We start from the raw sequence: 114146 nt of genomic DNA on the forward strand, positions 1-114146 counted from the left end.
CGAACAACTGGTGCAGCTGAAGAAGGCAGCGCTGGAAAAATTCGCCGTCATCTCGGCCCAGTACGACAAGATGCGCAAGGCCTCGGGCGGCTACGGCTCCAAGGGCTATGTGGCGGCGCAGGAAGCGATCTCCAACGAACTGCTGGAAATCCGCTTCACGGCCAAGGTGGTGGAAAAGCTGTGCGACACGCTGCGCGGCCAGATGGAAGAAGTGCGCCACATCGAGCGCGCCGTGCTGGAGCTGTGCGTGAACAAATGCGGCATGCCGCGCGCCCACTTCATCAAGGTCTTCCCCGGCAATGAGTGCGACCTGGACTGGGTTGACCTGGAAGTCGATTGCGCCTACCCGTACAGCGCGGTGCTGGGCCGTAACGTGCCGGCCGTGAAAGAGCTGCAGAAGAAGATGATCGACCTGCAGGCGCGCGTGGCGCTGCCGCTGGCCGACCTGCGCAAGATCAACAAGCAGATGGCGGCCGGCGAGAAGCGTGCCCGTCAGGCCAAGCGTGAAATGACGGTGGCCAACCTGCGTCTGGTGATCTCGATCGCGAAGAAGTACATCAACCGCGGCCTGCAATTCCTCGACCTGATCCAGGAAGGTAACATCGGCCTGCTGAAGGCGGTGGACAAGTTCGAATACCGCCGCGGCTACAAGTTCTCGACCTACGCCACGTGGTGGATCCGCCAGGCCATCACCCGCTCCATCGCCGACATGGCGCGCACCATCCGCGTGCCGGTGCACATGATCGAGACGATCAACAAGATGAACCGCATCTCGCGCCAGATCATGCAGGAAACGGGCAGCGAGCCGGATCTGGCCACGTTGGCCGTCAAGATGGAAATGCCGGAAAACAAAGTGCGCGAAATCATGAAGATCGCCAAAGAGCCGATCTCGATGGAAACGCCGATGGGCGAGGATGGCGATTCGCAGCTGGGCGACTTCATCGAAGACAACACCACGCTGGCACCGCTGGACGCTGCGCTGCACGCCTCGATGCGCAACGTGATCAAGGAAGTGCTGGATTCGCTGACCCCGCGCGAAGCGAAAGTGCTGCGCATGCGCTATGGCGTGGAAATGTCGAACGACCACACGCTGGAAGAAGTGGGCAAGCAGTTCGACGTGACGCGCGAACGTATCCGTCAGATCGAAGCGAAGGCCATGAGCAAGCTGCGCCAGCCATCGCGTTCGGACAAGCTGAAGACCTTCCTGACCACGCACTAGGCGCGGCAGGCGGTAGTAAAGAGAAGGGAGGCGCGAGCCTCCCTTTTTTCATGTCCGGCCGCCGCGGGTGGTTATAAACACGATGATGGCGGCCAGCGACAGCAGGGCCGCCGCGCCAAAGGTCCAGGTGGGGGCTATGCTCCACAGCGCGCCCGCCAGCAGCGACGCCGGCAGGTACAGCACGCCCGTCACGAAGCTGTAGATGCCGATGGCCGAGGCGCGCCGCTCCGGTTCCAGATCGGCGATGTAGGCTTTGCTTTGCGCATCCTCGATCGCGTAGAACAGGCCATACACGCCGAAGGCTGCCACCAGCTCCCACCGCGCATGGGCCAGCGCCAGCCACACGTTGAGCAGGCCGTGCACCAGGTAGCCCAGTACGACGATATGACGGCGGCCGATGCGGTCGCCCAGCCGCCCCACGGACGGTGCGGCCAGCACGCAAGTGACGTTGAAGAAGGCGTACAGCAGCACGATGTCCGTCACGCCAAAGCCCACGTCGTGCGCCTTCAACAGCAGGAAGCCCAGGCTGTAATAGGCCAGGGCGAACAGCCCGCCCGGCAGCAGGAAACGCTTGAAGCCGGGGCTGAGCGCGTGCCAGTTGCGCCATACGCTTTCGCGCGCGTGGGGCGTGGCGGGGCGATCCTTCACCGTGGCCAGCACGGCCATGCTGACGATGGCCGGCACCACGGCCACCCAGAACAGCAGCCGGTAGGCGCCGCCCGATTCGCCCAGCCATTTCAGCAGTGCCCACGCCACCAGCGGGCCCACCACGGCGCCCGATTTGTCCAGCGCCTTGTGCACGCCGAACGCGTAGCCGCGCCGCGCCGGCGTGGCGATGGCCGACAGCCAGGCGTCGCGCGGCGGGCCGCGAAAACCCTTGCCCAGCCGCTCGATCACGCGGAACAGGCTCAAGCCCGTGATGGCGGTACTCACCAGCAGGATGGTCTTGGCCAGCGTGGAAAAACCGTAACCGGCCAGCACCAGCGCCTTGCGCCCGCCGCTGCGGTCGGACAGCCAGCCCGACAGGTAGTTGAGCGAGGAGGCGGAAAAGTCGGCCAGGCCTTCGATCAGTCCCAGCAGCGCGCTGGAGGCGCCGGCCACGGTGGTGAAGAAGATGGCGAACACGGAGAAGATCATCTCCGAACTGAGGTCGGTCAGGAAGCTGACCAGCCCCAGTTTGAGGATGTCGGGATGCAGGCCGCGCCAGCCGGGCGCCGGGGTGTCAATGCGCTCCGGCATCACTGTGTGGTTTGAGGGCGGCCGTCAGGCGGCCTTCGAGCGCGCGCAGGTCGAATGCATTGCCGGTGCGGGTGCCGTCCGCGAAGTAGACGGTGGGCGTGCCGATCACGTGCAACTGCTTGCCCAGCGCGAGCACCTGCTCGTGCGGCGCCGTGCAGCCGGCAGGTGCGGCGGGCGCTGGCTTGCTATCCTCGATCCACGCCTGCCAGGCTTGGGCGCGGTCGGCCGCGCACCAGATATCGCGCGACTTGACGGCTGAATCGTTGGACAGGATGTCGAGCAGGAAGGTGTAGATGGTGACGTTGTCGATGTCCTTGAGCGTCTGGTGCAGCTTGCGGCAGTAGGGGCAGTTGGGATCTTCGAACACGGCCATCACGCGCTTGCCGTCGCCGCGCACGGTCTTGATGGCGTTCTCCAGCGGCAGGTCGCGAAAGCGGATGGTGGCCAGCTGGTCGGCGCGGGCGCGCGTCAAGTCCTGGTAGGTGCCGGTGTCGACCACCTTGCCGACGAACAGGTACCTGGCGTTTTCGTCCGTGTAGAACACGTCGCCGTTGGTGCGCACTTCGTACAGGCCGGCATAGGGTGTCTTGCTGACGCCATCGACCTTGATGTTGACGCCCATGCGCGGTTCAATCAGGGTGTGGATGCGCGCTTCGGTGGGCGTTTCCGCGCCGGCCTGGGCCAGCGCCGGCAGGGCGGTGACGAGCAGCAGCGCTATCTTGTGCTTCATGTGCAGTCCTTCTCGTGTGGTCATTCGATGCCGCTGGCGCGCGCGCGCAGGCGCTCGCCTTCGGTGGGAAACAGTTCGGTGCGCAGCGCTTCCAGCTTGCGGCGGCGTGCTTCGCCCGGGCTGGCGGCGTCCCCTTGCAATTGGCCGGCGGCTGCACGGTAGCGCGCGTAGTGCAGGCGCCACTGCCGCTCCTCGGCGGCCGCCGTTTCGTAAGAGCGGGTGGCGTCGCGCACCACCTCGGCCAGCTCGGCGTCGCGCGCGGCTTGTGCCGTGGTGCCGTGCAGGCGTTGCTGGCGCAGCGTGTTGGAATCGGTTTCGGCGTCGGAATCGGAACCGAACCCGGAACCGGGGCGGCCGGCGCGGGCGGAGGTGTCGCCGTCACGCACGCGCAGTTCGGCCACGGCTTCCAGCAGCACTTCATCGTCGTCGCCGAACCAGGCTCGTTGCAGGACCGCCGGGAAGTTTTGCTGGCGTAGCCGTGCACGCTGCGCCTGCCAGTTGGCCAGCCGTTCCGTTTGCTGCGCGTCGGGTACGGCGCCAGACGCCAGCGTCAGTTGTTGGCGCGCCAGCAGCTCGTCGTGGGCGCGCACGTAGGCCAGGTAAGGCGTGAGCAGCGCCTCGGCCTGGGCGGCGGTGGCGGCCGGCAAGCGCTGCTTCAGGTAGGCGCGCAGCTGGGTGGCGCGCGCGGCCAGGTCGGCGCCGTCGCTGCGGATCAGGAAATAGTCGAAACTGGCGCGCAGCTGGCGGTTGGCCACCAGTTGGCCGCCATCGCCGATGGTGAAACCGTCCGGCGGCAGGTCGTCCGTGTCCAGGTCGAGGGCGGCGTTGTGGGGCGCGCCGCCCAGTGCGCCGGGGCCGATGGCGTCTTTCCAGGCCGCGGCGGCGCGCGTGCCTGAGCCACTGTCACTGGACGTATCGGCTGGCGTGGCCGTCTGCCAGTACCAGATCAGGCCGGCGCTGGCCACTGCGGCGGCCAGGTAGCCACCTTGGCGGAGATAGGAGCTCAGGTGCATGGACGGCTCGCCGCGGTGAGGCGCGGGGTTCAGATCTTTTTGTCGACGGCCGGCGGGCCAGGTTCGGCGCCCGGCACGGCCTTGGCGCCGGCCTGCACCGGCGCGGCATAGCGGGTCACCACCTGCCAGCCATTGTCGCCTTGCTTCCAGGTGTCGATCACGAACACTTGCTGGGGCAGGGGGCTGGTCTTGGGCACGTCCAGCTTCCACAGGAAACTCACCACCATCAGCGGGCCGTATTCATGCACGGCCATTTGTTCAATGCGTGACTCGAACGGGGCGCCCGATTGCGCCTGTTTCAGCCACGCGGCGCGGGCCGTGGGGCGGCCGGGAGCGGCCGAGGTGCGCAGTTCGAAATTGTCGGCCACCAGCCGGTTCAGGGCGTCCGTGTCGTGCTGGCGAACGGCTTGTAGCCAGTCCTCTTCCAGCTCGGAGAATTGTTTCACCGTCAGCGTCACGGTGGGGACTACGCGTTGTTGCGCTTCGGCGGCCAGCGCCGGCGGGCCAGCCAGGGACAGCAGAGTAAGCGAGGTCGCTAGCGTCAGGGCGTGCTTGTGCATACGTGTTCCGGTAAGAATGGCCGCCGCATCGAGCGCGCGGCGGCCCTGCATCATGCTACACCTTCTGGCTTAGGGATATTGCATGGTGCATGCCTGGGTCGGCTGCAGTACCCAGTTCTGCTGGATCAGGTACTTCAGGCCGCCCATGGTCACGTTGTACTTGGCGCCGTTGGCGGCGGTCGACGTGGTGCCGAAGGTCCACGCGCATTTGTCGCCGTTCTCCATGCCGCTTTGCAGCGAGTACCAGGCGTTGCCGTCCGGGTCGGTGACGGCTTCTTCCAGTTCGTGCGCGAAGATGCTGGCCATGGCGTCGGCGCCCGGGGTGTTGTTCGGGCTGGGTGTATTGGCGCCGCAGGCCGACGGGCACTGGGTTTCCGGATTGCCCACGAAGGCGTACTTGATGTTCTGGCCGCTCACGGTGGTGTTGGTATGCCAGCCGCAGTACTGGGTGCAGAAGCCGGAGGTGGCCGTGGTGGCGCTGTCGGTCATCACGAAGTAGACGGCGTTGCTGTCCAGCGGCAGGGCGCCGGACGAGATGGCGCTGGTGACCACGGTCTGGATGTTGGCGTCCGTCAGCTTGGTGCCCAGGGTGCCGGCATTGGTGATGCTGCCGGCCAGCTTGACGCTGTTGCTCACGTGGGTGTTGCTGCCATTGTAGTAGGTGGTGTTGATGTTGAAGTAGGGCGAACCGCCGATGCTTTGCGCCAGCGTGGACAGCACGCTCTTCGATGCGGGGCCGTTGCCGGTATCCCAGTTGCTGCCGTACCAGATGTAATAGACGTTGGTGTTGGGCGCCACCATCACGGGGCCGCCCTGGTAGGTCAGGTTGGAGGTGCGGCGGGCCTTGAGTGTGGCCGCCTTTTCCGGATGGCTCATGGAGTCCAGGTCCAGCTCGCCCCAGCCTTTGCCGGTCGGTTTGAAGATGGAGTCCTTGGACTCCTTGATCACGCCCGCATGGGCGGCGGTGGCGCATGCCAGGCTGGCGGCGAGCAACGTAAGTTTGAGGCGCAATGTCATTTTGACTTCTCCAATGGGGTGGAACATCAAAGGTGTCCTGGTGGCGGACAAGCTGCTCTTACTCCGCTGTCAACATGCTGTCGTGAATCAACGAGCGTGAGTATATTTTAACGCTCTCGACGGTTGGCGAGCGCTAAAAAATAGGCAACAACACACGATCTCTTGCCATCAAGAGACGGTTATTGCTAGGCGTTAAATAAATTGTGGCGGCGCGGTGTGGCTACGCAGGGGGGAGTTGGGACAGACGGACAAGATGGGAAGACTGCGATGCGCGGATGGTGCCTGTAGCGGTACTCAAGGTGCTCAACAGCATGTGTTTCTCCCGATGAGATTGTGCGGCACTGCGGTTGCGCTTGTGGCGCGAGCAGATTTCATTGTTATGGTGTTGCTTTGCTGCGATGTTGTGAGTTCATTTTACTGAAAGATTTTATATTTGCTATCGTTTTCGTGGCTCTGTTGGGAAATTAATACAGTTGAAGATGGCGAGCGGGCCAAGTCCGGCCGGGCACGGCGGCTGGCCATGGTTCAATCAGCCCGTCCATATCGATGCACAGCATGCCGAATCGTTCATGCCGGCGTTCGGCCTGGGCGATGCTATGCCGTAGCCTGTCGTAGTAGAGCGCCCGGTTGGCGACATTGGCGAGCGCATCATGCGCGCCGGTGGCGTGGGTGAGGGCCTGGGCGCCTTCGCACACCAGCGCCATCACGCCGCCAAGGTCCAGGCCGCAGCGGGCGATTTCCGTATGAGTTCGTATCACCTCGAGCAGGGTGGCCGTATCAAGGCGTAGGAACTGCCAGCCGTGCGGCGCCGCGCTATTGCTTGTTTTTGGGACGGCGCACTTTCGGCGCGCCAAACAGCGCTTCCACCATGGGGTCGCGGCGGGCGATGGCGCGGCTGGCGCGCACGGGGTAGATCACGTCGTCGACCAGGCGGTGGATGCGGGTGCCGTCGCGGTCTATCGTGATGTTGAGGGCCGATTCACGGCCGGGGCGTGGTACATGCTGGTTCATCAGACGCACTTCCTCTTTCATGGCGCCCGGCGCTGCCTGCGGTATCGGAGCGGTAGGCGAGCGGCCATGCTACGGCACGCGCGGCCCCGCGCGCAATACACCGTCCGCTGCGCGCACCTAGTCACTATGGCCTAGCTCCGCTAGTTCGGTTGCTGCCGCCCGCCCCACTATTCACCGATAGCGCGGGCGTGCCGCGCTCCCTACACTGACCAGGTCGTTCAGTGCCTTGCAGGCTTGAAATTCCTTGATGCAGATCATTCAACTTTGCCTAGGGGAAGCAAGACAATATGCGCTGGCCCGGGACCACGCGTGCAGCGTGGTAACCCACCGAACCGATGTAAGCACACTCAGGAGAAAAAAAGATGGATAGGGATAGCAGCAACAAGGCAGGCAAGGAACTGGATACCGAAGTCGTCAACGCACGCCGCGGTTTCCTCGGCAAGAGCGCGGCGCTGGGCCTGGCTGGCGCCACGCTGGGGCTGGCTGGCTGCAAGGAAGAAGGTAGCGCGCCCAAGGGCAGCGCCTCCGCATCCGCGTCGGCTGCGGCCAAAGGCGCCGGCGGCCATGAGATCGCACCGGGCCAGCTGGATGACTACTATGCCTTCACCAGCGCCGGCCACGGCGGCGAAGCGCGCGTGATCGGCCTGCCATCGGGCCGTACGCTGAAACGCATCCCCGTGTTCAACGTCGATTGCATGGTCGGCTGGGGTATCACCAACGAATCGAAAAAAATCATGGGCACCAAGGCCGATGGTTCGCTCGAATACATCACGGGCGACACCCACCACGTGCACGCCAGCTACAAGGACGGCACCTATGACGGCCGTTTCATGTGGGTCAACGACAAGATCCACTCGCGCCTGGCCCGTATCCGCATGGACACGATGGAATGCGACAAGATCACCAAGCTGCCGAACGTGATGGGCTTCCACGGCATGTTCCCGGACAAGTGCGATCCGGTCGATCCTAAGATCAACTACTCCACCCGCGTGTTCTGCGGCGCCGAATTCCACATCCCGCTGCCCAACGACGGTCACGACCTGAACGATCCAAGCAAGTGGGGCGCGCTGTTCAGCTGCGTCAACGTCGACTCCATGGAAGTGATGTGGCAAGTGCGCGTGGACGGCAATATGGACCTGGTGGCCACCTCGTACGACGGTAAGCTGGCCGCCTCCAACCAGTACAACACGGAAAACGCACACGACCTGACCGGCATGATGTCGTCCGAGCGCGACGCCTGCGTATTCTTCGACGTGGCCCGTATTGAAGCGCTGGTCAAGGCTGGCAAGTTCACCACCATCGGCTCCTCCAAGGTGCCAGTGGTCGACGGCCGCAAAGCCGCCAACCCCGATCCAAAAACCTCCATCACCTGCTACGTGCCGGTCGGCAAGAACCCGCACGGCGTGAACGCCAGCCCGGACGGCAAGTACTTCGTCTGCTCCGGCAAACTGTCGCCTACCGCCACCGTGATCGACCTGTCGCTGGTGCACAAGTGGTTCGCAGGCGAACTGAAGACCGAGCGCGACGCCGTGGTGGCGGAACCGGAAATCGGCCTGGGCCCACTGCACACGGCATTCGACGGCCGCGGCAACGCCTACACCTCGCTGTTCCTGGACAGCCAGTGCGTGAAATGGAACGTGGACGCCGCCATCGCTCAATTCAAGGGTGACAAGAACGCCAAGGTCATCATCGAGAAGATGGACGTGCACTACCAGCCTGGCCACAACTACGCTTCGATGGGTGAAACCAAGGAAGCGGACGGCAAGTACCTGAACTCGGGTAACAAGTTCTCCAAAGACCGTTTCCTGCCGGTCGGCCCGCTGCATCCGGAAACGGAACAGCTGATCGACATCAGCGGTTCGGCCATGAAACTGGTGGCCGACCACACGGCTTACTCGGAACCGCACGACGGTATCATCGTGCGCCGCGACGTGGTCAAGACGCGCCAGATCTACAACATGGACGACTTCCCGAACGCGGTCAAGCAAGAGAACGCCGGTATCACCCGCCAGGGCAATAAAGTGACCGTGCGCATGATGTCGGTGGCACCGAACTACAGCCTGCCTGAGATCAAGATCAAGAAGGGCGACGAAGTGACGCTCATCCTGACCAACCACGACAAGGTGGAAGACTTGACCCACGGTTGCGCGATCCCGACCTACAACATCAACTTCATCGTCAACCCACAGGAGACCAAGTCGGTCACCTTCAAGGCTGACCATGCGGGCGCGTACTGGATCTACTGCACCCACTTCTGCCACGCGCTGCACCTGGAAATGCGCAGCCGTCTGCTGGTAGAAGCGTAACAAGCAGGGCGTACGATGACAATTCGTTTTCGTTTGCCCCGCGCCGTGCGGCACTGTCTGGTGCTGCTCGGCGTCGCATGGACCGTGTTGTGCGCCGCACCGGCGCACGCCACGGTCTACGACGCCGAGCTGCCCGCGCAGATGCTGCACGGCCCGGACCTGTGCGCCTACGCGCCATGCGCGGACGTACTGCCGCAAGCCACCCGTTTTTCGCAGCGCAAAGGTGCGCCAGCCTACGTGGAAGCGTGGGGCGCCGGCGCCGACAAGCACGAGAAATTGCTCGGCTATGTATTCCTGTCGACCGACGTGGTCGATATTCCCGCTTATTCCGGCAAACCCGTTGTGACCCTGATCGGCATGGACCGCCAGGGCGTGATCACGGGGGTGCGCGTACTGAAACACTCCGAACCTATCCTGCTGGCCGGTATTCCCGAGTCGGCACTGCTCAAATTCATCGGCCAGTATGTGGGCCGCAAGGGTGACGCCAAGCTGGAGATCGGCCATGGCGACGCGTCCACCGGCGCCGTCGGCCTGGACGCCATCAGCGGCGCCACCGTCACCGCCATCGCGGAAAACCAGGTCATTTCGCGCAGCGCCTATGAAATCGGGCGCCAGGTCGGCATCTTCACTTCGGCCGCGCGTCCGTCGGCCCACTTCACGCCGCTCAACGAGCGCCTGAACTGGAGCAAGCTGGCCGCCGAAGGCAGCATCGGCCACCTGCTGGTGCCGGCTTCCGAAGTGGGCGCCAGCGACAGCGGCGGTCCCTACATGGACCTGTATTTCGGTTACCTCAATGTGCCCACCATCGGCAACAGCATCCTGGGCGAGCATGGCTACCAGCGCCTGATGGAGGACCTCAAGCCCGATGAACACGCGATCTTCCTGATCGCCAAAGGCCAGACGTCATTCAAGGGTTCCGGCTTCGTGCGGGGCGGTATCTATGACCGCATCCAGGTGCGGCAAGACCCCGTCACCTTCACCTTCCGCGACACGGACTACCTGAACCTGTACCGGTTGCAGCCGTCGGACGTGCCCGAGTTCAAGGAATCGGCGATCTTCATCGTGCGCTCCAAGGACTTCAACCCGGCCTGGCCATGGCAGCTCACCATGCTGGCCAACAAACCGGACCCTGAGCACGGCGGCAAGACCTTCGTCCACTTCGACCAGCAGTACTGGCTGGCCGACCGCTACCTGGAAGGTGGCCGGCCCAACGTGGTGCAGCCGGAAGCGGCCTGGAAAGCCTTGTGGCGTAACAACGCCCTGGTCGGCGCCGCCTTCGTGGCGTTGCTGGGCGCGGCCGCGTTCTGGTATGCGCGCCGCGACAAGCTGGTGCGCGCCTCGAACCGCAAGCACAAACCGTTGATCAGCGGCCCCCGCACGGCGCTGTGGATCGCCAGCGTGTTCTTCTTCGGCTTCTACCTGAAGGCCCAGCCCAGCATCACCCAGATCATGACGTGGTTCCACTCCATCCTGCATCAATGGAAGTGGGAGCTGTTCCTGTCCGATCCATACATCTTCACGTTCTGGTGGTTCATCATCGGCACCGTGCTGCTGTGGGGCCGTGGCCTGTTCTGTGGCTGGCTGTGCCCGTTCGGTTCGCTGCAGCACCTGGCATTGAAGTTCGGCGCCATCATCGGCCTGAAAAAATACCAGCGCCTGCTGCCCAAGGCTTTGCACGACAAGCTCAAATGGATCAAGTACGGCGTGTTCTTCGTGCTGCTGGGCGTGTCGTTCTATTCGATGGAAATGGCCGAGAAGCTGGCCGAGATCGAGCCGTTCAAGACCACCTTCCTGGTGGGCGTGTGGAACCGCACATGGCCGTTCTGGATCTTCGTCGGCGGCATCCTGGGCTTGTCCATGATCAGCGAGCGGCCGTACTGCAAGTACATCTGCCCGATGGGCGCCGGCCTGGCCATCCCGAGCAAGTTCCGCCTGTTCGGCCTGAAGCGCAAAGCCGAATGCCAGACCTGCCATGCTTGCGCGGCCGGTTGCGGCTCGCACGCGATCGACAAGAACGGCAAGATCGACCAGATGGAATGCCTGTTGTGCCTGGACTGCATGGTCATGTATTACGACGACCACGCCTGCCCACCGCTGGTCAAGGAACGCAAGCGGCGTACGGTGGCTGGCGAGGCCCTCACGCCCATCAACGATCAGGGATATTTCATTTCCCTCGACAGTTTGCGCAGCACCCTGAAAGAGCGGCGTCCCGCCGCTGGGCAGGGGGCGCTGTGAACTCGCACAGACGAGGCGAGACGCGGCCGGTGTTAACGCGCCGGTTGCGGGTCTGGCTGCTGGCGTGTGCCAGCGGCCTCGCCATCCTGGGCACGGCGGCCGATGGGGCGGCCGCCGTGTTGCGGGTAACGCCGGGCCAGTCCATCGCGGCGGCCGTGGCGCGCGCCGCGCCCGGCGACACGGTGCAGGTGGAACGGGGCGATTATCGGGAAAACCTGCGCATCGACAAACCGCTCACGCTGCGCGGTCTGGATCACCCCACCCTCAGCGGCGGTGGCAAGGACGACGTGATCCGCGTGACGGCCAAGGATGTCACCATCGCCGGTTTCAACGTGCGCGACAGCGGCGTCAGCCTGGATGCCCAGAACGCCGGCATCTACGTGTTTCCCGGCGCCGACCGCGTCACCATCGCCGATTGCGCGCTGGTATTCAACCTGTTCGGCATCTGGCTGGAAAAATCGGACGATGCGCAAGTGCTGCGCAACACCATCACCGGCCGGCGCGACATGATGTCGGCCGCGCGCGGCAACGGCATCCAAGTCTACAATACGCGCGGCGCGCAAATCATCGACAATAACATCAGCTTCACCCGCGACGGCATCTACGTGGACGTGTCGCGCGATGCCCTGTTCCGGGGCAATAAGATCCACCACGTGCGCTATGGCACCCACTACATGAACACCAACCACAGCACGTGGGAAAACAACGAGTCCTACCTGAACCGGGGCGGCCTGGCCCTGATGGAAGTGCGCAACCTGATCGTGCGCAACAACGTCGCCTGGGGCAATGCGGACCACGGCATCATGCTGCGCACCATCCAGGATTCGCTGATCGAACACAACGTGGTGGCCGGTAACGGGCGCGGCTTTTTCATCTACGACGCGGAATACAACGTGGTGCGCGACAACCTGGTGAGCCACAACCGCACCGGCGTGCACCTGTCGGCCGGCTCCTCGAACAATGAAGTGGACGGCAACGACTTCATCGGCAACGAGGAGCAGGTCAAGTTCGTCGCCGCGCGCGACGTGGAGTGGGGCCGCAAGCGCGGCAACTACTGGAGCAACTACAGTGGCTGGGACCAGGATGGCGACGGCGTGGGCGACGTGCCCTACGAAGCGAACGACCTGGTGGACCGCCTGAACTGGCAGTACCCGCTGGTCAAGCTGGTGCTGACCAGCCCCTCGGTGCAGACGCTGCGTTTCGTGGCGCGCCAGTTCCCGCTGCTGCGCGCGCCGAGCATCGTCGACCGCCATCCCCGCACCCACCCACTGAACCCCAACTGGAGACGCTGGAATGACATCCTCCCCCATTGAACTGGCGCAGGTCAGCAAGTCCTTCGGCGCCGTGCAGGCGCTGCGGGGTGTGTCGCTGACCGTGGCCCCGGGCGAAATGTTCGGCCTGATCGGCCACAACGGCGCCGGCAAGAGTACCTTGTTCAAATTGATGCTGGGCTTGTTGCCGGCCACCTCCGGCACCGTGCGCGTGCAAGGCGTGGACACGGCCAGCCCGGAATTTCGCCAGGTGCGGCGCCGCATCGGCTATCTGCCGGAAAGCTTCGTCACCTATGACAACCTGACGGGACTGGAAGTGCTGCACCTGTTCGCCGACCTCAAACACGTGCCGCGCAGCGCCTGCGCCGGCGTGCTGGAGCAGGTGGGCATGAGCCTGGCCGCCGGCCGCCGCGTGCACACCTATTCCAAGGGCATGCGCCAGCGCCTCGGTTTCGCGCAAGCCTTGCTGGGCGACCCGGACCTGATTTTCCTGGACGAACCGACCAACGGCCTGGACCCGGAAGGCATCGCCGACTTCTACCGCATCCTGCGTGAGGTACGTGAGCGCGGCTCCACCATCGTCATCACCTCCCACATCCTGGCCGAGATCCAGGACCGGGTCGACCGCCTGGTCATCATGCACTCGGGGAAAATCGCCGAGCAAGGCACGCTGGCCCAGCTGCGTTCGCGCATGGTGCTGCCGTCGCAGATCGTGGCCACGCTGCGCCCCGGCACGGCGGACCAATTGCAGGCCGCGCTGGCGCCGCTGGACGGCCCGGAGCTGCGGCTCGATGGCGCCAAGGCCACCATCGCCTGCCAGTCCGGCGAGAAGATGGCCGTGCTGGCGGTGCTGGCCAAGCTGGCGCTGGACGTGACCATCCATGAACCCACACTGGAACAACTGTTTCTCGGCCACGGAGGCGCCCATGTCCACGCGCATTGAATGGTCCCAGGTATGGGTCATCGCCAGCAAGGAATGGCGCGACCGCCTGCGCAACCGCTGGGTGCTGGCCGTGGCCGTCATCTTCGCGCTGTTCGCGCTGGCGATCGCCTATTTCGGCGCGGCCCAGCAGGGCGAGGTGGGCTTCCATGGCGTGGACGCCACGGTGGCCAGCCTGGTCAGCCTGGTGATCTACCTGGTGCCGCTGATCGCCCTGATCCTCGGCTACGACGCCATCGTCGGCGAGCGCGAGCGCGGCTCGCTGGAATTGCTGCAATCGATGCCCATCACGCGGGCTGAAATCTTGCTGGGTAAATACCTGGGCCTGGCTGGCGCGCTGGCCGGCGCCACGGTGGTCGGTTTTGGCGCCGGCTTGCTGCCGCTGTCGGCCGAACTGACGGTGCGCGACGGTTACCACTACGCCGGTTTCGTGCTCAGCGCCGTGTTGATGGGCATGGCCTTCCTCAGCATTTCCGTGCTGCTGTCCGTGATCGCCAGCGACCGCGTGCGCGCCAGCGGCGCCGCCATCGGCCTGTGGTTCTTCTACGTGCTGATCTTCGACTTGCTGCTGATGGGCGCGCTCGTGATGAGCCAGGGCAACCTGAGCAGCGCCCTGTTCGGCGCCATCCTCATGCTCAATCCGGCCGACGTATTCCGCCTGCTCAATATTTTCAGCTCGGAGCAGGTGCAGACCATGTATGGCCTGTCGACCGTGATGCCGGGCGCGCTCACCAATCCACTGGTGCTGCTGGCCATCATGTTGGCCTGGATCGTTGTGCCATTCTTTATCGCAATCAGGAGATTCAAATGAAGTTCACCACTCTGGCGGCACCCGCCGCCCGCCGCGCCCTGTTCGTGAGCGTGCTGCTGCTGGCGGCCTGCACGCCCAACCCGACGAAAGTGGCGGCCCAGGAACCGGGCGCCGACACGGCCTGCGCACTGGACGGCATGGTGCTGCGCGACTTCCCCGGCCCCAAGGCCCAGATCCAGTTCGCCGAGGGCAAGCCTGATTTCTATTGCGACCTGATGGAATTGTTCGCCGTGGTGCTGGGCGCCGAGCAGAAGCGGGTCGTGGCCGGCATGTACGTGCAGGATATGAGCAAGGCCGACTGGGACCACCCAAGCGGCAACTGGATCGAAGCGCGCAGCGCCTTTTACGTGACGGGCAGCCGCAAGCAGGGCTCGATGGGCCCCACCTTCGGCGCCTTCGCCACCTTGCAGGGGGCGCAGGACTTCGCGGCCGCCCAGGGCGGCAAGGTGTTGCGCTTCGAGCAGATCAGTCGTGATATGGTGAGCATGGGTGGCAGCGCCGCCCATGACAACGCCATGTCGCACTGAGAGAGGGGGCAATCATGCGTTGACCTTCCACTTTGCATCGCCCCCTGGTTTATTTTTTTGTTTTTTTATTTGAGAGTCTATCCCCATGAAATTAGCTACCATCCTGTCCTCCCTGCTGCTGGCCGTGTGCGCCGCCGGTACCGCCCAGGCCGCTCCTGACCTGGTCAAAGGCGAGAAGATCTACAAAGCCACCTGCCTCGCCTGCCACGGCGCCGGCGTGATGGGCGCGCCCAAGTTCGGCGACAAGGCCGGCTGGAAACCACGCGTCGCCAAAGGCCAGCCAGCCCTGTACAAGAGCGCCATGGACGGCGTCAAGATGATGCCACCACGCGGCGGCAACCCAGGCCTGAAGGATGACGAAGTCAAGGCCGCCGTCGACTTCATGGTTGCCAAGTCGAGCTGAGATTGACAGGGCCGCCGCCACGGCGGCGGCATGATGTACACGGGATTCGGGTACGCCCGGTCCCTCACCGCAAGGAGGGCGCCAGCATGCAAGGTGCCAATCAGAACCATACCGGAATGGCGCGTTGGCTGCTGACGCTGCTCGCGCTCGCGCTGTGCTCCGGCCTGTTGTCGGGCTGTGCCCGCGAATACCATACCTACAAGACCCAGGGCCATGTGTTCGGCACCGTGGTCGAGATCAGCATTTACGGCGAGACGCCGCAGCGGGCCGATGCCCTCAGCGCCGCCGTGCTCAAGGAATTCGACCGCCTGCACCACAAGCTGCACGCCTGGCAGCCCAGCATGCTGACCGGCTTGAACGACGCCATCGCGGCCGGCCGGCCGTTCGAAGCGGACGCCGAACTGGTGGGCCTGCTGCAATCGGCCACCACCTTGTCGGCCAAGTCCGACTATCTGTTCAATCCCGCCATCGGCCACTTGATCCGGCTGTGGGGCTTCCAGAGCAGTGACATCCAGGACCAGGGACCGGCGCCCGAGGAGATCAAGCGCTGGGTGGCGGCCAATCCGCGCCTGTCGGACTTGCGCTACCAGGGCAACACCATTACCAGCACCAATCGCGCCGTGATGATCGACCTGGGCGGCTACGCCAAGGGCTACGCGCTGGACCGCGCCGCCCGCATCCTGCGCGACGGGGGCGTGAACGCGGCGCTGGTCAACGTGGGCGGCAATATCCTCGCCATCGGCCAGCCTGGCAAACGGCCGTGGCAGGTGGGCATCCGCGACCCGCGCGGCAATGGTACGCTGGCCACGCTGTCGCTGCGCGATAATGAAGCGATCGGCACCAGCGGCGATTACGAACGCTACTTCATGAAGGACGGCAAACGCCATCCGCACATCATCGACCCGCGCACGGGCCAGACGATCGACCTGGTGGCCTCGGTGACCATCATCGCCTCCGGCGGCAGCGATCCCGGCTTGCGCTCGGATGGCAACTCCAAGCCCCTGTTCATCACGGGGCCGGCCGGCTGGGAAGCGATGGCCCAGCGCCTGGGCTTGAAGGAAGTGATGCTGGTCGATGCCCAGCACAAGGTGGCCATGACGTCCGCCATGCGCGCACGCATGGATGGCGGCCGGCCGCACTGACGGCCGACTCAGGCCACCTCAACCCACGTCAGGCCGGCGCCATCTCCGGGATGCCGGACTGTAGCGCTTTCACCCCGGGCAGCAGCAGCGTCATCATGCTGCCGCCCTGGCTGCGCGCCAGCACCATCTCGCCCCCCATGGCCGCCACCCGTTCCTTGATGGCGCGGATGCCGAACGCGTCGGTCGTGGCCTGCTCGGCCTGCACGATGCCGGCACCGTCCGTACGCAGCACAATGGTCATGGTGTCGAGCTTGAGGTTAAGCGACACGGTCACCGCGCCGGCGCGCGCGAAGCAAGCGATGCTGGTGAGTGCCGCCTGCACCAGCCGGAACAGGCTGGAAGTCAGGTCGCGGGTCAACAGCGTGTTGGCGCTGTCGTCCAGCACCTGTAGCCGGTAGCGCAGGCCGCTGCGCTGATTCAGTTGGCCCAGCAGCCACTCGACGGCCGGGCACAGGCCCAGTTCCAGCGTGCTGGGGTGCAGATCGTTGATCACGTCGCGCACGGATTTGATAGTGGCGTCCAGCGTGGCCAGCACGTGGCTGGACTGGCCGTGCAGGACGGCATGGCCGGCTGCCGTGCGCGCATGCAGGCGGCCGATATCGAGCCGCATGGCCAGCAGGTTCTGGCCCAGTTCGTCATGAATGTTGAGCGCGATGCGGCGCCGTTCATCCTCGCGGATGCGGTCCTGGTGCAAGGTCATGGCGCGCAGCTGGTCCAGCGTACGCTGCAAGGCCGCCTCGGCGCGTTTGCGGTCCGTGATATCGAAGCACATGCCGATCAACAGTTGCGGCTGGCCGTTGGCATCGAACACGGGTTTCTTAAAGGTCTGCATCTGGCGGTTCTCCGCGCGCGACACGCACCACACGAATTCCTCGTTGACCACCAACTGGCCGCCGGCGAAGGCGGCGCGGTCATTGCTCAGGAAGCCCTCCATCTGCTCGGCGGGGAAATAGGCGCTGCCGGTATGGCCTTTCATCAGGGCGAACGGCACGCCGAACACATCCTCGCAGGCCGCGTTCATCATCACGATGCGGTGCTGGGCATCCTTGATGAACAGTGGCGCGGGCATCATGGCGACGATTTCGCGCAGTTGCAGGTCGGCTTGGGCATGCGTCACGGCAGCGTGTTCGTACGCTGCGATGTCCGCTCGCTGTCGCACATCGGCTGCGTGAAGGCGCCACAATAGTACGGCGGCCAGCAGCATCGTGCCGCCACCCAGCAGATAGCCTGCGGCGGGCAGGGCGCCACGGTCCCACATGGCACCGCTCAGCCAACCGGCCAGCAGCAGGATCGCGCCGGTGGCTGCCGGGCGCTGGAAGAGGGGGGGGCAATTGTTCATATGATCTGTCGCGGAGTAACGTGATGGCGCGCTTCGCCTGCGCCCGTTATTGCTAGGGAATGTTGGCGTATTGTAATGACGTTATGGTTGATTTGTCTTTCTTTTAATGTAACAGATATCCTGAATGGGGGAGTGTGGCCACGTGGCGCGGGACCCATCCAAGTTGGTGCTTATTGGAGGGGGGAAGTGGTTTGCGACCCTCCGCTGGTCTGCCGGCGGCAGCCGGGCCGTGTGAGTTACAAAGTGCGTATTTTGGCGAGGGGACAGTGCAGTATAGTGCTTTGTCAATTATGTATTTTTTGTATTTTAATATGGCGTTTCATTCCTGCCGCGCTCAATCTTTCGATATTTTTAAAAGTACGGGCAGGTGGCGGCAGACGTATATATCGATTGCCAGCCTGGACCTCGCTTGGCTGAACGCAGACGAGTTATTAAGTTATCGTGTTATTCGCTTCGATAGGCCAAGGCTTGACGCCGCTAAATAGAAGAAGGCAAAGAGTTTGCCATTTTGGAAGAATGAAATTTAAAGATGAAAAGAAAGATACAGTTTTTTTTGCTGGTAATGTTCTGTGTCATGGGTCTGGCGAGTGGGTTCTTTGCCAGGCGTAACTTGTCGGAGCCAACTTGGTGGGCGCTGTTTTCTACGGTTTCGATCAGCGTCGCGGTATTTTGGTGGTATTGCATAGACAGCGCTCAGAAGGAATTCACGCGCTCATTTTGGCTGAATGTGGGTGTCGTGGCCATCGCGCCGATAGCGATTCCATGGTATGTATTTCGTAGCAATGAACGAGGTCTTCGATTGCGTGCGGTGGGCCGTGTTTTGGGTTTTTCTTGCCTGTTATTTCTCGCTGGCATAGTTGGAGGTGTGGCTGGTGTTGCCATCGGCTCGTGAGCTTTGCGTCGCCGCGATAGGGCTGTTGACGCTCTCTGGCTGCGACCTCATGCCGTATTACTATCCGCCCTACGTCAGCTTGTGTGCGCCCAGCGACCGCGCGGGATGGGAGGGGGCGGGCACCCATTTTTCGTTGCAGCGCGAGGGGCAGCATTATCAATTCCAAGTGCGGGATATCGACTATCCATCCGCGTCCGATGCCAAACGGCTGCGTCAAGACGGGACGCTTTGGATCGAGTTGCGGGGTTACAGTGCTCCGCCAGGTACCATGCTGTATGACCCGGCAGGCGCGATCGTCGAGATAGACGGTCAGCAGGTCAGGGCCATGCCGGTTGTATTCGAGGGCAACGGCGCGCCGGAACGCGCGGTGCCGACCATGCCGGTTGATTTGGCCCGCCGTGGTTTGCCGCACGAGTATGTACATGGATATTACGTGGGCTTCAAGATGGCTTTACCCGGGCGGCACGACAGCTATCAATTCCTGCCTGGCGCCATCACGCTCAATGGTGTAGCGACACCGTTGCCGCGACTACGGTCGTGTTACACCCCAGCCAGGAGCGGCGTGTCACCCCTTCGTTGAGCGGTCCTGCTGGTCCCGCGATCCCTTCCAGGTCGGTGATTTTGTGACCCCGACGCGCCGATTCCGAAAATGAGGAGACATCATCATTGAATGGTAAGCAATACATCGACTCGCACAACCAGCATAGGAGAGTACACCATGCCCATCATTCGTGCCTCGCAACGACGGGTTGAGGAAAGTGAGACATCAGATCCCGGCACCATGAACCGCGAGGAATGGATCAGCGAACCAGGCGGGCTGACGCAGTTCGGGACCTTCGTCCAGGTCCTGGCGCCCGGCACACGGTCATCGATCAAACATTGGCACAAGGCGGAAGACGAACTGGTGCTCGTCCTGGAGGGGCAAGTGACGGTCGTCGAAGGAGACGCTGAGCACCTGCTGGGCCCGGGTGACGCGGCGACGTTCCCGCAAGGAAGTCCTGTGGGACACTATCTCTGGAACAGGACGGCATCGCCGGTCACGTGCATCGTAGTCGGAACGCGCGCGCCGATTGATCAAATCACCTACCCCGACCATGACAGAGTCATGCACCGGGACAGGTCGCAGCCGGACGATCGCTGGACTGACTTATCCGGAAATCCGGCGACGAATCCGTACGCGCGATGGTTGCCATGACTGTGCGCTAAAACGTGTCCAATTCGGTGTCAGGTCTGTCATTCGGACAGTTGGCGCGCATCTTTGATTCTTCTCAATGTGCGCTTTTCCGATTGCCATAGCAGTTTCAAGGGGCGGGCATACATCAAAGTGAATCGACGTAGTTTGATTAAACGCAAAGGTACTCTCTTGATGTCCGAATGACAGACCTGACACCGACTGAACATGACACCCAAAAAAACGGGGACGCAGCACGCTTAACCGTGTTACGTCCCCGCCATGGGCAAGACGCCGTCGTCAGCCCGTGTTGCGCAGGCCGGCCGCTACGCCGTTGATGGACAGGTGGATGCCGCGGTGGACCCGCTCATCGACCTTGCCCGGTTCGTTGCTTAATGCGCGGTGGCGCTTGATCAGCTCCACCTGCAAGTGGTTCAGCGGATCCAGATAAGCGAAGCGGTTCTGGATCGAACGCGCCAGCAGCGGGTTGCCCGCCAGTCGCTCGGTGGCGCCGGTGATGCTTTGCAGGACCTGCAGCGTGTGGCCATGCTCTTCCGTGATGCGCTTGAAGATGCGCTCGCGCAGTTCCTTGTCCTGCACCAGCTCCGCGTAGCGCGAGGCGATCGCCAGGTCGGTCTTGGCCAGCACCATGTCCATGTTCGACAGCAGCGTGGCGAAGAATGGCCATTGCTGGAACATGGCGCGCAGCTGGGCCACCCGTTCCTCCTGGTCGCCTTCCGCGATCCAGCCGCCGATGGCGCTGCCGAAGCCGTACCAGCCCGGCAGCAGCAAGCGGCACTGGCCCCACGAGAAGCCCCACGGAATGGCGCGCAAGTCTTCGATGCGCTTGGTCGATTTGCGCGAGGCGGGACGGGAACCGAGGTTCAGTTCCGCGATCTCGGCGATCGGGGTGGCGGCGAAGAAGTAGTCGGTGAAGCCGGCCGTCTCGTACACCAGGTCGCGGTAAGCCTTGTAGGCGCGGTCGGAAATCTCGGCCATGATGGCTTCGAAGCTGCGCAACCGGGCCTGGTGGTCCAGGTCGGCCGACTGCGGCATCAGGCTCGCTTCCAGCGTGGCGGCGACCAGCAGTTCCAGGTTGCGGCGGCCGATGTCCTTGTTGGAGAACTTGGAGGCGATGATCTCGCCCTGTTCCGTCAGGCGGATCTGGCCGTTGACGGTGCCGTGCGGCTGGGCCAGGATGGCTTCGTAGCTGGGGCCGCCGCCGCGGCCCACGGTGCCGCCGCGGCCGTGGAACAGGCGCAGCTTGACGCCGGCCTTTTCGAACACGGTCACCAGGTGGGTTTCGGCCTTGTACAGTTCCCAGTTCGAGGTGAGGAAGCCGCCGTCCTTGTTGGAGTCCGAGTAGCCCAGCATGACTTCCTGGATCTGGCCCTGCTTGGCGATCAGCTGGCGCACCAGCGGCAGCGCCATCACGGTTTCCATGATGCCGGCCGCGCGCTGCAGGTCGGGGATGGTTTCGAACAGCGGGATCACCATCAGGTCCAGCTCCGCCTCGCTCAGGCGCAGCAAGCCCATTTCCTTTTGCAGCAGCAGCACTTCCAGCAGGTCGGACACGGTTTCCGTGTGCGAGATGATGTAGTTGCGGATCGCGCGCGCGCCGTAGCGGGCGCGGATCTGGCGCGCCGCGCGCAGGATGGTCAGCTCCGATTCCGTCTCGGCCGAGTAGTTGATATAGGGCGTGTACAGCAGGCGAGGCTGGCTCAATTCGCTCAGCAGCAGGTCGACCTTGGCATCTTCATCCAGTGCCGCATAGTCCGACAGCACGCCGGCCTGGGCGAACAGTTCCGTCAGCACGCGCTCGTGCACGTCCGAACTCTGGCGCATGTCCAGCGAGGCCAGATGGAAGCCGAAGATGTCGGCCGCGCGCTTGAGCGTGGACAGGCGCGGCTTGACCAGCATGCCGCCGTGGTGTGCTTCCAGCGAGGAGATCAGCACTTGCAGGTCGGCCGAGAATTCGGCGGCCGTGTCGTACGGTTCGGCGTGGCCCACTTCCTTGCGCAGGATGTTGGTGGCGCCCAGCGCGCGGGCCGTGCTGGCCAGGCGCGCGTAGATGCCGATCAGGGCGCGGCGATACGGTTCGTCGCTGCGGTGGGCCGAGGTGTCGGGCGAGCTGTCGGCCAGCTTTTGCAGCTCGGGGCTGCAGGCCACCATCAGGGTCGAGACGGACAGTTCGGCGCCGCAGGTGTGCGCTTCTTCCAGGTAGAAGTCGAGGATGGTGGTGGCGTGGCGTTCCAGCGCGTGCTGCATGGTGCTGGCGTTGACGTTGGGGTTGCCGTCGCGGTCGCCGCCGATCCAGCTGCCCATCTGCACGTAGGGCGCGCTGATGGTGTCGCCTTCGGTGGACGGGTAGTGCTGGGCGATGTCGGCTTCGATGTCGTCGTACAGGCCGGGCAGCTCGCGCAGGAAGGTGATGCGGTAGTAGGACAGGGCGTTTTCAATCTCGTCGGCCACGGTCAGCTTGGAGTAGCGCAGCATGCGGGTTTGCCACAGCGTGGCCACGCGGGCGCGCAGCAGGTGCAGGTTGGCGGCGCGTTCCTTGGGCGTGAGCGGCAGGTCGCGCTCGGCCAGCAGGCGGGCGATATCGTGCTCGGCGTCGAGGATGGACTTGCGCTGCACTTCGGTCGGGTGGGCCGTCAGCACGGGAGCGATCAGGGCCTCCTGGAAGAAGGTGGCGACCGTGTCCTGGGCCACGCCGGCGTCTTTCAGCTTGGCCAGCGCGAAATTGACGCTGCCTTGCTGGGGCGCGGAGCCGGCCAGCAGATGGGCGCGGCGGCGGCGGATGTGGTGCTGGTCTTCGGCGATGTTGGCCAGATGCGAGAAGTAGGAGAACGCGCGCACCACGGTGATGGTCTGCTCGCGGGTCAAAATCTTCAGCATGCCGTCCAGTTCCTTGGCCGCGCCGGCATCGGCTTCGCGGCGGAAGCGCACGGCCGTCTGGCGGATGGTCTCGACCACCGAGAACACTTCCTCGCCTTCCTGCTCATGCAGCACCTCGCCCAGCAGGCGGCCCAGCAGTCGGATGTCTTCCTTGAGCGGCGCGTCCTTGTCGGCTTGCGCGTCCACGCCCGGTTGTTCGTCTATTGCACTAGATTGTTTTGCCATGTGATGAGTCGCAAAATATGATGTAAGTCGGTGCAAAGGCTTGTGGCCTGCTTCTGCAAGAAGGCGCGCGTGATAAAATTTGTGATCTTAAACATGCGCGAAATAACTGGCCACCGCCGGTTAGCGTCGGCTACAGCGAAAGAACTGGTTTTGAAAACTTCCGAATTGGTCCAACCTCTCCCGTCCAGATTAATCATCGCGTCGCGCGAAAGCCGTCTTGCCATGTGGCAAGCGGAGCATGTGCGGGCGCGCTTATCCGCATTATATCCGCAGTGCAGCATTGAAATTCTGGGAATGACCACCCGTGGCGACCAGATTCTTGATCGCGCGCTGTCCAAGGTGGGCGGCAAGGGCTTGTTCGTCAAGGAGCTGGAAGTGGCCATGGCGGAAGGCCGGGCCGACCTGGCCGTACACTCGCTCAAGGACGTGCCCATGGAGCTGCCGGAAGGCTTCGCGCTGGCCGCCGTGCTGGAACGTGAAGATCCGCGCGACGCCTTCGTCTCCAACGATTACGCTTCGCTCGACGCGCTGCCGCATGGCGCCGTGGTGGGCACCAGCAGCCTGCGCCGCCAGTCGCTGATCGCGGCCCGCTATCCGCATCTGGTGATCCAGCCGTTGCGCGGCAACCTCGATACCCGGCTCGGTAAGCTGGACCGGGGCGATTACGCGGCCATCATCCTGGCCGCCGCCGGCCTCAAACGTTTGGGTCTGCCGCAGCGCATCCGCGCCTTGCTGGAGCCGGAAACGAGCTTGCCGGCCGCCGGCCAGGGTGCCATGGCGATCGAAATCGCCGAGCGTAACGATGGCCTGGACCTGCACGCGCTGCTGGCGCCCCTGAACCACGAGGCGACGGCGCAAGCCGTGTCGGCCGAGCGCAAGGTGTCCAAGGTGTTCGGCGGCAGTTGCCAGATCCCGCTGGCCGCGTTCGCGACCGTCGACGCTGGCCAGATGCGCTTGCGCGCCATGGTGGCCACGCCGGACGGCAGCCGCATGGCCAGCGCCGAAGTGAGCGGCCCGGCCGCCGCGCCGGAGCAATTGGGCGAGCAGGTGGCCGAGCTGCTGCGGGGCCAGGACGCGGAAGCCATCCTGGCCGTCTGCGCCACGGCCGCGCCGGCCGACGACCAGCCGGCAGCCTGACGGGGATGGCCGGTACGGTCGTCATCACGCGGCCGGCGGCGCAGGCGGGGCCGCTGGCGGCCCGCATCGCCGCCACCGGGCGCGCGGTGGCGCTGCTGCCACTGCTGGAGATCGCGCCGCTGGCCGATCCTGCGCCGCTGCGAGCGGTGCTGGCCGGCCTGGCCGACTACGCCATGGTGGCCTTCGTGTCGCCCAACGCCATCGATGCCGCTTTCGCCCACATCGCCCGCTGGCCGGACGGTGTGACGCTGGCCGTGCTGGGCGAGGGCAGCCGCGCCGCGCTGGCCGCGCACGGCCTCACGCCGGCCAACGCCACCATCGTCAGCCCGGCCGATACGGCCCACAGCGATTCCGAACACTTGCTGCAAACGCTGGACCTGGCGGCCCTGCGCGGGCGCCGCGTGCTGATCGTGCGCGGCGAGCAGGGCCGGGAGCTGATGGCCGACGGCTTGCGCGCGGCCGGCGCCGACGTCACCGTGGTGGCGGCCTACCGGCGCGCCGTGCCGGCCCTGACGCCGGCCCTGGCCGAACAGTTGCGCGGCCTGCTGGCCCAGCCCAATGACTGGATCATCACCAGTTCGGAGGCGCTGCGCGGCCTGGTGGGCTTGCTGGAGCAGCTCGATCGGCAACAAGGCGCCAGCCTCGCCGTTACCACACAAGAGACGAAATATGTTGTAATGATGCAACGGCAACATTTGATTATCCCGCACACCCGAATTGCCGAAACGGCAAACCATTTGGGCTTTACCCGACTGACGCTCACAGGATCAGGCGACGAACGACTGCTCGCCGCGTTACAATCACACCCATGAACGAATTGCCTACATTACCTGAACCTGTCACCGCGCCCGGCCCGGCCGCGGAGACGCCGCCCGCCCAGGCCACGCCACCCGCGCCTACCTGGATGGACACCCTGCTGCAACCGCAAGTGCTGGGCTGCGCCGTGGTGGCGCTCGGCATCGTGGTGGCCGGCCAGACCTGGTCCACCCACGCCCAGGTGCGCAACCTGCGCGAGGAGATGGCGCGCCGCCTGCAAAAGAATGACGCTTCCAACGCCGAAACGGGCACGCTGACCCGCTCCGTGCTGGAGTCGAGCAAGGAGCTGCAGTCCAAAGTGGCGCTGCTGGAATCGAAGCAGGTGGAAGCCCAGAGCCAGCAACTGGCGCTGGAACAGCTGTACCAGGACCTGTCCAAGAACCGCGACGAGTGGGCGCTGACGGAAATCGAACAAGTGCTGTCCACCGCCAGCCAGCAGCTGCAACTGGCCGGCAACGTGCCGGGCGCGCTGATCGCGCTGCAGAACGCTGACCGCAGCCTGTCGCGTTCCGACAAGCCCCAGTTCATCACCATCCGCCGCGCCATCGCCAAGGACATGGACAAGCTCAAGGCCCTGCCCAGCGTCGATTCCGTCGGCCTGGCGCTGCGCCTCGATAACGTGATCGCCCAGATCGACCTGCTGCCCATGCTGGCCGACGAGAAGCCGACCCTGCCCGCGCCGCCCGAGAAGAAGGCCGCCAAAGCCAAGCCTGGCGCCAAGCCAGCCGCGCCGGCGGAAGCGCCCAATCCGTGGCTGCTGAAACTGCAGGACGTGTGGGCCGGCTGGAGCACCGACATGTGGACTGACGTGCGCCAGCTGATCCGTGTGCGCAGCGTGGAAACGCCGGACGCGCTGATGCTGTCGCCGACCCAGGCTTACTTCCTGCGCGAGAACCTCAAGCTGCGCCTGCTCAACGCGCGCATGGCCCTGTTGTCGCGCAATGAAGGCGCGTTCCGCAGCGACTTGATCGCGGCCCAGGATGCGCTGGTCAAATACTTCGACACCCGCGCCAAGTCCACCCAGACCGTGCAGGCGCTGCTGCGCCAGGTCCAGGGCAGCAACCTCTCGATCGAGATGCCGACCCTGGCCGACAGCCTGAACGCGGTGCGCAACTACAAGGCGAAGCCATAACCATGCGTTTATTCCTCTGGTTAGTGGCCTTGATGGCCGCCGCCATCGGCATCGCCGTGACGGCCCGTTTCAACCCCGGTAACGTGGTGCTGTTCTATCCGCCGCACCGCATCGACCTGTCGCTGAACTTCTTCGTGGTGCTGGAAGTGGCGTTGTTCGCGCTGCTGTATGTGCTGATCCGCGCCTTCCGCGCCACCCTCAAGATGCCGGCCCGGGTGGCCGCCTATCGCCTGCGCAAGCGCGAGCGTGACGGCAACAAGGGCTTGCGCGAAGCGCTCAAGGCCTTGTTCGAAGGCCGCTTCGGCCATGCGGAAAAAGCGGCCGCCCGTGCCGCCGAGCTGCCGGAAAACGCCGGCGTGGCGGCCTTGATCGGCGCCCGCGCCGCGCACCGCATGCGCCAGGGCGAACGCCGCGACAGCTGGCTGTCCAAGCTGCAGGGCGATGCCGCCATGAAGACGGCGCGCCTGATGACGATGACGGAACTGCTGGTGGACGACCACCAGCCGGAAGCGGCGCTGCAAGCGGTGGCCGAATTGAACGCCAGCGGCACGCGCCACATCCACGCCCTGCAATGGTCGCTCAAGGCCCAGCAGCAGGCCAAGAACTGGCCCGAAGTGCTGCGCCTGGTGCGCTCGCTCGACAAGCACCGTGCCCTGCATCCAGCGCTGTCGGCGCGCCTGCGCGAGATGGCTTACGAGGACATGCTGGCCGACCATGGCCACGACGCCGAATCGCTGCGGCGCGTATGGGCCACCGTGCCCACGGCCGACCGCATCAAACCGTTCGTCGCCGCGCGCGCCGCCACCGCCCTCAACGCCCGCGGCCTGCACGACGAAGCGCGGCTGGTGGCCGAGGAATCGCTGGCGGCCGACTGGGATGAGCGCGTGGTGCGCGCCTATCGCGAGGCGGCCGCGCCGGCCGGTTCGTCGGCCTTGCTGCAGCAGATCGAGCATTGCGAGAAGTGGGTCGCCCAGCGTCCGGCCGACGCCGAACTGGCGCTCACGCTCGGTTCCCTGTGCCTGAAGCAGAAGCTGTGGGGCAAGGCCCAACGCCATCTGGAGCAGGCCCTGTCGGACGCGGGCGACGCCCGCATGGTGCGCGAAGCCCACCTCAAGCTGGCCCAGTTGCATGAAGCGTTGCAGCAGCCGGAGGAGGCGGCCAGCCACTTCCGCCAGTGCGCGCTGGCCACCATCCTGTAATAACACAGGAAATCGGAAACAAAAATCGGGGCCTGTCCCCGATTTTTTTTTGTCCTTCAGCTATCCCTGGCACGCCGCCCTTACGGCTTGCTGACGTGCCTGTTTTTTGTGCTGCGGCGCACAAGCAGGCACGCTTTCGCTATAATGGCGCGGTTAAACCATCCGCCTGCATAACAAGGAAATTCCATGAGCTTGAATAAAGTGCCTTCGGGCCGCGATTTGCCCAACGATTTCAACGTGATCATCGAAATCCCGATGAACGCCGATCCGATCAAGTACGAAGTGGACAAGGAGTCCGGCGCCATCTTCGTCGACCGTTTCATGGGCACGGCCATGCACTACCCATGCAACTACGGCTACGTGCCGAACACGCTGTCGGCCGACGGCGACCCGGTCGACGTGCTGGTGATCACCCCGTTCCCGCTGATCCCAGGCGTGGTGGTGCGCTGCCGTCCAATCGGCGTGATGAAGATGACCGACGAATCCGGTGAAGACGCCAAAGTGCTGGCCGTGCCAGTCGACAAGGTACTGTCGATCTACAGCCACTGGCAGAAGCCGGAAGACCTGAACGAACTGCGCCTGCGCCAGATCACCCACTTCTTCGAGCACTATAAAGACCTGGAGAAGGGCAAATGGGTCAAGATCGACGGCTGGTACGGTCCGGAAGATGCGAAAGCGGAAATCCTGAGTGGCGTGGCCGCGTACAAGAAGGAAAATCCGGAAGGTTAAGAAGTCGTTTCAAAATGACCGTGGCTAGGCGTGGAGCCGAAGACAGTAGGAACGGCACTGCCGTTCCGCACGGCAAGGCGCCACAACGACGCCATGGGCTTTTTGACATGACTTCCAAGCCCCCGGTGAGCGCGCGACCGGTGCCAGCGCTGGCCCGGTCGCGTGTTCTGGTTGCGGTATCAACTTGGTTCACCATAAGTTGTTTTTCTTTATAGTAATTGTCGTCGCGCTAACGTAATATAGCGGTCAAGGTCACTAGTTGGTTGCCAGCATCCAATCGACCGTGTTGTCTCGCCCTATTACGACTGGAAGTCCGTGAGCGCCTTATTCGACTACGAGATCATCGAACCGCTGCATGCCAGCGCCCGTTCCCTGGTCTACCGGGCCCGCTCCAAGGCTGAGCGCGCGCCGCTCATCGTCAAGATTCCCAACACTGATTGCCCCTCGCACGAGGAAGTATCCCGCTTCAAGCGTGAATTCGCGCTGGCGCGCCGCTGCGCCGATCCTGGCGTGCTGCGGCCGCTGGCGCTGGCGCAGCAGGGCGGGCGCTGGGTCATGTTGCAGGAGGATATCGGCGGCAGCGCGCTTAGCGTGCTGCTGCGCGACCGCGCCGCCGCCGGCCAGCCCGGCCTGGCGCTGGACGACTTCTTCGCCATCGCGCTGCAACTGTGCGCCGCGCTCGACGCCGTGCATGGCCAGGGCATCATCCACAACGACATCACGCCATCCAACATCGTGTGGAACGGCGCCCGGCGCCAGCTGCAGCTGATCGATTTCGGCATCGCCGGCGAACTGGCGCAGGAAGTGCAGGGCATCGTCCATCCCTACGCGCTGGAAGGCACCTTGCCCTATATGGCGCCCGAGCGCACAGGGCGCATGAACCGGCGGGTCGACTACCGGGCCGACTACTACGGGCTGGGTGCCACCTGGTATGAACTGGTCACGGGCCAACCGCCGTTCGCCGGCAGCGATGCGATGGAATTGGTGCACAGCCATATCGCGCGCGTACCCGACTGGTCGCACCCTGCGCTGGCGGCCGCGCCGGCCGGACTGACGGCCATCCTGGGCCGGCTGCTGGCAAAGAACGCCGAGCAGCGCTACCAGACCCTGCACGCGCTGGCGCTGGATTTGCAGGCCTGCCGCGCAAGCGCGGCGGGTGCGCGTGCAGGCGCGGGCGCGGAGGCGACGGTATCGCCGCTGGCCGGGCTGGCCGACCGCCACCGGCCGTTCAATGTGTCGCAGCGCCTGTATGGCCGCGAGCGCGAAGCGGCAGCCTTGCTGGCGGCCTTCGAACGCACGGCCGTCGGCGCCAGCGAACTGCTGCTGGTGGCCGGGCCGGCCGGCAGCGGCAAGTCGTCCGTGGTGGACGAGGTGCAGCCGGCCATCGTGACGCGGCACGGCCGTTTCCTGTCGGGGAAGTTCGACCAGTACCGGCGCGACGTCCCTTATGCGCCGCTGATCCAGGCCTTCCAGGCATTGCTGGGGCAGTTGCTGAGCGAGCCGGAGCAGCACTTGCGGCGCTGGGCCGACCGGCTGCGCACGGCGCTGGGCGACAGCCTGGGCGTGCTGGAAGAACTGATACCGGAACTGGCGCTGGTGGCCGGCCCGGCCGAACCCGGCGCCGCGCTGGCGCCGGACCAGGCCCAGGCCCGGCTGGACCGCGCCTTCCACCGCCTGGTGCAAGTGTTCGCCACGGCCGATCATCCGCTGGTGCTGTTCCTGGACGATCTGCAGTGGGCCGATCCGCCCACGCTGCGCTTGGTGGAGTTGTTCCTGCGCGAGCGCGAAGGGGACCACATGCTGCTGATCGGCGCCTGCCGCGACAACGAGGTCCCGGCCACCCATCCGCTGACGGGCTTGTGCGAGCGCCTGCAGCGGCACGGCGCGCGCGTGACCCGGCTGGCGCTGGCGCCGCTGGCCGTGGACGATGTGGCGCAACTGGTGGCCGACAGCCTGCATGTGCCGGCTGACACTGCCGCGCCGCTGGCCCGGCTGTGCCACCGCAAGACGGACGGCAATCCGTTCTTCCTCAACCAGTTCCTGCACGCGATCCACGACGCTGGCCAATTACGCTACCAGCCAGCCCAGGATTGCTGGCGCTGGGACCTGGCCGAGCTGGAGCAGGCCGCCTACACGGACAACGTGGTTGAACTGCTGGTCGATAAGATCCGCCGGCTGCCGCCGCCCACCCAGCAGTTGCTGCAACTGGCGGCCGCCGTCGGCAACCAGTTCCGGCTCGATACGCTGGCCGTGCTGGTGGACGCGGCGCCGGCCCAGGCCCAACACACGCTGTGGCCGGCGCTGCAGGCCGGCCTGATCCAGCCGCGCGACCTGCGCTACAAGTATCTGGACGCGGACGCCCCCGATACCGATGTCAGCTACCGCTTCCTGCACGATCGCGTGCAGCAGGCCGCCTACGCGCTGGTGCCGGCCGACGCGCGCGCCGCGCTGCACTTGCGCATCGGCCGCCTGTTGCTGGGCCACGCGAACGAGCGCCAACTGGACGAGGCGTTGTTCGCCATCGTCGAGCAGTACAACGCGGGCCGCGTGCTGCTGGACGATGGGCCGGAACGGTTGTTGCTGGCACAGCTCAACTGCCGGGCCGGCATCAAGGCGCGCCGCTCGGCGGCCTTCCAGTCGACGCTGGAACACATGGGCATCGGCCTGGCGCTGCTGCCGGAGCAGCCTTGGCAAGCGCACGGCGCACTGTGGCTGGAACTGCAGCTGGGCGCGGCCGAAGCGGCCTACCTGTGCGGCCAGTTCGAGCGGGCCGAGGCCAGCTACCCGCTGCTGATGGCGCACGCGGCGCCGCTGGAGCAGGTGCGCTGCATCGCCGTGCAAGCCCACCAGTACCAGTTGCAGGGGCGGCTGCCGGACGCCATCGCCGTGCTGCGCGCGGGGCTGGCGCTGCTGGGCATGCCCATTTCGCACGACGTGGCCGAACTGAGCGCCCGCTCCGACGACATTTACGCCGAAATCGAACGCCATCCGCTGGCGCGCGACACGCAAGCGTTGCTGGACGCCCCCGAACTGGACGACGGCCCGGCGCTGGCCGCCATGCACATGATGCAGTCGATGTGGATGGCGGCCTACTACGCCGGGCAGCAGGAACTGAGCGTACATATGGTGCTGTCGATGACGCGGCTGTCGATGCGGCAGGGGATCAGCGATTTCAGTTCCGTGGCCTATGTGGGGCACGCGCTGATGCTGGCCCTGCGCACGGACGACATGGACCTGGCCTACCGCTTTGGCGACATGGCGCTGGCGCTGGCGCGCCGCCGCGCCAACCTGCAAACCCGTACCCTGACCGGCCTGATGTTCGCGGCCCTGTGCAACCACTGGGTGCGCTCGCTGCGCAGTTCCGACACGCTGTACGACGAGGCGTTCGGCTGGGCGCTCGACATCGCCGACTACGTGCAGGTGGGCGTGGTGGCGGCCGTGCGCGCCACCGACCGCTTGATCCTGGGCGACTACCTGCCGGAACTGAAGCTGGCCATCGCGCATGATTTGCTGCTGATGCGTGCCAACGGCCAGCAAGCCATGGCCGACTGCTGCGTGGCGGCGGCCGTGCAGCCGATCAAGTGCCTGATGGGACAGACCCCGGAGGGCGCCAGCTATGACGACGAGGGCTTCAGCGAGGCCCGCTTCCTGGAGCGCTACGGCGATTCCAGGCTGTTCCGTGCCTATTTCTTGCAGGGCAAAATCCGCAACGCCTTCCTGTTCGACGGGCCTGACGCCGAAGCGCTGGCCGGCCAGCTGGAACTGGTGGCGCAAATGATGAGGGGCCAGGCCAAGGTGCCCGACGCCACCTTCTACGCGGCCCTGATCTGGATCCGGGCCTTGCGGCGCGATCCGGTGCGGGCCGACGCCGGCGCCATCCGCGCGCGCATCGCCGCGCTGCGCGATAGCCTGGCGCGCTGGGCCGAATTGGCACCGTCCCTGTTCGTGGCGCGCCATAGCCTGGTGCTGGCCGAACTGGCGCGTGGTTCGCAGGACCTGGCGCTGGCGACCCAGCATTACCAGCGCGGGCTGGACGCGGCGGCCGGTTGCGTGCCGCTGCAGGCGCTGGGCAATGAGTTGTGTGGCGAATGCTGGCTGGAACAGGGGCAACCGCGGGTGGCCGCCGTCTATCTGACGGATGCGCTGGCGCGCTACCGCCAGTGGGGCGCGGACGGCAAGGCCAGCGTGATGAGCGCGCGCCATGGCCCGGCGCTGACCGGGCACGCGGTGTCGGGCTGGGCAGCGCCGTCCACACCGGGCTGGACCACGCGCGGACGTGCCGGCGCCAACGCGGAACTGGATTTGATGTCCTTGCTCAAGGCGGCCCGGGCGCTGTCGCACGAAGTCGGCCTGGCCAATGTGCTGCGGCGCCTGATCGCCATCGTGTGCGAGAACTCGGGCGCCCAAGTGGCGCGCCTGCTGTTGCACGAGCGCGATGGCTGGCAGCTGGAAGTGGAGACGGTCGATGGGGTGACGGCCGTGCCGCAGGCGCGCACCGTGGACCTGGAGGCGGCCAGCGACCCGCTGTTCCCGTTGTCGCTGCTGCGCTATGTGGTGCGCGCCGGCGCCGAGGTCATCGAGGACAACCTGGCGGCGTCGCCCCGTTTCGCGGCCGATCCCTACCTGCGCCAGCCCGGCGCCCGTTCCGTCATGTGTCTGCCGATCCGCCAGGCCGGCCGGCTGGAGGGCATGCTGTACCTGGAAAACCGGCTGGCCGAAGGCACGTTCACGGCGGCGCGGGTGGAATTCCTGCGCATCCTGTGCGCCCAGGCCATCGCCGCCATCGGCAACGCCCGCTTGTACGACAGCCTGGAACGGCGGGTGGTGGAACGCACGGCCCAGCTGGAGGAAGCCAATGCGCGGTTGGCCGCGCTGGCCATCACGGACGGGCTGACGGGGCTGGCCAACCGGCGCCACTTCGACGACGTCCTGCGTAACGAGTGGGCGCGCGCGCGCCGCGCCGGCCAGCCGCTGGCCGTGCTGATGATCGACGTCGATCACTTCAAACGCTACAACGACCACTATGGCCACCAGCGCGGCGACGATTGCCTGATCCGCGTGGCGCAGGCGTTGCGCGGCGGCGCCCGGCGCGCGGCCGACCTGGTGGCCCGCTACGGCGGCGAGGAATTCGCCATTGTGCTGCCCAACACCGGCGCGGCCGAAGCCATGGAGGTGGGGCAGGGCTTGCGTGCGGCGATCGGGAAGCTGGCCCTGGCCCACGCGCAGGCGCCGGACGCCACCGTCAGCATCAGCGTCGGGGTGGCCTGCACCGAGGGCCAGATCGTGGCCGATACGGACGCGCTATTGCGGCTGGCCGACACGGCCCTGTACCGGGCGAAGCACACCGGCCGTGACCGGGTTGTGTTCAATGGTGGCGATCAGGACCGGGGCCTGAACCAGGCCCTGACCCGGCCGGGCGGGCGGCACGGCTAAGGCGCCAGGCAGGGGCGCGGAAGTTGTCTTCCTGCAAATTGCCAGTTGTCCTGGAGTGGCGTAGCATGCGGCCTCGGCACTCGTATGCCACCTAAACTCGTATGCCACCTAAACAACACTTCACGAGAGTATTGGAGATTCATGAACACCCCCGTCCCAACTTATACGCAGACACGATCGTTCGCGACCGTCGCGTTGATCGAACTATGGGAGCGCTTCGGCTATTACGGCATGCAAGCGCTGATCGTCTACTTCATGGTGCAGCGCCTGGGCTTCGAGGACACCCGCGCCAACCTGGTGTGGAGTGCCTTTTCCGCGCTGGTCTATGTGTCGCCCGCCATCGGTGGCTGGATCGGCGACAAAGTGCTGGGCACCAAGCGCTGCATGATGCTGGGCGCGCTGATCCTCAGCATTGGCTACGGTCTGCTGGCCATTCCGAGCGATAACACCTGGCAGATCTTCTCGGCGCTGGGCGTGATCGTGGTCGGCAACGGCCTGTTCAAGCCCAACACGGCCAACCTGGTGCGCAAGATTTATGAGGGCGACGATTCCAAGATCGACAGCGCGTTCACCATGTATTACATGTCCGTCAACGTTGGCTCCACGGTATCCATGCTGGCCACGCCGTGGGTCAAGGACTACGTCAACGCGCAGTATGGCAATGGCCTGGGCTGGCACATGGCGTTCGCCGTCTGCAGCGTAGGCCTGGTGGTAGGCCTGTTCACCGTGCTGTCCATGCGCCAGACGCTGCACGCGGTGGGCTCCCGGCCCGACGAGCTGCCGCTCGACTTGCGCAAGCTGGCCATGGTGCTGGGCGGCGGCCTGGTGGCCATCGTCTGCGCGGCCTTCATCCTGCAATACCAGAGCGTGGCGCGGGCCTTCGTGTACGTGGCCGGCTTTGTGGTGCTGGGCATTTTCGCGCACCTGATCCGCAGCAGCGAAGCGAGCGAAAAGGCCGGCCTGATGGCGGCCCTGATCCTGATGCTGCAAACCGTGTTCTTCTTTATTTTCTACCAACAAATGTCGACTTCGCTGTCGCTGTTCGCGCTGCGCAATGTGAATGGCGACTTCGCGGTGCTGGGCACCCACTTGTGGACCTGGGCGCCGGCCCAGTTCCAGGCCCTGAATCCGATCTGGATCATGATGCTCAGCCCCGTGCTGGCGTGGGCCTATGCCAAGGCCGGTAGCCAGGGCAAGGACCTGTCGATCGCCGGCAAGTTCGCGCTGGGCTTCTCCATCGTCGCCATCGGCTTCTTCATCTACGGCGTGGCCGGCCAGTTCGCCGTCGACGGCAAGACTTCGTCCTGGGTCATGATCGCCGGCTACGGCTTCTATTCGCTGGGCGAACTGCTGGTGGGCGGCCTGGGCCTGGCCATGATGGCGCGCTATGTGCCGGCCCGCATGGGCGGCTTCATGATGGGCGCCTATTTCGTCGCCGTCGGCATTTCCCAGTACCTGGGCGGGGTGGTGGCCAATTTCGCCAGCGTGCCGAAGGACGTGGTCGACCCGGTGCTGACGCTGCCCATCTACACCAACCTGTTCACCAAGCTCGGTTTCGGCGCCGTGGTCTGCACCGTCATCGCGCTGGCCGCGCTGCCCATGATGCGCCGCCTGACGGCAACCCATCAGGCGCATAACTGATCATTGCCTGGCGCCAGCCGCCAGCCGCATCCTGCGCGCAGCCGCCCGGCCCCATGCCGGCCGGCTGCGTTTTTCATTTCCGGACCTGATCCCGATCAGAATTTTTTATACCGTGCGCGGGGGGCACCGGCGCATACTGAATATTCCGACAACGGCCATCCGCACTCCCGGGGCGACCGGCGATGCGGACTACAACAGGAGGCGGGAAATGACGGTTGCGAAAATAGATAAGTCGGAATGGCAAAGCTATTTCGACCGCGTATCCAAGGAATTGGAAGGCAAGAGCGTGGAAATCGACGTCGAGGCGCTGTCGCTGGGCAGCCAGGTGGAGCAGGAGTGGATACCCCTGCTGGGCCTGACCTACGAGCCGCGCGACGATATCCTGAGCGTGATGGTGGAGGGCTTGAACCACCTGATCCGGGCGCCGCGCACGGTGTTTGTCGATATCGAACTGGGGCAGGTGAGCAGCATGGAGGTGGTGGACGGCGAAGATTACCGCCACATCCTCAAGCTCAGCGATCCGCTGCGCTTGACGGCGCCGCACTGACGCTGCCGCCGTCGTTGCCTGCGTCACCTTCGCCATCTTGGCCACGATCGCGCCCGGCTTGGTCGCGGAAGGGATTGCGCTCGTTGAGTTCATCGAGGTAGGCTTCGATGCCGCCTCCTTCGCGTGCCAGGAAGCGTTCGATGGCGTCCGCGAAATCGGGGTGGGCCAGCCAGTGGGCCGACCAGGTCTTTTGCGGCAGGAAGCCGCGGGCCATCTTGTGCTCGCCCTGGGCGCCGCCTTCGAAGGTGGCGATGCCTTGCGCGATGCAGAATTCCAGCGGCTGATAATAGGCTGTCTCGAAATGGAGGCAGGGGATGTGTTCCAGTGCGCCCCAGTAGCGGCCGTACAGCGTGTCGGCCGTATGGAACACCAGCGAGGACGCCACTGGCCGGCCATCGCGTTCGGCCAGCACCAGCATCACGTTATCCGGCATGGTGCGGCCCACGCGCAGGAAGAAATCCAGGTTCAGGTAGGGTGAGGAGCGGTGCTCGGCATAGGTATTGGCGTAGCAGCGGTGGAACAGACGCCAGTCCGCCTCTGTGATGGCGGCGCCGCGCGCCTGGCGCAAAGTGACACCCGCCTCGCGCACCTTGCGCCGTTCGGCGCGGATGTTCTTGCGCTTCTTGTGCTCCAGCGTGGCCAGGAATTGGTCGAAGTCCTGGTAGCCATCGTTCAGCCAGTGGAACTGCACGCCGCTGCGCAGCATGAACCCCGCTTCCTGCAACTGGTGCGCCTGCTCCTCGGGCGGGAACAGGACGTGGGTGGACGACATGCCCGCCGCCTGCTGCTGGGCGCACAGCAATTCCACCAGCGCGGCCCGTTCGGCCGGCCCGCGCGCCAGCAGGCGCGCGCCCGTGACGGGCGTGAACGGAATGGCCGACAGCAGCTTGGGATAGTATTCCAGCCCGTGGCGCTGGTAGGCGTCGGCCCAGGCCCAGTCGAACACGTACTCGCCGTAGGAATGTGATTTGACGTACAGCGGCATGGCGGCCGCCAGTACGGGGCCATCCCACAGCACCAGGTACTGCGGCTGCCAGCCCGTATCGGCGCAGGCCGAACCCGATGCGTGCAGGGCGTGCAGAAAGGTGTAGGACAGGAAGGGGTTGGCATCGCCCTGGGCCGCCAGCAAGGCCGTCCACGCCGCTTCGCCCACCTCGGCGAGAGAAGAAACGATACCTGTGCGATAGTTCATTTTTTGCTGCCCGCTCATCTTGTTTGCCCTGACTTGCCCTGACCAGAGGGGGATTTTACGCACATTAGGCCATCGCCGCCGGACATGGGCTTACACCACGATGCCGGACGTGCCATCCGGGCGCTGCGCCAGCAGCTGCGATAACTTGCGCAGCGCCGCTGCCAGCCGGTTGCTGTCCTGGATCGAGCCCAGCGAGATGCGGATGGCGTGCGGTGGACGCGGGCTGGCGGCGAACACTTCCGATGACGTCACGGCCAGGCCCGCGCCGCGCGCCACCCGTGTCAGCTCGTTTGCGGTCCAGTAGCCGGGCAGGTCCAGCCAGACGTGGATGCCGTCCTCGGTGGCGTCCGTCCGGCCGGCCAGCAGCTGGCGCGCCATGCGTTGGCGCTGGCGTGCCTCCGCTTTGACACCCACCAGCAGCTGTTGGGCGGCGCCATCGTGTATCCATTGGGTGGTCAGGGCCGTGGTCAGCGGCGTGGACATCAACACAAAGGAGCGCAGCGCCGTCATGAAGCGTTCGCGCAGTTGCGCATCGTGCAGCAGCACGAAGGCGGTCCGCAGGCCCGGCGCCAGGCACTTGGACAGCGTGGCGATATGCACCACCTGGTCCGGCGCCATGCGCGCCAGCGGCGGCGGCGGATCGGCCGCCAGCAGCGAATACGGGTCGTCCTCGATGATGCGCACGCGGTGGCGGGCGGCCACGCGCAGGATTTCCTGGCGCCGCGCGGCCGGCATGGTGTGCGTGGTGGGATTCTGCAGGGTGGGGTTCAGGTAGATCAAGGCCACCCGCTGGTTGGCGCAGGCCGCGTCCAGCAGGTCGGGGCGCATGCCCGATGCGTCCACCTCCACCGGCACCACGCGCCGGCCCAGTTGCTGGGCGGCCGTTATCAGGCCGGGGTAGACGGTCGGTTCGGTGAGGATGATATCGTCGGGATGGCTGAGCGCCAGAATCAGCGCCGCCAGCGCCGACTGCGCTCCGGCGCACACCGCGATCTGCTCGACATCCCACTTGCCAAACAACGGCGCCAGCCAGGCCGCGCCCGCCACGCGGTCAGCCACGCTGCCGCCGCCCAGGTGGTAGTTCATCAACAGGCGGCTGTCGGTGCGCAGCAGCACCTGTGCCAGCCCCTGTTTCAGCATGTCGTTGAAGTCGACGTTGGCCGGCGGGGGCGGGAGGTTCATGCTCAGGTCGAGCAACTGGGCCAGTTCCACCTTGGGCGCGGCCGCATAGGTGCCGCGCGCGCCTTTGCCTTCCAGCAGGTGGCGGCGCCGCGCTTCATCGTAAGCGCGGGTGATGGTGGTCAGGTCGACCTGCAGCAGCGCGGCCAGGCGGCGCTGCGGTGGCAGGCGGTCGCCCGGCAGCAGCGTGCCGTCGGCCAGCGCCTGCTCGATAAAGTCCGCGACCTGCAGGTAGCGCGGCCCGCCGTGCTGCACGAACTGGCCGATCCAGGCGATCGCTTTTGTTTCGTCTTGTATGGATTTTGGCGGCGGCATTTTGTCCTGATGTATGGATTCTACGTCGACATAGTATGGGTCGTAGCCTTGAATATATCCATAGAAACGCAAGCCCGCATCGGCCGGCGCGACGATCCGCCAACTGCGCGGCGAAAACGCGCGCATCAGGAAGCGGGTGGCGGAACTGTTGACAGACCGCCATATCCTGCAAGGCGTGGCGCGTTTTTGTTGGCAAAGTACTGTGGCCGCCAGCCCACAGCCGCGAGAGAAGTAAAGTAGTGATACCCGTGCGATAATTCATTTTTGTTGCCCCGTCAGCATGGTTGACTAGATTTCGCCATGAACCGAGGGGCGCTCCACGCAAGATATTCCATCACCGCCGGGCACCTGTGTCGGCGGTGCGAAAGATGCACATGACCGCCAATTTCTTCAATCTATACTCGCACGACTTCGCGCGCGTGGCTGTGGCCGTGCCCCGGTGCCGCGTCGCCGACCCGGCTTTCAATGCGGCCCAGACCATCGCCATGGCCACCGAGGCGCACCAGCAGGGCGCGGCCCTGGTGGCGTTCCCTGAACTGGGCCTGTCGGCCTACACTTGCGACGACCTGTTCCACCAGCGCGCGCTGCTGGACGGCTGCGAGGCGGCGTTGGCTGAGGTGGTGGCCGCGTCGGCCAGCCTGCCGCTGGCGCTGGTTATCGGCATGCCATTGCGGGTGCAGCATCAGCTGTACAACTGCGGCATCGTGATCGCGGGCGGCCGCATCCAGGGCGTGGTACCCAAGAGCTACCTGCCCAATTACGGTGAATTCTACGAGGCGCGCCAGTTCAGCACGGGCGATTACGCGGCCGTGTCGGAAGTGACGCTGCTGGGCCAGACCGTGCCGTTCGGCTCCAGCTTGCTGTTCGAAGTGGCCAACCTGCCGCTGCTGAAGTTTCACGTTGAAATCTGCGAGGACGTGTGGGTGCCCGTGCCGCCGTCGTCGTTCGCGGCGCTGGCCGGCGCCTCGGTGCTGGTCAACCTGTCCGCCTCCAATGCGCTGGTGGGCAAGGCTGGCTACCGTCACCAGTTGGTGTCGCAGCAGTCGGCGCGCTGCGTGTCGGCGTATCTGTACACGTCGTCCGGCAGCGGCGAATCGACCACCGACATGGCCTGGGATGGCCAGGCCCTGATCTGCGAGAACGGCGAACTGCTGGCCGAAACGAAGCGTTACCAGGATGAGCCCAGCCTGATTTACGCGGACGTGGACCTGGAACGCTTGTCGCGTGAGCGCATGCGCCAGACCACCTTCGGCCAGTCCGTGCAGCGCCATGCGGATGAAGTAGGGCGCTTCCGCGTGGTGCGCTTCGAATTGGCGCTGCCGCTGGAGCGGACGCTGGCGCTCAAGCGCTGTGTGGAACGCTTCCCCTACGTGCCGGCCGACAGCCGCCGGCGCGACGAGCGCTGCAACGAGGTCTACAACATCCAGGTGCAGGCGCTGGCCCAGCGGTTGCAATCGAGCGGCATCCAGAAAGTGGTGATCGGCGTGTCCGGTGGGCTCGATTCCACCCACGCGCTGCTGGTGTGCGCACGCGTGATGGACAAGCTCAAACTGCCGCGCACCCATATCCTGGCCTACACCATGCCCGGCTTCGCCACCAGCGAACGCACGCTGACCCAGGCCCACCGGCTTATGCAACTGGTTGGTTGTGCTTCGGCTGAAATCGACATCCGCCCCAGCTGCATCCAGATGCTGCAGGACCTGGGGCATCCGTACGCCGCCGGCGAGCAGCAGTACGACATTACGTTCGAGAACGTGCAGGCTGGCGAGCGCACCAATCATTTGTTCCGGCTGGCAAACCACAACCACGCCATCGTGATCGGTACCGGCGACCTGAGTGAGCTGGCGCTAGGCTGGTGCACTTACGGCGTGGGCGACCACATGTCGCACTACAACGTGAACGCCAGCGTGCCCAAGACGCTGATCTCGCACCTGGTGCGCTGGGTGGCCGAATCGGGTGTGATCGGCCGCAGCGACGCGCAAGTGCTGCTCGATATCCTGAGCACGGAAATCAGCCCGGAACTGGTGCCCGGCACGGCCGACGGCCAGCCGGAGCAGCGCACGGAAAGCACCATCGGGCCGTACGAGTTGCAGGACTTCAACCTGTATTACGTGCTGCGCTTCGGTTTCGCGCCGTCCAAGGTGGCTTTCCTGGCACTGTCAGCCTGGCACGACCGCGAGCAGGGCCGCTGGCCGGAAGGCGAGCACGTGGCGCGCAACCAGTACGACTTGGCCGCCATCAAGAAGAACCTGGGCATCTTCCTGGACCGCTTCTTCCGTACCAGCCAGTTCAAGCGCAGCTGCGTGCCCAACGCGCCCAAGGTGGGCACGGGCGGTTCGCTGTCGCCGCGCGGCGACTGGCGCGCGCCCAGCGATGCGCAAAGCGTTGTCTGGATGCAGGATTTGCAAAGGATTCCCGTTTGAGGCGGGGCGAAGGGCTCGCCATAACCGAGCGGCGCCTCGGTATTGGCGTGCCCGGATAGGAGAGCGGCGCCGGGTAGCATACAATGCGGTCTGGATACCGTGCATTACATCGTCCGATCGCCGCCGTCTTGGCCGCCGGCTACCCGCCGCGCGGCACGGCATGGGTTACCAGCCTGCTCAAGATCCGGGACTGCGCCGCCACTAGCGGGTGCCTTCCTATTGACGCACCGGTTTTACGCAATACGATTTATATTCAAGGAGATGTCATGAAACAGATTACCGCAGTGATCAAACCGTTCAAGCTGGACGAAGTGCGCGAAGCGCTGGCCGAAGTCAATGTCACCGGCCTGACCGTGACGGAAGTGAAGGGCTTCGGCCGCCAGAAAGGCCATACCGAACTGTATCGCGGCGCGGAATACGTGGTCGATTTCCTGCCTAAAGTGAAGGTCGAAGTGGTGGTGGATGACGGCGTGGCCGAACAGGTTGTGGACGCTATCATCAAAGCCGCCCGCACCGGCAAGATCGGCGACGGCAAAATCTTCGTGCAGAACGTGGAACAGGTGATTCGCATCCGCACCGGCGAGACTGGCCCAGACGCCGTCTAATTTTCCCGCCCCCAAAATCGGGGACGTAACACGATTTATCCGCCCGGAAATATCGTGTTACGTCCCCGATTTTTCCTGGCGTTAGCGGTTGATGCGCATATCAAATTTCCACGTCAGCAGCCGCAGCAGCGTGATGAAGGTGGCGCTGAACCACAGCGCGAAGTCGTTCGATACGTTGGTGTGCTGCAGGCCGATGTAGAGCCAGGCACCGAAGAAGGCGCAGATCGCATACGGTTTCCCGTCGCGGAACACCATCGGCACCTCGTTGCAGACGATGTCGCGCAGCACGCCGCCGAAAATCCCCGTAATCACCCCCATCATGGCCGCGATGAACACCGGCATATCGGCCGCTTGCGCCTGCGACACGCCGGCCACGGCGAACAGCCCCAGGCCGACGGCGTCGGCAATCACGATAATCCGTTCCGAGACGATTTGCCGGATAGTGCGCACCAGCGGCGTAGCCACCAGGGCCAGCACGAAGATCAGGATCGCGTAGCCCTGGTGGGCGACCCAGAACAAAGGCCGCACGTCCAGCAGGATGTCGCGCAGGGTGCCGCCGCCGAAGGCCGTGATGAAGGCCACCGTGAACACACCCACCAGGTCCATGCGCTTGCGGCGCGCTTCGACGAAGCCCGACATCGCCCCCACCAGGATCGCCACGATTTCAATGACGGTGATGAGGGAGACGTGCGGGATATGCTTCATGCTTGCGAAGGAAAAGACGGAGTGGCCGGTGCGCGTAGGTTAACACGCGCCAGCCAGTCGTGGGGCAGGATTTGCTGCCGTCAGCGGGGCGTTTGCAGGGCGGCGCGCAGCAGCACCATCAGCGCGCCTTCGCCGCCGTCCAGCGGGCGGGCGGCGCAGAAGGCGATCACTTCCTCCTTCTGTTCCAGCCAGCTGTGCACCATGGAGCGCAGCACCGGTTCGCCGTTGACGGAGCCGTAGCCTTTGCCGTAGATGACGGCCACGCAGCGCGCGTTGCGCCGCTTGGCCTGCTGCAGGAAGGCGCCGATCGCGTCGCGCGCGGTGTCGCGCCGCATGCCGTGCAGGTCCAGTTCATCCTGCACCGGCCATTGGCCCTTGCGCAGCTTGCGCATCACGTCCTGGCCTACACCGTTGCGCAGGAAGCTGACGGTCGGCTCCGTTTCCAGCAGGTGTTCAACGTCGAACTGGTCCGACATGGCTTCGCGCATCACGGCCGCGTCGTCCTCGGCCTGGCTGCGGGGGCGGGCTGGCGTGGCTGGTGCGAAGGTGGCCGACTTGGGCGCGCCCGGCGCCAGCCGGTTCTGCTCCGGCAGGCGCTTGACGCCGCCTACGCTGGCGTGGAACAGATTCGCTTCCACCGCCTGCACCTTGGCCTGCTTGGCCGCTTCGGCCTTGGCCACGGCGCGCGCGTCGGCCTGTTCCTTGAGCTGCTTGCTCAGGGATTTGAGGTCGGCGAAGTCCTTCAGCGCCATGTCGCTTATTCCTGGCTTTCCAGGTAGCGCTGGGCGTCCAGCGCGGCCATGCAGCCGGTGCCGGCGCTGGTGATGGCCTGGCGGTAGATGTGGTCCTGCACGTCGCCGGCCGCGAACACGCCGGGGATGTTGGTGGCCGTGGCCATACCTTCGGTGCCGGTGCGGGTCTTGATATAGCCGTTGTGCATTTCCAGCTGGCCTTCGAAGATATCCGTGTTGGGCTTGTGGCCGATCGCCACGAACAGGCCGTGCACGGCGATGTCGGTGATGGCGCCATCGGCGGTGGCGGCGATCTTCACGCCCGTCACGCCGCTCTCGTTACCCACCACTTCATGCAGGGTGTGGTTGTACTTGATGACGATCTTGCCTTCGGCGACCTTGGCGTTCAGACGGTCGACCAGGATAGGCTCGGCGCGGAACTTGTCGCGGCGGTGGATCAGGGTGACCTTGTTGGCGATGTTGGACAGGTACAGCGCTTCTTCCACGGCCGTGTTGCCGCCGCCGACCACAGCCACTTCCTGGTTGCGGTAGAAGAAACCGTCGCAGGTGGCGCAGGCCGATACGCCCTTGCCCATGAACGCCTGCTCGGACGGCAGACCCAGGTACTGGGCCGAGGCGCCGGTGGCGATGATCAGGGAGTCGCAGGTGTATTCATGGCTGTCGCCGATCAGACGCAGCGGCTTTTCGTTCAGTTTGACGGTGTGGATGTGATCGAACACCATTTCCGTCTTGAAGCGCTCGGCATGCTGCAGGAAACGCTGCATCAGGTCCGGGCCTTGCACGCCCATCGGGTCCGCTGGCCAGTTTTCCACGTCGGTGGTGGTCATCAGCTGGCCGCCCTGTTCGACGCCGGTCACCAGCATCGGATTCAGGTTGGCGCGCGCGGCATAAATGGCGGCGCTGTAGCCGGCGGGGCCGGAACCGAGGATCAAGACGCGGGCGTGTTTGGCAGTGGTCATGGGATGGCTTCTTATTCAGAGGTTGGACGAAGGATGACGAATCCGAATTGGGGGCAAATTCCGGCAAGGCAAGGGCGGCGCGGGGCGCCAGCTATTGCACACGGTTAAGCAATGCAGGATTATAGTCCAAGCGGCGATTCGACACGAATCAGAGGGCCGGGCAGGGCGCATATGCCTTAGAATAGTAGGGATGACTGTTTCTAGGTCGATAACATTGCAATAATTTTAGCCGGCGGCAGCGCCGGCGGTAGTACTTGTCCCAGAACGTATGACGAAATCCAGCTCCTCGACTCCATCCAGCTACACCCGCAATGTGACTGAACGTCAACCTTTGCCCAACCGGCTGGTGCGCCTGTTGTCGGAGGCGCGCTGGCTCGCGCTGGCGGCGCTGGCCGTGTATTTCGTGCTCATCCTGATCAGTTATTCCAAGGGCGATCCAGGCTGGTCGCACGCCAGTGTGGTGCCACGGGTACACAACCTGGGCGGCCGGGCCGGCGCCTGGCTGGCTGATTTGTTGCTGTTTATCTTCGGTTTTTCGGCCTGGTGGTTGTGCCTGTGCCTGCTTCGCCTCGTTTGGAAGGGCTATACGGGCCTGACCCAGCAGTTCGTGCTGTCCAAGGAGCCGGAGCCGGAACACCAGCATGAATACATCATCCGCATCGTCGGCTTCGTGCTGCTGTTTTTGGGCAGCGTGGGGCTGGAATTCCTGCGCATGTGGTCACTCAAGGTGGAGTTGCCGCGCGCGCCCGGCGGCGTGCTGGGCCAGTTGATCGGCCATTCGGCCCACGTGGGACTCGGCTTCACGGGCGCCACCTTGCTGCTGTTGCTGCTGTTCGGGCTGGGGTTCAGCCTGTTCTTCCAGGTGTCGTGGCTGGCCGTGGCCGAGCGCATCGGCGGCGGCATCGAAACGGCCATCGACTGGTTTATCCAGCGCTACCAGTACCGCGAGGATCGCCGCCAGGGTGAAGTGGCGGCCGTCAAGCGCGATGAAGTGGTGGTCAGCGAGCGCGCCAAGCACGTGGAAAAACATGTGGCCGCGCCGCCCGTCAAGATCGAGCCGCAGGTGGTCACGGTGGTCAAGTCGGAGCGCGTGGAGAAGGAAAAGCAGGCCAGCCTGTTCCAGGATCTGGCCGACGGCAGCCATTTGCCGCCGCTGTCGCTGCTGGACGAACCGCCGCCGGTGCAGGAAACCGTGTCGGTCGAAACGCTGGAATTCACCAGCCGTCTGATCGAGAAAAAACTGTCCGACTTCGGCGTGGAAGCCAAGGTGGTGGCGGCCTATCCCGGCCCCGTCGTCACGCGCTACGAGATCGAACCGGCCACCGGCGTCAAGGGCAGCCAGATCGTCGGCCTGGCGCGCGACCTGGCCCGTTCCCTGTCGCTGACCTCGATCCGGGTGGTGGAAACCATCCCCGGCAAGAATTACATGGCGCTGGAGCTGCCCAATCCCAAGCGCCAGATCGTGCGCCTGAGCGAGATCGTCGGCTCCAAGGTCTACAACGACAATCCGTCCAGCCTGACCGTGGCGCTGGGCAAGGATATCGCCGGCAAGGCCGTGGTGGCCGACCTGGCCAAGATGCCGCACTTGCTGGTGGCCGGTACCACCGGTTCCGGTAAGTCGGTCGGCATCAACGCCACCATTTTGTCGCTGCTGTACAAGTCCGATCCGCTGGACGTGCGCATGATCCTGATCGATCCGAAGATGCTGGAAATGTCGGTCTACGAAGGCATCCCGCACCTGCTGGCGCCGGTGGTGACGGACATGCGCCAGGCCGGCCACGCGCTGAACTGGGCCGTGAACGAGATGGAGCGCCGCTACAAGCTGATGTCCAAGCTGGGCGTGCGTAACCTGGCCGGCTACAACGCCAAGATCGCGGAGGCGAGCAAGCGCGAGGAACACATTCCGAATCCATTCAGCCTGACGCCGGATTCGCCGGAACCGCTGGAAAAACTGCCCACCATCGTCATCATCATCGACGAGTTGGCCGACCTGATGATGGTGGTCGGTAAGAAGGTGGAGGAATTGATCGCCCGTATCGCGCAAAAGGCGCGCGCGGCCGGTTTGCACTTGATTCTGGCCACGCAGCGTCCATCTGTGGACGTGATCACGGGCCTGATCAAGGCGAATATTCCGACTCGTATCGCGTTCCAGGTATCGTCCAAGATCGACTCGCGCACCATTCTCGACCAGATGGGCGCGGAAACCTTGCTGGGTATGGGTGACATGCTGTACATGCCGCCCGGTACCGGCTTGCCGGTGCGGGTGCACGGCGCGTTCGTGTCCGATGACGAGGTGCACCGCGTCGTCAAGCATTTGAAGGCGACCGGCGAACCGGATTACATCGAAGGCATCCTGGAAGGCGGCACGCTGGACGGCGAGGGCGGCGGCGATGGTGCGGCGGCCGGCGAAGGTGGCGGCGAGGCCGATCCGATGTACGACCAGGCGGTGCAGGTGGTGCTCAAGAACCGTCGCGCCTCCATTTCGCTGGTGCAGCGCCATTTGCGCATCGGCTACAACCGTGCGGCCCGTCTGCTGGAGCAGATGGAGCAGAGCGGCGTGGTGTCGCCCATGCAGTCGAACGGCAACCGCGAGATTCTGGCGCCCACCGCCAGCGCGGAATGAACAGGATAAACAGGATAAATCGTATGAAACATTGCAACGCCCTGGCCCAAACCGTGGCCACCCTGGCCTGTGGCCTGCTGCTGGCGGGCGCGGCCCATGCCAGCGCGCTGGAACAATTCAAGTCCTTCGTAGCTGGCACCAAGTCGGCCAAGGGCGAATTTTCCCAGCATCAGGTCAAGAAGCTGGAAAGCGGCGGCACCAAGACGTCCACCTCGTCCACCGGCACCTTCGTGTTCGCCCGTCCCGGCAAGTTTATCTGGACGTACGTGAAACCGTACGAGCAGGTGTTGCAGGCCGATGGCGACCAGCTCTATATTTTCGACAAGGACTTGAACCAGGTCACCGTCAAGAAGCTGGGCAATGCGCTCGGTTCCTCGCCGGCCGCCATCCTGTTCGGCAGCAATGACCTGGAAAAGAACTTCACCTTGTCGGAAGCGGGCACCAAGGATGGCGTGGAATGGCTGAAGGCCGTGCCCAAGGCCAAGGACACCAGTTTCGAGGAAATCACCATCGGCCTGCGCAACGGCTTGCCGGAAGCGATGGAGCTGAAGGACACGTTCGGCCAGTTGTCCGTGCTGGCGTTCAAGAAAATCGAGCGTAATCCGGCGCTAAATGCGGCGAACTTTAAATTCGTCATGCCCAAGGGCGCGGACGTCTTCAATAATTAAGCCTGGACGGCCCCACGACATGCGCCGCGGCCGGGGCCAGCGGCGCTTTTTCCTTTGATACGGCAATCTAGTATGGCAGACCTTTTTTCGAACGAACCGCGCCAGCCGCTGGCGGAAGCGCTGCGGCCCAAGACCCTGGACGAAGTGATCGGCCAAAGCCATCTGCTGGGGCCGGGCAAGCCGCTGCGCCTGGCGTTCGAGTCGGGCCAGCCCCATTCGATGATCCTGTGGGGGCCGCCCGGCGTGGGCAAGACCACGCTGGCGCGGCTGACGGCCAACGCCTTCGATTGCCAGTTCATCGCCTTGTCGGCCGTGTTCTCGGGCGTGAAGGATATCCGCGCCGCCATGGAACAGGCCGAGCAGCATTTGGCCATGGGCAAGCACACCATCCTGTTCGTGGACGAGATTCACCGCTTCAACAAATCGCAGCAGGATGCCTTGCTGCCGTATGCGGAATCGGGCCTCGTAACCTTGATTGGCGCCACCACGGAAAATCCTTCGTTCGAAGTCAATTCCGCGTTGTTGTCGCGCTCGCAAGTGTACGTGCTGCAATCGCTCAACGAGGATGAGCTCAAGCAACTGGTGGCCAAGGCGCGCGAGAAAGTGCTGTCGCACCTGATGATCGAGGACGCGGCCATCGACACCCTGGTCGGCTATGCGGACGGCGACGCGCGCCGCCTGCTTAACCTGCTGGAGCAGACCAGCACAGCCGCCAATGCGGCCCGCACCAACATCGTCACGCCCGAGTTCATCCAGAATGCGCTGACGTTGAATGCGCGCCGCTTCGATAAGGGCGGCGACAATTTCTACGACCAGATTTCAGCCCTGCATAAATCCGTGCGCGGCTCCAATCCGGACGCGGCCCTGTACTGGCTGTGCCGCATGCTGGACGGCGGCGCGGACGCCAAATACCTGTCGCGCCGCATCGTGCGCATGGCGTGGGAAGACATTGGCCTGGCCGATCCGCGCGCCATCCAGCTGGCCAACGACGCGGCCGCCACGTTCGAGCGGCTCGGTTCACCCGAAGGGGAATTGGCGCTGGGACAGGCCGTGATCTACCTGGCCATCGCGGCCAAGAGCAACGCCGGTTACATGGCCTACAACCAGGCCATGGCGTTCGTCAAGAAGGACAAGTCGCGCGAAGTACCGGTGCACCTGCGCAACGCGCCGACCAAGCTGATGAAGGAGCTGGGCTACGGCCACGAGTACCGCTACGCCCACGACGAGCCGCACGCCTACGCCGCCGGTGAAACCTATCTGCCGGACGGCATCGGCGAACCGGGCTGGTATCAGCCGGTGCCGCGCGGGCTGGAAAGCAAGATCGGCGACAAAATGGCGTTCCTGCGCAAGCTCGACGAGGATGCCGGCAAGGAGTGAGGCGACGCGTCTGGCAGCCGGCGCGTGCCACCGGGCCTCAGGTCGCCGTTGATGCCGGCGCGTGCCGCAAGGCCGCTCAGGTCGCCGTTGATGCCGGCGCTGATGTCGCCGCTGGTGGCGCCTGCGCGTAGTCGGCCGCGCGCTTGAGGAAGCCGGCCAGTTCCATCGGCAGCGGGAACACGATGGTGGTGTTCTTGTCCGCCCCGATCACGGTCAGGGTTTCCAGGTAGCGCAGCTGGATGGCCTGGGGCTGTTGGGACAGGATCTTGGCCGCTTCATACAGTTTTTCCGACGCCTGCAATTCGCCTTCCGCATGGATGACCTTGGCGCGCCGTTCCCGCTCCGCTTCGGCCTGCCTGGCGATGGCGCGCACCATGGACTCGGTCAGGTCGACCTGCTTGATCTCCACGTTGGCTACCTTGATGCCCCAGGAGTCCGTTTGCGCTTCGAGCGCATCGCGTATGTCCTGGTTCAGTTTTTCCCGTTCGGCCAGCAAATCGTCCAGGCTGTGCTTGCCCAGCACGGAGCGCAACATGGTTTGCGCCAGCTGGCTGGTCGCGTTCAGATAATTGACGACCTGAACGATTGCCTTGTCCGGTTCGACGATGCGGAAATAGACCACGGCGCTCACCTTGACCGACACGTTGTCGCGTGAGATGACATCCTGGGTTGGCACTTCCAGGACGATGGTGCGCAAGTCGACCCGCACCACCTGCTGTATCAGTGGAATGATGAAGACCAGGCCCGGCCCTTTGACTGTCGAGAGGCGGCCCAGCGTAAAGACGACGCCGCGCTCATACTCCCAGAAAATCCGGATGGACGTGCCAATCAGCAGCAGAATGATGAAGAACAGGAACGTGCCAGACCAGTTTGTCACAACCATAGTGCCCCCTAAGAAGTCGTTTCAAAATGACCGTGGCTAGGCGTGGAGCCGAAGACAGTGCGCCTGCACGGCAAGGCGCCACAACGGCGCCATGGGCTTTTTGAAATGACTTCTAAGTCCATCGCCCTGCCGGAACAATGAGGAACAGCCACTTCCATGTATCGGTGTCGAACTCCTGTAACTCATGGTAGGTGGCTTTTGGTCGTTTGTCTATTGTGCGCCAGTCGTCGCGGCTTGTCGCCATGCCGGCATGGGCGCAGGCGAGCGGGCGGGAGCCGTCCCGGCGGCACGATGCACCGGGACGGCCGGGCAGGTCAGCGGCTGAACTGCGTGAAGCCTTTCTGGCCCGGCTTGCGGTTCGGTGCGAAGCCGTTCTTGGCCAGCGCTTCATCCGCCGTTTCGTAGAAGGTGCCGATCTTGTAGATCTCACGCGCTTCCTTGCCATTGGCCACGTCGCGGCCGAACTCGCGCGAGATGCGCACCAGCTGTTCGATCTGCTCCACGGTCGACATCTTGCGCGAACGGTCCTGGGTCCACAGGTTGTCCTCGATACCGCAACGCACATGCAAGCCCATGGCGATGGCCATCATGTTCAGCGGCAGGGTGTTGAGCATGGAGCTTTCCAGCGTCAGCACGGAGCCGTCCGGGCAGGCGCGCACGAAGTTGGCCAGGTTGTAGATATTCGGCGCTTCGAAGCCGCCGCCGATCGCCACCCAGGTCAGGATCAGCGGCACATTGCACACGCCGCGCCGCATCATGCGTTCCACCGTTTCCAGCTGGGCGATATTGGCCAGCTGGAAGTGGGTCTGGATGCCGCGTGCCGACAGGCGGCGGATGTGTTCCTCCACCCATTCCGGACCGGCCGGAATCGTCATCTCGCGGTAGGCGAAGTAGCCAGGCGTGCCCACGGCCAGCGAGGTGCCTTGCACGTCGGCCGCGCACATCTGCTCCACCACGTTCATCTGGTTGCTGTTGATGGCGATGGTGACCTGGTCCGGCGTGGGATCGATCATGGCCAGGCCGTGGCGGGTGTCGTCCGACAGCCACTTGGCCGTGTCGCCTTCCTTGGTGGGGGCGAATGAGATTGAGCCACCCACTTGCAAAATCATGTCCGGGCAGCGGGCGCGGATGCCGGCCACCAGTTCATTGGTGCGTTCCAGGCGCTTGGAGCCGGTGCCGTCGTCTTCGCGGCCGTGCACGTGCAGCACGGTGGCGCCGGCGTTGTAGCAGTCCACCGCTTTCTGGATCTGCTGTTCCAGCGTGACGGCGATATCTTCAGGGAAGTCGGAAGGTTGCCATTCCGGGCCGAACGGGGCGGCGGTGATGACGAGTTTTTGCTGGTTTTCCGGGAACAGCGAGCCATCGAGGAAGTTCATTTTTTGCTCCTTGGTGAGAGATGCGTGGTTTGTTCTGGGATGGCCCAGGTTTAGAAAGGTTTGTCGCCGATAATGGCGGCGCGCTCCATCTTGCGATGGCAGGGCGGGTAATCCATGACGGCGTAGTGCTGGGTGCTGCGGTTATCCCAGATGGCCATGCTGTTCGGTTTCCAACGCCAGCGCACCTGGTACTCGGGCACGTAAGCCTGGCTGATCAGGTATTGCAGCAGGTCGCTGCCGCCCTTGTTGTAGTCCTGGCCGTAACGTACATGCTGCTTGTTGTGGTAGTTCACGAAGTGGGTGGCGAAGGCGTTCACGAACAAAATCTTCTCGCCCGTTTCCGGGTGGGTGCGCACCACCGGGTGTTCCGCGTCCGGGTACTGGGCCTTCATCTTCAGGCGCTGTTCGATCGGCATGGCGGCGGCGAACGAGCCGTTGAAGCTGTGGTTGGCGATCAGGCCTTCGATTTCCTGTTTGACGTGGGCCGGCAGCTTGTCGAAGGCAAGCACCATATTGGCCCACATGGTGTCGCCACCAACGGCGGGCGACTCGATGCAGCGCAGCACGCAGCCCAGGGCCGGCGTCTCGCGCCAGGTGCCGTCGCAGTGCCAGCTGTTCTCGTAGCGATCCATCGGCGTGTCGGGGGTTTTGTAGATCTGCACCAGGCCGGGCGCTTCCGGATGGCTGGGCGCCATCGGGTGGGTTTCCAGCTGGCCCAGGCGCTGGGCGAATGCCATGTGGTCCTGGCGCGACAGCTTGTCCAGCGTCTGGTCGCGCAGGAACAGCACTTTGTGCTTGAGCAGGGCGTCGTAAATGGCGTTGAACAGGCCGTCGTCGCGGACCGCGTCGCCCAGATTCACGTCCAGCAACTCGGCGCCGATGGCGCAGGTCATTTGTTCGATCTTCATCATGTCTCCGTGGTGTTGTTGTCTTTTGAATCGCCGCAAAATGTGCTGCGGTTGAGAGAAAGTATAGGGAGATGGCCCGTCAAAGTTTCTCTTTGTGCGCCAATGTTTTCTCATTTTGCGCCACCCGGACTATACTGATCTCTGGAATTGATTTCGCGCATAAAAACGGGATGGCAGGCGGGGCAGGCGGGGCAGCTTCCGCCTTGGCGCCAGGGGCTGACGCTGAAATTGGCGCCATTGCTGACAAATGGGAGGGCACATGGAAACCTTGATTCGCGCCAGTACGCTCACCGGCTACCTGGAGGTGGCCAGCAGCCACAAGCTGAACGCGCTGGCGCTGCTGGCCGAGGTGGGTATCACGGCGGGGCAGGTGGGCGACCAGGAACAGCGGGTGCCGCTGGCGGCCGTGTGCCGTTTGCTGGAACTGTCGGCCGAGCGTTCAGGCTGCGTCACCTTCGGGCTGGAGATGGCGGCGCTGCGGCAGCGGCGCGACGTGGGCCCCATCGGCCTGCTGATGTCGCACGCGCGCACCTTGCGCGAATCGCTGTTGACGGCCGAGCGCTATCACCACCTGCTTAACGATGCGCTGGCCATCCATATCGAAACGGTCGATGACACGGTGCTGATCCGCGAAGAGATCATCGCCAGTGCCGGCGTGCAGACGCGCCAGGCGACGGAGTTGGCGGTGGGCGTGCTGTCGCGTATCTGCCGCGTGCTGCTGGGGGAGGGCTGGCGGCCCAAGAGCGTCAATTTCACGCACGCGGGGCCGGCCGATGCCAGCTACCACCGGCGCTACTTTGGCTGCGGCGTCCATTTCGGGCGCGAGTTCAACGGCATCGTGTGCGTGGCGGCGGACCTCGATGCCCCCAACCCGGCGGCCGATCCGGCCCTGGTGCGCTACGCGGAAAGCCTGGCCGCGCCGCTCAACGCGGCGGACTATGAATCGATCGTGTTCGAAGTGCGGCGCGCCATTTACCTGCTGCTGCCGTTGAACGAGGCGACGGTGGATGGTGTGGCCGTCAAGCTGCGGCTGAGCGGGCGCAGCCTGCAACGCCACCTGCGCGAGCAGGGTACGGACTTCATCGACCTGCTGTCGGACGTGCGGCATGAGCTGGCCATCCGCTATCTGGGCAATCCCCGTTTTCCCATCGGCCGCATCGCCGCGCTGCTGGGCTATACGCGGCAGGCGTCATTCACGCGCTGGTTTATCGCACGCTTCGGCAAGCCGCCCAGCGTGTGGCGCGCGGAACGGTTTCATCCGCACGCGGCGCCGGTCACTGCTTCCTGATCTGCGGGGCTTGCTACTGTCCCGCAGGCGACAAGCCCTGCACGGCCTTCAATGCGCCCCAATAGCCGGGCTTTGGATGCTGTTGGCTATTAAAGAGCAAGGGTGCATCGCTGCGCCACCAGTCCCAGCCCGCGTTGCGGCTGGTATGGGCGTCGGAGATGCCCCACCATGTCACCGACGTCAGCTCCGGATGGGAAAGAAAGACTTTCATCAGCGCTTCATAGCGTTGGCCCTGTACGGGCAGGAGACGGTCCACGGAATCCGGCAGCAGGTAGGCATGACGTTGATACAGGCTCATGTCCATTTCGGTAATCTGGTTTTCCAGTCCCAGGCGGGCGAATACCGCCAGCGTTTCATCCACCTCGGCAACCGCGGGCTCGAAAATCGAAATATGCATCTGGTGCCCCACGCCATGGACAGGAACATCGCGCGCCAGCAAGCCTTGCACCACACGTTGCAGGCATGAGCGCTTTGCGGGCAGCGTCGTCGAGTAGTCGTTAATCATCAAGCGCGCGCCGGGATCGGCCGCATGCGCGTAGCGGAACGCCCAGTCTATATAGTCGGGGCCGACCACCTGCAGCCATTGGTCGTGGCGCAGACAGTCAGGCTGGGCCGGATCAATGACTTCGTTGACCACATCCCAGGTATAGACCTTGCCCTTGTAGCGGCCTACCACTGTCTCGATATGCTGCCGCAGGCGGGACAACACCAGATCGCGCGACGCCGGTTGGCCGTCCTTGTCGGACCAAAACCAGTCCGGCGTGCGCTTGTACCACAGCAGTGTATGGCCTCTGACCGTCATGCCGTGCTGTTGGGCGAAATCGACGATCGCATCGGCTGGCGCAAAATGGAATTCGTTTTCGCTGGGCTGGATGCGCGAAGGCTTCATGACGTTCTCGGCCACGACGCTATTGAACTGGGCAGCGAGCAAGCGTCCCTCGGGCGCGTTCAACTGGCCTGGTTCAACAGCGGCGCCGAGGCGCAGCCTGCCCCGATATGCTTGCGCCAGCGACGGTATGCCGGAGGCAGGTTCCGGTGCAGTGCAGCCCTGCAGAAACGCTGCGAACATGGCGGTCAGCAGGGCGGAACACAAGGCAGGGTAAGCCGTCATGGTGGCCTCGTTCAGCGTGGCAGGACGAGGGCCGCGATCTTTGCCGCCAGCTCGTCTGGAGCAGGATCGCCAGCGTCATTGTTCGCCAGCACGGCAATGAAAATTTCCTCCTGTGGGAAGCGCATCATGTCGGCGCTGAAGCCGCCGATATCGCCACCGTGTTCAATCGCAGCTTTGCCCCGTATGCTGCGGATGAAAAAGCCGTAGCCATAGCCTGTCGCGCGTGTACCGTGCAGCCGGTAGCTGGTGGCCATCCGCTGCCAGGATTCGGGTTTCAGCAACTTGCCGTGAACGATAGCCTGGTCCCACAGCGCCAGGTCATCGACACTGGTGCGTAACGCGCCTGCCGCGTAAGGCCAGCGCATGCTGTAATCCGGCGACACGGTCACCTTGCGGTGTTCCTGTGTGTAGCCGATGACGTCGGCTGGAGCGGCGGCGGTTTCGATATGCGTATGCGTCAGCTGCAGCGGTTCGAAGACGTTGCGGGCCATGAAGTCCGCATATGGCATGCCGGACACGCGCTCGATGATGGCGCCTAGCAGGAAGTAGTTGGAATTGCTGTATGCAAAGCGGTCACCTTGAGCAAATTCAGGTCTGGCGTCTTTGAAGAAAGCGATGCCATCCTCCACGCTGACCTCCGAGTTCATTCGTTCGACGAAGTGCGGCAGCTCGGTGTAATTCCGGATGCCGGAGGTGTGCGTGAGCAAATGCTCGATGGTGACCGGGCGGTCCGCCTCGGCGAAAGCGGGCAGGTATTGCCCGACCTTGTCGGACAACGCGAGCTTACCTTGCTCAGCCAGCAGCATGATGGCCGCTGCCGTAAATTGTTTGGTGATGGAGCCGACACGCAAGCTCATTCCGGGATCGAGCGCGACGTTTTCGCTGACCTTGGCCAGGCCGTAGGCTTTGCGGAACAGCGGCGTGCCATGGTCGGTTACCAATACCACCGCACCCGGTACGCCGGGCTTGAGATAGCGCTGCAGCATGGCGTCGATGGCATGCGCGCGTTCGGCTGCGCCGTCATCCTGCGCCTGGGCTGGCAGTGCATCGGGGGTGGCCTGTGACGTAGCACAGGCACCGAGCAGCGTCATGGCGATGATCAGGGCGCAGCGCGCGGGCGCCATGCGTAGCGGCAGGGACATCTTGATGGGCCTTAGTTGCGCTTGCCAGTGGCCTGGTCGCGCTGCTTCTTGTAATCGTCGTAGCTGGTCGAGGAGCGGTTCATGCAAGCGGTGCGATCCGGGTCGCTCATTGCGCTGCAACGGTCGCGTTCATGGTCTTGCAGGGAGTCATAAATGTTGGCGGTGCTACAGGCCGATAATGCCAAAGCCAGGACAGTAAAGAGGACGGAGATGCGCATGTGAATTGATGTTGATCTAAAGGATATCAATTGTACCAATCAACGCCGGAACATGATGAAGGTAAGCTTAAGGCGGCCGCTAAGAACCCACCATCTACTGGCCTGAGCCGGTAAAACCGTATCGTCCGCGCTCTGCGCTGAAGCCGAGCTGGAATATGCCGCGCGTGATTTGCGCACTACCTCACTCCGTCAAAAATCGGTTATTCGAGGTCGCCTTAGGGCGCTCGGCCTCGTCCCGCCGCGCCAGTTCGCGGCACAGCTCGGCCGTCGCCTCGTCGACGGGGAAGCAGCATTCGATGTGCACTTCATCCAGCGTGACGTCGCGCGGGGTGCCGAAGGTGGTGATGGTGGAGAAGAAGCGCAGTTCGCCGCCGTCGTGGCGCAGGATGGTGTTTTGCAGCGGCACGGCCGCCGCGTCCAGCTCGCGCACGCGCCAGCGGGTTGGCACACCGGGGTAGGCCAGCACTTCGTCGAGCAGCCCGCGCGCCACCTGGTCCGACGGCGCGCCCGCCACCACGCTGTGCAAGTGGTGGATCAGGTTGCCCGCCACTTCCTCCCAGTTGACGATGGCGCCGCGCAGGTCGGCCGGGTCGAATATCTGGCGCAGCAGGTTGCGGTGGGCCGGGCGCCGGCCGCCCATCACGTAACGGTTGACCCGGGCCGAGGCGCGGTTGGCCATCAGCATGTCCCAGTGGCGGTTGAGCAGCATGGCCGGATACGGTTCCTGCTGACCCAGGATGAATTCGATGGCGCGCCGCATCTGGGCCAGCTCAGGCTTGACCAGCGCCGTTTCCGGATAACGCGGCGCGAAGCCGGCGGCCACCATCAGCGCGTTGCGGGCGCGCAGCGGCATTTGCAGCGTGTCGGCCAGGCGGGTGAGGATTTCGCGGCTGGGCTGGGCCTTGCCCGTTTCCACACAACTGAGGTGGCGGGTAGACAGGCCGGCGTCCAGCGCCAGGTCGAGCTGGCTCAGGCGGCGCGCGGCGCGCCATTCGCGCAGCAAAATGCCGGCGTGGGCGGGCGGGGCGGATGGCGGTGCGGGCGGGGTGAGCGATTCCATTAATCTATTCTACCGTCCGCGCCGCGCGGCAGCCATGACCTGCCAGGTCATGCAAAGATGATCTCCGAGGTCATTGATCCTGTGCGCGGCTTGGTTCATTATTGTCATTCGTACAGCATCGCAGCAGCCGCCGGATTGGGCCAGATGTTGTTAGGATGTTGTCAAAACACAAAAGGCCGGAGCGGTCCGGCGCCCACCCAAGGAGCAGGCATGAAGCAGCAAGTACAGATCGACGGCATCGACGTCCTGATTGACGGGGAGGGCGAGGAAACCATCGTCATGATCCACGGCTGGCCCGACACCTACCGCCTGTGGGATGCCCAGGTGGCTGCACTGGCGCCCCGTTACCGCTGCGTGCGTTTCACCTTGCCCGGCTTCGATAGCGCCAAGCCGCGCCGCGCCTTTGGCCTCAACGAGATGCTGGCTACGTTCGCGCGCATCGTCAACCAGGTCAGCCCCGGCCGCAAGGTGACGCTGATGCTGCACGACTGGGGCTGCGTGTTCGGCTACCAGTTTTATATGCGCCATCCGGAGCTGGTGTCGCGCATCGTGGGCGTGGACATTGGCGACGTGGAATCGAAGGCTTACATGAAATCGCTGTCGCTGGGCGCCAAGCTGATGGTGGTGTGGTATCAGCTGTGGCTGGCCGTGGCGTGGAAGGTGGGCGGCGGCCTGGGCAACTGGATGACGCACTTCATGGTGCGCCTGATGAAGGTGCCGGCCGATCCGCGCTTCATCACCTCTGCCATGAACTTCCCGTACTACATCCAGTGGACCGGCGCCCACGGTTCTTACCGGAATCCCCAGCGTTTCGTGCCGGCCTGCCCGATGCTGTTCATTTACGGCAGCCGGAAGCCATTCATGTTCCATTCGCGGGGGTGGGCGGAAGCGCTGGATACCCAGCCATCGTGCAAGGTGCTGAGCTTCAAGGCCGACCACTGGCCCATGGCGCGCGAGCCCGAGGCGTTCAACGCGGCCGTCGCCGGCTGGCTGGGCGAAACGGACGCCGTGGTGGCCGGGGCGTCCGCGCGGGCGCGGGGTGCGTAAAACTGGCTGATAAACGCCGTCCTCTTGGTACAATTGCGCTTTCGTATTTAACGGCACGTTTCCCCACATGATAGATATCCAACTCCTTCGTAAAGACATCGCCACCGTCGCCGAGCGCCTGGCGACACGTAAATTCCAGCTCGACGTGGCTGGTTTCAACGCGCTCGAAGCTGAGCGCAAGGCGATCCAGACCCGTACCGAAGAACTGCAAAGCAAGCGCAACTCGCTGTCCAAGCAGATCGGCATGATGAAGGGCAAGGGGGAGGATACGTCGGCCGTGATGGCCGAAGTGGGCGGCCTGGGCGACGAGCTCAAAGCCAACGAGACGGCGCTGTCGGCCCTGCAGGCCAGGATCAGCGACTTCATGCAGTCGATTCCCAACCTGCCGCACGAATCCGTGCCAGTGGGCACCGACGAGACGGCCAACGTGGAAGTGCGCCGCGTGGGCACGCCACGCGCCTTCGCGTTCGAAGTCAAGGATCACGTCGACGTGGGCGCCGCGCTGGGCCTGGACTTTGACGTGGCCACCAAGCTGACCGGCTCGCGCTTCTCCGTGATGAAGGGCGGCATCGCCCGCCTGCACCGTGCGCTGGCCCAGTTCATGCTGAACACCCATACCGACGAGCACGGCTACACGGAGTGCTACACCCCGTACATGGTCAACGCCGATTCGCTGCGCGGCACCGGCCAGTTGCCCAAGTTTGAAGCCGACCTGTTCTCGGTGAAAAAAGGCGGCGCGGAAGGCGAGGGCGAGACCTTCTACCTGATCCCCACCTCGGAAGTGTCGCTGACCAACATCGTGCGCGACGAGATCCTGGCGGCCGACGCGCTGCCGCTGAAGATGACGGCCCACACCCCATGCTTCCGCTCGGAAGCGGGCAGCTACGGCCGCGACACCCGCGGCATGATCCGCCAGCACCAGTTCGACAAGGTGGAAATGGTGCAGGTGGTGCATCCCGACACCTCGTACCAGGTGCTGGACGAGATGGTGGGCCATGCGGAAACCATTTTGCAACGCCTGGGCCTGCCGTATCGCGTGATGTCGCTGTGCACCGGCGACATGGGCTTTGGCGCTACCAAGACCTTCGACCTGGAAGTGTGGCTGCCGGCGCAGAACACCTACCGCGAGATTTCCTCGCTGTCGAACTGCGAAGCGTTCCAGGCGCGCCGCATGCAAGCCCGTTTCCGCAATGCCCAGGGCAAGCCGGAACTGCTGCACACGCTCAACGGTTCCGGCCTGGCCGTGGGCCGCACGCTGGTGGCCGTGCTGGAGAACTACCAGCAGGCCGACGGCAGCGTCGAGATCCCGGCCGTGCTGCGTCCCTACATGGGCGGGCTCACGCATTTGAAGGCGGACTAAGCTTTCTTGTTGGGCAGGGCGAACATATTTTTTACGTTTGCCCTTCCAATTCAGTTTTGCTCTGCTATAATTTTGCCTTCGCAGCAGCAAGCGACAGTAGTCAGACCCGGAAAGGTGGCAGAGTGGTCGAATGTACCTGACTCGAAATCAGGCGTAGGGTGTCCCCCTACCGTGGGTTCGAATCCCACCCTTTCCGCCAAATAGGTCGTCGTTTGTTACAGACCACCCTTGTGCCAATACGTTGGCCGAGCGCTCGAAAAGAACACCGGAGAGGTGGCAGAGTGGTCGAATGTACCTGACTCGAAATCAGGCGTAGGGTTTCCCCCTACCGTGGGTTCGAATCCCACCCTCTCCGCCAGTAGTAGGAAAACAGCCCCAGCGATGGGGCTGTTTTTTTATGGCCAGCCAATTACGGTGTCACATCCCTGACAGGCATAGGTGCCCCGGTGCCTCAAGCTTCGCATTACGATAAGGAGATGCTTGAATGGCCTCGATCAGCGCACTTCCCATCCGTACGCCTCGCAGACGCCTATAATCTTCCGCAGCAATGACGACCACTTCGCCCTGACTGTGGACGATCACACGTTGTGGTCCCTCGCGGTGGACGCGGCGCACCAATTCGCAAAAATGCGCTTTTGCGTCATGCAACTGCCAGTAATGCAGTGGTGCGGACGTAGTCATCTTTATCTCGTCCATAAGGCGCCAGAAAATTTGGGTCTGTCCAGAATAGCGGGAGGTAGCATTGGCTGCAAGTAGGACTCGACGAGGCTCCATCAAACTCATGCACGCGTCCTGCTCGAGTACAATGCTCAGCTCATCCAAACAAATACATACTCGCTTCAACGCGAGCGCCAACCACACATGAAACGACTGCTTTCCTCCAGCATTATCGGTCTGACCCTCACCCTGGCATTGGCCGCCTGCGAGCGTGCTCCGGCTCCGGCATCGGCTGATGCCGCCGCCGTGCCTTTGCAAAAGATCGACGCCGTGGTCGGCGCCGGCAAGGAAGCCGTGGCTGGCACGATGGCGGTGGTCAACTACACCGGCTGGCTGTACGAACCGAACGCGCCGTTGAAGCACGGCGCGCAGTTCGATTCTTCGATCGGGCGCGCTCCGTTCAACTTCCAGCTTGGCGCCGGGCAAGTGATCGCAGGCTGGGACGAGGGCGTGAAAGGCATGAAAGTGGGCGGCAAGCGCACGCTGATCGTGCCCCCCGGCATGGGCTACGGCGCTGGCGGCGCCGGCCCGATTCCACCGAACGCCACCTTGATCTTCGACGTCGAACTGTTGGAAGTCCGCTGATCTTCAACCGCGACTTGCCGGGTGCGCGCGGCGTCACTGCGGCGTGTCGGCGTCACGATGGTGTCCGTTGCTTTGCGCTTGTTTTCGCATAGCCCGTGGCGTCGCGCCGAACCAGCGCCTGCAGCTGCGCGTGAGCACCGACACTTCCGCGTAACCGAGGATATAGGCGATCTGCGTCATCGCCGGCCCCGTGGGCAGGCCGATCAGTTCCAGGAATTGTTCCTTGCGCACATCGTCGACCAACTGTTCGAAGGTGGCGCCTTCGGCCGCCAGCCGCCGCTGCAGCGTGCGCGGATGCAACGATAGCGCGCTGGCGATGTCGGTATGGCGCGCATGTCCGGCGCTGAGAAAATGCCGCACCAGCCGGCGCACGCGATCCGAGAACAAGGTGTGCGGTTTGCCGCCTTGCTGTTCCAGATAGCCCAGCGCCAGTTCCTTCATGTGCGGGTCGTTACCCGACACCACCACCTTCAAGTCGCTCACCCGCAAACGCACGGCCGCCACCGGCGCCAGGAATTGGACCGGGCAGTTGTACGCTTGCCGATACGCGTCCTCATCCGCGACGGGGGCGTGCGGCAGCATGACCAGTTGCGGCGCGATGCGGGTCGCCGTCATCACGCTCAAACCCTGACAGACTATCCCCAGCGCCAGGCTGATCACCTGCGGGCGCGCCGTCAGCTTGGCGTGGCTGAGGTCAAACACCACGTCGATCAGGTCGGGCTGGCCGGGCACGATCTGCGTTTGCAGTTTCAACGCCGGGCTGTGGACGAACAGGTAGCGCGAGGCCAGCGCCAGCGCCTCGCCCACCGTGCCCGCATGGCGCAGCAGCACGGCGATGGGGCCGAGGATACTGATGCCGCGCGCCTGCGCCAGCCGCAAGCCCAGGTCGGGACAGCGCCCGAGCGAGGCCGAATATTCCAGCAGATTGATGAAGCCCTGGTACGACACCAGCATGTCCGGATCGTGCAGCGCCTGCAGGGGGATGCCGAAACGCGCCAGCAGGCTGGGCACGTCCAGCCGCAAGCCTTTGGCGAGGATTTCAAAGGTGGAGAGCGTCGCGGAGCGCACCAGCACGGTCATGAGGACGCCGATCTTGGGTTGAGGGTGTCTTCAAGTGTTAACTTATAGTCGCCAAATGTCAATACTGGCCCATCCATTTCCAGCATGATGTGTGCAAATCAATAACGGAGACGGTTATGGCAAACGGCGCCCAAGCAATGCTGCGCACCCTGATCAACGCAGGCGTCAAGGTCTGCTTCACCAATCCCGGCACGTCGGAAATGCACTTCGTGGCCGCGCTCGACAGCGCGCCGGAAATGCGCGCCGTGCTGACCCTGTTCGAGGGCGTGGCCACCGGCGCCGCCGATGGTTACGCGCGCATGGCGGACCAGCCGGCATCCACGCTGCTGCACCTGGGCTGCGGCCTGGGCAATGGCCTGGCCAACCTGCACAACGCGCGCAAGGGCAGGGTGCCCATGGTCAATATCATTGGCGATCACGCCACTTACCACACCAAGTTCGACGCGCAATTGCAATCGGACATAGAGACGGCGGCGCGCAACGTATCGAGCTGGGTGCGCACGTCGTCCAGCACCGCGGCGCTGTGCCGGGACGTGGTGGAGGCCGTGACAGCCGCCAAGGGGCCGCCGGGACAGGTGGCGACGCTGATCCTGCCGGCGGACGTGTCCTGGGGCGAAGGCGCCGAGGCCTTGCCCGCGCCCGCGCCCATCCAGCCGCCATGCGTGGACGACGCGCTGATCGACCAGATCGTCAGCGTCCTCAAGCGCGGCGGCAAGAATGCGCTCTTGCTGGGCGGACGCGCGCTGCGCGAGCCGGCCTTGCTGGATGCGGCGCGTATCGCCGCCCAGTCCGGCGCCAAGCTGTACGCGGAAGTGTTCCCCACGCGCATAGAGCGCGGCGCCGGCCTGCCGCATGTGGAGCGCATCGCCTATCTGGCCGAGATGGCCTCGGTGCAATTGGCGGGACTGGAGAACCTGATCCTGGTGGACGCCCGTGCGCCCGTATCGTTCTTCGCCTATCCGGGCAAGAAAAGCGACCTGGTGCCGGAAGGTTGCACCGTGCATCAACTGGCGCTGCCGGAACAGGACGCGCTCGGCAGCCTGAGCCGCCTGTGCCAGCGCCTGGGCGCAGCGCAGGCCACGCCCGCGTTGCAACCGGTGCAGCGCCCCGGCCGGCCGCGCGGCAAGCTGTCCGCGCCCAAGGTCTGCAAGGCCATCGGCCACCTGCTGCCCGAGAACGCCATCATCGTCGATGAGGCGCAGACCTCCGGCACCATGTTGCCCATGTTCACGGCCGGCGCGCCGCGCCATGATGTGCTGGCCTTGACGGGCGGCGCCATCGGTTACGCGCTGCCGGCCGCCGTCGGCGCCGCCGTGGCTTGCCCGGAACGCCAGGTGCTGGCGCTGGTGGGCGACGGCTCGTCGATGTACACCATCCAGGCGCTGTGGACCATGGCGCGTGAAAAATTGAATGTGGTGTCAGTCATTTTCAACAACGCTTCCTACGGCATCCTCAACGTCGAGCTGGAGCGGGTGGGGGCGGAAAAGGCCGGCCCCAAGGCCAAGGCGCAACTGGACTTGAAGAATCCGGGGCTGGACTTCGTGCAACTGGCGCAAGGCATGGGCGTGCCCGCCGTGCGCGCCACCACGGCCGAGCAGTTCAACATCGCGCTGGAGCGCGCGCTGGCCACGCCAGGCCCGCATCTGATCGAGGCGGTGGTGCCCAGCGTGTTCTCCGGCCTCAAGCTGCGCGTGCTGCCGTACGTGCTGCGTTCGCTGGAAAGCCTGCCACAGCCGGTGGCGCATGCGATCAAACGCAAGGTGGCGCCATGAGCCAGGCTATCCAGTCCGATGTGCTGGTGGTGGGCGGCGGCCTGGCCGGCATCGTCACGGCGCTCGAATGCCTGCGGAGGGGCAAGCGCGTCACCGTGGCCGATCGCGACAGCCGCGAACGGCTGGGCGGGCTGGCGCGCTGGGCCTTTGGCGGCATGGCCCTGGTGGGCACGCCGCTGCAGGCGCGCATGAAGATTCCCGATACGCCGGAACGGGCGCTGGCCGACTGGATACGCTTTGGCGAACTGAGCGAGGCCGACACCTTGCCGTTGGCATGGGCGCGTTATTACGTGGAGCACAGCCGCGGCGAAGTGTATGACTGGCTGGCCGGTCATGGCCTCAAGTTCCTGCCGGCCGTGAACTGGGTCGAGCGTGGCCGCTTTGGCGACGGCAACTCGCTGCCGCGCTATCACGTGTTGTGGGGCACCTCCCGGCACTTGACGCTGACCATGATCGCGGCGCTGGAACAGGCTGGCGTGCAAGGCAAGTTGACGCTGTTGAGCCGCACACGCATTGATGGGCTGGACTACGCCAACGGTGAATTGCTCGGCGCCCATGGCGTGAACGAGGAAACGGGTGAGGCGTTGCGCTTCGCCGTGCCGGCGGTGGTGCTGGCCATGGGCGGCATCAACGGTGGCCACGCGGAAGCGCGCGCCAACTGGCCGGCCACCATGCCGCAGCCCGCGACCATGCTCAACGGCGCCCATCCCTATGCCGACGGCAAGCTGCACCATCTGGTGGCCAGCATCGGTGGCCGCATCGCGGCGGCGGGGGAGATGTGGAACTATGCGGCTGGCTTTCCCCATCCGCACCCCCATTTCGAGGGGCACGGCTTGTCCGCCATTCCGTGCAAGTCGGCGTTGTGGCTCGATCACAAGGGGCGGCGCATCGGCCCCGACCCGTTGATCACTGGCTTTGATACGCACGAGTTGTGCCGGCGCGTGGCGAGCCAGGAACAGCCGTGGACCTGGCACCTGCTCAACTGGCGCATCGCGGCCAAGGAACTGGCCATTTCCGGCGCCGAACACAACCAGCGCATCCGCGACCGCCAGTTGTTCGCCTTCCTGAAGGAAACGCTGCTCGGCAATCATCGTCTGGTGCGGCAATTGGCGCGCGAGAGCCGGCATGTGTTGGTGGACGATACGCTGGCCGGGCTGGCCGCCAAAATGAACGCGCTGGCCGGCGGCGACCACGTGCGGCCCGAAGTCCTGCAAGCCACCGCCGACGCCTTCGACGCCAATTTCGCCAACGGCGACAAGCTGTACAACGACGCCCAGCTGCGCCGCATCCTGCATGCCCGCCAGTGGGGCCCGGATCGTTTGCGCACCTGCAAGCCCGCGCCATTGCAACAGCGGGGCAGTGGGCCTTACCTCGCCATGCAGATGCAGCTGATCACCCGCAAGAGCCTGGGTGGACTGGTCACGGATCTGCACAGCCGGGTGCTCGACGCGGATGGCCAGGCGCTGCCGGGGCTGTATTCAGTGGGCGAGGCGGCCGGTTTCGGTGGCGGCGGCGCCTGCGGCAAGCGCTCGCTGGAGGGGACGTTTTTACCGGGATGCATCCTGACCGCGAAGGCGGCGGCGCGCGATATCAGCCGGACGTTATGACATCGTTCCTGGTACACCCGGCGCGCGATGGCGCGGCCGGGTTGAGCGAATTATCAGGGTGCGGCCGCATACAGGCCTGGAAAATAGCGCTCCATGAGCGACTGTGGATACAGCGGCGTAGTAAAACCATATTGAGCATATAGCCCATGCGCGTCACCTGTGGCGAGCGTAAATCTGCGCAGTCCTTGAAGTCGTGGATGGGCGAGGACGGCGTTCATGAGCGTCTTGCTATAACCCTTGTTCCGATGCTCGGGCAGGACGAAAACGTCGACAAGATTGGCGAAGGTCGCATAGTCGGAGATGACACGGGCGAATGCCACTTGGTCCTCGCCAAGGAAACCGCCAAAGCATAGCGAGTTGTCGATGGAGCGCTGCACCAACGCAAACGAAATGCCTTTGGCCCAGCTCGTTTGCTCGGAGAGGAAGCGGTGGATGAGCGGCACGTTCAGCCCAGCGACTTCCGTGGTGATTCGAAATTCTTCCATAGTTCCCTAATGTGTAAACACCTGGCCGCCGGAACGCGCGGCGTGCATGCTCATGCAACGCAACGTCCAAGCTAACCGGCTGTCCGCTTGCGGGTAGTCCGCGTTGAGGGAGACGTTGGCGGTGGATCGTAGTTCGCCACATAGGCGTCCACAAGACGTCTGATCATGCGTTGATACTGGGTGTGGTGTTTCGCAGCCTCGGCCTTAAAAAAATCCACACTCTTCTTACTCAGCGCAAGGGTGACCTTTACGCCTTCCTCGCGGAAAGCCAATTGCTCGGGAGGGGGGAGGAAGTCGCAGACAACCTTTACATCGCCAAGCGGCTCATTTGTGTATTTGATTTTCGCGCTCATAAATTGCTTTGCCTTTACGCCAGTAGCCGGCACCAAAGATACGTATGACACCGTTGCGGTAAGTGAAGCGAACGGTGAGGATGCCGCCCTCGACCTCGCCGAAGCAGAAATGTCGCTTTTCGTCTACGCTGTGCGTCATGTCTTCCGCGAGGACACGGTGTGGATCAGCGAACGCGTATTGAGCCAAAGAAAAAGCTACTCCGTGTTTTTCCTGGTTCTCGACGTCCTTGCTTACATCCCATTCGAACCGCACCTTTTCCATGAGCCTACGCTAGCATAGTGGAGATAGGAAAGCCATATAAACGTATGGTGAAAAATACTGTTATTTGGCGCGAAGTAACTACCGTTCTGCGAACGGGCACCCCCTGCTAAGCAGGTCGGGTTGAGCATAGGGTTTGGCCAAGATCGGGCCAAGGAAATGACGCATTATTACCAGTCCAGCTACGGCCAGCGCGTGCTCAAGCAAACCTACAACAGCGGCCCCTCGCTGTTCGACACGGCGCCCGTACCCACGGCCAAGGAAAAAGCGGAACTGAAGCGGCCCGCCTACGTCAAAGCGGATAAGGCGTTCAAGGAAGCGGAACCGGCCATCCGCCATGAAACCTTCGTGTTGCTGACTTCCATCAGCCGCTGAAGCCCGGCCCAGGGGCAGTGTCCAGGACGGTTCACTGGTATTTCTGCAACATTGATGAAAAATGCAAGTATGCAAACAGACTCGGCAGGCAAAGCGACTATAATTTTTGTTACCAACACCGATAAAGGCGTTGGTGGGTAATCGATCTATTTCCGCTGTATTGCATAACGCTGCCGCGCGGCGCTGGCGGCATTGATGAGGCTAGCTAGCCATGCGTCATTCCGTGCGCACCCGACATGCCGTATCGTTGCTCCCGTTCGCGCTGGCGGCCGCGCTGGCCGCGGGCACGGTCCACGCGGAAACCCCGGACAACGGCGCGCTGGCCGACCTGTCGCTGGAGCAGCTGGGCGACCTGGTGATCACTTCGTTGTCGCGCCAGGAGGAGCCGCTGAGCGGGGCGCCCGCGTCCGTCTACATCATCAGCGCCAGCGACATCCACCGCAGCGGCGCCCACAATCTGCCGCAAGCATTGCGGCTGGCGCCCAACCTGCAGGTGACGCAAGTGGACGCCCGCAACTATGCGGTCACGGCGCGCGGCTACAACAGCCCGTTCGAAAACAAGCTGCTGGTGCTGATCGATGGCCGCACCATCTATAGCCCGCTGTTTTCCGGCGTGTTCTGGGACGTGCAGGACGTGGTCATGGAAGACATCGAACGCATCGAGGTCATCAGCGGCCCCGGCGCCACGATCTGGGGCGCGAACGCCGTCAATGGCGTGATCAACATCATCACCCGGTCCGCCCGCGACAGCCAGGGGGCGCTACTCAGCGGCGTGGCCGGCGAGCACGAGCAATACGGCACGCTGCGTTATGGCGGCGCGCTCGGCGGGGGAGGGTATTACCGCGTCTATGGCAAATCCGCCGTTGCGGGCGACACCGAAACCTCGGCCCGCAAGTCCAGTCAGACAGGCTGGCGCCGCAGCCAGACCGGTTTCCGTGCCGATTGGGAGCAGGAGCGGGGCGGCCTGACCGTCTCTGGGGATGCCTATCAAGGTGCCTTGCATCAGCCCAATACGGCCAATATCCTGGTCAGCGGCGCCAATCTGCTTGGCCGCCTGAGCCGCAAGCTGGCTGACAATAGCGACTTGCAGGTCGAACTGATCGCGGATCACACCGAGCGCAACCAGCCGCTGGCCTTCGCCGAGCGGCTCGACACGCTGCAAGTGGAAGCCCAGCACAGCATCCGCCTCGGCCAGCGTCACAACCTGGCCTGGGGCGGCGGTTACCGCTACGCCTGGGATCGTGTGGATAATGGTCCCCTGTTCGGCTTCCTGCCGCCTGATTTACGTTTGCACTGGGGCAATCTGTTCGCCCAGGATGAAATCACCTTATCGCCCACGGTGCGCCTGACGGCCGGCCTCAAGGCGGAGCACAACAATTACACGGGCATGGAATATCTGCCCAGCACCCGCCTGGCGTGGACTCCCGACAGCAAGCGTTTGGTGTGGGCCAGCCTGTCGCGTTCGGTGCGCGCGCCGTCCCGCACGGACCGCGACTTTTATGCGCCCAGCAAGCCGCTGATCGTAGCCGGCAAACCGTTCTTCGTCTATGGGGGCGGCCCCGATTTCCAGTCCGAGGTGGCCAGGGTGCTGGAGCTCGGCTATCGTGCCCAGCCGCATCCCAACTGGAACTATTCCGTCACGGCTTTTTACGGCCGCTACGATGGCTTGCGCACGCTGGAACCCCAGCCTGGCGGCACGCGGCTGTTCAGCAACATGGCCGACGGCCATACGCGCGGGGTGGAGCTATGGGGAGTATGGCAAGCCCAGCCGCGCTGGCGCCTGACGGGCGGCCTGGTGGTGCAGCATGTCGATACGCAGCTTGCGGCAGGCAGCCATGATGTGGGCGGCGTGGTCACCAACGACCCCAACCGCCACTGGACGCTGCGCTCGTCCTACGAGGTCAGCGACCACAACCAGTTCGATGTGACCTGGCGCTACACCAGCCAGTTGCCGTCGCCCGTGGTGCCGGCCTATTACGACGCCGATGTGCAATGGCTGTGGCGTCCGCGTCCCACTGTGGAGCTGGCGCTGGTGGGGCAGAACCTGGTCCACGCCCGCCACCTGGAATTTGGCGCCGCGCCCAACCGCAGCGTGATCGAACGCAGCGTGCTGTTGACGCTGACGTTACGGTTTTGAAGCGGCGACCGGCCGGATCGCGCATCGCACCCTTGAAAAACGGGGATCGCCCCTGATCTGGTCAGAACGGCAGTATTGCCTCGTCGTCCAGGAGGACACCATGATGATCCCTGTCAACACGCTCACGTCGCCCCTCGTCCCAGTGCGCCGCGCCCACTCCACGCCGGAGCCGGACATTCCTCCACCCAAGCCCGAGAAAGAGCCGCCGCCGGACGAGATGCCGTCGCCCGACCACGCGCCCATCGAGGAACCCACCCCGCCCCGCGCACCGATCCAGACCTGACGGGGGGAGCGCTTGGCGCGCCTATGATGGCGGCGGCGGCGCTGCGGCCGGCGCCGGGTGGATTCATATGCTTGTTGCATTTCTGTTGCTCGTCGGATACAAATTTATGCCTTTGTGTCCGCCGTCACACAGCCGTAATGGAAGCGTTTATATAATTTATTCACGACATCGTTTTTCCGTTCACGGAGGCCATCATGGGCAATTCCTTACACAATAAAATCTATCTCGGCCGCCGCAGCGTAGCAGTGCTCAATAGCAAGCGTGTGCAAGCGATGATCTGTGTCGGCGCCTTTGCCAGCATCGGCCTCGTGTGGCTGCTGATCCGAGCGTTCAAGTAATCCCGTTGATTGCCATCGCCCATGCGCGGTGCCGGGCGTCCTTCCACCAGGAAGGCGCGTAGGGACCGGCTTGTCTTGCCGATGTGAGGCCGGGCGCGTACCATGAGGGCCGCTGTTGTCTCTTATGGAAAAAATGGTAATGAAAAACGAGAAATTGACGCAAGACGAATACGACGCACTGGCCGAAGTGGCGCGCGGCCTCAAGGGCGAACGTGTCAGCGCTTGCGTGGGCCGCAACACCAAACGGCTGGCCGGCCTCAAGCTGTTCAGCGTGGCCAAGAACGGCCGTCTGTCGCTGACGGACAAGGGCGAACAAGCGCTGTTCCTGCGCCGCTGCATCCTCAGCATGCGGGCTCTGGCCACCGACCCGAGCGCGCCGCTCGACGCGGACGTGGCCAACTTCCTGGGCAAGAAAGCCCACATCGTGGCCAACGCCGACGGCGCCGGTCATATCCTGACGGACAAGGGCCGCGAATCGCTGGCCGATATCGACAGCCAGGGCCGGTAAACGCCCCCAGGCCCGGTCATGCAGGCGTTGCGCGGCTCAGCCCGCGCTGGCCTGGCGCAGTTGCATGATGTCGAGTTTCTTCATTTTCAACATGGCCTGCATCACCCGGCCGGCTTTGGCCGCGTCGGCGTCCATCAGCAGGGCGGGCAGGATGGTGGGCACGATCTGCCACGACAGGCCGAACTTGTCCTTGAGCCAGCCGCACATTTGCGCGTTGGGATCGCCGCCTTCCGTCAGCCGTCCCCAGTAATAATCCACTTCCTGTTGGTTGTCGCAATTGATTTGCAGTGACAGCGCTTCGTTGAAGTGGAACTGCGGGCCGCCGTTGAGGGCGGTGAAACCCACCCCGTCCAGCTCGAAGGCGACCACCATCACGGATCCGGGCGGCTGGCCATGGACTTCCTGGCCGGCCTCGCCATAGCGCGACACGCTGGTGATTTTCGCGTTGTTGAATATGCTGGTGTAGAACTGTACCGCGTCTTCCGCCTGGCCATCGAACCACAGGCAGGGGGTGATCCTTTGTAGGTTAGCCATGAGTTGCTCCAGTCGTTGAGGGCATACGCGTCCGGCGCGTGACCCGACGCTGCGGCCAGACTAACAGGATAGCGCGGCGCGGGGCGCGCGCCTGCGGGCCGCCGATTCACTTGTCCCGCTCAGACGGCGTGACCGTCCGCAGGCGTCGCCATGCGCTGCGCCAATTGCGCCACGGCGGCGGCCGTGGCGGGCAGTGCCGCCAGCACGGCTTCGATCTCGGCTGCGCAAACGACCGGATCGGCCGTGCCGCGCAGGATCGCCTCGGCTTGCGCGGCCAGCGCGGCCAGCGCTTCGGCGCCTACCGTGCCGGACAGGCCCTTGAGCGTATGCAGCAGCGCTGGCGCCGTGTCCAGCCGGCGTCCGTCCACCGCTTCGCGCAAGGCCGCGGCGCTTCGTTCGGCCTCGACGGCGAAGCTGTGCAACGCCATCAGGTAGACCGGCGCCAGCCCACCCATCCTGGCCAGCGCGGCCGTGCTGTTGAGCTGAGCGGCCGGCGCGGCGGAGACGGTGGCGCCCTGTCCGGAAGCCGAAGTCGCAGCCGAAGTTGACGTGGAAGCCGAAGCCGAAGCCGATACCGGTGTCGACGCCGAAGCGGAGTCGCCAGCGGCGTCAGTATTGGCGCCAGCGGCCGCATCCGGGCGCGCATGGCGCAGGATGACGGCGATCAGCTGGGACAGGTCGAATGGCTTGCCGATGTGGTCCACCATGCCGGCCGCCAGTGCGGCGGCACGGTCGGCCGGCATGGCGTTGGCTGTCATGGCCACGATGGGTGGCGCCAGCTCGCCCAGCCGGGCGCGGATCTGGCGCGTCGCCTCGTAGCCGTCCATGTCCGGCATTTGGATATCCATCAGGATCAGGTCGGGCCGCTGGCCTGAGCGCAGCAGGGTGTCGATGGCGGCCTGGCCGCAGCCGGCCACTTCCACGTCGGCGCCATCGTTGCCCAGCAACTCGCTGGCCACTTGCTGGTTGGTGGGATTGTCCTCCACCAGCAGCAGGCGCAGGCCGGCCAGGCGCTGCAGCGAGCGTGGCGCCACGTTCGCCGCCGGGCCATGCTGGCTCAGGCGCGCGTCGGCCACCACGTTGAACATCATGGAGGCCGTGACGGGCTTGACCAGCACGCCGTCCAGCACCGGTTCCAGCTCGGCCTGGCGCTGGGCCAGCAGTTCGCGGTCGTAGGCGGTGACCATCACAATCAACGGCGTTTTCCCTTCCGGCACCAGGCGGCGGATTTGCCAACTGGTTTCCCAGCCATCCAGGGCCGGCATGCGCCAGTCGACGAATACCACGTCGTAGGGATGCTCGGCATCGCGCCCGGCCACGGCGGCCAGCGCGTCGTAGCCATTGTCGACCACGTCCACCCGCCAGCCGAACGAGTGCGCGATGTCGCGCAGGATCTGGCGCGCGCTGGCATTGTCGTCCACCACCAGGCAATCGAGGTCGTGCAGTGACTGGATGTCCGCCAGCGCAACGGTGGCGGGGCCGCTGCCGCTGATGCCGGCGAGCTCGGCCGGCTCGGCCGCCGGCTGCAGCTCGATCACGAAGCTGAATACGCTGCCCTGGCCCAGTGTGCTTTCCACCCGCAGCGTGCCGCCCATGATGCGCGTCAGGCGCTGGCTGATGGCCAGGCCCAGGCCGGTGCCGCCGTAACGGCGCGCCGTGGACGCCTCGGCCTGTGAAAAGCCATCAAAGATGTGCTGGCAATGTTCGGCCGAGATACCGATGCCCGTGTCGCTGACGGCGAACGCGATCGCCAGGCCCCGTTCGCCGCGCCCGGCCAGCTTGGCCGACAACACCACTTCGCCCGATGCCGTGAACTTGATGGCGTTACCGGCCAGGTTGAGCAGGATCTGCTGCAGGCGCAGCGCGTCGCCCACCACCCACGACGGCAGCGCCGGGTCGATGCTGAACAGCACCTCCACGTTCTTGTCGCCCACATTGGCCGACAGGATCACGCCCAGGTCGCGCCACAGCTTGTCCAGGCTGAACGGATGCGGGTCGAGCGCCAGCTTGCCGGCCTCCACCTTGGAAAAGTCGAGGATGTCATTGAGCAGGCCCAGCAGTGCGCGGGCCGCCGTTTCGGCCTTGCTGGCGTAATCGTGCTGGCGGCCATCGAGCGCCGTTTGCTGCAGCAGTTGCAGCATGCCTAGCACGGCGTTCATGGGCGAGCGGATCTCGTGGCTCATGTTGGCCAGGAACTCCGACTTGGTGCGGCCGGCCTGCAAGGCTTGTTCCTTGGCCAGCAGCAGGGCGTCGTGGGCGGCGCGCGCTTCCGTGATGTCGGTGCTGCTGCCCACCCAGCTCAGTACCACGCCGTTGGCATCGCGTTGCGCCAGCGCGTGGTGGTCGAACAGGCGCCACTGGCCGTCGTGGCGGCGCAGCCGGCAGTCGCAGCGGAATTCGTGCCCGTTGGCCTGGGCTTGCCGCCAGGCCGATTCCAGCGCCGGGCCATCGTCGGGATGGACGATGGCCGACCAATGCTCGCGCGCCAGCAATTGCGCCGTCGGCACGCCCGTGTAGGCATCCCAGTGGTGGCTCAGGAAATCCAGCCGCAAGGCCGGGGTGGTGGTCCACACCATTTGCGGCAAGCCTTCCGTCAGCGAGCGCCAGCGCGATTCGGACGCCGTCAACCGGGCCAGCGAGCTTTGCAGCGCCGCATCCTTCTCCACCAATTGCGTGAGCGACTGGTATTGCTTGCGCATGGCCACCCGCACGCTGGCCAGGAAGGCGCCTGCCAGCAAGTACATGACGGCGAGGAAGATGCTGGCGTTGCGGATTTCCCTGTGCCAGGGGATCAGGAAGTCGTCGCTCGACAGGCCCACCAGCACATAGACCGGGTAATTGCCGATGCGTTCAACGTTGTACACGCGCCACTGGCCGTCGAGCCGGCTTTCCGCCTGGTAGGTGGCGTGCGCCTTGCCGCTGGCCAGCACCGCTTCCGTGGCCGCCGACAACCGGGCCGGGGCGCCGATGACGACGCCCGGCGCCTCCGGATAGCGGTGCAGGAGGCGGCGTCGGCTGTCGAGCAGCGAGATCACGCCGTGCGGCCCCGTGTTGAGCGAGGCGAACAGTTCCGTGATGCGCGAAGTGCTCATGTTGACATAGGCCGTGCCGCCGAAGCTGCCGTCGGGCTTGGTGAGCGCGTACATCAGCGGCAGTACCCACTCGCCCGTGATGCGCGACTTGACGGGCACGCCGAAGATCAGCTCGCGCTCGGCGCGGGCGCGCTGGAAGAATTCACGGATATTCAAGTCCTGTGGGTGGGTTGGGTCGACCTCCTCGCCATAGATCACCAGGCCGTCCGCGTTCGAGCCGCGCACCGAGCGCGCGTGCGGCGTGCGTTCCTTGAGCGTGCGCAGGTAAGCGCTGAAGGCGGCGTCGTCGAAATGGCCGCTGGCCTGCATGGCGCGGAATTCCTGCGCCGCGCGTTGCATCGACAAGTCCACTTCCTGGAAATGGGACAGCAGGAAGTTTTCCAGCGCCACCGACAGGTTGCGCGAGGTTTCCTCGGCCGCCGCGTAGTAGCGCAAGCGGCTCTGGTTGAGGGCGTGGACGACGAAAATGGTGAGGATCAGCAGCACAGCGGCCACCGCCGCCACCAGCCGGGCAAACAATTTACGCAGTTTGAGCACGGTGTCGAGGTTGGGGGCGGGCGGGGAACGGTGGGGCATGGACAAGCTCGTTGTTGCGGATCAAGGCGCGGTTGGTAGATGGCATACCTTACCATCTGTACACGGCTTTGTAACCTTCGACTTGCATAGGCGCAACCGGGATGTGGCCGTGTTATTTGCTAGTGACGGGCTGAGCAGATAGGATGGCGGCATCCCTCACGCTTTCACACAGGAATAAAGATGGAAAAACCGATGACCTGGTCCGCCCACGAACTCACCATGACGGTCTTGATGACGCCGGATATGGCCAATTTCTCCGGTAACGTGCACGGCGGCACCATCCTCAAATATCTCGACAGCGTGGCCTATGCCTGTGCCAGCCGCTATTCGGGCAGCTATGTGGTGACGCTGTCGGTGGACCAGGTGATGTTCCTGCAGCCCATTCATGTGGGCGAGCTGGTCACGTTCCTGGCCTCCATCAACTACACGGGCCGCACCTCGATGGAGGTGGGGATACGGGTGGTGACGGAAAATATCCAGCAGCGCCTGGTGCGCCATGCCAACAGCTGCTACTTCACCATGGTGGCGGTGGATGAGAACCGCAAGCCGGTGGCCGTGCCGCCGCTGGTGCCGGAAACGCCGGAGCAGGTGTCGCGCCACGCCCAGGCCCAGTTGCGCAAGCAGGCGCGCCAGATGGTGCACGGCGCCAAGAAACACGGCGCCTGACGGGAGCGCCGTCAGCGGCCCCAGCGCAGGCGCAGCACCACCCAGTGCGCCAGCAGCCGGTTCAGCATGGCCAGCCCCAGTCCCTGGCGGCGTGCCACGCGGCGCTGCATGGCCAGCGCCGGCGAGCGGGCGCCGCCCTTGACGGCGAACACGATGCGGTTGTTGCCGGCCATGCCCTGGAACCAGCACAACTGCTCCTGGAAGGTGTGGCGCAGCCGGCGCAGCATGGCCGGGTAGAGCGGATCGTAGCTGAAGATGTTGGCCGCCAGCACCCCACCTGGCCGCAGCGCGCGCCGGCAATCGGCGTAAAAGCTGGCGCTGCCCAGCGCCGGCGGCAAGCCCGCCTCGTCGAAACCGTCCACCAGCAGTACGTCGGCGCAGCCGCTCTGGCTGGCCATGTAGTGCACGGCGTCCGTGTGGATCACGCGCAGGCGCGCGTCGTCGGGCGGAATGGCGAACTGCTCGCGCAGCGCGATCACGTCGGCCCGCAGTTCCAGCACCGTGATGCGGCTGCGCGGCAGGTAGCGGTGGCAGAACTTGACCAGCGAACCGCCGCCCAGGCCCACCATCAGGATATGTTCAGGTTGTGGCTGGAACAGGACGAAGCACATCATGGCGCGCGCGTAGCTGAGCACCAGTTCATCGGGGCGCGATAGCCGCATTTCGCTTTGCACCATGCCCGGCAGGAATTCCAGCGAACGCCAGTCGCCGCGGGTGTGCACCCGTGGCGCGGTGGGGCGTGTTGCCTGGGTGGGGTGTGGATCGGCTGGTGGTGGCATGGATGGCGTGGGCGGTGTGCGCGACAGGGCGTGCTCCGGTTGACGGACGCCGGGGCGTGTTTTTATAGTAGCATGCGGCCGCCGCGCCGGTCATCCGCATTTACAGATGGGCAATTTGTAGGTACATTGGCGAAAGCCGGGATCAGCCCTGGGCCCCATTGGAGAGAAAGATGTTTTTAGACCACCCCACCATTACCGCAACCAACAGTTTCACTGAGCCGGACCGTATCGAGCGCCTGACCCGCGTGTACGGCTACGTGGTGGCGCTGGCCGACCTGGCCAGCAATACGGGTTTCATCGAAAAGTTTTCCCAGATTCATGATCACAAGGGCACGCTGATCGTATTCTGGCACGAGGCGCCCACCGAAGACGAGAAGGAGTACTTCGTCAAGGCGTGGAGCAGCAAGATCGGTGACGGCAGCACCAACGTCGAACACGAGGTGTAAGCGGCGCACCCTGGCGCGCCACGCTTCCTGGCATCCATGGATATCAAAACACTGCTGCTGGCGCTGGCGCTGGGCAATTTGAGCCTGTGCGCGGCGCTGTTCTTTTTTGAGTACGAGCGCAAGCGCACGCTCAGCTTATCGACCTGGGCCGTGGCCAAGCAGTGCCAGGCCGGCGCCTGGCTGCTGCTGTATTTGCGCGGCACTTTGCCCGACCTGCTCAGCGTCGGCGTGGGCAACGGCTTGCTGTTCGCCGGCATGGCGCTGGACGCGGCGGCCCTGTGGGAACTGGCGGGCCGCCCCATCTGGCGGCGCTACCTGGCGCCCGCGCTGGCGCTGGCCGTGGCCGTGTTCCTGGCCGCTTACGTGGGCGAACTGGACAAGACCATCCGGGCCGCGGCCGGTGCGCTGATCGTGGCCGGTTTCTTCCTGGCCGGGGTGTTGGCGCTGGCTTTGCGCTGGCGCGACGGCACCATGCTGCGCCGTTTCCTGGTGGTGACCATGGCGTTGCTGTCGCTGGCCGTGGCCGCGCGCGGCATATTGTCCGCATTGCAGCCCGATGGCTGGGGCTGGGTCAGCGGCACCATGATCCAGTGGCTGGGCCTGGCCGTGCTGTATTTAATGATGCTCACCAACGCCTTCGGCTACCTGCTGCTCACGCGCGAGTCGCTGCAGGGCGAACTGGACCGCCTGGAAACCGTGGACACGGTGACAGACGTGCCCAACCGGCGCGGCTTTTATCAGGCGCTGACGCCTTGGATGGCGCTGGCGCGCCGGCCCGGCATGCCCACCGCCTTGATCGTGCTCAACCTGGACCATTTCAAGCGCGTCAACGACAATTATGGCCACCCGGTGGGCGACGCCGTGCTCAAGGCCATGGTTGACGTGTGCAAGAAGCAGTTGCGCGACAGCGACCTGATGGGCCGCCTGGGCGGCGCCGAATTCGCCATCCAGTTGCCCCGTACCTCACAGCAGGATGCGTTGATGGTGGCCGAGCGTATCCGCAACGCCGTGGCCGGCCATCCCGTCAAGACCGAGCGGGCCGTGATCAACCTCACGGCCAGCCTGGGCGTGACCACCATCCGCGCCGAGGACAGCACGGTAAGCCTGTTCAAGCGGGCCGACGAAGCCTTGCAGCAAGCCAAGCTGGACGGGCGCAACCGGGTGGTGGAGGCACGTGCCGAGAGCGCGCTGGAGGCCTGATTAAGCAAGAAGTTATTGCAACATGGCCATGGCGCGGCGCCCCGGCGACGCCTTGGGCTGGTGGAATTGACTTCCATGGCGCGGCTGTCATCGGCGCGTCATAATCCGCGCTTACTGTGTGAGGATTTTTCACCTGATATTCTGAAAGCCTTCGCGGTGGTCATCAGAAAAGAGGCTTCTCCTATGTATGCAGCAGTAGATTTGGGTTCCAATAGTTTCCGCCTGCACATCGGCAAACACGATGGCGAAGCGATCCGCGTGCTGAAAAGCGTGCGCGAGCCGATCCGGCTGGCGGCCGGCCTGGACGCCAACGGCAACCTGACCGAGGCGGCCATGCAATCGGCCCTGAATTGCCTCAAGAGCTTCCGCGTCACCCTGGCCGCCTACCAGCTGGAGGCGGTGCGGGTGGTGGCCACTTCCGCCATGCGGGTGGCGCGCAACGTGTCCGCCTTCCTGCCGGCCGCCGAACAGGCCATCGGCTATCCCATTGAAGTGATTTCCGGCGAGGAAGAGGGACGCCTGATCTACATGGGCGTGTCCAACGCGGTGGCGCTGCCGGGCGAGCGGCGGCTGGTGATCGACATCGGCGGCGGCTCCACCGAGCTGATACTGGGGCGCGGCCAGGAGATCGAGCGGGTCGAGTCGTTCAGCCTGGGCACGGTCAAGCAAAGCCTGTCGTTCTTCGTCGGGGGCCGGATCGATGAGCCGTCGTTCGAAGCGGCCATCCTGTCGGCCCGCAGCCACCTGGAGGACGCGGCGCCGCCTTACCACCCCCAGTACTGGCGCCAGTGCTACGGTTCGTCCGGCACGGCGCGCACGCTGGCCGAGATCATCGTCAAGAACGGCCTGGGGCGCGAGATGAACGCCGCCACGCTGGAGGCGCTCAAGCAGCGCTTCATCCAGATCGGCCATGTGAGCAAGATCGAACTGACCGGGCTGCGGCCGGAACGGGCCGGCACCATCATTGGCGGGCTGGCCATCATGATCGCGCTGGTGCATGAACTGGACATCCCCGTGGTACAGCCGATCGAGGCCGGCCTGCGCATGGGCGTGATGTGGGACTTGTACCTTCGTTCGACCAAACGTGACCGGCGCGAGCAGTCGGTGCGCGCCTTCCAGCAGAAATTCCATGTCGACGAAGGCCGTGCCGAGCGCGTGGCAAACGATGCGCTGGCCTTGTACGGGCAAATGAAACCGGGCTCGGACACCTACAATCGCCCCCTGTTCTGGAGCGCGCTGCTGCACGAGGTGGGCATGGTGGTGTCGCAAACGGGCTACCACAAGCACGCCGCCTACATGATCGAGAACGCCGATCTGCCAGGCTTCACCACGCGCGAGCAGAAGACCATGAGCCGCTTGATCATGGCCCAGAAGGGCAACCTGCGCAAGGTGGGCGAGGCGCTCGCGGAGCCCGATTTCGCCAAGGCCGTGGTGGCATTGCGGCTGGCGATACTGTTCATGCATGCCCGTATCGACGTCGATTTCCGTCAGCTCAAGCTGCGCATGAAGAATCGCATCGAACTGGAAATCCGGCGCGACTGGGTGGCCGACCATCCGACGGTGTCATACTGGATGGAGAAGGAGCAGGAGCTGTGGGACGAGGTAGGGGTGGACTTCAGCATCCGCGCCAACGCATGAACGGACGCCGCATGGCGTGATGCTGCTCAAACAAAACCTTCAAAAATAGTATATATTGTTTATATTGTTAATGAGGAGTGATGATGAGCAAAGCAATCGCCATGAAATCCACGGCCGGTGGGCCGGTCGCCAACGGCAAGGCGGCCCCGCTGCCCAAGATGATCGTCAAGGCGCCGGCCGCCAAGGCCAAGCCGGCCGCCCGCGCCGCCACCGTCAAGGCGGCTGCGACGCCGGTCGCAAAGCCTGCCGCCAAAGCGGCGGAAAAACCGGCCGCCAAGCCAGCGGCCAAGGCCACCGTGAAAGCCGCCGCGAAACCGGCGGCGAAACCAGTGGTGAAAGCGGCACCGAAGCCTGCCGCCGCCAAAGCAGTCGCCAAGCCAGCTGCCAAAGCGGCCGTCAAGGCTGCGCCGAAAGTGGCCGTCAAGCCTGTTGCCAAACCGGTCGCCAAGGCGGCTGTGAAGTCCGCGCCCAAAGCTGCCGCTAATGCCGGCCCTAAAGCTGCTCCCAAAGCGGCCCCTAAAGCCGCCTCCAAAGCTGCGCCCAAGGCCGCTGCCAAGGCGCCCGCCGCCCGTCCGGTGGAGCCGGCCAAGGACAAGCAGCGCAAGGACAAGCTGGTACGCGACAGCTTCACCATGCCGGAGCAGGAATATGCGGTGCTGGGCCAGGTGAAGAAGGCTTGCCTGAAGGCCGGCTTCGAGATCAAGAAGAGCGAGCTGCTGCGCATCGGCGTGGCCCTGATCAGCCAGATCGACCTGGCCACGCTGCAGAACGTGTTGTCCGCCTTGCCGCAGCTGAAAACGGGGCGCCCTAAGAAGGACTGACAAAAAAACAACGCTGCCCCGATGTCACGGAACCGACACCGCGATGTCATTTTCCTGAAGTATTAGACCGTTACGCTTGCTTCGTCTCCCACTGAAAGGACGAAGCATGCAACATTCGATCGTACAAGCGGACGTCAGGGCAGCGTCGGCCAAGCTGGTCCTCAGCATGGCAAGCACGCCGGAAGAACTGCGCGAAGTGCAGCGCTTGCGCTACAAGGTATTCATCGAAACCATGGGACTCAGTTCGCTGGCCCGCGACGATGGCCTCGACAGCGATGAATTCGACGAGCACTGCGATCACCTGATCGTGCGCGACACCAACACGCTGAAAGTGGTGGGCACGTACCGCCTGCTCAGCCCCACGCGCGCCCGCAAGCTGGGGCGCCTGTATTCCGAGAACGAATTCGACCTGGGCCGCCTGAATAACCTGCGTGGCCGCATGGTGGAGGCGGGCCGCGCCTGCATCCATCCCGACTACCGGGGGGGCAGCGTGATCATGCTGCTGTGGTCCGGCCTGGCCGAATACATGCGCCGCGAAAGCTCCGATTACCTGATCGGCTGCGCCAGCATCAGCCTGGCCGATGGCGGCCACAATGCCGTCGCCGTGTATGGAGCGCTGGCGGGCCAGCACCTGGCGCCGACCGAATACCGCGTCACGCCGCACCTGCCGTTCCCGATCAGTAAGCTGGAGGCGTCCGCCAAGGCCCAGGTACCGCCGCTGCTGAAAGGCTATATGCGCTCGGGCGCGTGGATTTGCGGCGAACCGGCCTGGGACCCTGATTTCGAAAGCGCCGACCTGTTCCTGCTGCTGCCGTTGGGGAACCTGGATAACCGTTATGCCCGCCATTACGGCGTGGCCGGTGAGGGTGCCGCCTGAGGTAATGCGTCACTGCCGCCGCGCATGTATCATGGCAGCATGATACGAGCGGGGAGGCGGGATGTGGTTTGACACAGAGCTGGAACGGGATGGTTTTCAGCAGCGGACCGTGGTGCGCCACCAGGGGATGTCCCAGGCGCGCACCACCGACCGCGTGGTCGAGGAAATGCCGGTGGCGCTGGTGTTCAACGGCGTGTCGCAAGCGGTGATGATGGCCACGCCGCGCGACCTGGAAGCGTTCGCGCTCGGTTTCGCCCTGTCCGAAGGGGTGGTCGATCAGCGCGACGATATCTATGATCTGGTGTTGCGCACGAACGGCGACAGCGCCGAAGTGGAACTGACCATCTGCCAGCAAGCTTTCATGCGCTTGAAAGAACGGCGCCGCACGCTGGCTGGCCGCAGCGGCTGCGGCGTGTGCGGCGTGGACAGCCTGGCGCAGCTTGACCTTTGCCCGCCGCGCATCGCCGCGCCGGCGCTGGAACACGCGCCCGCACCGGCCGTGGCGCGCGCCGCGCGCGAGCTGACGCAACACCAGTCGCTGATGCAGGCCACCGGCGGCGTCCACGCGGCCGCCTGGTGCCGTCCGGACGGCGCCATCCTCCACGTATTCGAAGACGTGGGGCGCCACAACGCGCTCGACAAGTTAATCGGCCATCTGGCCAGGCAGGGCGAGGACATGGGACGCGGCTTCGTATTCCTGTCCAGCCGCGCCAGTTACGAGCTGGTCCGCAAGGCCGCGCGCATGGGCATCCCCATGCTTGCCACCATCTCCGCCCCCAGCACACTGGCGATCGACATCGCCGAACGGGCCGGCCTCACGCTGGTGAGCTTCTGCCGCGAGGACGGTTGCGTGCAGTACGCTTGATTCAGGCGTTGGCGGGGGCGCTGGTTGGCGCGCTGGCTGGCGCACTGGCTGGATACAGCAGCACAGGTATCGACTTGGAGGTGGGCGTGCCGGCGCCGTCGGCTGTGCTGTGCAGCGGGATCAGGGCGTTCGTCTCTGGGAAGTAGGCGCCCAGGCAGCCGCGCGGGATGTCGTATTCCACCAGCATGAAACCGTCCGCGCGGCGCTCCACGCCGTCGTCCCACACGCTCACCATGTCCACCCAGCCGCCCGGCCGCAATCCCAGCATGTCCATATCGGCCCGGTTGGCGAACACCACGCGGCGCATGCCGTACACGCCCCGGTAGCGGTCGTCCATGCCGTAGATGGTGGTGTTGTACTGGTCGTGCGAGCGGGCCGTCATCAGCGTCATCAGGCGTTCGCCATGCATGGCGCGGGCGCGGTGGATGGGGGTGTCCGTGTCCACGGCGCGCACCAGGAACTGGGCCCGGCCGCTGGCCGTGCGCCATTCGCGCGCGCGTGACGCCACTTTCAGGTGGAAGCCGCCCGGCTTGGCCACGCGCGCGTTGAAGTCGTAGAAATCGTCGAACACCTTGGCCACGGCGTCACGGATGCGGGCATAGTCGGCCGCGTACCAGTTCCAGTCGACCAGCGCGCTGCCCAGCGTGGCCTCGGCCATGCGCGCCACGATGGCCGTTTCCGACAGCAGGTTGGGCGAGGCGGGCGGATTGCCGCCGTAGGACAGGTGCACCATGCTCATGGAATCCTCCACCGTCACCCCTTGCGCCACGCCTTTCTGCAGGTCGATCTCGGTGCGCCCCAGCGTGGGCAGCAGTAGCGCGGCCTTGCCGTGCACCAGGTGGCTGCGATTGAGCTTGGTGGCCACATGCACCGTCAGCTCGCAGGCGCGCAGCGCCGCGAAGGTGAGCGGGGTGTCGGGCGTGGCCATGGCGAAGTTGCCGCCCATGCCGAAGAACACCTTCACTTTGCCATCCAACATGGCCTGGATGGTGTCCACCACATCGTAGCCATGTTCGCGCGGCGGGGTGAAGCCGAACACCTGGCCCAGCCGGTCGAGGAAGGCGGCGGTCGGCTTTTCCTCGATGCCCATGGTGCGGTCGCCCTGCACGTTGGAGTGGCCGCGCACGGGGCACAGGCCCGCTCCCTGGCGGCCGATATTCCCCCGCATCATCATCAGGTTGGACAGCATCTGGATCGTGGCCACGGCGCCCTTGTGCTGGGTCAAGCCCATGCCCCAGGTGGCGATCACGCGCTGGCCGTGGGCGTAGATGTCCGTCAGGCGGTCGAGCTGCGCGCGCGGCACGCCCGATTCGGCGATTAGCTGGTCCCACTCTTGGTGCCGCAAATCGTCGGCGAAAGCATCGAAGCCGTTCGTGTGTTCGGCGATGAAAGCCACGTCCAGCAAGCGTGCCTGGCCGGCCGCGCGGGCCGCGTCGTCCAGTTCCAGCAAGCCCTTGGCCATGGCTTTGATCAGCGCGAAGTCGCCGCCCAGGCGCGGCTGGATGAACAGCGAGCCGATGGTGGTGCTGGCATTGGTCAGCATCTCCAACGGGTGCGATGGCGAAGTGAAGCGCTCCAGCCCCCGTTCGCGCAGCGGATTGATGGAGACGATGGTGGCGCCCCGCCTGGCGCAGTCGCGCAGTTCGCCCAGCATGCGCGGGTGGTTGGTGGCCGGGTTCTGGCCGAAGATCAGCAGCGTGTCGGCGTGTTCGAAATCGTCCAGCGTGACGGTGCCCTTGCCGGTGCCCACGGTGCCGGGCAGGCCGCGGCTGGTGGGTTCGTGGCACATGTTGGAGCAGTCCGGGAAGTTGTTGGTGCCATACATGCGCACGAACAGCTGGAACAGGAAGGCGGCCTCGTTGCCGGTGCGGCCGGACGTGTAGAACGCGGCCTGGTTTGGATCGGGCAGGGCGTTCAGGTGGCGCGCAATCAGGTCGAACGCGCTATCCCAGGAAATGGGGATGTATTTGTCGCTGGCCTGGTCGTACACCAGCGGATCGGTCAGGCGGCCGTGTTGTTCCAGTTCGTAGTCGGATTGCTGCAGCAGCGCCCCCACGGCATGCCGGGCGAAGAACTCGGGCGGCACGCGCTTGCTGGTGGCCTCCGCCGCCACCGCCTTGACGCCGTTCTCGCAGAATTCGAAGGTGGACGTGTGGACCCGGTCGGGCCAGGCGCAACCGGGGCAGTCGAAGCCGTCGGGCTGGTTCTGCGCCAGCAGGCTGCGGTAATTGCCGCCGCTGACCTTCTCGCGCACCAGGTTGATCGCCACTTGCTTCAACGCGCCCCAGCCGGCGGCGGCGTGCGGGTAAGGTTCGATGCGGCCTGGTTTGGTATCGTTCATGCGGCGTGCTCCGTGGATGGTTATGCGTTGTCGCTGTCCCGTCGTGGCGCGCGGGCGGCCGCCGGGAAATGGGGAGTATAGTGCCTCATTGATTTTTTGAAAACAGTGCAGTTTTGTCTGTTTTCGGCCGGCATGGCGGCAGGGACGCGGGCTTACTGGTCTTCCGAGCCCACGAACTGGTAGCGCTTCTTGAGTTCATCGACTTCCTGCCGGTTGGTGGCCATGAAGCGCTTGAATTCCTCGACCAGCCTGGGATGCTTGACCGAGGAGACATACCACTGGCCCGATGCATGTGGCAGATCCGGGTCGTACACCACCGGCGGCTGGTCGGCCTTGCGGATCTTGGTCCAGTAGTAGCGGGCGATGCGGGTGTTCATATACGCGCCGTCCACCCGCTTGACGATCAGCTTTTGGTACAGGCTGTCGTAATCGCCCGTTTCCTCCACCCGCAACGTGCCGTTCGACATCAGTTGCTGGTAGGGGTAGGGCGTGAAACCCAGCGGTATGCCCAGCACTTTCAGGCGGCCTATGCCTTTGCCCAGGTTCTCCGGCCGCACCAGCACACCGTCCGTGAACTCCAGGATGGGCGCGTAGCTGATGGTGACATTCCTCTTCAGCGCGGCCACCCAGTTGGGATTGTCCGGGTAGGCCAGGTCCAGTTTGCCATCCACGAACAGGTGGTCGCGCCGCTTGAGCGGGTAGGCTTTATACACGAAGGTATAGCCTTGGTGGCGGGCGAAGGCGTCCAGGATGTCCTTGCCCAAACCGCCATATACGCCGCCACGAAACTCGGAATAAGGCAGGAAATTCTGATAGTCCTCAACCCCGACCGTAAAGGTTTTGCCGTCGGCGCCCAAGGCTGCACCCGACAGCATGAGGCAGGCGAGGGTGCTGATAAATAGGGGGCGCATCATGACAAACTCCGGTCGGCCAAGCTGGCGGCGTGGTGCCGCGGGCATGGGTTTCTTTTACCATGGATGTGTGCGCATGGCAATCACCGTGTATCAGCCACAAGAAACCGTTAGTTACAAATTTAGGCCAGTTGAAGCTCTGTATAGTTACTTCGAGAAAATTACTGTTGATTACTGTCAAACGTCGTTCAGCGGGGTTTGGGCTGGACGTTGAAATGGAGTCGCGGATAAACGGCAGGCTCGCTGCACGTGTTTTCTCTGGCGCGGTTGGGGCGCCGGAAGCCGCATGCCGGCGCCTGGCATAGCATGGTCAGCGGGGCTGCTCAGTGCATGGAAGCGGTCGACAATTCCTTCAGTTCTCGGATGCTGATGTCCGATTTCTCGTGCATGCGCAATAAGATGGTGGCCCCGACGGCCAGCTTGCGATGCCGGATCTTGCTGATGATGGGGGGCTGCACTTCAAGCACGCGGCACAGCTCCGCATCGTTTTTCAGGTTCATCTTCTCGATGAGCGTGTCCAGCAGCTTGTTCGGGACAAAGCTGGACGGTTCGAGCGCGCGAGCCCGGTTCATGGCCTCGATCAACTCCAACTTTTTTTGCCGTACGTTCATTTTTGCTCCTCCTTTGCTCAAAAAACGTGGTTGGGTTGGCGTGTCCTCGCTGGCGAGCCATCCCACATTTCGGTTGCCGAATGTGGAATGTGGCTCAACATTCTTGATAACCAAGCAAGTTACTTTCAATAATACTACGGAGAGAATTGGATAGGATGATTTGATAAAAAAATTATCTTGTTTTTTGCTCAAACGGATTGACGATTGTTGTTTCTTGTATGCCGAGTTTCGTTAAGAGCAACGTTTTGTCGGCCATGGCGGCCGCGGCGTGGGAGTGGGTGACCATGATGGCGCAGGCGCCGGTCGCTTTGATTTCCTGGCGCAGCAGGGTGAGGATGGTGTCGGCCGTGTCGGGGTCGAGGTTGCCGGTCGGTTCGTCGGCCAGCACCAGGGCCGGTCGGTGCACCAGCGCGCGGGCGATGGCGACCCGTTGCAGTTCGCCGCCGGACAGTTGATGCGGGAAGTCGGCGCCGCGCCCGCCCAGGCCCACCGCTTCCAGCATCTGGCCGGCGCGTCCGCGCGGCAAGCCGTTCAGCAGCAGGGGCAGGGCCACGTTCTGCAGCAGCGTCAGATGGGGCAGTACGTGGAAGGCCTGGAAAATGAAGCCCATGCGGGCCCGCCGCAGCCGGGTGGCCGCGTCGTCATCCAGTCCGGACATGGCCACGCCGTCCACCAGGATGGGCGACGCTTGCGGGCCGGGATCGGGCTGGTCCAGGCCTGCGATCAGGTTCAGCAAAGTGGACTTGCCGACCCCGGAGTCGCCCATGATGGCGACGAACTCGCCGGCCCGGAAACGCCAGCTGAGCTTGTCCAGCACGGGATGGCCGCTGGCGTAGGATTTGGTGAGTTGGCGCAGTTCAAGCACGGGGACGTCCTTCAGCGGGTCAGCACGCGGCGCAGCGCGAAGCTGACGGCATCCACCAGCCCCACCAGCAGCAGCATGGCGGCGATCACGGTGGCCGCTGGCTGCATCTGGAACAGCGACAGGTGGTACTTGAGCATCTGCCCCAGTCCGCCCGCGCCCACCACACCCAGGATGGCGGCCGCGCGGATATTGTTCTCCCATCGGTACAAGGTGTAGGACAGCATCTGCGGCAGCGCCTGCGGCAAGGTGGCGTACAGGAAGGCGGCCATGGGCGCGGCGCCATTGGTGCGCAGGCTCGCTTCCGGATGGGGGGCGGCGTTTTCCAGCGCGTCGGCGAACAAACGACCCAGCACGCCGGAAGTGTGCGCGGCCAACGCCAGCGTGCCGGCGAATGGCCCCAGGCCGGCGGCGATCAGCAGGATCGAGGCCCACACCAGTTCGGGGATCGAGCGCAGCACGTTGAGCAGCGCCCGCACGGGTGCGCGCAGCACGCGCCCGAAGCGGCCGGCGCCGGGCAAGGCCAGCGCCAGTCCGGCCAGCGCGGCCAGCAGCGTACCGAGGGCGGACATGGCCAGCGTTTCGGCGGCGGCGCCGGCCGTCTTGGTCAGGAAGGGCAGGGCCAGTTCAGGCGGCGCGAAGCCGGCCAGGAATTCGCCCATGCTGGCCACCGCGTCCAGCGTGAAGAAGGCGCGCCATTGCAAGGGTAGCGTGGCGAAACTGGCCGCCACCAGCATGGCCAGCAGCGCGCCCAGGATGATGATGGACCAGGCACGCGGCGGCGCCGGCGGCATGCCGGATGGGGTGCGCGCTGGGGTGTGAGCCGGGGTCATGCGAGGCGCCTCCGCAGTATTTTCGAGACGGTGTCGGCGCCTGCCACCAGCAGCACGAAGATGATCAGCATGGACGACACTTCGCCGCCTGACAGCATCTTCATCGATTCATCCATACGCTGGCCCAGGCCGCCGGCGCCCACGAAACCCATCACCACCGAGCCGCGAATCGCGCATTCCCAGCGGTACAGGGTATAGGACACCAGTTCCGAGGCCGCTTCCGGCAGCGTGCCATACAGCAGGGCTGCCAGCCGCCCGCTGCCGTTGGCCAGCAGCACGGCGCTGGCGCCGCCATCGGCCGATTCCAGGATCTCGGCGTAGACCTTGCCCAGCATGCCGCAATAGGTGAGGGCGATGGCCAGCACGCCGGCTGTGGGGCCCAGGCCGATGATGCGCACGAACAGCAGCGCCCACACCAGTTCCGGCACGCTGCGGAGCAGCACCAGCAGCCAGCGCGCCACCTGGCGCAGCAAGGCCGAGGGCAGGCGGATGCGGCCCGTTCCCAGGCGTGAGATGGACAGCTTTTCCGTCACTAGCAGCGCGGCGGGAATGGCGCCCAGCAGGGCCAGCGTGAGGCCCGAGGTGGCGATGGCCACCGTCTGCCACGTTTCGTGCAGCAGCATGGCGAGGAATTCGGGATCGTGCGCGGGTGGCATGAAGCCGGCCAGGAAGCGGCCCGTGGCCTGCAGGCTTTGCCAGTCGAACAGGATGGACGGCTTGAACTCGCTGGTCACGACCATGGGCCACAGCAGGGCCAGGCCCAGCACGGCCATGATCACGCGGCCGCGCCAGGCAGGGTCGGGATGGCGCGTGGTGCCGTGCGTGTTGGACATCTTGAGCGTCGCTTGCATGGCTTAGAAACAGGCGCCCACGGCCACACGCGAGGTTGGCGCGGACGCGGCCGGCACGCTGGCGCTGGGCTGTTCGCCTTGATACAGCGCCGTCACCATCTCCGGCGTGACCTGCTCGCGCGGCAGGTCGAATACGATGCCGCCGTCGCGCAGCGCGACGATGCGGGGGAAATGGGCCAGCGCCAGGTCGACCTGGTGCAGGCTGCAGATCAGGGTGGCGTGACGCTGGGCCGCCTCCTGGCGCAGCGTGGCGATGGTCAGTTCGGACAGGGCCGGATCCAGTGCCGACAGTGGTTCATCCACCAGCAGCGCCTGGGCCGACGACAGCAGCAGCCGCGCCAGTCCGCAGCGCTGGCGTTCGCCGCCGGACAGGCGGTCCACCCGTGCATACAGCTTGTCGCCCAGGTTGAAGCGGGCCAGCGCGTGGTAGGCCGCTTCGGGATCGGCTGGTTTGACCAGCGACACGAGGGCACGCCACAAACTCCACTGCGGCAGGCGCGCCGCCAGCACGGCCGTCACCACGCGCTGGCGCGGCGGCAGGGGCGGCGTCTGCGGCGCCAGGAACAGACGCGCGCGCAGGCGGTGGCGCTGCGCCTCGCCCAATGTCCACGGATCCTGGCCGAAAGCCTGGAACACGCCATCGGCGGGGCGGTGCGCGCAGGCCAGCACGGCCAGCAAGGTGGTCTTGCCGGCGCCGGACGGGCCGATCACGGCCACCTGCTCGCCTTGCGCCACCGTCAGCGTGATGTCGCTCAGGGCCGCGCTTTGGGCTGATACTTGGGCGGCGGCCAGATGGCGCACCGTCAGGCGTTCCAGGCGATAGGTGGGGCCGGCGCCGGCGTCGGCGCCGGTGCCAGTTTCTGTGCCGGTAATATTACTGCTGTCTTGCATCGTCGTTTACTTCTTCAGCAGACCCGCGTTGACGGCGGCCGCTTCGATGGCCGTGTAGTTCTCAGCCTTGGTCGGCACGAATTTCGAGGCGCGCTGCAGGTCCAGAATGGCCTTGTCCTGCGGGTTCTTCGGGTCCAGCGCCAGGAAGGCGTCGCTCAGCTTTTTCTTCAGGTCGGCGTTCATGTCGGACCGCACGCTCCAGTTGTAGTCGTAGTAGCCGGGCGTGGTGTAGAACACGCGCACCACGGCCGGATCGACCTTGTGCTCGCCAACCAGCTTTTCCCACACGGAGATGTTGAGTGCACCCGCGTCCACCTTGCCGCCGGCCACGGCCGCCACGGTGGCGTCATGGGCGCCGGAGAAGGCGATGCGTTTCAGGTCCGTGTCCGGATTGATCTTGGCGGCCAGCAGGAAGGAACGGGGCATCAGGTGGCCCGAGGTGGACGACTCGGAACCGAAGCTCAGCGTGTGGCCTTTCAAGTCTTCCAGCTTGCGGATGTCCTTGTTGGTGGTGATGAACACGGAGTGGAATTGCTCATCCTCGGCGCGCTGCACCAGCGGCGTGATCTGGTTCTTGCTGCGGTCCTTGGCTTGCACGAAGGTGAAGCCGCCGAACCACACCATGTCCACTTTTTTGTTGATCAGCGCTTCGACCGAGGCGGCGTAATCCGTCACGGGCGTGAACTCGACCTTCATGCCGATCTTCTTCTCCAGGTATTCGCCCAGCGGCTTGAACTTGCGCTGCAGTTCCGTCGGCGCCTCGTCCGGAATGGCCGACACGCGGAACACCTGGCTTTGCGCCTGGCTCAGTGGCGCGGCCAGCAGCAGGGCCGCGCTCAAGGCGGCGGTCAGGGCGGATTTGAAGGTGCGCAGGGCGGAAGTGGTCATGGTGGGTGTGCCTTTCTTGTTTGGGTAGTTATCCGATTGCTATCGCAGCGTGGCGCCGCGGATTGGATATTCGGCTATGATAACAAAATTGTTATCCGTAGCAGTGGCCGGCGTGGCCAGATGCAAGGGCAGCGCCGGCAGGCAAGACCGTCATCCACCCTCTGACCGAGTCCACTATGCTGATGCCCAAAACCCCGGCGATGCGCATTGTTTCGCCCGATGCGCGCTCCCCGTCTGCCCATGGCGCGCCCGCCGTGCTGGCCGAGATCAGCGCCGGCCTGCTGGCGCCGTCCGCCGCCGTCTCGCCCAAGTTTTTTTACGATAGCCTGGGTTCGCGCCTGTTCGAGGCCATCTGCGAGCTGCCCGAATATTATCCGACCCGCACCGAGGCCGCCATCTTCGCCCGCCATGGCAGCGACATCGCGCGCGCCGTCGGCACCGGCTGCACGCTGATCGACCTGGGCGCTGGCAACTGCGCCAAGGCCGCCGCGCTGTTCCCGCTGCTGCGACCGGCGCAGTACGTGCCGGTCGATATCTCGCGCGACTTCCTGGCCGACGCCGTGCGCGGCCTGCAACAGCGCTTTCCGGAGATCGGCATGCTGGCGCTGGGCATGGACTTCTCGCAAGGTTGCACGCTGCCCGATGGCGTGCGCCATGCGCAGCGGCTGTTCTTCTATCCCGGTTCGTCGATCGGCAATTTCGGTCCCGATGAGGCGCAACGCTTCCTGCGCGGCCTGCGCGACAGCGCGGGCGAGCAGGGCGGGCTGTTGATCGGGGTGGACCTGGTCAAGGATACGGCCCTGCTGGATGCGGCCTATGACGACGCGCTGGGTGTGACGGCCGCCTTCAACCTGAACCTGCTCAACCACCTGAACCACCTGGCCGGGGCCGACTTCGACGTGCGCCACTGGCTGCACCGCGCCTTCTTCAATGAACAGGCCAGCCGCATCGAAATGCACCTGGAAGCGCGCCATGCCCTGACCGTGCGCTGGCAGGGCGGCGAGCGCCATTTCGGCGCGGGCGAACGCATCCACACGGAATACAGCTACAAATACACCCGCGCCGGCTTTATCGCGCTGCTGGAACGGGCCGGCTTCGAGGCGGCCCGCATCTGGACCGACCCGGATGGCTGGTTCGCCGTGATCCACGCCCGCGTCGCGGCTGCGCACCCATGAGCATGCACCAACCTCCGCAACTGGCCGGCGCCCACGCGCTGTGGCGCGCCCGCTATGAAACCGTGCGCCACCGCACGCTGGCGCTGGCCGAACCGCTGTCGGACGAGGATTGCGGCGCGCAGTCGATGCCCGACGCGAGTCCCGTCAAATGGCATCTCGCGCATACCACCTGGTTCTTCGAGACCTTCATCCTGGAGCGCATGGAACCCGGCTTCGCGCCGTTTCATCCGGCGTTCCGGGTGCTGTTCAATTCCTACTACAACGGTGTGGGTGAAAAACATCCGCGTCCCCAGCGCGGCTTGCTCACGCGGCCGTCGATGGCGCAGGTGCGGGCCTACCGGGCCGACGTGGACCGCCGCATCGCGCGGCTGACGGATAGCGTGCGCGATGAGGAGCAGGCGCGGGAACTGGGCGCGCTGCTCACGCTGGGCCTGCAGCACGAACAGCAGCACCAGGAGCTGATGCTGACGGACGTGAAGCATCTGCTGGCGCAAAACCCGCTGCTGCCGGCCTACCTGGAAGGCGCGCTGGCACCGGCCGAAGCGGCGCCGCTGGCGTGGCTGGTGTGCGAGGGGGGCCTGGTCGACATCGGCCACGATGGCGACGGCTTCAGCTTCGACAATGAGCTGCCCCGCCATCGGCAATACGTGGCGCCATATGCGCTGGCCTCGCGGCTGGTGAGCAATGGCGAATACCTGGCCTTCATCGAAGCGGGCGGTTATGACGATCCCGCCTTGTGGCTGGCCGAGGGCTGGGATTGGGTGCGGGCCAACGGCTTGCGTCATCCGTTGTACTGGCTGCGCGGCGAAGGCGCGGGCGAGGGCCGGGGAGCGTGGCGGGAATTCACGCTGCATGGCGCGCAGCCGCTGGACCTGGCGCGCCCTGTCACGCACATTTCTCTGTTCGAAGCGGACGCCTATGCCCACTGGGCGGGCGCGCGTTTGCCGACGGAAGGGGAGTGGGAGTTGGCCGCCCGCGCGGCCGAGGTGGAAACGGGCTGCTTGCATCCGGCTGGCGTGGCGCCGGCCCATGTGGGGCAGGGCCTCGCCCACATGTTCGGCCAGTGCTGGCAGTGGACCAGCAGCAGCTACGCGCCGTATCCCGGCTACCGCGCCGCGCCGGGCGCGCTGGGCGAATACAACGGCAAGTTCATGGTCAACCAGTACGTGCTGCGCGGTTCCTCATGCGCCACACCGGCCGGCCATGCGCGTGCCAGTTATCGCAATTTCTTCCCGGCTGGCGCGCGCTGGCAGTTCACCGGGATCCGCCTGGCGCGCTAGTGTAATCAGGCCGCCAGTTTCAGCCGTTGCTGCTGCTGTTGTTTCTCGCGTTCGGCCTTGGCGCCGTCCGCGAAGCCCAGCTTGAATACGCTGACGGCCGACTGCAATTCCCGGGCCTGCAGGTTCAAGGACTTGGCCACGGCCGCTTCCTCTTCCACCATGGTGGCGTTCTGCTGGGTGACGGAATCGAGATGGGTGACCGCTTCGGTGATCTGTTCGATACCGATCGCCTGTTCGCTGCTGGCCGTGCTGATCTCGCCCACGATGTGGTTCACGCGCGAGATGCTGCCGATGATCTCGTCCATCGTGGCGCCGGCCTGCTGCACCAGCTTGGCGCCGGCGCTCGATTGTTCGGACGAGGCGTCGATCAGGGTCTTGATCTCCTTGGCCGCCGCCGCCGAACGGTGCGCCAGGTTGCGCACTTCCGTGGCCACCACGGCGAAGCCACGTCCCTGTTCGCCGGCGCGCGCCGCTTCCACGGCCGCGTTCAACGCCAGGATGTTGGTCTGGAACGCGATACCGTCGATGATGCCGATGATGTTGGTGATCTCGCGGCCCGAGGCGTTGATCGATTCCATGGTTTCCACCACTTGCGCCACCACGGTGCCGCCGCGCACGGCCACGTCCGAGGCCGATGCGGCCAGCGTATTGGCCTGGCGCGCGCTTTCCGCGTTCTGGTGCACGGTCGAAGCCAGTTGTTCCAGCGCCGACGCGGTCTGTTCCAGCGCGCTCGCTTCCGATTCCGTGCGGCTCGACAGGTCGGCATTGTCGGTCGCCATCTGGGTCGAGGCGCTGACGATGGCGTCGCTGCCGGCGCGTACCGTGCCGACGATGCCGACCAGGCTGTCCACCATGGCGTGCAGGGCGCGCCCCAGTTGGCCCGCCTCGTCTTCCGAGTGGGCGTCGAAGTTGACGGTCAGGTCGCCCTGGGCCACGCGGTGCGCCGCTTCCACCGCTTCGGCCAGCGGCACGGTGACGGATTTGATGATGGCCACGCAAGTCACGGCGGCCAGCACGGCCAGCGCCAACATGCCGGACAGGGCGGCGTAGCGCACCGCATTCAGGTGCGCCAGGCGCGCATCGACCCGGCTGCGCACCAGGTCGAGCGCGGCGTCGTTCAGTTTGAGCTGGCTGTCGATGGCGCCGGTGAGCTGGCTGAAGTACTCGGCCGGGGCCAGCGTCAGCGCCTCCGGCTGCACCAGTTGCTGCTCCACCAGTTGCAGCACGGCGCGGCCGGCGTCCTGGCTGGTTTGTTCCAGCGCGCCCAATTGGCCCTTGATGCTGGTGTCGCCATCGCTGGCCTTGCGCAGCGAATTGGCGGCGCCGTCATACAGCTCGCCGATGCCGGCGGCCATGGCGGCGATGGTGACGCGGTCTTCCGGCGAGGCCGTCTTGGCGGCCAGCGCGGCCGAACCCTTGGCGCGCAGGCGGCCCAGCGCTTCGGTCAGCGTGGGCGACTTGACCAGCGCCGAGTCGATCAGATAGAAGGTTTCGAATTGCGGTTCCTGGCTCAGCTTGTAGTGGTCCACCAGCGCCTCGTTAAAGCGCATCAGCTTGCCGATCAGGGCGCTGTGGGCGGCAAAGCTTTCCTTGCCCGTCAGCGCGCCTTGGTCCACGCGCGCCGTCAGCGCACCGGCTTCGTCGCGCAGCTTGGCGTAGCGCTCGAACAGGGCCGGGTCGCCGTCCTTGAGCAGCCCATCGGCGGTGGTCAGCGCTTGGGCCAGTTCCTGTTGCTTGGCGTGGCGGTGGTCGGCCGCGCTGGTGTCGCCACCGAGCACGATGGCCGACAGGCCGCGGTGCTGCTGCGCCAGCTTGATGGCGGTCAGGGTGGCGCGGATCGGCGCGATGCCTTGCGCTTCCTGGCGCGCCACGCTCACTTCCTGGCCCGACTGGACGATGTACAGCAGCAGGGGAATGGCCACCAGCACCGCGCACAGCAGTGACAGGACCAGGAATTTTTGCCAGAGCAGCAGGCGGCGCAGGATCAGGTTCATGATGGACTCGTTTCTAATTCGTTCAGCTAGGGGATGCGGGGACGTCGGATCGTTGCGTCAATTTGGTGCAGTTTTTCCGCGAAATGACCGGGTTGGTGCAAATCAGTGTCACACTATAGTGCACTGCAGCAAGAAATCGCATGATCTAAAACAATTTATGCACAAATTGGGCCAGCCAGCCCCTATGGAAGGGGTAGCGGCTGTGGTAAACGCGCACGCACGTGGTGCAAATGTCCATATTGCCGCGAGGAAGGGAACAGAGGAGAGTTCGACTGGTTGCACAGATCGCACTCCTGGCCAAAAGTGCAGTGTAGTGCAATCCGTGGTTTAGTTATCATATTTTCCACTTTTTTTTGAGCGGAAAACGTTGCGTGCAAACGACTGGCGGTGGCACGCAACGGGGAGGGGACGTGTGGCGTCAGGCGGCGACCGTGCTGGCCGTGGCGCCGGCCTTGGTCTGCTTGAGCTGGCGGTTGACGGCGCTCAGCACAGCCTTGAACGAGGCGGTGACGATGTTGCTGTCGATGGCCGCGCCGAACAGGGTGGGGCCGTTGGCCAGCCGCAGTTCCACGTAGCAGGCCGCCTTGGCATTGGCGCCCGAGCCGATCGCGTGCTCATGGTAGTCCATCAGCTTGATGTCCAGGCCCAGCGCGTCGACGAAAGCGTCGATCGGACCGTTGCCGCCACCTTGCAGGGCCAGTGGCGCCTGGTTGTGGATCACGGCGATGTCGATCTGCACCGGCTCGTCGCTGCTGGTGTCTTCCACCATGCGGTGCGAACTGTAGGCGTAGGGCGCGTTCTGCTCCAGGTATTCGCGGCTGAAGATCTCGTGGATGCCGTCGGCCGTGATTTCCAGGCCGGTGGCGTCGGCCACCGCCTGCACGGCGCGCGAGAATTCGATCTGCAGGCGGCGCGGCAGCACCAAACCGTAGTCCTGTTCCAGCAGGTAGGCCATGCCGCCCTTGCCGGACTGGCTGTTGACGCGGATCACGGCGTCGTAGCTGCGGCCCAGGTCGGCCGGGTCGATCGGCAGGTAGGGGATTTCCCACAGCGCGCCAGGCTGCTGCTGGGCGAAGCCTTTCTTGATCGCGTCCTGGTGCGAGCCGGAGAAGGCCGTGAACACCAGGTCACCCACGTAGGGGTGGCGCGGATGCACGGGCAACTGGTTGCACTCTTCCACGCACTTGCGCACTTCGTCGATGTCGGAGAAGTCCAGGCCCGGATGCACGCCCTGGGTGTACAGGTTGAGCGCCAGCGTCACCAGGTCCACATTGCCGGTGCGTTCGCCATTGCCGAACAAGCAGCCTTCGACGCGGTCGGCGCCGGCCATCACGGCCAGTTCGGCCGAGGCCACGGCCGTGCCGCGGTCATTGTGCGGGTGCACGCTGATGAGCAGCGAATCGCGCCGCGCCAGCTTGCGCGACATCCACTCGATCTGGTCCGCGTACACATTGGGGGTGCTGCATTCGACCGTCGACGGCAGGTTGACGATCATCTTGTTGTGCGGGGTCGGTTCCCAGATGGCGCTGACGGCATCCACGATGTGCTTGGAAAAATCCAGTTCCGTGGTGGAGAACGATTCGGGCGTGTATTCGAACACCCATTCCGTCTGCGGATGCTGGGCCACCAGTTCCTTGACCAGGCGGGTGCCGCTGGTGGCGATCTCGGTGATCTGCTCGCGCGACATGCCGAACACCACCTTGCGGAACACGGGCGCCACCGAGTTGTACAGGTGGACCACGGCGCGGCGCGCGCCGGCCACGGAGGCCACGGTGCGGCGGATCAGTTCATCGCGCGACTGGGTCAGCACGATGATGGTGACGTCTTCCGGAATGCGGTTCTCGTCGACCAGCTTGCGCACGAAGTCGAAGTCGGTCTGCGAGGCGGACGGGAAGCCCACTTCGATTTCCTTGAGGCCGATCTTGCACAGCAACTCAAAGAAGCGCAGCTTTTTCTCGGCGCTCATCGGTTCGATCAGGGCCTGGTTACCGTCGCGCAGGTCGGTGCTCATCCAGATAGGCGGCTTGGTGATGACGTTGTTCGGCCACTGGCGGTCGGACAATTGGACAGGGGGGAAGGCGCGATACTTCGCTGCTGGGTTCTGCAACATCATGGGATACTCCTGGAATCTTGAAGGGGGAAAGCCGATACGGGCGCGGGTGGCAACGGGCTGGCAGGCGGCCACGGGTCACTTGGCCTGACAACCGATCGGTAGCGATAGCAGTAGATGCGACTGGACGCGCAGGCGCAGCGGCAGCGCGCGCGGGGCGCGGGTGCTGGTGCTGGTCGATACGCGGTGGGCCGTAGTGGGCATCGGTGCAAACTTTCCTGGGGTTCGAAGATCCGTGCGGCTTATGGCCGGCGGAGTATAACGAGTGCTTGATTGGGTGCGTTCGGTGTTGCGAAACGCGGGTGCGACGTGCGAATTAAGCGCGTGCTGGTAGGTGCGCCGCTAGGGATAGGGCGGCCTGCAGGAAAGAGGATAGGTGCAGATGCGAGGTCATGCCTTCAATGTAAGGGTTGGCGCGCATCCTTGTCAAGCAAAATGATGGGCGCCGTGGCGCCGCCCGCTCCGGCACTGATGCCGCGCTTGTGGTGCCGTCAACACGGCGCGGCCCGCCGCCGCGTCACCGGCCCTGTGGCGCCATGTACAATGTGTCATAGACAATTCCTGTCTGATCCAATCGGAGTTCGCCCCACATGACCATGGGTTTGCCCCGCCTCGCGCAACGCTCGGCCGCCGTCCTGACGCAGGAGGGAGAGGCCGCCCGGCTGCGGGTGGCCGATACCAGCGACCGTTTCGTGCGCCATTTCGTCGACGCGTGGATCGTATTTGGCGCGGCGTTGTGGCTGGGCCTGTACCTGACGGTGCCGGCTACCCAATATCCCGGCATGCTGATGGTGGCGGCCGGCGTGCTGGCCAAGGGCACGGTGATGCTGGGGCATACCGGCCCGGCGCGCTACCTGATCGTCAGCCTGTGGGCCCTGTTCGTGCTGTTCGTGCCCATCTTGCTGAACGGCGTGCGCACGCCCTTGCTGCTGACGATAGCGCCGTTGCTGATGATGACGGGCTGGTTGCTGGGACGGCGGGTGCTGGTGGGGTTGACGGCACTGTTCATGGCCGGCGTGGCGTGCTACTGGCTCGCCGAAACGCAGGGCTGGCTGACACTGACGGTGCCGCTGCGCCCGGCCGGCGTGTGGGCCGTGGTGCATGTGATCGTGATCGGCTTCACGGGGTTCATGGTGTGGTTCTTCGTCGCCAGCCACGAGGCCAACTACGGCATCGAGATGGACTTGCAGAACCGGCTGGCGGCCGCTTTGGGACGCGCGGAAAAGGCCAACCAGGAACTGGCCGCCGTGCTGCGCTTTAATGAAACCATCGTGCTGCATTCGCCGGTGCCGATCGGTGTGTACGCGGCTGATGGCAGCTGCGTGGAAGCCAACGAAGCCTACGCCCACATGGTCGGCACCAGCCGCGCCAAGCTGATGCAGTACAACTTCCACCAGATCGACAAGTGGCGCGAATCGGGCCTGCTGGAACAAGCCTTGCTGTCGCTGGAGGACGGTCAACCGCGCCGCGTGGAAGGCGCGGTGCTGACAGCGTTCGGGCGCGCCATCAGCGGCGAGTGCCACCTGATGGTCACCGAACTCAATGGCGAGCGCCACCTGCTGGTGCAATTCCTCGACCTGACGGAACGCCATGAGATGGAAGAGCGCTTGCGCGACGCGCTCGAAGCGAGCCAGCGCGTGCAGCAGGAGCTGCTCGATGCGCGCGGCGTGGCCGAATCGGTCAACCGCGAGCTGCGCGCGGTGCTCAAGTTCAACGCCTCCATCCTGCTCAACTCTCCACTGCCGATGCGGGTGTTCGAGGCCGACGGCCGCTGCATCGAAGCCAACGACGCCTTCGCCCGCCTGATCGGCGTCACGCGCGAGGAACTGCTGGCGCAGGGCGCCTACGAAACCAGCCGCTGGCATGTCGCGGCGCTGGTGGACGATTGCCGCCAGGCGCTGGCCAGCAACAGCGTGCAGCGGCGCGAGGTGCAGGTGGGCACCAGCCTGGGGCGCGATATCTGGCTGGAATCGCGCATCGTGCCGGTGGAGGCGGACGGCGGCAGCCATCTGCTGGCCCAGTTCGTGGATATGACGGAGCGCAGGCGGCTGGAACAGGAGCTGCGCATGATGGCGTTCTACGACGCGCTGACGCAATTGCCCAACCGGCGCCTGCTGCTGGACCGGCTCAAGCAGGCCACGGTGGCCAGCCAGCGCCACAACAGCTATGCCGCCATCCTGTTCATGGACCTGAACAAATTCAAGCAGCTCAATGACACCCATGGCCACGACGCGGGCGACCAGTTGCTGGTGAAAGTGGCGCGGCGCCTGCGCGCGCTGGTGCGCCAGGCCGACACGGTGGCCCGGCTGGGCGGGGATGAATTCGTGGTGCTGGTCGAGGAGCTGGGCGCCGACGCGGTGGCCGCGCACCATCACGTGGAGTCGCTGGCGGACAAGATCACCCGCATCCTGCATCAGGAATACCAGCTGGGCGAGCTGCATTACAGCTGCACCATCAGCATCGGCTGGCGCCTGTTCCTGGGCAACCAGAGCGACCCGGACGAGATCCTCAAGCACGCCGACGCGGCCATGTACCTGGCCAAGCGCAACGCGGCATAGTGGCCAAGCGCAGGGTCTGACCGTCGGCTCAGACCCTGGTTTGAAAGTGGAGCGAACTTACGCGGCCACTTGCACGCGCGGCGCGCCGGCCACCATCTCGCCGATCACGGCCGCCTCGCCGAAACCTTCGCGGCGGAACAGGGCCAGCACTTCATCCACGCTGGCGGGATCGCACGACACCAGCAGGCCGCCCGAGGTTTGCGGGTCCGTCAGCAGCATGTGCTGGGCATGGGTGATGGAGGGCGACAATTGCACGTCCTTGCCGTAGGCGTCCCAGTTGCGGCCCGAGGCGCCCGTGAAGTAGCCGTCGTGCGCCAGTTGCTGCACGCCCGGCAGCAGCGGCACCTGGCTCATGTTCAGTTGCCCCGTCAGGCCGGCGCCGCGGCAGATTTCCAGCAGGTGGCCCAGCAGGCCGAAACCGGTGACGTCCGTCAGCGCGTGCACCCCGGCCAGTTCCGACAGCGCCTTGCCCGGCTTATTGAGCTTGGTGGTGTTGGCGATCATGGCCGCGTAGCCGGCCGCGTCCAGTTTGTCCTTTTTCAGCGCGGCCGACAGCACGCCCACGCCCAGCGGTTTGCCCAGCACCAGCACGTCGCCGGCGCGCGCGTCCGCGTTGCGCTTGACCTTGGATGGATGCACCAGCCCCATCACCACCAGGCCGTAGATCGGTTCCACCGAGTCGATGGTGTGGCCGCCCGCGATCGGAATGCCCGCTTCGGCGCAAATGGCTTCGCCGCCCTTGATGATCTGGCCAATGGTCTCCAGCGGCAGTTTGTTGATGGGCATGCCCACCAGGGCCAGCGCCATGATGGGCGTGCCGCCCATGGCATACACGTCGGAGATGGCGTTGGTGGCGGCGATGCGGCCGAAGTCGAACGGGTCGTCGACGATGGGCATGAAGAAGTCGGTGGTGGCGATCAGCGCCTGCTCGTCATTGAGCTTGTAGACGGCGGCATCGTCGGCCGTCTCGATGCCCACCATCAGTTCCTTGGGCACGGGGAAGCCGGACGAATTTTTCAGGATCTCCGACAGCACGCCGGGCGCGATCTTGCAGCCGCAGCCGCCGCCATGGGAAAAGGAGGTGAGTTTGATGGGAGCGTCGCTCATGGTGATTCCTTAGTGTGGTGCGGCCGCCGTCGATGCGGCCATGGTTACAGGCGTATGGAGCAGATTATCCACTAACTTGAGCAGCGCCGCCTGCTCGGCCGCCGGCGTGAACAGCGCCGCGCGCGCCGCGCACTGGCTGCGCAGGCGGGCGTAAAAGGCGGGATCGGCGGCGCAGCGCTCGATCAGGGCCGCCAGCGCGCCATCGTCGCCGGGTGGGAAGTAGCCGGCGTAGTCCTCGCCCAGCATGCCGCGGTTGCCGCTGATGTCGCTGGCCAGCACCGGCACGCCGCTGGTGACGGCTTCGATGATCACGTTGGCGCCGCCCTCCATGCGCGAGGTGATGGCCATCAGGAAGCTGCGCTTGAGGCGCTGGCGTGTGGCGGCGTGGGGCAGGGCGCCCAGCCAGCGGTAGTGTGGTTGTTCGCGCGCCGTGGCCTCGGCCAACTGGCCCAGCGCCGGATCGAGCGCGCCGCCGATGTGCAGCAGGCGCACCCGCGCGTCATGCACGCGCGCGGCCGCGCGCATGAAGGTGGCCGGGTCTTTCTCCTCGCGCAGGTGACCCACCATGCACACGTCCAGATGGCGGCGCGTACCGCTGGCGGGGCGCAGCGTGTCGGCCGACTGGTAGATCACGCTGGCCTTGGCGCGCAGCGCCGGCGGCAGTTCGGCCAGGCCGGCCGGCTGCAGCACCACCAGCGCGCCGGCCTGGCGCAGCGAGGTTTGGGCGCTGGCGTCGTGGGCGATGTCGCGATACAGGTCGGTGCCGGTCAGCAGCAGGATGGTGGGGCGTTGCGGGCACGCTTGTACAAAGGCGTCCAGCGAGGCGGCCGAGCGGCGCGCGTGGAGCGCGATCAGCAGGTCGGGCAAGTCGGGCAGGTCAGGAAGGTCGGACGGGGCGTGCGGATTGTGCGGATTGGACGAGGTGCCCGGGTTGCCGGCAGGCGCACGCACGCTGGCATCGCCATCGCCATCGCCATCGCCATCGCCATCGGCATCCGGCGCTGGCCATTGTTGCGCGATTGTCACGCGGTAGCGCGTGCGCAGGAAACGCGCCCAGCGCCTGGCGCTTTGCCAGTTGCCGTTGTTGGCCTTGGCCGAGGCCGGGCTGATGATCCAGATGTGGGGTCGCTTCACTGCCGCCTGTCGTGATGAGTGGATGTCGCGCGCCGCCAATTGATCTCGCGCCTTTTTTTCGGCGCAAAAGCCGTTACAATCGAACGATGAGTGCTATCCATGCTTCGTTCCGCCACGCCCGCCCGATGCAACTGGCCGAGGCGCTCCATTCAGCGCGTGATTATACGCTGCGCCTGTTCGACTGTTTCGCCGCTGCGGGACTGGACGCTTCGGCCCGCGTGCCGCAACTGACGACCGTCAATCCGCCGTTGTGGGAGTTGGGCCATACGGCCTGGTTCGCGGAATGGTTCATCCTGCGGGAGGCTGCGTCCAGCCATCCGGCCGATGCGCTGTACAACTCCCTGCTCACGCGCGGCGACGACTGGTTCGATTCCAACACGGTGCCGCACCGCAGCCGCTGGAACCTGGACCTGCCCAGCACGGGCGCGCTCAAGACCTACTGCCACGAAGTGCTGGACCGCGTGCTCGACAAGCTGTCGCGCGAGCCGAATACGGATGCGGCGCTGTATCCCTACCGGCTGGCGCTGGCGCACGAGGATATGCACGGCGAGGCCTTCCTGTACACCCTGCAGACGCTGGGACTGGCGGCGCCGGCCCAGCTCACGCACGACGAACGCACCCTGTTCACCCCGTCCGAGATCCGCTTCCCCGGCGGCACCATCCAGTTGGGCAGCGCGCAAGAGGGCGGCTTCGTGTTCGATAACGAGCGCGAGGCGCATCCGGTCCACGTGGCGCCGTTTACCATCGACAGCACCTTGGTGAGCAACGCCCAATATGCCGACTTCGTGGCCGACGGCGGCTACGACAACCGCCAGTACTGGAGCGCGGCCGGCAGCGCATGGCTGATGCGCCAGGAACGCTGCGCACCCCGCTACTGGCAGCGCGATGGCGCGCAGTGGCGCACCATGCGCTTCGGCCAATTGCACACGCTGGCCGGCGCCGAGCCGGTACGCCACATCAGCCTGTACGAGGCGCAAGCCTATTGCGCGTGGGCCGGGCGCCGCCTGGCCACGGAGGCCGAGTGGGAATACGCGGCCCTGTCCGGCCATCCCGCGTTCCGCTGGGGCCAGTTGTGGGAGTGGACGGCCTCGCCGTTCGAACCGTATCCGGGCTTCCAGCCGGACCGCTACCGCGAATATTCCGCGCCCTGGTTCGGCACCCACCAGACGCTGCGCGGCGCCTCGTTCGCCACCCCGGAGCGGCTGGGATCGGCCAAGTTCCGCAATTTCTACCGGCCCGAACGGGACGACATTTTCGCCGGTCTGCGCACCTGCGCCTGGCCGGTTTGAGCGGCGGGCGGCGCCGCCGCCCCCGCCATCGCCGGCAGGTTTGCTGAAAAGAATATTGTGTTAATATTATTCAATTGGCATCGCGGCGCTGTTGTGGCGCGCGACCTTACCGACGAAAGAGAAAATGAGCACAATGACCGACTTGTCGCCCATCCTGATCCCCGTGATCGCACTGATGATTCCCATCGTGGGCATCATCGCCAGCACCGTGCTGAAGGTCACGCGCCTGCATTTGCTGCATGAGACCGTGCGCAGCCTGAGCGCCAATGGCCAGCCGATTCCGCCCGAGCTATTGAGCGAAATCGCGACCAAGAAATCGTCCTGAAGCGGCCTCAGTTTTTGGCCGGATCGTAGGACAGCACCGTCTTGTAGCCGTCCGGCGCGATCGACGTGTCGAATGGGTAGGTGGCGAAATTGAGCTGGTCCACCAGCCCCAGTTTGACCAGGATGGTGTGCGGCAATTCCTTGTTGCGTCCTTCGAGCGTGCTGACGGCCGCGTTGATGGCCACCCGCGCCTGGCTCACCCCCTTGGTGTCGGCCGCCGCCACAATTTCCTTGTTGTGTATCAGGCGCGCGATATCGTCCGTCAGGTCGTAGGCGACGATGCGGATCTTGCCGGCCAGGCCGGCGTCCTTGACCGGTTGCACGGCAGCCGGCGCGCAGCCGGTGCAGCCGATCAGGTAATCGAGCTTGTTGCCGTACTTGGCCAGCATCTGCCTGGCCAGCCTGGTCTGGCCCTTGAAGTCGCTGTCGCCATAACGGATGTCGATGATGTTGACCTGGATGGGCGCCTGCTGCGCGCCGATCCGGCTGCCATCGACCTCGCCCTTGACCCAGCCCGCGCCCATGGGGCCGGGCAGCAGGCCGACGTTGATCGCTTTCAGGCCGCGCCGCTGGGCGTCACGCACCGCCCAGCCCATCGCTTCCAGGCCCATGGCGCGCAGCGAGGTGGTGACCTTGATGGTCAGGTCGTCGCTGCGGCTGTCGTTGGCCAGTTCGAACACGGGAATGCCGGCCGCGCGCGCCTTGGCGATCGAGGCGTTATTGGCCGTCATGCCGATCGGCGACAGCACGATGGCGTCGTATTTGGCGGCGATGGCCTGATCCGTCAGGCGCAACTGGCCGGGCAGGTCGTCGTAGCCATCGGCCGCCAGGATGTCGACCGCCACGCCCAGCCGGTGGGCCTCGCTGATCACGCCGTAGCTGCAACCGACCCAGTACGGATCTTTCAGGTGCGGGAACAGGAAGGCGATGCGCCAGTGCTTGCTGGCGCGCGCCGTCATCGGGTAGTGGCCGGCCACCACGCGCCCGCTGGCGATGGCATCGTCGGCGGTGCCGTTGGCTTGCAAGGGACGGAAGATGGACAGGACCGGGATGGGCGCGAATTTGACCGGGAACTGCGGCGCCGGCGCGGACGGCGCCGGGGATGCCGGTTGCGCGCCGGCCGTGGCCATGGCCAGCGCCAGCGCGCCCAGCGCGGTCAAGTCTCGCATGCGTGCAATGAGCATCCTGTGATTGTTCTTCCGTATCTGCGGGTTAGGTTCTTTGGTGCAATTCTACCTGCTGCGGGCATGGATGGGCGCAGGCTTCTTGCCTGCCGTTGTTGTGGCAAGGAGACAAGTGCCGCAAGCGGCCGGAATGCGGCATGGGGCCATGGCGATTCTGCTATCCTTTCCGCCGGGGAAGTTTTTCGATCAAAAACAGGCACCCCCGGCCTTCTACCAAGAAAGAGCGCAACCGTATGAAATTCAAGCATCTCGTCGTCGCCGCCACCGCCCTGGGCGCCATCAGCGCGGCCGCGCCCTCGTTGGCCGAGGCCGCGCCGGCCAAAGTGCTGGCCATCCGGGCCGGCAAACTGGTGGATGTGGTGGCCGGCACCGTGCTGGCTGACCAGACCATCATCGTCACGGGCGAGCGCATCACGGCGGTCGGCCCCACGGCCAGCGCCAAGGTGCCCGCCGGGGCCGAGCTGATCGACCTGTCGGGCCAGACCGTGCTGCCGGGCCTGATCGACATGCATACCCATCTGACGGCCGACCCGATGCAGAGCGGTTACGCGGCGCTCGGTGTGTCCGACATCCGCGCCGCGCTGTATGGCGCCCGGGCGGCCCGGCTCACCCTGGAAGCCGGCTTCACCACGGTGCGCAACGTGGGCGCCGGCGGCTTTGGCGACGTGGCGCTGCGCGACGCCATCAACGACGGCGACGTGACCGGCCCGCGCATGCGCACGGCCGGTTACGCGCTCGGCATCAAGGGCGGCCATTGCGACAACAATCTGCTGCCAGCCGATATGAACGTCACCGAGCGCGGCGTGGCCGACGGCCCGTGGGCGGCCCGCGCCAAGGTGCGCGAGATGGCCAAGTATGGCGCCGACGTGATCAAGATCTGCGCCTCGGGCGGGGTGCTGTCCAAGGGCGACGAACCGGGCGCCCAGCAGTACACGCTGGAAGAGATGGCAGCCATCGTGGACGAGGCCCACAAGCTGGGCCGCAAGGTGGCCGCCCACGCACACGGCGCCAGCAGCATCCGCGCCGCCATCACGGCCGGCGTCGATTCAGTGGAACACGCCAGCCTGATAGACGAGCAGGGCATGCGCCTGGCGCGCGAGAAGGGCACTTACCTGGTGATGGACATCTACGACGACGACTTCATCCTGCAGGAAGGCGCCAAGGCCGGCATGCTGGCCGAGTCGATCGAGAAGGAACGGGCGCTGGGCCAGCTGCAGCGCGATAACTTCCGCAAAGCGCTCAAGGCGGGCGACAAGATGGCTTTCGGCACCGACGCCGGCGTGTATCCGCATGGCGACAACGCGCGCCAGTTCGCCTACATGGTGCAGTACGGGATGACGGCCATGCAGGCGATCCAGTCGGCCACGGTGCAGGCGGCCGACCTGCTGGGCTGGCAGGACAAGGTGGGCGCCATCGCGGCCGGCAAGTTCGCCGACATCATCGCCGTCCAGGGCGACCCGCTGGCTAATGTGGCCGAGCTGACCCACGTGTCGTTCGTGATGAAGGGCGGCGCCGTGATCCGCCGTTGATGGGCGCGGGCGGCCCGGGCGCGCACCGCTCGCCCGATAGGCCACCCGCCAGCGCCTGTCCGCGCTAAAATGGCGGCCTGACAGTTCACCGTGTCGTCTTGTTCCTGGCACGGGTAGCGGGGCGGCATGGAACGCATCCTTTCATCGCTGGCGAGTAGCGACAGCATCCTGCGACTGGGCCTGCCCAGCCGTTCCGCCTTGCTGGTGGCCACCTTGCGCGCGGCCCACCAGCTGCTCGACCATCCCCCCGTATTCGCCGATCCGCTGGCCCTGCCCATCCTGGGGCCGGAGCTGGAAGGGCAGTTGCGCGCCCAGTTGCCACGCTATGCCCATGGGCCGGTGCGCCAGTTGCGCGGCGCCACGGCCGTGCGCAGCCGCCTGGCCGAGGAGGAACTGGCCGGCGCCGTGGCCTGCGGCGTGAAGCAATACGTGGTGCTGGGCGCGGGGCTGGACACTTTCGCTTACCGCTGCCACGGCCTGCCGCTGCGGGTGTTTGAAGTGGACCATCCGGCCACCCAGCGCTGGAAGCGCGAGCAGTTGCGCCACGCCGGCATCGCCGCGCCGGACTCGCTGACCTTCGTACCGTTCGACTTCGAGCGCGACACGCTGGACGCGGCGCTGGCGGCCGCTGGCTGCCGGCTCGACCTGCCCGTGTTCCTGTCCTGGCTGGGCGTGACCCTGTACCTGAGCGACGACGCCGTGTTCGACACGCTGCGCGTGGTGGCGGCGCTGCCGGCCGGCAGCGCCATCGTGTTCGATTATGGCGTGGTGCCGGAGCTGCTCGACCTGTTCGACCGCATGGGCATGGCCTATTTCGCCAGCAAATTCGAGGCCGCCGGCGAGCCGTGGAAATCGCTGTTCGCGCCCGCTGTGCTGCTCAGCGAATTGCGGGCGCTGGGTTTTGGGGCCGTGTCCGACTACGGGGCCGACGCGCTGCGCACCCACTACCTGGGCGGGCAAAGCGATGGCTGGCACCTGGGCGGCGCCATGCGGCTGGTGGTGGCCCACACGGGTACCAGTGTGGCTTGAAGGGGGGCGTGGATCGCCAAGTCACGGCGATGGCTCGCCAGGCCATGCCGCTGGCCGCTGGCGCAAGTTGTCATCCTCTATACTCATTCCTTCATCTCATCATGCTGGGAATTCGTATGCACCACCGCTCCAAGCTCACATTTGCCGCCTTGCTGGCCGGGTTGACCTTATCCCTGGGCGGCTGCGGCGGTGGAGGCGGGGGCGGCGGCACCAATGTGGCCGCCGGCACCGTGGTCGACACGGGCGGCGACAAGGCCGTCGTCACCATCACGGTGAGCGCCCAGCAGGAAGTGCGGGCCGCCTCGTCCGACCCGGGCCAGCCGTCCGGCGTGCCGCTGGCCCGGATGCGGGACGCGGTGGTGGTGGGCGATCATATTCTTGTGCGTTCCGATTCGGCCGCCACCATCCAGGTCGACCGCGACCTGATCCACCCCGGCACCCGCGTCAGCGCGCTCGATGCGCAGGGCAAGTTCCTGTCCACCCATGATTACGGCAATACTCTGGCCAGCAACTACCTGGGCGAATGGGCGATGCTGCCCATGGCTGGCGGCGTGGTGATGGTGCAGACGGGCGCCGGCTCGAAGCTGTTCCGGCTCGACGCCCAGGGCGCCATGGTGGGCGCGGCGGCCGGCATCGACCTGTACGCGGTGCAGCCCATCGATTCGCCGCTGCCGACCGTGGTGGCCAGCGCCGCCGCCGTCGATGGCGATGGCTTCTGGTACGCCACCACACTGGTCGAACGGCCCATCCCCAACAGCGAGAAGAACGCCATCTACAGCATGATGCTGGTCAAGCTGGACGCCAACGGCAAGGAATTGACGCCGCCGTTCAAGCTGACCATGTCGACCAAGTTCCTGCAGCCGCGCATGGTGGCCTCGGGCGGCTCGGTACTGGTGACGTGGCTCGACAGCGGCGCGCCCATGCAGGCTTACTGGCGCTACGGTGGGCCGCGGCCATTGGTGCATTCGGTGACGGGTACCGGTGGCGGCACACCCGATTTGCTGCCGGTGGCCATGGCCAGCACGGGCAAGGTGGGGATGCTGTGGAATTTCAAGGTGGGCATGACCAGCAACCTGTTGGGCGTGGCCTTGAATGACGGCGGCAACCCCATCATCGATACGGCGCGCGTGGACCTGACGCAGGAAACACTGTCGGACAAATGGGGTTACAGCCGGCGCGACCGCGTCTCGTTCGACGCACGCACGGCGGCCAATGGCTCGCTGCTGATCGCCGATGTGGTCACGGGGCGGCTCAAGCCCACCGATCCGCTGGGCGACCTGCTGCTGCTGGCGGACTACAGCTATGGCGCCGCGCCCCTGTCGTCGGCCACCATGAACGTCCTGCGCCAGCGCGACCCTGGGGCCGCGCCGCTGGGGCAGGCGCCCATCTTGCGCCAGATGCTGTTCGCCGACCATGCCGTGCTGTTGATCGGCGACGAAACTCACCTGGATACGGCGATCGTCACGCGCGCGGCCGCCGCGCATTGAGCGCGCGGCGGCCGGCGCCGCGTCGTTACAGCAGTGAAGCGGACAGGTCTTCCAGGTTGGCCGCGTACTCCGCCTCGTCAACCTGCTTGCGGGCCACGCCACTGCGCATGGCCGCCGCCGCGATTTTCGGCGTCACGCCGCCCAGCAGGCGTGGGTCCAGCAAGCCCGGCACCACATAATCCTTGCCGAAGCGGGCGTCGCCGCGCGCCATCTCGGCCAGCGCCATCACGCAGGCGCGCTTCATTTCCTGGTTGATGGTGGAGGCGCCGCAGTCGAGCGCCGCGCGGAACAGGTAAGGGAAGCACAGCGCGTTGTTGATCTGGTTCGGATAGTCCGAGCGGCCGGTGGCGATGATGGCGTCCGGCGCCACTTCGCGCACCAGTTCGGGCCGCAGTTCCGGTTCCGGATTGGCCAGCGTGAACACGATGGGCGACTTGCCCATCTTTTCCACGTCCAGCGGCGACAGCACGCCGGGCCCGGACACGCCCAGGAACACGTCGGCGCCCACGATCACTTCCGACAGGGTGCGGGCCGAGGTGGCTTGCGCCCAGGCGGCCTTTTCGCCATCCAGTTCGCGCGCCGTGGTCAGCACGCCCTTGCTGTCGCAGACGAAGATGTTCTCGCGCCTGGCGCCCAGGTCCACCAGCAATTCCAGGCAGGCGATGGCCGCCGCGCCCGCGCCCGAGCACACCACCTTGGCGGTGGCCAGCTCGCGCCCCGTCAGGGCCAGCGCGTTGAGCATGCCGGCGCCGACCACGATCGCGGTGCCATGCTGGTCGTCATGGAACACGGGAATGGCCAGCCGCTCGCGCAGCTTGCGCTCGATGTAGAAGCACTCGGGCGCCTTGATGTCCTCCAGGTTGATGCCGCCGAAGGTCGGGTGCAGCGCGGCGATGATCTCGACCAGCTTGTCCGGATCGCGCTCGTCGATCTCGATGTCGAAGGCGTCGATGCCGGCGAACTTCTTGAACAGCACCACTTTGCCTTCCATGACGGGCTTGCCGGCCAGCGCGCCGATGTTGCCCAGGCCGAGCACGGCGCTGCCGTTGGTGATCACGCCCACCAGGTTGCCCTTGGCCGTGTAGTCATACGCCTTGGCCGGATCGCGTTGGATCTCCACGCAAGGCGCGGCCACGCCGGGCGAATAGGCCAGCGCCAGGTCGTCCTGGGTGCTGACGCTCTTGGTCACTTCGATGGCGATTTTGCCGGCGCCGCCGGCCTTGTGATAGGCCAGCGCCTTTTGTTCGATGCTGCTCATGCTGTCGGTCTCCGTGAATGGAAAAAACGCCCGCACAAGTTTTACTCGTGCAGGCGCATACTTGAATCTACCCTGGATTATGGGTACAGGCCGCGTACTTCACGCGCCTGCAGCACGCGGGTGCAGGCCAGGATGAAGGTGGCGGTACGCAGCGTGACCTTCTTCTCCTGCGCCACGGTCCACACGGCGTTGAACGCTTCCTGCATGATGCGGGTCAGGCGGGCGTTGATCTCGTCCTCGCTCCAGAAGAAGCTGGAGAAGTCCTGCACCCACTCGAAGTAGGACACGGTCACGCCGCCGGCGTTGGCCAGCACGTCCGGCACGATCAGTACATCCTTGTCGGTCAGGATGTCGTCCGCTTCCGGCGTGGTAGGGCCGTTGGCGCCTTCCAGGATGATCTTGGTGCGGATGCGTGGTGCGTTCTTGGCCGTGATCTGCTGTTCCAGCGCGGCTGGAATCAGGATCTCGGATTCGACATCCCAGAATGCATCGCGGTCCAGGAACGCTTCAGCGCCCGGGAAGCCGGTCACGCTGCCGCATTCGGCCACGTGCTTGTGCAGGCTTGGGATATCCAGGCCGCCTTGATGCACCACGGTACCGGTATGGTCCTGCACCGCGATCACTTTGGCACCGGCTTCCGCGAACATCGTCGCAGCGACACCGCCGACGTTACCGAAGCCCTGGACGGCGACACGTGCACCTTCGATTTTCACGCCGCGCTTGGCGGCTGCCTCGCGGCCCACCACGAACACGCCGCGGCCGGTCGCTTCGCGGCGGCCCAGCGAGCCACCCAGCGAAATTGGTTTGCCGGTCACGACGCCGGTCGACAGGTTGCCTTCGATCATGGCGTAGGAGTCCATCATCCATGCCATCACCTGTTCGTTGGTGTTCACGTCCGGTGCTGGAATGTCCTTGGTAGGGCCGATGATCAGGCTGATCTCGCTCGTGTAGCGGCGGGTCAGGCGCTGCAGTTCGCCCTTGGACAGGGTTTTTGGATCGACACGGATGCCGCCCTTGGCGCCGCCGTAGGGCACGTTGACGGCCGCGTTCTTGACCGTCATCCAGGCCGACAGGGCCATCACTTCGGACAGGGTCACGTCCTGGTGGAAGCGCACACCGCCCTTGCCGGGACCACGCGACATGTTGTGCTGCACGCGGTAGCCTTCGTAGTGGGCGATCGAGCCGTCATCACGTTCGATCGGCACGTCCACGGTCAGGATACGCTTGGGGCGCTTCAGGGTTTCGACCCAGCGCGACAGGTTACCCAGGTGCGGGGTGACGCGGTCGATCTGCTGCAGGTAGACGCCCCAAGGACCGAGGTCGTCGGCGTTGAGGTAGGAAGGCAGTGCGTGTTGGGTGGTCATGCTCATTACTCCTATGGATTCGGGAAGTGACGCGGTTTATGGCTGCGATCAGTGGGACGAATCATAGGCTTGGACGAGTTAGCCCGGCCAATGCTGTATGCGCATTCGATTATGCAAAATTTGCATAGTTGTGCACCGCGACGGTGCATGAACGAGCGTGCTTTTCCGGGGTTGGATTTTCCTTCAAAAAACCCCGAAACCGACACAAAATCAAGGCACTACCCACGCCGTGCGCGCAGCGTGGGCAGCGCCCGGATCAGCGTTCCGAGACTGGTGTGCGGCGCTTGCGATTGGCCTTTTTCTGCTGCATTTCCAGGAACTCCCACAGCCGTTCGACGATGGGTTTGCCGCGCCGCTGGGGCGATGGGCGCTCGCGGTAGAGCCGGATTTCCATCTCGATGTCCCAGCCGCCATTGCCGCCGTCGGCGCATGCCAGCTGCTTTTGCTTGAGCTCGCGCGTGACGGCCGATTCAGGCAGGAAGGCCATGCCGCGGCCTTCCAGCACCATCATCTTCAAGCCTTCGGCCATGTCCGTTTCATAGCGCGGATCGAGGTAGGGATGCTGCTTGGCGTCGGCCAGAATCAGGTCCACCATGCGGCCCAGGTAGGCATTGTTGGTGTAGGACAGGAAGGGCAGCGGCGCGTCCGGCGCGCCGGGCAGGGCGTAGGCCGGGGTGCGCATCTTGTCGCAGCGTGCGTAGGGACGCAGCGCCTCGCGCCCCATCACCAGCATGTCGTAGCGGCCCGGATCGAGCTGCACCGGCTGGCGCGGATGGTGATAGCACAGCAGCAGGTCGCAACCGCCTTCCACCAGTTGCAGCACGGCGTCGTGCACGTTGAGCGCCATCAGGCGGCTCTTGATGGGGGCGAAATCCTGCTCCAGCGCCGACAGCCATTTCGGCACGAAGGTCAGCGACAGCGTGTGCGGCACGGCCAGGTCGATGCTGGTCAGGGCGGCAGCGCGCTTGTTGCGCATCATATCGCGCGCGCCGTTGATCTGGGCCAGCATTTCCAGCGCCTGCTCGTAGAACACGATGCCGGCCGACGTCAGCCGGGTGGGGTAGGAGGTGCGGTCGATCAGGTCCGTGCCCAACCAGTTTTCCAGCGACTGGATGCGGCGCGAAAAGGCCGGCTGCGTCACATGCCGCAACGCCGCCGAGCGGCTGAAGTTATTGGTTTCCACCAGCGAGATAAAGTCTTCCAGCCATTTGGTTTCCATCGTATTGCTCCTTAATTTTGCTGGGCGGTGGTGGGGGCGGTGGCGCTGGCCCGGATCGCGCGCATGGGCGTGAACAGCCAGGCCAGCGTGGCCAGCGCGATCAGCGTGGCGCCGCCGCCGGCGAACAGTTGCGCCAGCGTGATCGATTGCAGCAGCCAGCCGGTGGCGGCAGCCGACAACGGCGCCAGTCCCATGAAGATGAACATGAAGATGCTCATGGTGCGGCCCATCATGTGGGGCGGCACTCGGCGCTGTATCCAGGTGAACACGGCTACCTGCATATAGCCCGAGACGGCGCCGATGGCCAGCAGCAGCAAGGCGCCTTGCCAGGTGCGGTCGATGCGGCCCAGCGGCATGACGAGTGCGCCGACCGCCATGTCGGCCAGCAGCACCATGGCGCCGAAGCTGGCCATGCGCAGGCGCGCGCCGGCGATGGCGGCGGCGCCCATACCGGCCAGGCTGCCGGCGCCATTGGCCGCCATCAGCAGGCCGAACGCGGTGGCGCCATGCAGCCGTTCGTTGCCCAGCGCCGGCAGGGCCACTTGCATGGCGCCGCCGATGAACAGGGCCACGATGCCCCAATAGCTGAAGCACAGGCGTAGTGCCGTGTCGCGCCACACCATGGCCAGGCCCGCGCCGACGGCGCGCCAGACCGACGGTTGCCGGCCGTTGCCGGTGTGCGCCGCGCCCGCGCTATCAGGCGTCGCGGCCGCGCGCGCCGTCAGTGCCGTCTGTGCCGTTTGCGCCGCAGAGGCGTCGGGCAGTTCGCGCACCTTGGCCAGGGTCCATGCCGACAGCAGGAAGCTGGCGCAATCGAAGCCGAACGCCAGCGCCAGGCCGAGCGCGTCGCGCACGGCGCCGCCGCTGTCGCCGGCCAGCGCGATCAGCAGGGCCGCCAGCAGCGGGCCGGCCAGCGTGGTCAGTTGGCGCATCCCCATCAGTATGCCGTTGGCCTGTTCCAGCCGCTGCGGCGCGACCACGCGCGGCAGGATCGAGGTGCCGGAGGGGATGCCGAACGCCTGCGCCAGGCCCAGGCCCAATGCCAGCGCGTACACCAGCCACAGCGTCACGTGCGGGTTCAGGGCCAGCGTGATGGACAGCGATGGCCCAAGGGGCAAGGTCAGCGTGGGTGCGTTGTTCAGCACCAGCAGCGTGAGCATGGCCAGCAGCAGCGCGTTGGCGTACTTGCTGAGCATGAGCACGCGCTTGGGCGAATGGCGGTCCACCAGCGCGCCGCCGATCAGGATGAACAAGGCGCGCGGCGCGCTCATGAGGGCGATCACCAGGCCCAGGGCCAGGGTGTCGCCCGTCAGCTTGAGCACCAGCCAAGGCAGGGCGAGCATGGTCAACTGGTCGCCCAGCATGGAGATGGCGCCGCCGCGCAGCAGCCAGCGGAAGTTCGGATCGCGCAGCAGCGTGGCGCGCTGTGGGTCGGGGGCGGACGCGGGCACGGCCATGGTGTACTCCTCAGGAGTTCGATGGGCCGATGCCGGCGATCTGGCCCAGCACGGCCGACAGCGCGGCCAGTTGTTCGGGCGGGCAGCTGCGCAACAGTTCGGCGCTGGTTTGCTGGGCGATGACGGTGGCGTGGGCCAGCAGTTCGCGGCCGGTGGCCGTGATGGCCGCATAGCCCACGCGCGCGTCGCGCGGGTCTTGCTGGCGCTCGATCAGGCCGATTTTCTCCAGCGGCAGCAGGGTGCGGGTGACGCCGGACGCCGTCAGGCCCTGGCGTTCGGCCAGGTCGACCCGGCGCAAGCGGCCGCCCGGCGCGCGGTGCAGGTAGAACAGCAGCATGAAGTCGCTGAAGCTGATGCCGTGGTGGCCGCCCAGCGTGGTGTCGAGCCGGCGCACCAGCATCGCCTGGGCGCGTGCCAGCCGCAGCGCCACCTCCAGTTGTGGGCTGATGGTGTCGGTGGAGTCGTTGTTGTGTTCGCTCATGGTGTGCCTCGCTGGTCCCGGGATGTTTGCGTACTGCTTGATTCATTGTTGATTAATACTTGAGTGCGCAAGTATATGCTATTTGGCCAGATTTGCAAGCGTGAATTGGCACTGACGCCGCCGGCAGGCGCCGCCCCGGATTCCGGGCGTAAAAAAACCACCCGTCCGCGAGGAGGGGTGGTTGTGCGCTGCCGTCAGGCCGGGCGATAAACCGGATTAACGGTCGCCGTAGCTGCGGCGGGCGCCGTCGGTGCTGCGTGGGTTGCTGCCTTTGTAGCCGCCGCCGCCGGCGCCGGCGCCGTCACGGCGCGGTGCGTTCGGCTTGCTGAAGGTGCGCTGGCCTGGCTTGGCGCCGCCACGGTTGTCGCCCGGTTTCCAGCCGCCTGGACGGGAGGTGGAGCGCGGCGCGGCCGTTTTCTTTGGCTCGTAGCCTTCGATCACGTTGACCGGGATCAGCTGCTTGGTGAAGCGCTCGATGCGCTTCACGTTCATGCCTTCAGCGTGGTTCACCAGCGAGATCGCCAGGCCGTTGCGGCCGGCGCGGCCGGTGCGGCCGATACGGTGCACGTAGTCCTCGGGGAACTTCGGCAGGTCGTAGTTGAACACGTGGGTGATGGTGGGCACGTCGATGCCGCGTGCGGCCACGTCGGTCGCCACCAGCACTTTGACCTGGCCGCGGCGCAGGCTGTCCAGGGTGCGGTTGCGGGCGCCCTGGTGCATGTCGCCGTGCAGCGCGGCGGCCGAGAAGCCGGCGATATTGAGGCGGTCGGCGATGGTGTCGGCGTCGCGCTTGGTGGCGGTGAACACCACGGCCTGGTCCAGCGAGTCGTCGCGCAGCAGGTGGTCCAGCAGGCGGTTCTTGTGCGACAGGTCGTCCACGAAGTGCACGCGCTGGGTGATGTTCTCATGCTTGTTGGCGGCGCTGACGATCTGGATCACTTGCGGGTTCTTGGTGATGCGGCGCGCCATGTTGCCCACCACGCCGTCCAGCGTGGCCGAGAACAGCATGGTCTGGCGGGTGTCCGGGGTCGCTTCGACGATCTTTTCGATGTCGTCGATGAAGCCCATGTCCAGCATGCGGTCCGCTTCGTCCAGCACCAGGATTTCCAGTTGCGAGAAGTCGATCTTGCCCGATTCCATGTGGTCGATCAGGCGGCCTGGCGTGGCCACCAGGATTTCAGGATTCTTGGCCAGCAGTTGCATCTGCTTAGG

At 65.0% G+C, this 114146-nt stretch carries 99 protein-coding genes and 2 tRNA genes (2 of these 101 running past the window's edge); 53 read left to right on the forward strand and 48 right to left on the reverse strand.

Going from position 1 to position 114146, the window contains the following annotated elements; all coding sequences use genetic code 11:
* Positions 1-1219, forward strand: partial view of an RNA polymerase sigma factor RpoD gene (gene rpoD / locus H3H39_RS07065; protein WP_182152673.1) — the final stretch only. It extends 1271 nt beyond the left edge of the window; the window shows 1219 of its 2490 coding nt (coding positions 1272-2490); its start codon lies off the left edge, out of view; its stop codon occupies positions 1217-1219.
* Between the two features lie 48 nt (positions 1220-1267).
* Here rpoD and H3H39_RS07070 read toward each other — a convergent pair whose 3' ends face one another.
* From H3H39_RS07070 to H3H39_RS07100, 7 genes are all read right to left on the reverse strand, one after another.
* On the reverse strand, positions 1268-2458 hold the full coding sequence (locus tag H3H39_RS07070; RefSeq protein WP_182152674.1) for an MFS transporter: 1191 nt from the start codon (positions 2456-2458) through the stop codon (positions 1268-1270).
* The gene (locus H3H39_RS07075; RefSeq protein ID WP_182152675.1) at positions 2442-3188 is read right to left on the reverse strand and encodes a DsbC family protein; all 747 of its coding nucleotides are present in this window, start codon (positions 3186-3188) and stop codon (positions 2442-2444) included. The genes H3H39_RS07070 and H3H39_RS07075 overlap by 17 nt, the downstream gene beginning before the upstream one ends.
* 20 nt (positions 3189-3208) lie before the next feature.
* A complete protein-coding gene (locus tag H3H39_RS07080) occupies positions 3209-4201 on the reverse strand; it encodes a hypothetical protein (RefSeq protein WP_182152676.1) in 993 nt (330 codons plus the stop codon).
* Between the two features lie 29 nt (positions 4202-4230).
* Positions 4231-4761 carry a nuclear transport factor 2 family protein gene (locus H3H39_RS07085; RefSeq protein ID WP_182152677.1) on the reverse strand — a complete coding sequence of 177 codons (531 nt, stop codon included), beginning with the start codon at positions 4759-4761 and terminating at the stop codon, positions 4231-4233.
* A gap of 69 nt (positions 4762-4830) precedes the next feature.
* Complete coding sequence (locus H3H39_RS07090; protein ID WP_182152678.1) at positions 4831-5778, reverse strand: hypothetical protein; 948 nt, start codon at positions 5776-5778, stop codon at positions 4831-4833.
* A gap of 464 nt (positions 5779-6242) precedes the next feature.
* Positions 6243-6632: a diguanylate cyclase domain-containing protein gene (locus H3H39_RS27785; RefSeq protein ID WP_229217916.1), complete on the reverse strand. Its 390-nt coding sequence runs from the start codon at positions 6630-6632 to the stop codon at positions 6243-6245.
* Positions 6592-6789: a hypothetical protein gene (locus tag H3H39_RS07100; protein WP_182152679.1), complete on the reverse strand. Its 198-nt coding sequence runs from the start codon at positions 6787-6789 to the stop codon at positions 6592-6594. The genes H3H39_RS27785 and H3H39_RS07100 overlap by 41 nt, the downstream gene beginning before the upstream one ends.
* Positions 6790-7151: 362 nt before the next feature.
* Between H3H39_RS07100 and nosZ the strand changes: the two genes are divergently transcribed.
* The 8 genes from nosZ to H3H39_RS07140 all read left to right on the forward strand — a co-directional run bounded on the left by nosZ (position 7152) and on the right by H3H39_RS07140 (position 16424).
* Positions 7152-9095 (forward strand): TAT-dependent nitrous-oxide reductase, encoded by a 1944-nt coding sequence (gene nosZ, locus H3H39_RS07105; protein WP_182152680.1) that lies wholly within the window; start codon positions 7152-7154, stop codon positions 9093-9095.
* A gap of 45 nt (positions 9096-9140) precedes the next feature.
* Entirely contained in the window at positions 9141-11330 is a 2190-nt protein-coding gene (locus H3H39_RS07110; RefSeq protein WP_375540414.1) for a 4Fe-4S binding protein, read from the forward strand.
* A 29-nt stretch (positions 11331-11359) separates the two neighbouring features.
* Entirely contained in the window at positions 11360-12643 is a 1284-nt protein-coding gene (locus H3H39_RS07115; protein ID WP_375540408.1) for a nitrous oxide reductase family maturation protein NosD, read from the forward strand.
* Positions 12624-13544 carry an ABC transporter ATP-binding protein gene (locus H3H39_RS07120; RefSeq protein WP_182152682.1) on the forward strand — a complete coding sequence of 307 codons (921 nt, stop codon included), beginning with the start codon at positions 12624-12626 and terminating at the stop codon, positions 13542-13544. Before H3H39_RS07115 ends, H3H39_RS07120 begins: the two co-directional genes overlap by 20 nt.
* On the forward strand, positions 13528-14352 hold the full coding sequence (locus tag H3H39_RS07125) for an ABC transporter permease (RefSeq protein ID WP_220461461.1): 825 nt from the start codon (positions 13528-13530) through the stop codon (positions 14350-14352). Before H3H39_RS07120 ends, H3H39_RS07125 begins: the two co-directional genes overlap by 17 nt.
* Complete coding sequence (locus tag H3H39_RS07130; RefSeq protein ID WP_182152683.1) at positions 14349-14879, forward strand: nitrous oxide reductase accessory protein NosL; 531 nt, start codon at positions 14349-14351, stop codon at positions 14877-14879. The genes H3H39_RS07125 and H3H39_RS07130 overlap by 4 nt, the downstream gene beginning before the upstream one ends.
* An 85-nt stretch (positions 14880-14964) precedes the next feature.
* Positions 14965-15282 (forward strand): c-type cytochrome, encoded by a 318-nt coding sequence (locus tag H3H39_RS07135; protein WP_182152684.1) that lies wholly within the window; start codon positions 14965-14967, stop codon positions 15280-15282.
* Between the two features lie 116 nt (positions 15283-15398).
* Complete coding sequence (locus H3H39_RS07140; protein WP_182152685.1) at positions 15399-16424, forward strand: FAD:protein FMN transferase; 1026 nt, start codon at positions 15399-15401, stop codon at positions 16422-16424.
* A gap of 28 nt (positions 16425-16452) precedes the next feature.
* Here H3H39_RS07140 and H3H39_RS07145 read toward each other — a convergent pair whose 3' ends face one another.
* A complete protein-coding gene (locus tag H3H39_RS07145) occupies positions 16453-17763 on the reverse strand; it encodes a PAS domain-containing sensor histidine kinase (RefSeq protein ID WP_182152686.1) in 1311 nt (436 codons plus the stop codon).
* A gap of 529 nt (positions 17764-18292) precedes the next feature.
* On the opposite strand from H3H39_RS07145, the gene H3H39_RS07150 reads away from it, so the two are divergent.
* The 3 genes from H3H39_RS07150 (at position 18293) to H3H39_RS07160 (ending at position 19850) form a co-directional block, all read left to right on the forward strand.
* Positions 18293-18655, forward strand: a complete 363-nt coding sequence (locus H3H39_RS07150; protein WP_182152687.1) for a hypothetical protein — start codon at positions 18293-18295, stop codon at positions 18653-18655.
* A 49-nt stretch (positions 18656-18704) separates the two neighbouring features.
* Positions 18705-19235 carry a hypothetical protein gene (locus tag H3H39_RS07155; RefSeq protein WP_182152688.1) on the forward strand — a complete coding sequence of 177 codons (531 nt, stop codon included), beginning with the start codon at positions 18705-18707 and terminating at the stop codon, positions 19233-19235.
* A gap of 138 nt (positions 19236-19373) precedes the next feature.
* Positions 19374-19850, forward strand: coding sequence for a cupin domain-containing protein (locus H3H39_RS07160; protein WP_182152689.1), 477 nt, complete (start codon positions 19374-19376; stop codon positions 19848-19850).
* A gap of 276 nt (positions 19851-20126) precedes the next feature.
* On the opposite strand, the gene ppc is transcribed toward H3H39_RS07160, so the two are convergent.
* A complete protein-coding gene (gene ppc, locus H3H39_RS07165; RefSeq protein ID WP_182152690.1) occupies positions 20127-22949 on the reverse strand; it encodes a phosphoenolpyruvate carboxylase in 2823 nt (940 codons plus the stop codon).
* Positions 22950-23042: 93 nt separating this feature from the next.
* Here ppc and hemC point away from each other — a divergent pair, with 93 nt between their 5' ends.
* The 8 genes from hemC to H3H39_RS07205 all read left to right on the forward strand — a co-directional run bounded on the left by hemC (position 23043) and on the right by H3H39_RS07205 (position 35583).
* On the forward strand, positions 23043-24086 hold the full coding sequence (gene hemC, locus H3H39_RS07170; protein WP_182152691.1) for a hydroxymethylbilane synthase: 1044 nt from the start codon (positions 23043-23045) through the stop codon (positions 24084-24086).
* Positions 24087-24091: 5 nt separating this feature from the next.
* Positions 24092-24898 carry a uroporphyrinogen-III synthase gene (locus H3H39_RS07175; protein WP_182152692.1) on the forward strand — a complete coding sequence of 269 codons (807 nt, stop codon included), beginning with the start codon at positions 24092-24094 and terminating at the stop codon, positions 24896-24898.
* Entirely contained in the window at positions 24895-26034 is a 1140-nt protein-coding gene (locus H3H39_RS07180) for a uroporphyrinogen-III C-methyltransferase (protein WP_182152693.1), read from the forward strand. Before H3H39_RS07175 ends, H3H39_RS07180 begins: the two co-directional genes overlap by 4 nt.
* Before the next feature lie 2 nt (positions 26035-26036).
* On the forward strand, positions 26037-27233 hold the full coding sequence (locus H3H39_RS07185; RefSeq protein ID WP_182152694.1) for a heme biosynthesis protein HemY: 1197 nt from the start codon (positions 26037-26039) through the stop codon (positions 27231-27233).
* 186 nt (positions 27234-27419) lie between these two features.
* Positions 27420-27962, forward strand: coding sequence for an inorganic diphosphatase (gene ppa / locus H3H39_RS07190; protein WP_182152695.1), 543 nt, complete (start codon positions 27420-27422; stop codon positions 27960-27962).
* A 315-nt stretch (positions 27963-28277) separates the two neighbouring features.
* Entirely contained in the window at positions 28278-33395 is a 5118-nt protein-coding gene (locus H3H39_RS07195) for a diguanylate cyclase (protein ID WP_182152696.1), read from the forward strand.
* Positions 33396-33536: 141 nt separating this feature from the next.
* A complete protein-coding gene (locus H3H39_RS07200) occupies positions 33537-35036 on the forward strand; it encodes a peptide MFS transporter (RefSeq protein WP_182152697.1) in 1500 nt (499 codons plus the stop codon).
* A gap of 208 nt (positions 35037-35244) precedes the next feature.
* Positions 35245-35583 carry a DUF5335 family protein gene (locus tag H3H39_RS07205; RefSeq protein ID WP_182152698.1) on the forward strand — a complete coding sequence of 113 codons (339 nt, stop codon included), beginning with the start codon at positions 35245-35247 and terminating at the stop codon, positions 35581-35583.
* Here H3H39_RS07205 and H3H39_RS07210 read toward each other — a convergent pair.
* Positions 35549-36775 carry a GNAT family N-acetyltransferase gene (locus H3H39_RS07210; RefSeq protein ID WP_182152699.1) on the reverse strand — a complete coding sequence of 409 codons (1227 nt, stop codon included), beginning with the start codon at positions 36773-36775 and terminating at the stop codon, positions 35549-35551. The two genes, H3H39_RS07205 and H3H39_RS07210, sit on opposite strands and share 35 nt — an antisense overlap.
* A 90-nt stretch (positions 36776-36865) precedes the next feature.
* A complete protein-coding gene (locus H3H39_RS07215) occupies positions 36866-38269 on the reverse strand; it encodes an aminotransferase-like domain-containing protein (RefSeq protein WP_182152700.1) in 1404 nt (467 codons plus the stop codon).
* Positions 38270-38643: 374 nt separating this feature from the next.
* On the opposite strand from H3H39_RS07215, the gene H3H39_RS07220 reads away from it, so the two are divergent.
* Positions 38644-40692 carry an NAD(+) synthase gene (locus tag H3H39_RS07220; protein WP_182152701.1) on the forward strand — a complete coding sequence of 683 codons (2049 nt, stop codon included), beginning with the start codon at positions 38644-38646 and terminating at the stop codon, positions 40690-40692.
* Between the two features lie 266 nt (positions 40693-40958).
* Positions 40959-41297, forward strand: a complete 339-nt coding sequence (locus tag H3H39_RS07225; RefSeq protein ID WP_019922031.1) for a P-II family nitrogen regulator — start codon at positions 40959-40961, stop codon at positions 41295-41297.
* Between the two features lie 81 nt (positions 41298-41378).
* Here H3H39_RS07225 and H3H39_RS07230 read toward each other — a convergent pair whose 3' ends face one another.
* The 3 genes from H3H39_RS07230 to trxB all read right to left on the reverse strand — a co-directional run bounded on the left by H3H39_RS07230 (position 41379) and on the right by trxB (position 43713).
* On the reverse strand, positions 41379-42002 hold the full coding sequence (locus H3H39_RS07230) for a trimeric intracellular cation channel family protein (protein WP_182152702.1): 624 nt from the start codon (positions 42000-42002) through the stop codon (positions 41379-41381).
* An 80-nt stretch (positions 42003-42082) separates the two neighbouring features.
* Positions 42083-42754 (reverse strand): Smr/MutS family protein, encoded by a 672-nt coding sequence (locus tag H3H39_RS07235; protein WP_182152703.1) that lies wholly within the window; start codon positions 42752-42754, stop codon positions 42083-42085.
* 5 nt (positions 42755-42759) lie between these two features.
* A complete protein-coding gene (gene trxB / locus H3H39_RS07240) occupies positions 42760-43713 on the reverse strand; it encodes a thioredoxin-disulfide reductase (protein ID WP_182152704.1) in 954 nt (317 codons plus the stop codon).
* Positions 43714-43981: 268 nt separating this feature from the next.
* On the opposite strand from trxB, the gene H3H39_RS07245 reads away from it, so the two are divergent.
* From H3H39_RS07245 to H3H39_RS07255, 3 genes are all read left to right on the forward strand, one after another.
* The gene (locus H3H39_RS07245) at positions 43982-46336 is read left to right on the forward strand and encodes a DNA translocase FtsK (RefSeq protein WP_182152705.1); all 2355 of its coding nucleotides are present in this window, start codon (positions 43982-43984) and stop codon (positions 46334-46336) included.
* 23 nt (positions 46337-46359) lie between these two features.
* Positions 46360-47004: an outer membrane lipoprotein chaperone LolA gene (gene lolA, locus H3H39_RS07250; RefSeq protein WP_182152706.1), complete on the forward strand. Its 645-nt coding sequence runs from the start codon at positions 46360-46362 to the stop codon at positions 47002-47004.
* Positions 47005-47076: 72 nt separating this feature from the next.
* The gene (locus H3H39_RS07255) at positions 47077-48381 is read left to right on the forward strand and encodes a replication-associated recombination protein A (RefSeq protein WP_182152707.1); all 1305 of its coding nucleotides are present in this window, start codon (positions 47077-47079) and stop codon (positions 48379-48381) included.
* 76 nt (positions 48382-48457) lie between these two features.
* On the opposite strand, the gene H3H39_RS07260 is transcribed toward H3H39_RS07255, so the two are convergent.
* The 3 genes from H3H39_RS07260 to H3H39_RS07270 form a co-directional block, all read right to left on the reverse strand.
* Positions 48458-49258 carry a slipin family protein gene (locus H3H39_RS07260; RefSeq protein WP_375540409.1) on the reverse strand — a complete coding sequence of 267 codons (801 nt, stop codon included), beginning with the start codon at positions 49256-49258 and terminating at the stop codon, positions 48458-48460.
* 320 nt (positions 49259-49578) lie between these two features.
* The gene (locus H3H39_RS07265) at positions 49579-50640 is read right to left on the reverse strand and encodes a beta-keto acid cleavage family enzyme (protein ID WP_182152709.1); all 1062 of its coding nucleotides are present in this window, start codon (positions 50638-50640) and stop codon (positions 49579-49581) included.
* 50 nt (positions 50641-50690) lie between these two features.
* Complete coding sequence (locus H3H39_RS07270) at positions 50691-51548, reverse strand: TauD/TfdA dioxygenase family protein (RefSeq protein WP_182152710.1); 858 nt, start codon at positions 51546-51548, stop codon at positions 50691-50693.
* A 259-nt stretch (positions 51549-51807) separates the two neighbouring features.
* Between H3H39_RS07270 and H3H39_RS07275 the strand changes: the two genes are divergently transcribed.
* Positions 51808-52836, forward strand: a complete 1029-nt coding sequence (locus H3H39_RS07275; protein WP_182152711.1) for an AraC family transcriptional regulator — start codon at positions 51808-51810, stop codon at positions 52834-52836.
* 13 nt (positions 52837-52849) lie between these two features.
* On the opposite strand, the gene H3H39_RS07280 is transcribed toward H3H39_RS07275, so the two are convergent.
* The 3 genes from H3H39_RS07280 to H3H39_RS07290 all read right to left on the reverse strand — a co-directional run bounded on the left by H3H39_RS07280 (position 52850) and on the right by H3H39_RS07290 (position 56367).
* The gene (locus tag H3H39_RS07280; protein WP_182152712.1) at positions 52850-53947 is read right to left on the reverse strand and encodes an endo-1,4-beta-xylanase; all 1098 of its coding nucleotides are present in this window, start codon (positions 53945-53947) and stop codon (positions 52850-52852) included.
* An 11-nt stretch (positions 53948-53958) separates the two neighbouring features.
* Positions 53959-55089, reverse strand: coding sequence for a serine hydrolase domain-containing protein (locus tag H3H39_RS07285; protein WP_182152713.1), 1131 nt, complete (start codon positions 55087-55089; stop codon positions 53959-53961).
* 399 nt (positions 55090-55488) lie between these two features.
* Positions 55489-56367, reverse strand: a complete 879-nt coding sequence (locus tag H3H39_RS07290; RefSeq protein ID WP_182152714.1) for a helix-turn-helix transcriptional regulator — start codon at positions 56365-56367, stop codon at positions 55489-55491.
* Positions 56368-56577: 210 nt separating this feature from the next.
* Between H3H39_RS07290 and H3H39_RS07295 the strand changes: the two genes are divergently transcribed.
* The 4 genes from H3H39_RS07295 (at position 56578) to H3H39_RS07310 (ending at position 59132) form a co-directional block, all read left to right on the forward strand.
* On the forward strand, positions 56578-57414 hold the full coding sequence (locus tag H3H39_RS07295; protein WP_182152715.1) for an alpha/beta fold hydrolase: 837 nt from the start codon (positions 56578-56580) through the stop codon (positions 57412-57414).
* Between the two features lie 67 nt (positions 57415-57481).
* Positions 57482-58774, forward strand: a complete 1293-nt coding sequence (gene serS / locus H3H39_RS07300) for a serine--tRNA ligase (RefSeq protein WP_182152716.1) — start codon at positions 57482-57484, stop codon at positions 58772-58774.
* Between the two features lie 108 nt (positions 58775-58882).
* Positions 58883-58973 (forward strand) — tRNA-Ser (locus tag H3H39_RS07305).
* Between the two features lie 68 nt (positions 58974-59041).
* Positions 59042-59132, forward strand: a tRNA-Ser gene (locus tag H3H39_RS07310).
* Between the two features lie 59 nt (positions 59133-59191).
* Here the strand turns inward: H3H39_RS07310 and H3H39_RS07315 are convergent.
* Positions 59192-59455 carry a type II toxin-antitoxin system Phd/YefM family antitoxin gene (locus H3H39_RS07315; protein WP_220461462.1) on the reverse strand — a complete coding sequence of 88 codons (264 nt, stop codon included), beginning with the start codon at positions 59453-59455 and terminating at the stop codon, positions 59192-59194.
* A 180-nt stretch (positions 59456-59635) separates the two neighbouring features.
* On the opposite strand from H3H39_RS07315, the gene H3H39_RS07320 reads away from it, so the two are divergent.
* Positions 59636-60076: an FKBP-type peptidyl-prolyl cis-trans isomerase gene (locus tag H3H39_RS07320; protein WP_182152717.1), complete on the forward strand. Its 441-nt coding sequence runs from the start codon at positions 59636-59638 to the stop codon at positions 60074-60076.
* A gap of 33 nt (positions 60077-60109) precedes the next feature.
* Here H3H39_RS07320 and H3H39_RS07325 read toward each other — a convergent pair whose 3' ends face one another.
* Positions 60110-61156 (reverse strand): AraC family transcriptional regulator, encoded by a 1047-nt coding sequence (locus H3H39_RS07325; RefSeq protein ID WP_182152718.1) that lies wholly within the window; start codon positions 61154-61156, stop codon positions 60110-60112.
* 116 nt (positions 61157-61272) lie between these two features.
* Here H3H39_RS07325 and H3H39_RS07330 point away from each other — a divergent pair, with 116 nt between their 5' ends.
* Together H3H39_RS07330 and H3H39_RS07335 are read left to right on the forward strand one after the other, a co-directional pair.
* The gene (locus H3H39_RS07330; protein ID WP_182152719.1) at positions 61273-62928 is read left to right on the forward strand and encodes an acetolactate synthase large subunit; all 1656 of its coding nucleotides are present in this window, start codon (positions 61273-61275) and stop codon (positions 62926-62928) included.
* Entirely contained in the window at positions 62925-64535 is a 1611-nt protein-coding gene (locus H3H39_RS07335; RefSeq protein ID WP_182152720.1) for an FAD-dependent oxidoreductase, read from the forward strand. Before H3H39_RS07330 ends, H3H39_RS07335 begins: the two co-directional genes overlap by 4 nt.
* A gap of 53 nt (positions 64536-64588) precedes the next feature.
* Here H3H39_RS07335 and H3H39_RS07340 read toward each other — a convergent pair whose 3' ends face one another.
* The 3 genes from H3H39_RS07340 to H3H39_RS07350 all read right to left on the reverse strand — a co-directional run bounded on the left by H3H39_RS07340 (position 64589) and on the right by H3H39_RS07350 (position 65635).
* Positions 64589-65020, reverse strand: coding sequence for a GNAT family N-acetyltransferase (locus H3H39_RS07340; protein ID WP_182152721.1), 432 nt, complete (start codon positions 65018-65020; stop codon positions 64589-64591).
* A 71-nt stretch (positions 65021-65091) separates the two neighbouring features.
* Positions 65092-65373 carry a hypothetical protein gene (locus tag H3H39_RS07345; protein ID WP_182152722.1) on the reverse strand — a complete coding sequence of 94 codons (282 nt, stop codon included), beginning with the start codon at positions 65371-65373 and terminating at the stop codon, positions 65092-65094.
* Entirely contained in the window at positions 65345-65635 is a 291-nt protein-coding gene (locus tag H3H39_RS07350) for a BrnT family toxin (protein WP_182152723.1), read from the reverse strand. The genes H3H39_RS07345 and H3H39_RS07350 overlap by 29 nt, the downstream gene beginning before the upstream one ends.
* A gap of 156 nt (positions 65636-65791) precedes the next feature.
* Here H3H39_RS07350 and H3H39_RS07355 point away from each other — a divergent pair, with 156 nt between their 5' ends.
* The 5 genes from H3H39_RS07355 (at position 65792) to H3H39_RS07375 (ending at position 69273) form a co-directional block, all read left to right on the forward strand.
* Positions 65792-66007 (forward strand): hypothetical protein, encoded by a 216-nt coding sequence (locus tag H3H39_RS07355; protein ID WP_182152724.1) that lies wholly within the window; start codon positions 65792-65794, stop codon positions 66005-66007.
* Positions 66008-66218: 211 nt separating this feature from the next.
* Complete coding sequence (locus tag H3H39_RS07360; protein WP_182152725.1) at positions 66219-68144, forward strand: TOL_0244 family TonB-dependent receptor; 1926 nt, start codon at positions 66219-66221, stop codon at positions 68142-68144.
* A 100-nt stretch (positions 68145-68244) separates the two neighbouring features.
* Positions 68245-68427, forward strand: a complete 183-nt coding sequence (locus H3H39_RS07365) for a hypothetical protein (RefSeq protein ID WP_229217918.1) — start codon at positions 68245-68247, stop codon at positions 68425-68427.
* Between the two features lie 194 nt (positions 68428-68621).
* Positions 68622-68765, forward strand: a complete 144-nt coding sequence (locus tag H3H39_RS07370) for a hypothetical protein (protein ID WP_182152726.1) — start codon at positions 68622-68624, stop codon at positions 68763-68765.
* Between the two features lie 139 nt (positions 68766-68904).
* The gene (locus H3H39_RS07375; protein ID WP_182152727.1) at positions 68905-69273 is read left to right on the forward strand and encodes a hypothetical protein; all 369 of its coding nucleotides are present in this window, start codon (positions 68905-68907) and stop codon (positions 69271-69273) included.
* 36 nt (positions 69274-69309) lie between these two features.
* Here H3H39_RS07375 and H3H39_RS07380 read toward each other — a convergent pair whose 3' ends face one another.
* Both H3H39_RS07380 and H3H39_RS07385 read right to left on the reverse strand, forming a co-directional pair.
* Positions 69310-69807, reverse strand: a complete 498-nt coding sequence (locus tag H3H39_RS07380) for a VOC family protein (RefSeq protein ID WP_182152728.1) — start codon at positions 69805-69807, stop codon at positions 69310-69312.
* Positions 69808-69926: 119 nt separating this feature from the next.
* Positions 69927-73475: a response regulator gene (locus H3H39_RS07385; RefSeq protein ID WP_182152729.1), complete on the reverse strand. Its 3549-nt coding sequence runs from the start codon at positions 73473-73475 to the stop codon at positions 69927-69929.
* A gap of 180 nt (positions 73476-73655) precedes the next feature.
* Between H3H39_RS07385 and H3H39_RS07390 the strand changes: the two genes are divergently transcribed.
* Positions 73656-74141: an acyl-CoA thioesterase gene (locus H3H39_RS07390; protein ID WP_375540410.1), complete on the forward strand. Its 486-nt coding sequence runs from the start codon at positions 73656-73658 to the stop codon at positions 74139-74141.
* An 11-nt stretch (positions 74142-74152) separates the two neighbouring features.
* Here H3H39_RS07390 and H3H39_RS07395 read toward each other — a convergent pair whose 3' ends face one another.
* A complete protein-coding gene (locus tag H3H39_RS07395; RefSeq protein WP_182152730.1) occupies positions 74153-74920 on the reverse strand; it encodes a fused MFS/spermidine synthase in 768 nt (255 codons plus the stop codon).
* A 170-nt stretch (positions 74921-75090) separates the two neighbouring features.
* Here H3H39_RS07395 and H3H39_RS07400 point away from each other — a divergent pair, with 170 nt between their 5' ends.
* From H3H39_RS07400 to fdhD, 6 genes are all read left to right on the forward strand, one after another.
* Positions 75091-75366, forward strand: coding sequence for a hypothetical protein (locus tag H3H39_RS07400; RefSeq protein WP_182152731.1), 276 nt, complete (start codon positions 75091-75093; stop codon positions 75364-75366).
* Positions 75367-75402: 36 nt separating this feature from the next.
* The gene (locus tag H3H39_RS07405; RefSeq protein ID WP_182152732.1) at positions 75403-76566 is read left to right on the forward strand and encodes a GGDEF domain-containing protein; all 1164 of its coding nucleotides are present in this window, start codon (positions 75403-75405) and stop codon (positions 76564-76566) included.
* Positions 76567-76749: 183 nt separating this feature from the next.
* On the forward strand, positions 76750-78204 hold the full coding sequence (locus tag H3H39_RS07410; RefSeq protein ID WP_182152733.1) for a Ppx/GppA phosphatase family protein: 1455 nt from the start codon (positions 76750-76752) through the stop codon (positions 78202-78204).
* 83 nt (positions 78205-78287) lie between these two features.
* Positions 78288-79025, forward strand: coding sequence for a hypothetical protein (locus H3H39_RS07415; protein WP_229217919.1), 738 nt, complete (start codon positions 78288-78290; stop codon positions 79023-79025).
* Positions 79026-79131: 106 nt separating this feature from the next.
* The gene (locus H3H39_RS07420; RefSeq protein ID WP_182152734.1) at positions 79132-79902 is read left to right on the forward strand and encodes a GNAT family N-acetyltransferase; all 771 of its coding nucleotides are present in this window, start codon (positions 79132-79134) and stop codon (positions 79900-79902) included.
* 61 nt (positions 79903-79963) lie between these two features.
* The gene (fdhD, locus tag H3H39_RS07425; RefSeq protein ID WP_182152735.1) at positions 79964-80767 is read left to right on the forward strand and encodes a formate dehydrogenase accessory sulfurtransferase FdhD; all 804 of its coding nucleotides are present in this window, start codon (positions 79964-79966) and stop codon (positions 80765-80767) included.
* A 1-nt stretch (position 80768) separates the two neighbouring features.
* Here fdhD and H3H39_RS07430 read toward each other — a convergent pair whose 3' ends face one another.
* The 8 genes from H3H39_RS07430 to H3H39_RS07465 form a co-directional block, all read right to left on the reverse strand.
* Complete coding sequence (locus H3H39_RS07430) at positions 80769-83108, reverse strand: FdhF/YdeP family oxidoreductase (RefSeq protein WP_182152736.1); 2340 nt, start codon at positions 83106-83108, stop codon at positions 80769-80771.
* A 152-nt stretch (positions 83109-83260) separates the two neighbouring features.
* Complete coding sequence (locus H3H39_RS07435) at positions 83261-84022, reverse strand: substrate-binding periplasmic protein (RefSeq protein ID WP_182152737.1); 762 nt, start codon at positions 84020-84022, stop codon at positions 83261-83263.
* Positions 84023-84342: 320 nt separating this feature from the next.
* The gene (locus H3H39_RS07440; protein ID WP_182152738.1) at positions 84343-84630 is read right to left on the reverse strand and encodes a hypothetical protein; all 288 of its coding nucleotides are present in this window, start codon (positions 84628-84630) and stop codon (positions 84343-84345) included.
* 172 nt (positions 84631-84802) lie between these two features.
* On the reverse strand, positions 84803-85495 hold the full coding sequence (locus H3H39_RS07445) for an ABC transporter ATP-binding protein (protein ID WP_182152739.1): 693 nt from the start codon (positions 85493-85495) through the stop codon (positions 84803-84805).
* Positions 85496-85506: 11 nt separating this feature from the next.
* Positions 85507-86325 (reverse strand): phosphonate ABC transporter, permease protein PhnE, encoded by an 819-nt coding sequence (gene phnE / locus H3H39_RS07450; RefSeq protein WP_220461463.1) that lies wholly within the window; start codon positions 86323-86325, stop codon positions 85507-85509.
* Positions 86322-87158, reverse strand: a complete 837-nt coding sequence (locus H3H39_RS07455) for a PhnE/PtxC family ABC transporter permease (protein ID WP_182152740.1) — start codon at positions 87156-87158, stop codon at positions 86322-86324. Before H3H39_RS07455 ends, phnE begins: the two co-directional genes overlap by 4 nt.
* Before the next feature lie 21 nt (positions 87159-87179).
* Positions 87180-88067: a phosphonate ABC transporter ATP-binding protein gene (locus tag H3H39_RS07460; RefSeq protein ID WP_182152741.1), complete on the reverse strand. Its 888-nt coding sequence runs from the start codon at positions 88065-88067 to the stop codon at positions 87180-87182.
* A gap of 6 nt (positions 88068-88073) precedes the next feature.
* Positions 88074-88955 carry a putative selenate ABC transporter substrate-binding protein gene (locus tag H3H39_RS07465; RefSeq protein WP_182152742.1) on the reverse strand — a complete coding sequence of 294 codons (882 nt, stop codon included), beginning with the start codon at positions 88953-88955 and terminating at the stop codon, positions 88074-88076.
* A 200-nt stretch (positions 88956-89155) separates the two neighbouring features.
* Here H3H39_RS07465 and egtD point away from each other — a divergent pair, with 200 nt between their 5' ends.
* The gene (gene egtD, locus H3H39_RS07470; protein ID WP_375540415.1) at positions 89156-90130 is read left to right on the forward strand and encodes an L-histidine N(alpha)-methyltransferase; all 975 of its coding nucleotides are present in this window, start codon (positions 89156-89158) and stop codon (positions 90128-90130) included.
* A complete protein-coding gene (gene egtB / locus H3H39_RS07475; RefSeq protein WP_375540411.1) occupies positions 90127-91410 on the forward strand; it encodes an ergothioneine biosynthesis protein EgtB in 1284 nt (427 codons plus the stop codon). Before egtD ends, egtB begins: the two co-directional genes overlap by 4 nt.
* Positions 91411-91415: 5 nt before the next feature.
* Here the strand turns inward: egtB and H3H39_RS28335 are convergent, their stop codons facing one another.
* The 3 genes from H3H39_RS28335 to H3H39_RS28175 all read right to left on the reverse strand — a co-directional run bounded on the left by H3H39_RS28335 (position 91416) and on the right by H3H39_RS28175 (position 95718).
* Positions 91416-93404 (reverse strand): methyl-accepting chemotaxis protein, encoded by a 1989-nt coding sequence (locus H3H39_RS28335; RefSeq protein WP_182152744.1) that lies wholly within the window; start codon positions 93402-93404, stop codon positions 91416-91418.
* A 418-nt stretch (positions 93405-93822) separates the two neighbouring features.
* Positions 93823-95517, reverse strand: a complete 1695-nt coding sequence (gene leuA, locus H3H39_RS07485) for a 2-isopropylmalate synthase (protein ID WP_182152745.1) — start codon at positions 95515-95517, stop codon at positions 93823-93825.
* Positions 95518-95592: 75 nt separating this feature from the next.
* The gene (locus H3H39_RS28175) at positions 95593-95718 is read right to left on the reverse strand and encodes a hypothetical protein (RefSeq protein WP_255462454.1); all 126 of its coding nucleotides are present in this window, start codon (positions 95716-95718) and stop codon (positions 95593-95595) included.
* 386 nt (positions 95719-96104) lie between these two features.
* On the opposite strand from H3H39_RS28175, the gene H3H39_RS07490 reads away from it, so the two are divergent.
* On the forward strand, positions 96105-98072 hold the full coding sequence (locus H3H39_RS07490) for a diguanylate cyclase domain-containing protein (RefSeq protein ID WP_182152746.1): 1968 nt from the start codon (positions 96105-96107) through the stop codon (positions 98070-98072).
* Between the two features lie 57 nt (positions 98073-98129).
* Here the strand turns inward: H3H39_RS07490 and selD are convergent, their stop codons facing one another.
* Together selD and senB are read right to left on the reverse strand one after the other, a co-directional pair.
* Entirely contained in the window at positions 98130-99179 is a 1050-nt protein-coding gene (gene selD / locus H3H39_RS07495; protein WP_182152747.1) for a selenide, water dikinase SelD, read from the reverse strand.
* 9 nt (positions 99180-99188) lie between these two features.
* Complete coding sequence (gene senB / locus H3H39_RS07500; protein WP_311196871.1) at positions 99189-100313, reverse strand: selenoneine biosynthesis selenosugar synthase SenB; 1125 nt, start codon at positions 100311-100313, stop codon at positions 99189-99191.
* An 86-nt stretch (positions 100314-100399) separates the two neighbouring features.
* On the opposite strand from senB, the gene senA reads away from it, so the two are divergent.
* Entirely contained in the window at positions 100400-101602 is a 1203-nt protein-coding gene (gene senA, locus H3H39_RS07510) for a selenoneine synthase SenA (protein ID WP_229217920.1), read from the forward strand.
* 124 nt (positions 101603-101726) lie between these two features.
* The gene (locus H3H39_RS07515; RefSeq protein WP_182152748.1) at positions 101727-101927 is read left to right on the forward strand and encodes a hypothetical protein; all 201 of its coding nucleotides are present in this window, start codon (positions 101727-101729) and stop codon (positions 101925-101927) included.
* Between the two features lie 7 nt (positions 101928-101934).
* Here the strand turns inward: H3H39_RS07515 and torT are convergent, their stop codons facing one another.
* The gene (gene torT, locus H3H39_RS07520) at positions 101935-103095 is read right to left on the reverse strand and encodes a TMAO reductase system periplasmic protein TorT (RefSeq protein WP_229217921.1); all 1161 of its coding nucleotides are present in this window, start codon (positions 103093-103095) and stop codon (positions 101935-101937) included.
* 248 nt (positions 103096-103343) lie between these two features.
* Here torT and H3H39_RS07525 point away from each other — a divergent pair, with 248 nt between their 5' ends.
* The 3 genes from H3H39_RS07525 to H3H39_RS07535 all read left to right on the forward strand — a co-directional run bounded on the left by H3H39_RS07525 (position 103344) and on the right by H3H39_RS07535 (position 107155).
* Positions 103344-104639 carry a Xaa-Pro dipeptidase gene (locus tag H3H39_RS07525; protein ID WP_182152749.1) on the forward strand — a complete coding sequence of 432 codons (1296 nt, stop codon included), beginning with the start codon at positions 103344-103346 and terminating at the stop codon, positions 104637-104639.
* Positions 104640-104765: 126 nt separating this feature from the next.
* Positions 104766-105668 carry a class I SAM-dependent methyltransferase gene (locus H3H39_RS07530; protein ID WP_182152750.1) on the forward strand — a complete coding sequence of 301 codons (903 nt, stop codon included), beginning with the start codon at positions 104766-104768 and terminating at the stop codon, positions 105666-105668.
* A gap of 116 nt (positions 105669-105784) precedes the next feature.
* Complete coding sequence (locus H3H39_RS07535; RefSeq protein ID WP_182152751.1) at positions 105785-107155, forward strand: hypothetical protein; 1371 nt, start codon at positions 105785-105787, stop codon at positions 107153-107155.
* A 25-nt stretch (positions 107156-107180) separates the two neighbouring features.
* Here H3H39_RS07535 and H3H39_RS07540 read toward each other — a convergent pair whose 3' ends face one another.
* The 6 genes from H3H39_RS07540 to H3H39_RS07565 all read right to left on the reverse strand — a co-directional run.
* Positions 107181-108413, reverse strand: a complete 1233-nt coding sequence (locus tag H3H39_RS07540; RefSeq protein ID WP_182152752.1) for a malic enzyme-like NAD(P)-binding protein — start codon at positions 108411-108413, stop codon at positions 107181-107183.
* A 77-nt stretch (positions 108414-108490) separates the two neighbouring features.
* Positions 108491-109777, reverse strand: coding sequence for a Glu/Leu/Phe/Val family dehydrogenase (locus H3H39_RS07545; protein WP_182152753.1), 1287 nt, complete (start codon positions 109775-109777; stop codon positions 108491-108493).
* A 256-nt stretch (positions 109778-110033) separates the two neighbouring features.
* A complete protein-coding gene (locus tag H3H39_RS07550) occupies positions 110034-110996 on the reverse strand; it encodes a LysR substrate-binding domain-containing protein (protein ID WP_182152754.1) in 963 nt (320 codons plus the stop codon).
* A gap of 11 nt (positions 110997-111007) precedes the next feature.
* Positions 111008-112453 carry an MFS transporter gene (locus H3H39_RS07555; protein ID WP_182152755.1) on the reverse strand — a complete coding sequence of 482 codons (1446 nt, stop codon included), beginning with the start codon at positions 112451-112453 and terminating at the stop codon, positions 111008-111010.
* Between the two features lie 10 nt (positions 112454-112463).
* Positions 112464-112934 (reverse strand): MarR family winged helix-turn-helix transcriptional regulator, encoded by a 471-nt coding sequence (locus tag H3H39_RS07560; RefSeq protein ID WP_182152756.1) that lies wholly within the window; start codon positions 112932-112934, stop codon positions 112464-112466.
* Between the two features lie 216 nt (positions 112935-113150).
* A protein-coding gene (locus H3H39_RS07565; protein WP_182152757.1) for a DEAD/DEAH box helicase crosses the window boundary here: on the reverse strand, positions 113151-114146 show its 3' portion. The gene runs 408 nt beyond the window's last position; 996 of the gene's 1404 nt are visible here — the last part of the coding sequence; its start codon lies off the right edge, out of view; it ends in the stop codon at positions 113151-113153.

The organism is Rugamonas apoptosis (genome assembly GCF_014042355.1).
Lineage (GTDB): Bacteria > Pseudomonadota > Gammaproteobacteria > Burkholderiales > Burkholderiaceae_D > Rugamonas > Rugamonas apoptosis.

Coding starts and splice junctions, on each gene's coding strand:
- selD (WP_182152747.1), bottom strand. CDS start 99,179: ATGAGCGACGCTCCCATCAAACTCACCTCCTTTTCCCATGGCGGCGGC.
- ppa (WP_182152695.1), top strand. CDS start 27,420: ATGAGCTTGAATAAAGTGCCTTCGGGCCGCGATTTGCCCAACGATTTC.
- torT (WP_229217921.1), bottom strand. CDS start 103,095: ATGCGAGACTTGACCGCGCTGGGCGCGCTGGCGCTGGCCATGGCCACG.
- H3H39_RS07140 (WP_182152685.1), top strand. CDS start 15,399: ATGGCGCGTTGGCTGCTGACGCTGCTCGCGCTCGCGCTGTGCTCCGGC.
- H3H39_RS07330 (WP_182152719.1), top strand. CDS start 61,273: ATGGCAAACGGCGCCCAAGCAATGCTGCGCACCCTGATCAACGCAGGC.
- H3H39_RS07380 (WP_182152728.1), bottom strand. CDS start 69,807: ATGGCTAACCTACAAAGGATCACCCCCTGCCTGTGGTTCGATGGCCAG.
- H3H39_RS07345 (WP_182152722.1), bottom strand. CDS start 65,373: ATGAGCGCGAAAATCAAATACACAAATGAGCCGCTTGGCGATGTAAAG.
- H3H39_RS07385 (WP_182152729.1), bottom strand. CDS start 73,475: ATGCCCCACCGTTCCCCGCCCGCCCCCAACCTCGACACCGTGCTCAAA.
- leuA (WP_182152745.1), bottom strand. CDS start 95,517: ATGATGTTGCAGAACCCAGCAGCGAAGTATCGCGCCTTCCCCCCTGTC.
- H3H39_RS07090 (WP_182152678.1), bottom strand. CDS start 5,778: ATGACATTGCGCCTCAAACTTACGTTGCTCGCCGCCAGCCTGGCATGC.
- H3H39_RS07550 (WP_182152754.1), bottom strand. CDS start 110,996: ATGGAAACCAAATGGCTGGAAGACTTTATCTCGCTGGTGGAAACCAAT.
- phnE (WP_220461463.1), bottom strand. CDS start 86,325: ATGACCCCGGCTCACACCCCAGCGCGCACCCCATCCGGCATGCCGCCG.
- H3H39_RS07255 (WP_182152707.1), top strand. CDS start 47,077: ATGGCAGACCTTTTTTCGAACGAACCGCGCCAGCCGCTGGCGGAAGCG.
- H3H39_RS07235 (WP_182152703.1), bottom strand. CDS start 42,754: ATGGCGCTGAAGGACTTCGCCGACCTCAAATCCCTGAGCAAGCAGCTC.
- H3H39_RS07360 (WP_182152725.1), top strand. CDS start 66,219: ATGCGTCATTCCGTGCGCACCCGACATGCCGTATCGTTGCTCCCGTTC.
- H3H39_RS07555 (WP_182152755.1), bottom strand. CDS start 112,453: ATGGCCGTGCCCGCGTCCGCCCCCGACCCACAGCGCGCCACGCTGCTG.
- H3H39_RS07535 (WP_182152751.1), top strand. CDS start 105,785: ATGCACCACCGCTCCAAGCTCACATTTGCCGCCTTGCTGGCCGGGTTG.
- H3H39_RS07180 (WP_182152693.1), top strand. CDS start 24,895: ATGAACGAATTGCCTACATTACCTGAACCTGTCACCGCGCCCGGCCCG.
- H3H39_RS07405 (WP_182152732.1), top strand. CDS start 75,403: ATGGATATCAAAACACTGCTGCTGGCGCTGGCGCTGGGCAATTTGAGC.
- H3H39_RS07320 (WP_182152717.1), top strand. CDS start 59,636: ATGAAACGACTGCTTTCCTCCAGCATTATCGGTCTGACCCTCACCCTG.
- H3H39_RS07270 (WP_182152710.1), bottom strand. CDS start 51,548: ATGAAGATCGAACAAATGACCTGCGCCATCGGCGCCGAGTTGCTGGAC.
- H3H39_RS07070 (WP_182152674.1), bottom strand. CDS start 2,458: ATGCCGGAGCGCATTGACACCCCGGCGCCCGGCTGGCGCGGCCTGCAT.
- H3H39_RS07390 (WP_375540410.1), top strand. CDS start 73,656: ATGGAAAAACCGATGACCTGGTCCGCCCACGAACTCACCATGACGGTC.
- ppc (WP_182152690.1), bottom strand. CDS start 22,949: ATGGCAAAACAATCTAGTGCAATAGACGAACAACCGGGCGTGGACGCG.
- H3H39_RS07440 (WP_182152738.1), bottom strand. CDS start 84,630: ATGAACGTACGGCAAAAAAAGTTGGAGTTGATCGAGGCCATGAACCGG.
- H3H39_RS07085 (WP_182152677.1), bottom strand. CDS start 4,761: ATGCACAAGCACGCCCTGACGCTAGCGACCTCGCTTACTCTGCTGTCC.
- H3H39_RS07295 (WP_182152715.1), top strand. CDS start 56,578: ATGAAGCAGCAAGTACAGATCGACGGCATCGACGTCCTGATTGACGGG.
- H3H39_RS07160 (WP_182152689.1), top strand. CDS start 19,374: ATGCCCATCATTCGTGCCTCGCAACGACGGGTTGAGGAAAGTGAGACA.
- H3H39_RS07375 (WP_182152727.1), top strand. CDS start 68,905: ATGAAAAACGAGAAATTGACGCAAGACGAATACGACGCACTGGCCGAA.
- H3H39_RS07075 (WP_182152675.1), bottom strand. CDS start 3,188: ATGAAGCACAAGATAGCGCTGCTGCTCGTCACCGCCCTGCCGGCGCTG.
- H3H39_RS07100 (WP_182152679.1), bottom strand. CDS start 6,789: ATGAACCAGCATGTACCACGCCCCGGCCGTGAATCGGCCCTCAACATC.
- H3H39_RS07435 (WP_182152737.1), bottom strand. CDS start 84,022: ATGATGCGCCCCCTATTTATCAGCACCCTCGCCTGCCTCATGCTGTCG.
- H3H39_RS07185 (WP_182152694.1), top strand. CDS start 26,037: ATGCGTTTATTCCTCTGGTTAGTGGCCTTGATGGCCGCCGCCATCGGC.
- H3H39_RS07200 (WP_182152697.1), top strand. CDS start 33,537: ATGAACACCCCCGTCCCAACTTATACGCAGACACGATCGTTCGCGACC.
- H3H39_RS07280 (WP_182152712.1), bottom strand. CDS start 53,947: ATGACGGCTTACCCTGCCTTGTGTTCCGCCCTGCTGACCGCCATGTTC.
- H3H39_RS07315 (WP_220461462.1), bottom strand. CDS start 59,455: ATGACTACGTCCGCACCACTGCATTACTGGCAGTTGCATGACGCAAAA.
- fdhD (WP_182152735.1), top strand. CDS start 79,964: ATGTGGTTTGACACAGAGCTGGAACGGGATGGTTTTCAGCAGCGGACC.
- egtD (WP_375540415.1), top strand. CDS start 89,156: ATGCGCATTGTTTCGCCCGATGCGCGCTCCCCGTCTGCCCATGGCGCG.
- H3H39_RS07080 (WP_182152676.1), bottom strand. CDS start 4,201: ATGCACCTGAGCTCCTATCTCCGCCAAGGTGGCTACCTGGCCGCCGCA.
- H3H39_RS07355 (WP_182152724.1), top strand. CDS start 65,792: ATGACGCATTATTACCAGTCCAGCTACGGCCAGCGCGTGCTCAAGCAA.
- H3H39_RS07225 (WP_019922031.1), top strand. CDS start 40,959: ATGAAACAGATTACCGCAGTGATCAAACCGTTCAAGCTGGACGAAGTG.
- H3H39_RS07125 (WP_220461461.1), top strand. CDS start 13,528: ATGTCCACGCGCATTGAATGGTCCCAGGTATGGGTCATCGCCAGCAAG.
- H3H39_RS07545 (WP_182152753.1), bottom strand. CDS start 109,777: ATGACCACCCAACACGCACTGCCTTCCTACCTCAACGCCGACGACCTC.
- H3H39_RS07175 (WP_182152692.1), top strand. CDS start 24,092: ATGGCCGGTACGGTCGTCATCACGCGGCCGGCGGCGCAGGCGGGGCCG.
- H3H39_RS07350 (WP_182152723.1), bottom strand. CDS start 65,635: ATGGAAAAGGTGCGGTTCGAATGGGATGTAAGCAAGGACGTCGAGAAC.
- H3H39_RS07245 (WP_182152705.1), top strand. CDS start 43,982: ATGACGAAATCCAGCTCCTCGACTCCATCCAGCTACACCCGCAATGTG.
- H3H39_RS07155 (WP_182152688.1), top strand. CDS start 18,705: ATGCCGTATTACTATCCGCCCTACGTCAGCTTGTGTGCGCCCAGCGAC.
- H3H39_RS07415 (WP_229217919.1), top strand. CDS start 78,288: ATGAGCAAAGCAATCGCCATGAAATCCACGGCCGGTGGGCCGGTCGCC.
- H3H39_RS07205 (WP_182152698.1), top strand. CDS start 35,245: ATGACGGTTGCGAAAATAGATAAGTCGGAATGGCAAAGCTATTTCGAC.
- H3H39_RS07455 (WP_182152740.1), bottom strand. CDS start 87,158: ATGTCCAACACGCACGGCACCACGCGCCATCCCGACCCTGCCTGGCGC.
- H3H39_RS07460 (WP_182152741.1), bottom strand. CDS start 88,067: ATGCAAGACAGCAGTAATATTACCGGCACAGAAACTGGCACCGGCGCC.
- H3H39_RS07135 (WP_182152684.1), top strand. CDS start 14,965: ATGAAATTAGCTACCATCCTGTCCTCCCTGCTGCTGGCCGTGTGCGCC.
- H3H39_RS07335 (WP_182152720.1), top strand. CDS start 62,925: ATGAGCCAGGCTATCCAGTCCGATGTGCTGGTGGTGGGCGGCGGCCTG.
- H3H39_RS07275 (WP_182152711.1), top strand. CDS start 51,808: ATGGAAACCTTGATTCGCGCCAGTACGCTCACCGGCTACCTGGAGGTG.
- H3H39_RS07220 (WP_182152701.1), top strand. CDS start 38,644: ATGACCGCCAATTTCTTCAATCTATACTCGCACGACTTCGCGCGCGTG.
- senA (WP_229217920.1), top strand. CDS start 100,400: ATGAGTGCTATCCATGCTTCGTTCCGCCACGCCCGCCCGATGCAACTG.
- H3H39_RS07230 (WP_182152702.1), bottom strand. CDS start 42,002: ATGAAGCATATCCCGCACGTCTCCCTCATCACCGTCATTGAAATCGTG.
- H3H39_RS07340 (WP_182152721.1), bottom strand. CDS start 65,020: ATGGAAGAATTTCGAATCACCACGGAAGTCGCTGGGCTGAACGTGCCG.
- serS (WP_182152716.1), top strand. CDS start 57,482: ATGATAGATATCCAACTCCTTCGTAAAGACATCGCCACCGTCGCCGAG.
- H3H39_RS07420 (WP_182152734.1), top strand. CDS start 79,132: ATGCAACATTCGATCGTACAAGCGGACGTCAGGGCAGCGTCGGCCAAG.
- H3H39_RS07325 (WP_182152718.1), bottom strand. CDS start 61,156: ATGACCGTGCTGGTGCGCTCCGCGACGCTCTCCACCTTTGAAATCCTC.
- H3H39_RS28335 (WP_182152744.1), bottom strand. CDS start 93,404: ATGAACCTGATCCTGCGCCGCCTGCTGCTCTGGCAAAAATTCCTGGTC.
- H3H39_RS07525 (WP_182152749.1), top strand. CDS start 103,344: ATGAAATTCAAGCATCTCGTCGTCGCCGCCACCGCCCTGGGCGCCATC.
- H3H39_RS07540 (WP_182152752.1), bottom strand. CDS start 108,413: ATGAGCAGCATCGAACAAAAGGCGCTGGCCTATCACAAGGCCGGCGGC.
- H3H39_RS07410 (WP_182152733.1), top strand. CDS start 76,750: ATGTATGCAGCAGTAGATTTGGGTTCCAATAGTTTCCGCCTGCACATC.
- H3H39_RS07465 (WP_182152742.1), bottom strand. CDS start 88,955: ATGACCACTTCCGCCCTGCGCACCTTCAAATCCGCCCTGACCGCCGCC.
- H3H39_RS07215 (WP_182152700.1), bottom strand. CDS start 38,269: ATGCCGCCGCCAAAATCCATACAAGACGAAACAAAAGCGATCGCCTGG.
- H3H39_RS07430 (WP_182152736.1), bottom strand. CDS start 83,108: ATGAACGATACCAAACCAGGCCGCATCGAACCTTACCCGCACGCCGCC.
- H3H39_RS07120 (WP_182152682.1), top strand. CDS start 12,624: ATGACATCCTCCCCCATTGAACTGGCGCAGGTCAGCAAGTCCTTCGGC.
- H3H39_RS07395 (WP_182152730.1), bottom strand. CDS start 74,920: ATGCCACCACCAGCCGATCCACACCCCACCCAGGCAACACGCCCCACC.
- H3H39_RS07560 (WP_182152756.1), bottom strand. CDS start 112,934: ATGAGCGAACACAACAACGACTCCACCGACACCATCAGCCCACAACTG.
- nosZ (WP_182152680.1), top strand. CDS start 7,152: ATGGATAGGGATAGCAGCAACAAGGCAGGCAAGGAACTGGATACCGAA.
- H3H39_RS07285 (WP_182152713.1), bottom strand. CDS start 55,089: ATGTCCCTGCCGCTACGCATGGCGCCCGCGCGCTGCGCCCTGATCATC.
- H3H39_RS07290 (WP_182152714.1), bottom strand. CDS start 56,367: ATGGAATCGCTCACCCCGCCCGCACCGCCATCCGCCCCGCCCGCCCAC.
- H3H39_RS07370 (WP_182152726.1), top strand. CDS start 68,622: ATGGGCAATTCCTTACACAATAAAATCTATCTCGGCCGCCGCAGCGTA.
- H3H39_RS07210 (WP_182152699.1), bottom strand. CDS start 36,775: ATGAACTATCGCACAGGTATCGTTTCTTCTCTCGCCGAGGTGGGCGAA.
- H3H39_RS07145 (WP_182152686.1), bottom strand. CDS start 17,763: ATGAACAATTGCCCCCCCCTCTTCCAGCGCCCGGCAGCCACCGGCGCG.
- H3H39_RS07365 (WP_229217918.1), top strand. CDS start 68,245: ATGATGATCCCTGTCAACACGCTCACGTCGCCCCTCGTCCCAGTGCGC.
- egtB (WP_375540411.1), top strand. CDS start 90,127: ATGAGCATGCACCAACCTCCGCAACTGGCCGGCGCCCACGCGCTGTGG.
- H3H39_RS07150 (WP_182152687.1), top strand. CDS start 18,293: ATGAAAAGAAAGATACAGTTTTTTTTGCTGGTAATGTTCTGTGTCATG.
- lolA (WP_182152706.1), top strand. CDS start 46,360: ATGAAACATTGCAACGCCCTGGCCCAAACCGTGGCCACCCTGGCCTGT.
- H3H39_RS07490 (WP_182152746.1), top strand. CDS start 96,105: ATGACCATGGGTTTGCCCCGCCTCGCGCAACGCTCGGCCGCCGTCCTG.
- hemC (WP_182152691.1), top strand. CDS start 23,043: ATGCGCGAAATAACTGGCCACCGCCGGTTAGCGTCGGCTACAGCGAAA.
- H3H39_RS07515 (WP_182152748.1), top strand. CDS start 101,727: ATGAGCACAATGACCGACTTGTCGCCCATCCTGATCCCCGTGATCGCA.
- H3H39_RS28175 (WP_255462454.1), bottom strand. CDS start 95,718: ATGCCCACTACGGCCCACCGCGTATCGACCAGCACCAGCACCCGCGCC.
- trxB (WP_182152704.1), bottom strand. CDS start 43,713: ATGACCACTGCCAAACACGCCCGCGTCTTGATCCTCGGTTCCGGCCCC.
- H3H39_RS07400 (WP_182152731.1), top strand. CDS start 75,091: ATGTTTTTAGACCACCCCACCATTACCGCAACCAACAGTTTCACTGAG.
- H3H39_RS07530 (WP_182152750.1), top strand. CDS start 104,766: ATGGAACGCATCCTTTCATCGCTGGCGAGTAGCGACAGCATCCTGCGA.
- H3H39_RS07265 (WP_182152709.1), bottom strand. CDS start 50,640: ATGAACTTCCTCGATGGCTCGCTGTTCCCGGAAAACCAGCAAAAACTC.
- H3H39_RS07130 (WP_182152683.1), top strand. CDS start 14,349: ATGAAGTTCACCACTCTGGCGGCACCCGCCGCCCGCCGCGCCCTGTTC.